Below are 106,264 nucleotides of genomic sequence, written 5' to 3' on the forward strand. Positions count from 1 at the left end.
TTCGAAATTACCGATTTTTGTCCCACTCCCTTTTGAATAGTTTCTGTTATTCTTCCAATTCTTCGCTGTATGCAATAATCTGATCAACTGTGTCCGACAGGAATTGAATGGTATCACGGAGTGGTTTATCAGTAGAGATATCCGCGCCAATGATGCGAGCAGATTCAAGAGGCGTTGTGCTTCCGCCGGATTTGAGGAAGTTGAGCCAATCGCGGGCTCCATTTTCAGAATTTTTCAAATGAAGATAACCAGCAGTTGAGATAACGAGACCTGCAGAATAGGTATAACTGTACAGTCCCATGTAATAGTGACTTTGGCGCATCCAAGTAAGTGCAGCATCGTCATCAATTTCCACCGCTTCCCCCCAGAATTCGGTCAGAACTTCTTTCATAATACTGTTCAGTTTAGCAGCACCAAAGGTTTCGCCGGCTTCAATCAGATTGTAAACACGGCGTTGGAAAGCTGCTTCCAGGAGGTGAGTGATGAAGTTATGGAAGTAGGTGTCAGTTAAGCGATGCGCAAGAGCAAAGCGTTTTTGGCGTGGATTGTCAAATTGATGTTCCAAATAGTCGCTAAGTAAGAGTTCGTTGAAGGTAGAAGGAGCTTCTACGTAATAGGTAGACATGTGGGTATTGAAATAGCTTTGACTATTGTCAGAGAAGATGAACTGACCAGAGTGGCCAATTTCATGAATCAGAGTATACACATCACTCATACGGCCTGTCCAGCTCATGAGAACGTACGGGTGCACACGATAAGGGTCAGTTGCATAGCCTCCGGAGTCCTTGCCGGCATTAGCTGCAAAATCCACCCAGCGCTCTTTTTGATAATTGGCAATTTCGCACGTGTATTCTTCTCCAAGTGGAGCAACGGACTTCATTACTAGTTCGTAAGCGTCATCAATAGTGACATCAGGATTAAGTGCGCTGTCCAAGTCCAATTTCCAATCTGCAAAGGTCATTTTTTCAAGACCGTTGATTTTAGCAACGTGTTTGAGAAACTTTTGTGCAACAGGGGCGAATTCTGTCATGATGAGGTCAATTTGCCGGTCAAACATAGAACGGTCTACCTCTTGCTCAGCCAAAAGATAGTCAAAAACAGAGTCATACCCCCGCATATCAGCAATCAGCTTTTCAGATTTCACTTGAGCCAGATAAGCTGCAGCAGCAGTATGTTGATGTTTGCGAAGTCCAGCTGAGAAAGACCGGAAAGACTTTTCACGGACTTGAGCATTTTCGTGATTTTGGTAGAAATTTTCGTAGCTGATAAAGCTATTCTTATAAACTTTTCCGTCTACTTCAAAATCCTCCATGGCAAAATCACCTGCCCTCATTTTGGTGTAAATGTCTTGTGGGCTGTAAAAAACTTCACTGAGATTTGTCAGAGCCTTTTCGACATCGGCACCTAAATAGTGAGCTTTTTGAATTTTTGCTTGACGAATTGCAGCAGTCAAATGCGGTAGTTGTCCGAGACGGTCGAGTACTTTTTCATTGGCATTTACCAAAGCTGCGTCAAAGAAGCTAAGCGCAACGCTGGCTTCTGTTTCAAAATCTGTACCAGCTTGCGCAATCTGTGCAAAGCTTTCATCACTGTAGTCCGTTGTTTGCGGCATAAAGCTGTAGTTGCCAATATGGCTTCTTTGAATGTAGATTTGCTCCAATTCAGCAAAAGCCTTTTCAAAATCCTCAAAAGTATGGAGGTTATCCTTATAATCACGTGTGAATTGGTTAATGTCCTCACGCGTTTTTTCAATCGCCCGCAAGAAATCCTCTCGGTCTTGATAGAGGGCTGTTAAGTCCCACAGCTCCTTTTCTGGAAATTCAGAACGTTGTTTTTGTTCAACCATAAATCTATTTCTCCTTGTCATTAACTTTCTTCTAGTATAGCAGAAAATAAGAATAATAGATAACATTTCAAAAATTCTTGTTAAAAAGCTATTTTAAGGCTTTTTCTTTTGGTGTAAAATATGATAAAATAAAGTTTATACGTGCTTGATACAAAGATGAGGATTTAAAGGCTTATTAGGGACAATCCTTGTTTATTTCAAAAGTACAGCAGATGAATATTGTGAGCGCTTAACGAGATTTGCGACAGGAACTTGTTAAATCGGTATTATTTGGCAAGAGGCTTTGACTTAGCAAGGCATTTAGCGATTAGCGTAAACTTATTAGGTACTAAGTACCAATCAATTTTAATGCTTTGTATCTTGATCTTTGTAGGCAAGACGTATAAAAAAATTAGAAATTGAGTATAAGCTCAACGAGGAATATATATGACAAAGCAAGTATTTAAAACCACTTTTGCTGGCAAAGAATTAGTGGTTGAAACTGGACAAGTGGCGAAGCAAGCGAATGGTAGCGTAGTGGTGCGCTATGGTGAAAGTACCGTTCTGACAGCAGCCGTTATGTCAAAGAAAATGGCGACTGGCGATTTCTTCCCGCTTCAAGTCAATTATGAAGAAAAGATGTACGCAGCTGGGAAATACCCTGGTGGCTTTAACAAGCGCGAAGGACGCCCTTCAACGGACGCGACTTTGACCGCTCGCTTAATCGACCGTCCCATTCGTCCCATGTTTGCGGAAGGTTTCCGCAATGAAGTTCAGGTTATCAATACCGTTCTTTCTTATGATGCGGATGCTTCAGCACCTATGGCAGCTATGTTTGGTTCATCTCTTGCGTTATCAATCTCAGATATTCCTTTTAACGGACCAATTGCTGGTGTACAAGTTGGCTATATTAATGGAGAATTGGTTATCAATCCAAGTCAAGAACAAAAAGAAGCTTCGTTATTGGAATTAACTGTTGCAGGAACTAAAGAAGCGATCAACATGGTAGAGTCTGGTGCCAAAGAATTGTCAGAAGAAATCATGTTGGAAGCTCTTCTCAAAGGGCACGAAGCAGTCAAAGAATTGATTGCCTTCCAAGAAGAAATCGTTGCTGCAGTTGGTAAAGAAAAAGCAGAAGTAGAATTGCTTCATGTGGACACTGAATTACAGGCTGAAATCATCGCAGCCTACAACAGCGACCTCCAAAAAGCGGTTCAAGTGGAAGAAAAATTGGCTCGTGAAGCTGCAACTCAAGCAGTTAAAGACCAAGTAACAGCAGTTTGCGAAGAAAAATATGCAGACCATGAAGAATATGAACGCATCATGCGTGATGTGGCTGAAATCTTGGAACAAATGGAACATGCTGAAGTGCGCCGTTTGATTACAGAAGACAAGGTGCGTCCTGACGGTCGTAAGGTTGATGAAATTCGTCCACTAGATGCTGAAATTGACTACCTACCACGTGTGCATGGTTCTGGTCTCTTTACTCGTGGGCAAACTCAGGCTTTATCTGTTTTGACCTTGGCACCAATGGGCGAAACACAAATCGTTGACGGTTTGGATCCAGAATACAAGAAACGCTTTATGCACCACTACAACTTTCCACAATACTCTGTAGGAGAAACGGGTCGTTATGGTGCACCAGGTCGTCGTGAAATCGGTCATGGAGCACTTGGTGAACGTGCACTTGCGCAAGTTCTCCCTAGTCTAGAAGATTTCCCTTATGCAATCCGTTTGGTAGCAGAAGTTCTTGAGTCAAATGGTTCCTCTTCACAGGCCTCGATTTGTGCTGGGACACTTGCTCTCATGGCCGGTGGGGTACCAATTAAAGCACCTGTAGCCGGAATTGCTATGGGGCTCATTTCAGATGGTAGCAATTACACGATTTTAACAGATATTCAAGGCTTAGAAGATCATTTCGGAGATATGGATTTCAAGGTGGCTGGTACACGTGAAGGAATTACTGCTCTTCAAATGGATATTAAGATTGAAGGAATTACTGCTGAAATCTTGCAAGAAGCATTGGCTCAAGCTAAAAAAGCACGTTTTGAAATTTTAGATTTGATTGAACGTACAATTCCAGCTCCTCGTCCAGAACTCGCTCCAACCGCTCCAAAAATTGATACCATCAAGATTGATGTTGATAAAATTAAGATTGTCATCGGTAAAGGCGGTGAAACGATTGACAAGATTATCGCAGAAACAGGTGTCAAGATTGACATTGACGAAGAAGGAAATGTTGCTATTTACTCTAGCGATCAAGATGCGATTAACCGTGCCAAAGAAATCATTGCAGCTCTTGTGCGTGAAGCAAAAGTAGATGAAGTTTATCATGCCAAAGTGGTTCGGATTGAGAAATTCGGTGCTTTTGTCAATCTCTTTGACAAGACAGATGCCTTGGTGCACATCTCAGAAATGGCTTGGACGCATACTAATAAGGTTGAAGATTTGGTACAACTTGGTGATGAAGTAGATGTCAAAATCATCAAGATTGATGAAAAAGGCCGTATTGATGCCTCTATGAAAGCTCTTCTTCCTCGTTCTCCAAAACCTGAGCATGATGAAAAAGGTGAAAAGTCTGAGCGACCTCACCGTCCACGTCACCATAAGGGCCACAAACCTAAGAAAGAATTTACAGAAACACCAAAAGATTCAGAATAAGAAAAGGAGAAATGTATGGGATGGTGGCGCGAAACCATTGATATTGTAAAAGAAAATGATCCAGCGGCACGCAACAGTTTGGAAGTTTTGCTGACTTATCCAGGTGTCAAGGTCTTAGCTGCCCACCGTCTCTCGCATTTTCTATGGAAGCACGGCTTCAAACTCCTGGCTCGGATGCACAGTCAGTTTTGGCGTTTTTGGACCCAAATCGAGATTCATCCGGGTGCCCAGATTGACTCAGGTGTTTTTATCGACCATGGCTCAGGTCTGGTGATTGGAGAGACAGCGATTGTTGAAAAAGGCGTTCTTCTCTATCACGGAGTGACTCTTGGTGGAACAGGGAAGGATGTTGGCAAACGCCATCCGACTGTGCGTAAAGGAGCTCTCATATCAGCCCATGCCCAAGTCATCGGACCGGTAGAAATCGGTGAAAATGCCAAGGTTGGTGCAGCTGCAGTAGTCGTGGCAGACGTACCTAGTGATGTAACAGTTGTCGGTATTCCGGCTAAGATCGTCCGAGTTCATGGACGGAAGGATGAGCCTATCATCCATGAAGTCGAAGAAAAACGGGAGTACTACGTCAATAAACTCGAGCAGGCTAGAGAAGCCAGCCGCAGATCGTCTGGTTTGTAGAGGATACCTATATGATTCAAGCAAGAAATAAGTTGAGCAAAGAGGAGTTATCTGAGGCGAAAAAACTAATTAACTGTTGCCAAGCCTATGATGGAACTTATCGTGATCCCTATCTTTCTAACATGCTTAATTTTGACCCCAACATGCCCGCCTTTTTCCTTTATTATGAAAAAGGCGAACTTGTTGGTCTATTAACTGTCTATGCTGATGACCAAGATGTGGAAGTGACGATACTGGTTCATCCAAATCATCGCCGTCAGGGAATTGCGCGTGCTTTGTTTACGAGTTTTGAGAAAGAAACGGCTCCTTTCCCTATTCATTCAGTTACTTTTCAGACAGAACGTATTTTTCTAGAGCGTTATCCTGATTTTGTCAGCAACTGGGGATTGGTCGAGGAAGAAGAGACAGAAACCTGGTTAGGTAAGGATAGAAGACCTTATCCGTTAGTAACTGTTTCTAATCTTGAAGTTTTGTTAGCAGATAGTTCGTATCAGGAGCAAATTAGCCAGTTAAAATTTCAGGCATTTTCAGAGGAACATGAATCGAGAGAAGTTGTGGATAGATATGTCGCTGAAGCTCTGAAGGATCCAGAAAGTCGCCTATATATTTTATTAAAAGACGGTCAGGTTATTGGAACTTGCACGGTAGATTTATCGACTGATACGAATTATTTCTACGGTTTAGCAATATCGGAACTTGAACGTGGAAAAGGCTATGGAAGCTACTTAGCTAAATCCCTTGTCAACCAACTGATCGAGCAAAATGATAAGGAATTTCAGATTGCAGTAGAGGACTGCAACGTAGGTGCCAAACGCTTGTATGAAAAAATCGGCTTTGTCAAACAGACACAGGTAGTTTATTTGAATGAGAAAGAGTAGAAAAATGCTATTAGAAGAATTCGAAAATGTACCTGCTGTTATCGAACCAACTGATCGAAGTATTCGTGGTGGTGGAGAAATCTGTGACACGATTATTTTATCTTTTAATGGAGAAATCGTTGAACGAGTAAAGAAGTTTGAAGATGTTTATGAAGGTGGCTATCTAACCAATCTAAATGGCAGACTTCCATGGTATATCTATGAAAAAAATGGGAGTAAGGTAGCCGTTGCTATAGCTACGATTGGAGTCCCGATGTTTGTTGGACTCTTAGAAGAACTCAAAGCAAGAGGATTTAAGAACTTTATTGTTTTGGGTTCTTGCGGAGTTCTAGATCAGTCTATTCAGGCAGATAAGATTATTCTACCAAGTTCAGCTCTACGTGATGAAGGTACAAGTTATCATTACGCTCCTGCAAGTGATGAGATAGCTTATGACGAAACTTTGCTTTTAACCATGGAAGAAGCTTTGAATAAATCTTGCATTGAGCACATTCGAACAAAGGCTTGGACCACAGATGCTTTCTATCGTGAAACAGCCGATAAGGTCAAACGCAGATTAGCAGCAGGTGCGACTGTTGTGGATATGGAAGCCTCAGCAATCATGGCTTGGGCACAATTTCGACAAGCAAAAGTTTATCAATTTTTTTATACGGCTGATTATGTTGACCATCACAATCATGAGTGGGATGCAAGATACGAAGACAGAAAAGCAAATGCTATGACTTTCTTTGAGATAGCATTAGTAATTGCTAGAGAGTTGGATTGAAATGACTCTTTACGATAAACAAGAAACAGAAAGGAGACAGTGAGTGATTAAAATCTATGACACCATGTTCCGTGATTTGCGAGAATTTGTCCCGATTGAGGACGATAAGGTTAAGATGTATGTCTGTGGGCCAACTGTGTACAACTATATCCACGTGGGGAATGCCCGTTCAACAGTAGCCTTTGATACTATTCGTCGCTACTTTGAGTACCGTGGTTATGAGGTTGCCTATATTTCCAACTTTACGGATGTGGATGACAAGATTATCAATCGCGCCAAGGAAGAAGGCATTACGCCTCAGGAGGTTGCGGACAAGTACATCGCTGCCTTTCGTGAGGATGTGACGACGCTGGGGGTTCAACCAGCTACCCAACACCCGCGCGTAGTGGACTACATGATGGACATCATTGATTTTGTACAGGTCTTGGTGGACAAAGGATTTGCCTATGAGTCAGAGGGGGATGTTTACTTTCGGGTTGAAAAGTCCTCTAATTACGCTAAGTTAGCCAATAAAAGTCTAGCAGACTTAGAGCTTGGAGCTTCTGGTCGGACAGATGAGGAGACCACCCGCAAGGAAAATCCAGTGGACTTTGCTCTTTGGAAGGCTGCTAAGCCCGGTGAAATCTTCTGGGACAGCCCATGGGGACCTGGTCGTCCAGGCTGGCATATCGAATGCTCCGTCATGGCGACAGAAATTCTGGGAGATACGATTGATATTCACGGTGGCGGAGCTGATTTAGAATTTCCGCACCATACCAATGAAATCGCTCAATCAGAAGCTAAAACTGGAAAGACTTTTGCCAACTACTGGATGCACAATGGCTTTGTCAATATTGATGATGTCAAGATGTCTAAGTCTCTGGGGAATTTCATTACCGTTCACGATGCCCTTAAAACCATTGACGGACAGGTACTGCGTTTCTTTTTTGCAACTCAGCATTACCGCAAACCTATCAATTTCACAGAAAAAGCCGTCCACGATGCGGAAGTGAATCTAAAATATCTGAAAAATACTTACGAGCAACCCTTTACGGGAACGGTCAATTTGACAGAATTGCAGGTTTTTCTGGATAAATTTACAGCTGCTATGGACGAAGATTTCAATGCAGCAAATGGGATTACAGTTGTTTTTGAACTGGCTAAGTGGATCAATTCTGGTCATTACAGTCAAGAAGTAAAAACAGCTTTTGCTGAGCTTCTGCAAGTTTTTGGTATTGTCTTTACAGCAGAAGTACTGGATGCGGATATTGAAGCCTTGATTGAGCAGCGCCAAGCTGCGCGTGTTGCCAAGGACTTTGCAACAGCTGATAAAATCCGTGATGAATTGGCAGCTAAAGGGATCAAGCTTTTAGATACCAAGGACGGAGTGAGGTGGATCCGTGATTGATGTCAATCTTATAAATGGTATTGCCTTGGCTTTTGAAGGCGATGCTATCTACTCAACTTATATCCGCCGTCACTTGATTTTCCAAGGCTTGACAAAACCGAACCAGCTACACAGAGAAGCAACCAAGTATGTGTCGGCTCGTGCGCAAGCTAACCTCATTTCTCAAATGTTGGAAGAAAAAATTCTGACAGAAAAGGAAGAAGAAATCTACAAGCGCGGGCGCAATGCCAACAGCCATACAAAGGCTAAAAATGCTGATATTGTGACCTATCGCATGTCGACAGGTTTTGAAGCTGTTCTGGGATATTTACACATGACCGATCAAATCAAGCGTTTAGAAGAGCTGATTGATTGGTGTATTGTGAGAGTGGAGGGCGCACAGCATGGTAAAAACTAATCTTTTAGAATGGTTCCCTCAAGGTAGCCTTCAATCCAATCCAAATGCAAACGAAAATGAAGTGGCAATTCCCATTTCAAGTAAGCAATGGTTGTTATTAAAAAAAAGCAGTCTGACAGAGCGAGAGCAAGAACTTATTTCTTTACTGACTGGGAAAGACTCTGCATTTGATGGTGGACCTTGGTATGATTATTTGGTTCATAACCGTGGCAAAATGCCTCAAAACGTTCAAAAGCTACAGTTCGTCCATTGTCATTTATTCCATTATGAAAATGAAACAATTGGGTCTTGGTTGGAAATGATGCGAACCATACTGCCTAATAGAATAGCAGATTTTCAGCTGTCCTCTCAGGATTACATCTTTGTGCTGGATCAAACGCAATTAGTCCCTGTAAAAGATGTTCTCCGTGATACTTTATCGGCTATCGAATATGACTTTAGCTTAACTCTGACAATTCAAATCGGACAGATTTGGACTCGCATTTTTGAGGAAAACTATCCTGAGCTATTTCAAGCAGAGAATACCCTTTTTTCCAAGTGGTGGGAACAGGCTCAGCATTCCAATGTGCATTCTTTTTCTCAACTCTTTTTGTGGGGGATTAGCCAAAACGATTTCATATTGCCAATTTTAACAAAGAAACTTCACCAATTGATTGAAAGTCAGGAACAGCTCATTGATATTATCGCTGCTTTGTGGGAAAATACGGCGGTTGTGACAAAAGCTGCCCAGCAGTTGTATATTCATCGGAACACATTGCAATATCACATTGATAAATGGGAAGAACTGACGGGCTTACAGCTAAAAGACCTGACAGATTTGACCCTGTGTTACCATATTGTCATCAATGATTTAGTGTAATGTTTTGTGCATCCTGCACAAAACATTTTTTTTATTTTGTTCACTTTGCCATAGGATAATGAAGCGTTTTCATATATAATAAAATCATAATAACAAAGGAGTTCCATCTTATGGTAGAATTAAATTTAAAAAACATTTACAAAAAATATCCAAACAGCGAACACTACTCTGTAGAAGATTTCAACTTGAATATTAAAGATAAAGAATTTATCGTTTTCGTAGGACCTTCAGGCTGTGGGAAATCTACTACACTTCGTATGATTGCTGGTCTTGAAGATATTACAGAAGGTGAATGTTCAATTGACGGGCGCGTGGTGAACGACGTAGCGCCAAAAGACCGTGATATTGCTATGGTTTTCCAAAACTATGCTTTGTATCCACATATGACCGTGCACGACAATATGGCTTTTGGTTTGAAGCTTCGTAAATACAGCAAGGATGATATTGAAAAACGTGTAAATGAAGCAGCGGACATTCTTGGTTTGAAAGAATTCTTGGATCGTAAACCAGCTGACCTTTCAGGTGGTCAACGTCAACGTGTAGCCATGGGACGTGCTATTGTTCGTGATGCAAAAGTATTCCTTATGGACGAACCACTTTCTAACTTGGATGCGAAATTGCGGGTATCTATGCGTGCAGAAATCGCTAAAATCCACCGTCGTATTGGGGCAACCACTATCTATGTTACCCATGACCAAACAGAAGCAATGACTTTGGCTGATCGTATCGTTATCATGTCTGCAACAAAGAATCCTTCAGGAACGGGGACAATTGGACGTATAGAACAAATCGGTACCCCACAAGAAGTTTACAAAAACCCAGTCAATAAATTTGTTGCAGGCTTTATCGGAAGCCCAGCGATGAACTTCATCAATGTAACTTTGAAAGGTGATGAAATTGTAGCACAAGACCTTTCTCTGAAAGTACCAGAAGGTGCCTTGAAGGTACTTCGTGAAAAAGGCTATGAAGGCAAGAAACTCATTTTTGGTATTCGTCCAGAAGACATCAATACAGAAGCTGCTTTCCTTGAAACCTTCCCAGATTCAGTTGTACATGCTAAAATTTCTGTATCTGAATTGCTTGGTTCTGAATCTCACTTGTATTGCCAAATTGCAGATAATGAATTTATTGCCAAAGTAGACGCTCGTGATTACCTCAAAGCTGGAGCAGGTATTGACCTTGGCTTTGACTTGAACAAAGCACACTTCTTTGATCCAGAAACAGAAAAGACAGTTTACTAATTTACAACGCCTCTAGAATAAATTAATAAGAAAATGCAGGATGCCTTGTTTGATGCAAGACTCCTGCGTTTTTTTTATAGAAGTTAACTATAAGGTGATTTATAAATAAGAAGAAGCATTTTAAATTTTATGTTATACTAAAGTTATGGAAAATAACGATATTGTTTACGGCGTACATACTGTGACGGAAGCTCTCATGACCAATACTGGAAATAAACTCTATATTCAAGATGACCTACGTGGAAAAAATGTTGCTAAGATGAAAGATTTGGCAGCAGAAAAAAAGGTTTCCATTTCTTGGACTAGTAAAAAAACACTACAGGAAATGACAGACGGTGCCGTTCATCAAGGTTTTGTCTTGCGTGTTTCAGAATTTGCTTATACGGATTTTGAGGCGATGTTGAAAATGGCAACTCAGGAAGACAATCCTCTCTTGCTCATTTTAGATGGTCTAACAGATCCGCATAATTTAGGCTCTATTTTACGGACGGCTGATGCGACAAATGTTACAGGTGTCATTATTCCTAAGCATCGAGCGGTTGGTGTCACGCCGGTCGTCGCCAAGACCTCTACTGGTGCGGTGGAGCATATTCCTATTGCTCGTGTGACCAATCTTAGCCAAGCTCTGGATAAACTAAAACATGCAGGTTTTTGGATTTTTGGCACAGATATGAATGGCACCCCTTCGACTAAGTGGAATACGGCAGGTAAACTGGCTCTGATTATCGGCAATGAAGGCAAGGGCATTTCTGCTAATATTAAAAAGCGAGTTGATGAAATGCTTACCATTCCTATGAATGGACATGTGCAGAGCCTTAATGCTAGTGTGGCGGCGGCTATTCTCATGTATGAAGTATTTAGAAATCGCCTATGAAACGGAAAATTTTATTAGTAGATGGCTATAATATGGTGGCTTTTTGGCAAGAGACTCGTTCTCTCTTTAACAAAGGGGAATTAGATGCAGCACGAACCATTCTGCTTAACAAACTCAGTAATTACGCCAGTTTTGAACAGTTGGAAATTATCTGTGTGTTTGATGCGCAGTATATGCCGGGAGTTCGCCAGACTTATGATGAATTCAATGTTACGGTTGTGTTCACTGAGGAAGAAGAAACAGCAGACGATTACATTGAGCGTTTGGCAACTGATCTCAACAATCCTAGAAATCAGGTATCTGTGGCAACGAGCGACTTAAATGAGCAGTGGACTGTCTTTAAGGGGCTTTGCGTGTTTCGACTCGTGAACTAGAAAAGCGAGTAGCTGTTACAAAGTCAAATCTCAATCAAATGAGCCAACAGCTTAAAATGGGAAAACCACCTTTGCGTCCTATGGACAATCCAACCTTGCGCGATTTACAGAAAATGATGGAGAAAAAGAAAGATGACTTTTAAAATTGTAACTGATTCAACCACAGATCTTCCAGAAAGCTGGGCTTTGAAAAATGATGTTCAAATCCTTGGTTTGACTATTCAGTTGGACGGGACAACTTATGAAACGGTCGGGGATAAGAAACTGACGAGTGAGCAGCTCCTCTCTAAAATGGAAGCAGGGAGCCAACCAACAACCAGCCAAATCAATGTCGGTCAGTTTGAAGATATCTTTCGTCGCTATGCTGAGGTCGGCATGCCAGTTCTTTATATTGCGTTTGCTTCAGTCTTGTCAGGAACTTACCAAAGTGCGGTTATGGCACGGGATATGGTTTTGGAAGATTTTCCAAAAGCAGTTATCCGGATTATTGATACCAAGGCGGCATCTATGGGAGAAGGTATTCTGGTGATGAAAGCGGTGGAAGCGAAAGCTGCCGGTCAAAGTTTGGAACAAGTAGTAGCCTTAATAAAATCTTTAGTTCCAAAAGTGAAAACGTATTTTCTAGTAGATGACCTAAATCATCTTATGCGTGGTGGACGAATTTCAAAGACCGCAGCTCTCATGGGAAGTTTAGTCAATATTAAGCCAGTCATTGCAGTTAAGGGAGATGGAAGGCTAGATTCTGTGGCTAAAGTCCGTGGGAAGAAAAAGGCTCAGACTGAGGTGGTGCGCATGACCTTGGAAGATATTGCCGATCCGCGCGTGGTAATTGCCTATGCAGGAGCAGACAGCCAAGAGGTGGCTCAAGTCTTAAAAAATCAGCTTCTTGCCTCTGAGCAAGTCAATGAAGTTTTAATTTTACCATTAGGACCAGTCATTTCCACTCACACGGGTCCTGGAACTTTGGGGCTATTCAGTATTGCCCATGAAAATCAAGATTAAGCGAAATGAAACCGTTCTTTCATAAATAATTTATCAAATATATTGACTTTTACCCCTAAAATTTGGTATGATAGTAAACGGTATTGTTTACCCCATTTGTAAGGCCCCGGAACCTTCCAAATAACTTGCGGACCGGAACATCCGCCTTGTAAACAAAAACGATATTCATATAGGAGAAATCATGAACAAAACAACATACATGGCTAAGCCAGGTGAAGTTGAACGTAAATGGTATGTAGTAGACGCTACTGATGTACCTCTTGGACGCCTTTCTGCTGTTGTAGCAAGCGTACTTCGTGGAAAAAATAAACCAACTTTCACACCTCATACTGATACAGGTGACTTTGTGATCGTTATCAATGCTGAAAAAGTAAAATTAACTGGTAAAAAGGCAACTGATAAAGTTTACTACACTCACTCAATGTACCCAGGTGGATTGAAATCAATCACTGCTGGTGAACTCCGTTCTAAGAACGCTGTTCGTTTGATCGAAAAATCAGTTAAAGGTATGCTTCCACATAATACTCTTGGCCGTGCTCAAGGTATGAAATTGAAAGTATTTGTAGGCGCTGAACACACGCACGCTGCACAACAACCAGAAGTTCTTGATATTTCAGGACTTATCTAAGGAAAGGAACAAATAAGCTATGTCACAAGCACAATATGCAGGTACTGGACGTCGTAAAAACGCTGTTGCACGCGTTCGCCTTGTTCCAGGAACTGGTAAAATTACCGTAAACAAAAAAGATGTTGAAGAATATATCCCACACGCGGATCTTCGCCTTGTCATCAACCAACCATTCGCAGTTACTTCAACTGTTGGTCAATACGATGTTCTCGTAAACGTTCTCGGTGGTGGCTACGCTGGTCAAGCAGGAGCTATCCGTCACGGTATCGCTCGTGCCCTTCTTCAAGTAGACCCAGACTTCCGCGACTCACTCAAACGCGCTGGTCTTCTTACACGTGATGCCCGTATGGTAGAACGTAAGAAACCAGGTCTTAAGAAAGCTCGTAAAGCTAGCCAGTTCTCTAAACGTTAAGAACCGCTTTACAACAACGATTACAAGCATTTTGCAAGTCTCTTGCAAGGTGCTTTTTTTAGTTGATTTTTGCTTTTGATACCTTTTTTGATACCGTTTTGGAAAAACTTTTACATCTTTTTTGATTATATTCTTATCTTTGAATAGTTTATATAATTGACGTATACTTCCTGTTTATGTTAAACTTTGAGAGTGTAATGACAGGAAAATCAGGTTGGGATTCATTCCTAACAGGCTTCGATGCTGTCCTTGGAGAAAATTCTTCTAAAAAATCGGGATTGCGATGCAAATCGCCCGCATTACTCTACTCTAGACTTACTGTCTGGAGTTTTTTGTATTGTTTTTTAGATAACTCGCAAATTGTTTGATGGATCTATCTTCTCCGTTAGCTGTTGAATGGCTGTAGGTGTCTAAAGTCATTTGACTACTTGCATGCCCTAACCTTTTGGCAGTGTTGACAGGGTCGACTCCGATTTCAATCATCAAGGTAGCATGAGTATGTCTGAAGCCGTGAGGACTGATTTTCCTTAAGCCATGTTTTCGAATAATCCTTGAAAGTACATTGTTGATATAGTCTGCATGTAGTGGCTCTATTGAGCCTGTACGTGTGCAGTAAGTGAAGATAAAATCTTGCTCGATAGAAAGAGGTGCGACTGCTAGTTGTGCCTTTTCTTTTTGGCAATTTGACTTCCATTCTTGCAGAATAGAGATAGTTTCGCTATCTAGCTTAATCTTTCGAACTGAAAAATTGTTTTTAGTGCCTTTTTCGACTGCCTGACCGTCTAATCGTCCTAGGCTCTTGCTTATGCTGAGAGCCTCGCTCTGAAAGTCTATATCAGCCCATTTAAGAGCGTACAGCTCGCCTTTCCTTAAGCCGCTATAGGCTAGTAATCTAAAGAGTGCATAATGCTTATAAGGCTCTTCCTGAAGGACAATGTTTAGGAACTCTTGTAGTTCTTGAACCGTCCAATAATTTTCTGTCCGTATCTTCTTCCTCTTTGGCATAATGATTTCTGTCATAGGATTATGCTTAAGCAATTTCATCTTAATCGCAAAGTCAAAGACTTTACCAGTGTAAGACTTGATTTGCTTGATATTCTTGAAAGTCTTTGCTTTTTCCGTGATAAAGTTCTGGCAGCCTAAAGGGGAGATTTTACTGATAGGTAATTCTCCCATGACTGGCAGAATGTGCAACCTAAACATATCAAGAGTACGTGAAGCCGTTGTCGGCTCTACCGTATCTTGATAGGCTTGATACCATTTTTCAAAAATCTCGCTATAAGATTTTTGAGATGGCTTGATGAACTCTTCCAACTTTCCTGAAGCCTTAAGATAAATGAGCCTAGCTTCGTAGTCTTTGGCTTCCTTTCGAGTACGAAAGCCACGTTTGATATGGTCTGCACGTTGACCGTCTCTAGTCATATAGACCTTGACAAAATACAAATAGCCATTTTTGGCTTTTTTACTTGGGTATTTGTGAATGGACATTGTAATTTCTCCTTTATTTTTCTAAGGTTTCGGAGCTTGTAAAATAAGGAAATTACGAGTTGTCACGATTATTTTTTATGTTTTTTAGCTATTCTTTGCTTGTATTCATCGGTCTCTATCCATGCCTGCCATACGTAGTGATAATCTGATTTTTCATCTCCGCTATGGTTAATTGTATAAGGAAATTCTTCGGCAACTTCTCTTATCCTTTGTTTGAGTGCATGAATTATATTAGGTTCAATGCCTTCAAAAATTTCATCAATTTTTTTTTCAAGTGTTGGAGTGGATAGAAGCATTGTTTTTACAAAGCTAACATCATCTTTGAAGGGGGTCCACTCGGTTACTTTGTATAAGTTAGTTTTCCCTTGAGCTACTCTAAAAAAACTCTGTAATAGAGGTTCATCACCTGGATTTATCAAGTTAGGCTCTTTTTCATCTCCTAATAGATATCCAACTGATACTCCAAAATATTTTGCAAGAATAACTGCGTTGTTTTTCTTGGGGTTACGCACACCTTGGTTATAGCTTGTTAATGTTGGGTAGGCTATTCCAGTTTCTTCGCTAATTTTTTTTAGTGTTTTACCGCTTAAAGCGACTAGATATGGGATTCGTGTATTCATTTTCTCTCCTTTTGTATCTAAAATAACACAAATAACACAAAAAAACAAATTATGATACAAAAATCATTGACAAAAATGCAAAAGTATTTTAAAATGTATTTTGTATTTAAATAATGCAAAAACAAATGCTTTCGGAGTTTGTAAAAAAGGAAAGGGGTCAACTATGGCTTACACACTAGAAGAACAAGAAACGTTTGTCCGATTTGACGCACTGGATAAACAATGGACGATTGAAACAAATTATTCTCCACACATTCAAAAAGTGCTAAAACTTCCTGAAGCCTATGGAGTGTTAAACACTGAGGAAGAAGATGGCAGAACGATTTGGCTAACTGCCATTATGAAGATTGGTGAGGATTTTTCAATCAACGTATTTCCTAAGAAAAAACGCAAGATGACCGAAGAACAACGTCAAGAACTTGCTGAACGTATGAAACAAGCAAGAGCAATCCTTGAAAAATAGGAGTGCCACTCGGTCTGAAATACTAGATAGGTATATTTATCCTATGGAACTATTTTAGATTGAACTATTCCCAGAAAATAGGCAATGAAAATAGTTTAAAAATGATTTTAACAAAAAGGAGAATCTGCAAATGACAGAAGGATTTACGATACAACTTCCAAAAGTAACCGAAAAGAAGTTACTGGCTCGCTATGATAACATGCTCCAAAAGGCAATAGAAAAAGCCCTTGAAGATAAGGAACTCTATAAGCCTATGGTTCGTATGGCTGGCTTGTGCCGTTGGCTAGATGTTTCAACGACGACTATTGTCAAATGGCAGAAGGAAGGCATGCCACATATGGTTATTGACGGAGTGACCTTGTACGACAAGCACAAGGTCGCTCAGTGGTTAGAACAGTTTGAGAGGTAAGAGCTATGGACTATGATAACGAAAATTACTTAATACCTAAAATTTTATTACAAGATGATTTTTACAGTAGCTTGTCTGCTACAGACTTGTTTGTCTATGCTGTCCTAAAAGACAAGCAGATAGAAGCACCTGAAAAAGGTTGGATAGATGTTGATGGGAGTGTCTATCTAAATTTTAAATTAAACGAGTTAGCCAAGATGTTTTCTTGTAGTAGAACTACAATGATAACTATTATGCGACGATTGGAAGAAGTCAATCTGATTGAACGTGAAAGAGTAGATATTTATTATGGTCACAGTTTGCCCTATAAAATATATATCAACGAGGTATGAAAAATGATAAAGATTTATTTTGGGAAAGATAATGCACTTAATCAAGCTATCCAATCACGATTGGACAGCTATCATCTTGATTATCAAGCATTTTCAAGCAAAGATATAGATACTAAAACACTGATGGAATGGCTTTTTAGGTCAACTGATATCTTTGAACTACTAAGCACTAAGATGTTGAAGTATAAGTTGAATACACAAATTACCCTTAGTCAATTTGTTCGAAAGATTTTGAAAGATGTTGATAGTTCCCTAAAGCTTCCCATTGTTGTAACAGAAGAGGTTATCTATTCAAACATGTCTCCTGAGTATGTGACGGTACTTTTGCCGAAAGAATATCGAAAAATCGAAAGAATTCAACTGATGAGAAAGATGGATCAGTTAGATGAAGGTCGGACATTCTGGAGAAATTTTGAAATACTCCGCAAACAATCTGAACTACGTTGGTTTGAATTGAATGAGTTGTTGTTTGCTGACGAGTCAGATGATTTAGGAGAAATCAAAAAAACTAAAGACCGTTTCTTTAGCTACAAGAAAAATAAACAGGTGCCACCTGATGAGATTATTGAAAAAATCCTCAAAATATTTTTAGTTGACCGAGAAGACTTTTTTAAAAAATCTCCTTCAGATTTACAAAATTTCTAGTCAAAAATATTTATGAAAACAGTTGTGAAAATATTATGAAAATAGATTTTAGGGGTCAGATTTTGAGGTGCTACGAAAAATTTATAACAGGGCGCCCTCTAACAGCCCGCTATGTGCACATCTGATGTGCATTTACTACACCCGTTTTTTGGCAAGTTTGGCTGGAGCAAAATGAAAATGGTCCGACGAAGTCGGCTCGGGGTTGCTCCCCCGAGAATGTCATTTTACGTAGGCCTTTACGCAGTCAAAAAAATTGGCGCCGATAGGCGACCTCTACAAGAAAGGAGGTTGATTTGGAATTAAAAGTTAGCTTAGACAACATCACTATTACAGCTTATATCAAACCTATCAAACTCCTTGATCTCAAAAGTTTGATAGAAAGTCATATAGCCATTATCGTCCAGACTGCTATGACTGATATGTTCAGAGCTTACACAAAGGATAGAGGTCAAGTTGTGCTCCACATGGAATATGACAAAATAAAAGGACAAGCCTTTAATGCTCGCCCTTTCCGTTTGGAGTTCAACCCTAATAAACTCCGTTCAGTAGATACTGAAATTATAGACACTATTATACCATATCTTGAAGATATTTCAATATCTCGTGCTGACTTAGCTTTTGATTTGTTTGAGGTTGATTGTAGTGAGTTTGTGCTAGAGAAAAAAGGGCGCCCCACTGCGACCAAAGAATTTCGTTCAGATACTGGAAAACTAGAAACGAAGTATTTAGGTGCTTCTCGCTCGGAAAAACAGGTTAGGCTGTATAACAAGAAAAAAGAGCAACTAGAAAATGGGACTGACAAAGAAAAGGAATTTGCAAGTCAATTTAAGCATTGGTGGCGCTTAGAATTTCAGCTTCGGAGTCGCTCGGTTGAAGAAATATTCGAGGTCATTGACTCTATTATCTTTAAACCTTTTATGTTTGATGATTTACCAGTTGAAACTCAGATATATTTAGTCGCATATACACGCAATAAAAATGTTTGGCAAAAATTACATAGAAATACAAGAACTAAATATAAAAAGATTTTAGAAACCTATAAAACATCTGATATTGACTATCTGAAATTGATGAAAGATTTATTAAAACATGAACGACCAATATTAGAAAAACAGCTTGCCTATTATGGGGGAAGAGAAACAAAAATAGCTTTCAACCATTTGGTTGAAAATCCAGTATTAACAAGGAGTTATGAGGCCTAAAATGAGAATAAAAGACTACGCTGATATCCTGGGAGTTAGTAGTCAATCCATCTATAAACGGATACGATCTCCAAAATATAAAGAGAGGTTGAAAGGTCATTTATACCTAGACAACCAAAAGGTTGAAAACCTTGATTTAATAGGCATTAGAATACTTGAAGATTATCATTTTGAAAATGATGTGATTAAACTTGAGAAAGAATTAGAGGAGGCTAAAGAACAAGGCAAACAACTAGAACAAGATTTGCAACTTTTGAGAGGCTATCGGAAGAGTGAGCAACAAAACTTAAAAGCTTGGGCAGATTATGCTGAACGATTGGAACAACATAGAGTTTACTTAATGCTTGCACTCACTACTGTATCTATAGCTTTCCTTGTAGCTTTAGCCTTTGCCGTCTTCTGACGGCATTTGTCGGACAATGCGAAGCGTCCGACCCTGGGGCACCGACAGAGTGCCCTACTCGCTTCGGCGAGTATAGTCGAAACTCCTCTTGTGGCTCGAGAGGTGATTCGATGTCGCTCCTGTATTCGGAGCGATGTGTCGTCTGCAAGACCCTTCGGAGAACGCACATTTACGGAGTAAAGTGTAGTGCGTTACACTTTACATGGAAGTCGTGCCGTTCCTTCAGGAAAAAATCTACCCTATGGGTCACTTAGTCCTGGTGGCAATCTTCCGCCACCAGCTCGGCGACCCTTTGAGCCGAGAAAGGAGAACAAACTATGAGTTATGCAGTAGCTAGAATGCAAAAAATGAAATCTGGAAATCTTGGTGGTGCCTATCGTCACAATGAACGAATTTTTGAAAATCACTCGAACAAGGATATTGACCCAGAAAAAACTCACCTAAACTATGAATTAACCGACCGTGACCGCTCTATCCCATACGATAGACAGATTAAACAATACATCAACGATAATAAAATATCCAAACGTGCTCTACGTAAAGATGCCGTTTTGTGTAACGAATGGATTATTACATCAGACAAGGCATTTTTTGAGAATATGAGTCCGGCTCAGATTAAGAATTTTTTTGAAACAGCAAAAAATTTCTTTGCTGAAAGATACGGTAATAGTAATATCGCTTATGCTATGGTACATCTTGACGAGAGTACGCCACATATGCACTTAGGACTTGTACCTATGCAAAATGGCAAGTTAAGCTCTAAGTCATTATTTGGCAGTCGTGACCAACTGAAAGAGATTCAAGAGGCATTTCCTAAATACCTGAATGAACATGGCTATAATTTGCAACGTGGGGGGTCTGATAGCAAGAAGAAACACCTAGAAACAGCAGAATTTAAAGAAAAGCAACGCTTACTAGATGATACTGATAGAAAGATAGTTGATAAAACCCAAAAACTAAAGCAACTAGAAAAACAGGAAAAGCAAACTACAGAAAAAATCAAGCAACACGAAAAAGAGAAAGATGCTTTACTAGATGATATAGCTGTTTTGGAGTCTCTTCAATCTCTACAGATTGAAGAAATGAAGAAAGACAAATTAGTCAGACGTACATTTGACGGTAAACTAAAAATGGATAAAGCAACCTATGACAGACTCTTTCATACAGCCTCTCAAAATGCCCTAGACAATAATAGGCTAAGGCACGAAAACAGCAAACTTGAACATCAATTACAGCAATCACTTTCTAAACAGAATAACTTAGCTAAAGAACTGATGAAGAGTGATCACATATTGTCTGAAAATCGTACGCTAAAATCAGAAGTCGATAAACTAAAACACGCAAATAAAAAACTCAATGAAAGTATAAAACGATTAGGTGAGCAATTAAATGCCGTAAATAAAAAACTTGCACTTTGGCGCAAAACAGCAAGAAATTACATGCATCCTAAAGAATTCGGCAGAATGTTACATGTCATAAATCAAATACGTCCACCAAGAATAACCATTATGTCAGTCGCTCGAAGTGTTAAAAATATGATTGAAAAAAATATATTTTAAGCACTTTATGCCGTGAAAGTCTCTTGATAACAAGCTAGTCGACTTTAGACTAAAGTCAGTCGAGTCGGCAGGCTGAAAAGCTGACGACCGATTGCCAAAGGCTAAAAGAGACTAGGTTACTTGTTGTCAAGAGAACCATGGAATAAATGAACAAGGAGAAAGAACATGACTAATACTAATAAACCACTTGTTTATAAAATCTCACAGCCTACCCCTTTTTCTGGAAAGGAATTGATAGGCTTCTTACAAATTGTCCATAAAGAAACGACAGGTGAAGATTTATTACCTGCTTTGCCCCTAAGTATTATTGAAACATCTATTCTGGAAGATGAACAAGGTCAGGAATTTTGGACGAAAGATTTATCTATCAATGTTCTAGAAATACGACTCAAGGATAACTACAATATCCGTTTTATTCAAGAAAAATTGGACTTATATATCATCATTGAAGATTTGGAAGCCTTCAGACTAGGTTGTTCTCAGCTAGTAGAGGATTTAGTAAACCCTAATAAAAAGTATTTGGTTTATCGTGATTTTATCAGGGCTTATCGCAATATGCTTCCTCATGAAAAAATAGAATTTCATCAGAAGAAAATACGAGAGGAAATCGCCCGTAAAAATTCTAGTAAGAAGTAACCTGTAGTATAATATTGAGAGAGGAGATAACGCTATGAGAAAAACGCTATTTGGTTGGATGATTGCATTTTCTGTATTACGCTTTTTTGGCCGCTCTGTGAGACAGTCGAATAAGGCGTTGCGTCGCTTATTGCGATAAATGCGAATTTGGGGAAAATCCTAGTTTTTTGATAACTAGGATTTTTACTTGCTTAAAATCTATACATGGTATATAATAAATCTATAAATATAGATTGGAGATATATCATGGCTATAACATTATCAAAGCAATATAATTTTAAGTTGAATGAGGCCACTATGGAACAAGCTCGAAATATTATTAAGGCAAAGGGCATGACCATGACTGAAGCCATCACGCTTTTTGTTGAGCAAATTGTACTTGAGCAAGATTTGCCTATTAAGACAGCTGAAGATTTGCATAGAGAACAGTTGATTGAGGAACTACAGTCTCAGTCAGAAAAAGCATTGAGACAGTACGAGGAAGGACAAGGCGTTTCCTTAGTAGAAATGAGGGAACGCTATGGTCTATAAAGTTGTTTTTTCAGAAGAGGTCAGCCAGGCGATAGACAATATTCATGAATATATTTCAAATGTATTGTTATCAGAGCAATCAGCAAAAAATACGATTGCTAAAATTTTAAATGGATTGCAGGAACTGGAGCTTTTTCCAGAGGCTGGTTTTGATGCTGATGAACGAATAGGCGTTAAGATAAATAGCAAGTATTTGACTAGGGGAAAAATTATTGGACAATATGTGCTACTGTATTTTGTGATTGAAGAAGATAAAGTTGTATTCTTGTCGCATCTCTTTCATACTAAGAGTGATTATGTGAATTTACTACGAAAAAGCAATAAAAAAAGCTCAAATGATTGAGACAGATTTCGTTTATTTTATAAGCTCCGAAACTATAGAAAATTGATACCTTTTTGATACCGTTTAGGTTTAGATATTTGTTTATAAATAAGATTTTTGATGATTTTTTGTTTTAGAAACGTTTATTTTAATGGTATTTGAGTTTAAATAATCGAGTGAACCAAAAACCAGGTCTTAAGAAAGCTCGTAAAGCATCACAATTCTCAAAACGTTAATCAATACGATTATATCAACGTTTACAGACATTCAAGAATTTACTCTTGGATGTCTTTTTTGTTTCAAAAAATCAAAGTTCACCCCAAAATTCACCCCATATTCACCCCATCAATTTTTTAAACTACGAAATGCAATATCACCTACAGTCTGATTGACTTTATCTTTGGTATTAACGTAAGTTTTTGTAATTTCTTTATCACTATGAGTAAGAGCTTCTGAAATGGCCTCAAGAGAAATACCTGCTTGTTTAGCAAGAGTAGCACCAGTATGTCTTAGTTTGTGTGGTGAAGCTGGTGCTAATTCGGGATGTCTTTTTCTTACAGATTTCATTCGGTAGTTGAGATAGTCTGTATGGAGAGGTAAATTTATGTTATTAGTCCGGTCATTATATGTAAACACAAATTGTTTCTGTGTTTGTCGTAGTCCAAAAAGTTTGAGTTCTTCTTGTTGTTGAATTTTCCATTTTTTTAGTATTTCTAGTAGCTCGATTGGAGCTTTAAAGATTGTCCTTTTATTTCCCTTGGTAGATTTTACATTTCCAAAGCGGTCTAATGCTTGCTCTATTAGTATTTCTCCAGTAGAAAAGTCAATGTGTTTCCACTGTAGTGCATAACTTTCTGATTTACGATCGGATAAGAAGAATGTTGTGTAAAATAGTGTATAATCCTTGAAATCAATATCACCCTTTGCAAGATCAGTATCAAAAGCTTGTAACCATAGTTTCAATTCTTCCTCATCAAGAGAAAGATCCTCCTCTCGTTTATTCTCTTTGAGGAGGATTTTTTTATTAGCTTTTATTCTACTGATAGTTTTTCGAAGCTTATTTGAAGAAATATAATCAAGTTCTTCTGCCCAATCAAAAACAGAGTTTACATAGCTCCTAATTACTTTGAAATTAGCATAACTATTTGCTTTAGGAGTGAGTAGTGATAGAACGAGTTGTTTATTATTGATTAAATGCTCTAGTGAGTAATCCCCTAGTATTGGTAAAATATGTAACCTAAAGAGACTCTCTGTTTGAAAAATGGTTGCTTTAGTAGGAGGTTTTATAGTTGTTGTTGTTTGCCCTGCCTTATATGGTTAAAGTAAATGCTTTAAGACAAGACATTTTAACAAAGGATTATAGCAATATAAAATTTGAAGAATTACCGAGATATTTTATGCAACTAAGATTTGGATCGACGTTCAGTAAGCCTAAAGAAATTAGGGTATACAGCTATTTCTCAGATGCTTTGTTGTTTCCAGATGGCGCTTTATGGCGAGAGGGTTAACGAATAATTAAATCGCTCTAAAAATGAAAATAGAGTAGACAATAAATTGTGTAAACACAAAAAGGAATAAATCTGTTATAGTAGAGTTGCGAAACATTACTAGAAAGAGATTTATTCCTATGACTCAGTTTACCTCAGAACTACTTAACTTCCTAGCTCAAAAGCAATAAATGGTTCGAAGTGTCAAAACACTTCCTCCCTATCCAAATTCGGATAGGGTTTTTTATCGTTTAAAACTCGTTTAAGTATCTCGACGCTTTCCTTCAGATGTAGGAGTTCGGTTTTTCTTCTACGATCATCAGTATTTTTTTCAATATTCTCGCAATGTCGTTTGATGTGCCATAAGGATTTTTGAATGTTATCTTCTTTTAAATTTTTCATACTCCTATCTTATCAGATAAATTCTTAAAAATAATGTTTCTTTTCTCAAATGATCAAAATATTCGTTTTATAATTCCTCTTCTTTTTAAATAAACGAATCAGTTTCTTATTTCATAAAAGGTAGTGAATAGGTGATTAATCCTAATTGCCCTAAAATTTGCCCTAAATTTGCACTACTCATTTTTAAGATGTTGATAGGCGACATGACCAGCAGATAGAGGGACAACATTAGAAGTGTTGACATAGGTCTTAGTTGTGAGAGTATCACTATGAGTTAATGCTTCTGAGATAGCTTCTAAGCTCATTCCAGCTTTCTTAGCAAGTGTTGCTCTAGTGTGTCGTAATTTATGCGGAGTAGCATGTTTTAACCGTGGGTGCCGTCTTCTGCTTGAGTCGTTTTAAAGCTGATTTGGTCTTGGGTTGCGAAAGAGTTGAACAAGCCGGTAATAATATCAATAGCAGGTTGCTCATCAGCATGTGTGTTGTTGATGAGGATAGGAAGTTTGTAGTCTAATTTGCCGTCTTTGAGGGCTGCTAACATTTCAGCAGGTTTGGTTAGCGCCATTTTATTGGTTGAGTTGAGGTAATCATCAATGCTTTTTTGATCAGAACTGATAATGCCTAACTTAATTTTCCGTCCTTGAGCGCTGGTACCAATGTCTTCAATTTGAACAAGCCGATCATTTTTAGCTTCTTGACGACTTTTTTCGATAGCCGCTAACATTTCTTCGTGAGTATGGAAGTTTTCATATGGTCGGAAAACAAGTGTTTTTCGAATCGTTAGACCGGACTCTTCATCTGTTCCAACGAGCTCATGATTTCCGATGAATTGTCGATAGGTTCTGCGGATATTGTTTGGTGTCCGAAGACTTAAGTCATTTCCAAATAATTCATTGAATTTGAGAGAAAGTTTGAGGTCAGAACCATTACTGTTTTTCTTGCTCAAAATGGGGATGAGGTCAAAAGAAAAAGCATCAATAAATCAAAAAGATACTTGACAAAACGCTTTAGGGCAGAGTAAACCAGTTTTCGGGTAGCCTGTCTGACCCTCGGATGAAGTGAACGAGTTTTCGTTCAGCCCGTTGATCGAGATGACGAGCTTATCTTCGCCGAGTATCACGACAAGGCCAACCAGCTTTTGAAGAAGGCCAGCGTGCAACCAAGATTTTGATTGACCAGATTGATGGGCGTCATCAAGAAGAAAAACAACAAGTGCTGGATTGTAGTGTTCATTGGAAAGAATCAACAATCAATTGATAACGATTAGGCAGAGCTTAAGGGATAAAAGTCGTATTTTTCTCTTTCGGTTTATGCAAATTTCCTTTACTTATGCTACAATAGGGAAAAGCATGTTGATTGGAGTAAAAAATGAAAGCAATTATTACGGTTGTTGGCAAGGATAGAACGGGGATTGTGGCAGGAGTGTCTAGCAAAATTGCAGAGCTTGGTTTGAATATTGATGATATTTCACAGACTGTTTTAGATGAATTTTTCACTATGATGGCGGTTGTTTCTAGTGAAGAAAAGAAAGATTTTACAGAATTGCGCAATGAATTTGAAGCCTTTGGCAATACACTCAATGTTAAAATTAACATTCAAAGTGCAGCGATTTTTGACGCTATGTACAATATCTAATAGAGGTGAAAAATGGATATAAAGCAAGTTACTGAAACCATTTCCATGATTGAGGAGCAAAATTTTGATATTCGGACGATTACCATGGGGATTTCACTTCTCGACTGTATTGATACGGATATTGAGCGAGCAGCAGAAAAAATTTATCAAAAGATCACAAGGAAAGCTAAAAATTTGGTGGCAGTTGGTGATGAAATAGCTGCGGAGCTGGGTATTCCCATCGTGAACAAACGTGTATCGGTGACCCCGATTTCCTTGATTGGTGCTGCGACAGATAGTGATAACTATGTGCTTCTAGCAAAAGCGCTGGATCGAGCAGCAAAAGAAATCGGTGTTGATTTTATCGGTGGTTTTTCTGCACTGGTGCAAAAGGGCTATCAAAAAGGGGACGAAATCCTCATCCGCTCCATTTCGCGAGCTTTAGCGGAGACTGATAAGGTTTGCTCATCTGTTAATATTGGATCCACCAAGTCAGGAATCAATATGACAGCAGTTGCAGATATGGGACGTGTCATCAAGGAAACTGCAGAACTTTCTGACATGGGGGCAGCGAAATTAGTTGTTTTTGCCAATGCGGTCGAGGATAATCCTTTTATGGCGGGTGCTTTTCATGGCGTTGGCGAAGCTGATGTCGTCATCAATGTAGGCGTTTCTGGTCCTGGTGTCGTCAAACGTGCCCTTGAAAAAGTTCGTGGCGAAAGTTTTGATGTAGTGGCGGAAACAGTCAAGAAAACAGCTTTTAAAATCACTCGGATCGGTCAGCTTGTCGGACAGATGGCTAGTGAGCGGCTGGGTGTTAAATTCGGGATTGTTGATTTAAGCTTGGCGCCAACACCTGCTGTCGGCGACTCTGTTGCCCGTGTTCTGGAAGAAATGGGCTTGGAAACAGTCGGTACGCATGGAACGACGGCAGCTTTGGCTTTGCTTAATGACCAAGTCAAAAAAGGTGGCGTAATGGCTTGCAATCAAGTCGGCGGTTTGTCTGGTGCTTTCATTCCAGTTTCAGAAGACGAGGGGATGATTGCAGCGGTTCAAAACGGATCTCTCAATTTAGAAAAATTAGAGGCAATGACCGCGATCTGCTCGGTTGGATTGGATATGATTGCCATTCCGGCTGACACGCCTTCTGAAACGATTGCAGCTATGATTGCAGACGAAGCCGCTATTGGGGTTATCAATCAGAAAACAACAGCGGTACGGATTATTCCTAAAGGAAAAGAAGGCGACATGATTGAGTTTGGAGGTCTTTTAGGGACTGCGCCAGTGATGAGAGTCAATAAAGCTTCATCAGCTGATTTTATTGCGCGTGGTGGACAAATTCCAGCACCGATTCATAGTTTTAAAAATTAAAATGAGAGTGGGACAGAAATCAGTAGTTTCGTAGAAACTTGATTTCATCGTCCCACCTCTGCACGGTTGAGTAGGGTTGTAAAAGTTGATTTATCAACGTGTTAGAGTCCACTCAGCCACTGCGTCTTATAATTATGACTATATAAGCAAAGGAAGCTGAGCACTTTTGTCCCAGCTTCTTCTTTTGAAAAGGAGATTGAAATGGCAAAAACGAAGTTATATATTATTCGTCATGGAAAAACGATGTTTAATACAATTGGTCGGGCACAAGGTTGGAGTGATACGCCACTTACAGCTGAAGGGGAACGTGGCATTCATGAATTAGGAATTGGTCTGCGAGAATCAGGACTTACATTTACAAGGGCTTTTTCTAGCGATTCTGGGCGGACGATTCAGACCATGGGGATTGTCCTTGAAGAGCTCGGCTTAACCGGCAAAATTCCTTATACCTTTGACAAATGGATTCGTGAATGGTGTTTTGGCAGTTTTGACGGTGCTTATGGTGGCGATCTGTTTCATGGCGTGATTCCACGAGTGCTGGATGTAGAAGACTATAAGAAACTAACCTTGCAGGAATTGGCAGACGGTCTAGTCGAAGTGGATACAGCTGGCTGGGCAGAGCCTTGGGAAAAGCTGAGTGGACGTATTTTAGAAGGTTTTACAGCCATTGCAAAAGATGTAGAGGCTTCTGGCGGGGGCAATGCTCTTGTCGTCAGCCACAGTATGACAATCGGTGCCTTTGCTTGTTTGATTGATCCGTCTATTATTTTAAATCCTGGCGTACAAAATGGCAGTGTAACGGTCGTGGAATATGAAAATGGAAAATTCACCATTGAAGCGTTAGGAGATATGTCTTATCGCCAAGTAGGTGCTAAGATATTGGAAGAATAGAAATAATCATAAAAACGGGAATGTGAGAAAAGTTATTTTTTACGAATGGTGACGTTTATCTTACTCCCGATTTTTCTTTCATTCTTAAATGCTTCTCTGCAAAAAATGATATAATATAGTAAGAAAAACGGAGGTAAAATATGGCAAAAACAAGATTATACATTGTTCGCCATGGGAAAACCATGTTTAATACCATCGGTCGGGCGCAAGGCTGGTCTGATACGCCTTTGACCGCTGTGGGAGAACGTGGAATTCGTGAGCTAGGAATTGGACTTCGCGAGTCGGGGCTACAATTTGCAAAAGCTTTTTCTAGCGATAGCGGGCGGACGATTCAAACCATGGGAATTATGCTAGAGGAACTCGGATTAACCGGACGCATTCCTTATCGCACAGACAAACGACTTCGCGAATGGTGTTTTGGCAGTTTTGATGGAGCTTATGATGGTGAATTGTTTATGGGAGTGATGCCTCGTGTTTTCAATGTAGAGCATGTTCATCAATTGAGTTATCCTGAGTTGGCTGAGGGTCTGGTAGAGGTTGATACAGCTGGTTGGGCTGAAAGCTGGGAAAAATTGAGTAGCCGCATTTGGGAAGGATTTTCAGATATTGCCAAGGAAATCGAAGCTGCTGGTGGTGGCAATGCACTGATTGTTAGCCACGGTATGACCATTGGAACATTTGTGTACCTCATTGACCAAACAAGATCACATGGTTTAGACAATGGTAGTGTGACCGTCATTGAATACGAGACTGGTCGCTTCACAGTTGATTGCATCGGAGATATGTCTTACCGCACTGTTGGCAAAAAATATTTGGATGACGGTGAGCAAGATTAGTTTTTAGTAGTGCAATTCGTGTGAATTTGCTGCGGTTTTATTTAACATTGAGGAAAGCTTAAGATTTATAACATCTTCTATAAGATATTTTGTAGGTCCTCGGACCGATTTTTAGCACTCTTACAAAAAGAGTGCTAATTTTTTGAGTTTTTGTCTTGACTTTGGTGTGGAAGAGTGTATAATAGAATCATGAGTTAGCACTCGGGTGTGTAGAGTGCTAAACAAAAAATCTCATATTCCAGCTCAAAGCTGAAAGGGGTGATGTCATGGTAACGGAACGTCAGAATGAGATTTTAAACTTGATCATTGACATCTTTACAAAGACCCATGAGCCAGTCGGCTCCAAATCCCTACAAGAATCAATCCAGTCTAGCAGCGCGACGATTCGTAATGACATGGCTGTTCTTGAAAAACAAGGTCTTTTAGAAAAAGCACATACATCAAGCGGGCGCAAACCCAGTGTGGCAGGTTTTCAATACTTTGTCAAACACTCCCTTTCCTTTGATCATCTTGCTGAAAATGAACTCTACGAAGTGATCAAGGCATTTGACCGTGAATTCTTCAAATTAGAGGATGTTCTTCAACAGGCAGCGGACGTTCTTTCAACGTTAAGTGGATGTACGGTGGTAGCACTTGATGTAGAACCAAGTCAACAACGCTTGACGGCTTTTGACATTGTGATTCTCAGCCAGCATACAGCTTTAGCAGTCTTTACTTTGGATGAGTCCAATACGATTACCAGTCAATTCATGATTCCCCGTAATTTCTTGCGAAGTGATTTGATTCAGCTGAAGGAATTGATACAAGAGCGTTTCTTAGGACAGACAGTTCTTGATATTCACTATAAGATTCGGACAGAGATTCCACAAATTATCCAGCGTTATTTTACAACGACCGATAATGTTATGGATCTTTTCGAGCATATCTTTAGTGATATTTTCAAAGAAAATGTCATTGTATCTGGTAAGGTGAAGTTGCTGAATTTTTCAGATCTAAAGAGTTATCAATTCTTTGATCAACCGCAAAAAGTGGCTTTTGAAATTCGAGATAGTTTAGCTGAAGATCAAATGCAGACGGTGCGCGTGGCAGACAGCAGAGAAAGCAGTCTGGCGAATTTGACGCTCATCTCTAGCAAATTTCTCATTCCTTACCGAGGATTTGGTATGCTAGCGGTCATTGGACCAGTCAATTTAGATTATCAGCGAGTTGTCAGTCAACTCAATGTTGTCAATCGCGTTTTAACGATGAAGCTCACAGATTTTTATAGATATCTGAGTAGCAATCATTATGAAGTGCATTAAGGCGACAGAGCTGATAGTTATAGATAGAAAAATACTTAAAATACCATAAGGAGGTGCCTAGTGGCAGAAGAAAAACAGCAAGAAGAAGCAAAAAAAGAGGACGTTTCGGTAGAAGAAACGTCTGAAGAAACAACAGAGGTAGCTCCTGAGAAGTCCGAATTGGACTTGGCAAATGAGCGTGCAGACGAATTTGAAAACAAATATCTTCGTGCAGCTGCTGAAATGCAAAATATTCAGCGCCGAGCAAATGAAGAGCGTCAGCAATTGCAGAAATATCGTAGCCAAGACTTAGGGAAAGCAATCCTTCCTTCGTTGGACAACTTAGAACGCGCCTTGGCTGTTGAGGGATTGACTGAGGATGTCAAAAAAGGCCTGGAAATGGTTCAAGAAAGCTTGATTGCCGCTCTTAAAGATGAAGGAATTGAAGAAGTTCCGACAGACGGTGAATTTGATCACAACTTCCATATGGCTATTCAGACGGTGCCGGCAGATGATGATCACCCAGCTGGAAGCATCGCACAAGTCTTCCAAAAGGGCTACAAACTCCATGAACGTCTCCTAAGACCAGCTATGGTAGTAGTAGCAGAATAAAAAATCTCGTCCGAAACGACGGTAAACTATGAAGAAAGAAAATATATTTTCGCTCTGCTAAACCGTGAGCGAAGCGAACAATTGGCGATACTCCTCGCCGTGGCGCTCTCTGCACAAACTTTAATAAAGAGATTGACTTAGTCAAGCTCTGATGGTGTCGCCACTTAAGAAGAGTATCAAAAAAGAAATTCTAAATAAAGAGGAAAAAATAATGAGCAAAATTATTGGTATTGACTTAGGTACAACAAATTCAGCAGTTGCAGTTCTTGAAGGAACTGAAAGCAAAATTATCGCAAATCCAGAAGGTAACCGTACAACACCATCAGTTGTGTCTTTCAAAAACGGTGAAATCATCGTTGGTGACGCAGCAAAACGTCAAGCAGTGACAAACCCTGATACGATTATCTCCATTAAATCAAAAATGGGCACTTCTGAAAAAGTTTCAGCAAATGGAAAAGAATATACTCCACAAGAAATCTCAGCTATGATTCTTCAATACTTGAAAGGCTATGCTGAAGATTACCTTGGTGAAAAAGTAACCAAAGCAGTTATCACAGTTCCTGCTTACTTCAACGATGCGCAACGTCAAGCAACCAAAGACGCTGGTAAAATCGCTGGTCTTGAAGTAGAACGGATTGTCAACGAACCAACAGCAGCGGCTCTTGCTTATGGTTTGGATAAGACAGATAAAGAAGAAAAAATCCTTGTATTTGACCTTGGTGGTGGTACATTTGACGTGTCAGTCCTTGAATTAGGCGACGGTGTCTTTGATGTGTTAGCTACTGCAGGGGACAACAAACTCGGTGGTGACGACTTTGACCAAAAGATTATCGACCACTTGGTAGCAGAATTCAAGAAAGAAAATGGTATTGACTTGTCAACTGACAAGATGGCTCTTCAACGTTTGAAAGATGCGGCTGAAAAAGCTAAGAAAGACCTTTCTGGTGTAACGTCTACTCAAATCAGCTTGCCATTCATCACTGCGGGAGAAGCTGGACCTCTCCACTTAGAAATGACCTTGACACGTGCGAAATTTGATGACTTGACTCGTGAGCTTGTGGATCGCACAAAAGAACCTGTTCGTCGTGCATTGTCTGACGCTGGTCTTAGCTTGTCAGAAATTGATGAAGTTATTCTTGTTGGTGGTTCAACACGTATCCCAGCCGTTGTGGAAGCAGTAAAAGCTGAAACTGGTAAAGAACCAAACAAATCTGTAAACCCTGACGAAGTGGTTGCTATGGGTGCTGCTATCCAAGGTGGTGTGATTACTGGTGATGTTAAAGACGTTGTCCTTTTGGACGTAACACCGTTGTCACTTGGTATCGAAACTATGGGTGGTGTATTTACAAAACTTATTGACCGCAACACAACTATCCCAACTTCTAAATCACAAGTGTTCTCAACTGCTGCTGATAACCAACCAGCTGTGGATATCCATGTTCTTCAAGGTGAACGCCCAATGGCAGCAGATAACAAGACACTTGGACGTTTCCAATTGACAGACATTCCTGCTGCACCTCGTGGTATCCCTCAAATTGAAGTAACATTTGATATTGACAAAAACGGTATCGTGTCTGTTAAGGCTAAAGACCTTGGTACGCAAAAAGAACAACATATCGTTATCCAATCGAACTCAGGTTTGACAGATGAAGAAATTGACCGCATGATGAAAGATGCAGAAGCAAACGCCGAAGCAGATAAAAAACGTAAAGAAGAAGTAGATCTTCGCAACGAAGTGGATCAAGCTATCTTTGCGACTGAAAAGACTATCAAAGAAACAGAAGGCAAAGGCTTTGATGCAGAACGTGACGCTGCTCAAGCTGCTCTTGATGAATTGAAAAAAGCCCAAGAAAACAACAACTTGGATGACATGAAATCAAAACTTGAAGCCCTCAATGAAAAAGCTCAAGCCCTCGCTGTGAAACTTTACGAACAAGCGGCTGCAGCCCAACAAGCTCAAGCAGGAGCAGAAGGAGCAAGTCAAACAAATACAGACGACAACAAAGGTGATGATGTCGTAGACGGTGAGTTTACTGAGAAATAAGACGCCAAAGCAAAATGGCTACTCGAAGCAGTTCATCTGCTAACGCTTGCCACTATAAGGCGGTCGAGCTAGGCGGCTTACTAGCTCGAAAACAAAGAAAAAATCGTCTTTGTCTTTTCCCGTCGTAACGATGAGATGGGAGTGCCTCAGGAAAATCCTAAGACCTCCTTTGTCACATCTTGGAAAGAACGATTGCGGATTATATTTTAGTGCTTGCTCAATCTTACTTGTAGCCGATTTGTAACAGATAAATTCAGGGGTTGATAAACCAACCTCTGTTTTTGGATAATGGAAACTTAGAATTGAACCTGCCCTAAAAAAGTTCGTTCTGTTAAATTAAAACGAAAGGAAAGTGTTCGTAACTGAACACGGGCTACGGACTGTGCCAAAAAGATAGTTTTTCCTAGAATCTCTGGCTTCTTCGTCAAAACTCCTATTTTGGCTGTGCCCACTTAACGCCCTTTGTATCTTATATTATGAATAATACAGAATTTTACGACCGTTTAGGCGTTTCAAAAAACGCATCTCAGGATGAGATTAAGAAAGCCTATCGGAAATTATCAAAAAAATATCATCCAGACATCAATAAAGAACCGGGTGCTGAAGAGAAATACAAAGAAGTCCAAGAGGCTTATGAAACCTTGAGTGATGAGCAAAAACGGGCAGCCTATGATCAATATGGTGCTGCGGGTGCTAATGGAGGCTTCGGCGGTGGAGCTGGCGGTTTTGGTGGCTTTGACGGTTCTAGCTTTGGTGGCTTTGAAGATATTTTCTCTAGCTTCTTTGGTGGAGGTGGTGCAAGTCGCAATCCCAACGCACCTCGTCAAGGGGATGATCTGCAATATCGGGTCAACCTTAAGTTTGAAGAAGCGATTTTTGGTACAGATAAAGAAATTAAATACAATCGTGAGGCGACTTGCCATACTTGTCACGGTTCGGGTGCGAAACCAGGAACTAGCCCAATAACTTGTAGTCGTTGTCACGGATCTGGTGTCATCAATGTGGACACGCAAACTCCACTTGGCATGATGCGTCGTCAAGTCACTTGTGATGTCTGCCATGGGCGCGGACAAGAAATCAAAGACCCTTGTCAAACCTGCAATGGGACAGGGCATGAAAAACAAGCCCATAGTGTTCATGTGAAAATCCCTGCAGGTGTTGAAACTGGTCAACAAGTTCGTTTGTCTGGTCAAGGTGAGGCTGGTTTCAATGGTGGACCGTACGGAGATCTATATGTTGTCGTTCAGGTGGAGTCAAGTGATAAATTTGAGCGAGATGGCTCTACCATTTATTACAAACTGAACCTCAACTTTGTTCAAGCAGCCTTAGGTGATAGCGTTGAAATTCCGACTGTTCACGGAGATGTGGAATTAACCATTCCAGAAGGAACGCAAACAGGCAAACGATTCCGTCTTCGTGGAAAAGGAGCGCCAAGTCTTCGTGGTGGTAGCATGGGAGACCAATATGTCACGGTCAACGTTGTGACACCGACAGGACTTAATGACAAACAAAAAGCAGCATTGAAAGATTTTGCTGCTGCTGGAAATATAACCGTTACTCCTAAAAAGAAAGGCTTCTTTGATAAAATGAAAGATGCCTTTGAAGGAGAATAAAATAAATGGGGATCAGTTTTTCTGTTCTCCATTTTTTGTAATGATATGCTGTATTCCCATATCTAATCCTTTTAAAATCTGTGGAATGAAGGTTGGAAATACCCTGTGGTTTTCTAATTCTTGAATAGGAATCCAGTGAACTGTTTCGTCCTCTATTTGACTTTGGAATTGTTTTCCTTTTGGTTTCATAAGATAGTATAGGCAAATTTCATGGCAATCTAACCCTCTTAAGACACCGTTTGAATTTGAAAAGAAATTTTCGTGAAAGCAGACCAAGCGGTCAATTTCATATTGCTGTCCAGTTTCTTCTATAACCTCTCGAAGAACAGCTTCTTCGGTTGTTTCGCCAAATTGAACAGCTCCACCAACGGAGTAATGATAGTCTTCGGAAGGACTGCTCATGAAGCAAATAGCTCCCTCTTCAATAATGATAGCGGCTGCTCGATAGCGAAAGCGTTGATGCCCGTTTGTGTAACTAATATCTTCTGCCATTTGGCTCCTCCTTAGCTAATTAAGTGTATAGTCTTTTGTCAGTCTTGTCAAGCCCAATCTGTACCCAGACAGTTTTGTTTTTACAGTCTTGCGAGGGGCTTTTTTTCTTGTTACAATAAACACATGACACGATATAAAGCGATTATTTCTTATGACGGTCATGATTTTGCTGGTTTTCAGCGGCAACCTCATGCTCGCAGCGTCCAAGAAGAGATTGAAAAGACTTTAACTAAAATCAATAGAGGAAAGCCTGTCATCGTTCATGGAGCTGGACGCACAGACAGTGGCGTTCATGCTTTGGGGCAGGTAATTCATTTTAATTTACCACAAAAAAGGGATGAAGAAAAACTACGTTTCGCACTTGATACGCAGACACCAGAAGACATTGATTTTATTAGCGTAGAAGAGGTGAATGAAGATTTTCATTCAAGATATTGTAAACACAGCAAGACCTATGAATTTATAGTGGATATTGGGCGTCCTAAAAATCCTATGATGCGCCATTATGCAACCCATTTTCCTTATCTTTTGGACATTTCTTTAATGAAAAATGCTATTGCAAAGCTCGAAGGAACTCACGATTTTACGGGTTTCACAGCTTCAGGGACTAGTGTGGAAAATAAAGTTCGGACGATTACAGAAGCACGCTTAGACTTTGATGAGAAACGTAATTTTCTGATTTTTACTTTTTCTGGCAATGGATTTTTATATAAGCAAATCCGCAATATGGTCGGGACATTGCTGAAGATTGGCAACGGACGAATGCCAGTTGAGCAGATTGATAGAATTTTAACAGAGAAAAATCGTCATTTGGCTGGACCAACAGCAGCACCAAACGGACTTTATCTAAAGGAGATACGATATGAAGAATAACTTTATTTTAGCTATATCAGGAAATGATATTTTTAGTGGTGGCGGACTGCATGCTGATTTAGCAACCTACACGGTCAACCAACTGCATGGTTTTGTGGCGGTGACTTGCTTGACCGCTATGACAGAGCAAGGTTTTGAGGTTGTTCCTGTAGACACGACCGTCTTTGCTCAGCAGCTCAATTCTCTCAAGGATGTACCTTTCTCAGCTATTAAATTGGGGCTTTTGCCCAATGTAGAAGTGGCAGATTTGGCTTTAGATTTTGTGAAAGCTCATGCAGAGACTCCTGTTGTGTTAGACCCTGTCTTAGTTTGCAAGGAAACCCATGATGTGGAGGTTTCGGCACTTCGAGATGAACTGATTAAATTTTTTCCTTACGTAAGCATCGTCACGCCCAACTTACCAGAAGCCGAACTGTTAGTTCAAAAAGAGTTGCAAACATTGGAGGATGTCAAAGAAGCGGCTAAACTTCTCCATTCCTTGGGTGCTAAATCCGTTGTTATCAAAGGAGGAAATCGCTTAGATGCTCAAAAAGCGATAGATGTTTTTTATGACGGCGAACAATTTCAAATTTTGGAATCACCTGTTTTAGAAAACAATAACACGGGTGCTGGCTGCACCTTTGCTTCTAGCATTGCCAGTCAGCTATTACTAGGAAAATCAACTTTTGAAGCTGTTCAAATTTCCAAAAAATTTGTTTATCAAGCTATCCAACATTCAGATCAATATGGGGTTGTTCAATATGAAAAAAAATCAGACATATAAACTTGTTCTTTTGTCCATGATTGCTGCATTGACAGTTGTTTTGGGCTATTATTTGAAAATTCCAACACCAACGGGGATTTTAACTTTCCTTGATGCAGGAATTTTCTTTACCGCCTTTTATTTTGGTAGAAAAGAAGGAGCAATTGTTGGTGGTTTAGCCGGATTTCTTATTGATTTGATTTCGGGTTATCCTCAGTGGATGTTTTTCAGCCTGATTTTTCATGGTCTACAAGGCTATTTTGCAGGTTTTAAAGAAAAAAGTCGCTATCTTGGTTTAGTATTGGCGACGCTTGTTATGGTAGGAGGTTATGCTCTCGCTTCCACGATTATGCATGGTTGGGGAGCAGCTTTTCCAGAAATATTTCCTAACTTTTGCCAAAATACCTTAGGAATGATTGCCGGAGCTATTTTGAATAAATTGTTGGCAGATGTTTTGAAAAAATAAAGTAAATAAGGGGCGTTGTGCCCTTTTTACTTTTAAGAATTTCAGTTTGTAAAAGCGATAAAAATCATTTATAATACAATTAAAACGAGGTGAAATCATGGATTTACAAGAATTGAAAATACAAACACAAATCATTTTAACAGATGTTTTAGAAAAATCAGCTCTTTCTTCCGGTGATATTTTTGTACTGGGCTTGTCTTCCAGTGAGGTGATTGGAGGGCATATTGGAAAAAATTCCAGTCAAGAAGTGGGAGAAGTTATTGTCAAAACTATGTTGGATACGTTGTCAGTTCGCGGAATTTACTTGGCGGTTCAGGGCTGTGAACATGTGAATCGCGCTTTGGTCGTGGAGAAAGAATTGGCGCAAAAACAAAACCTGGAAATTGTCAATGTCTTGCCAACTCTTCATGCTGGTGGAAGTGGTCAATTAGCAGCTTTTAAATATATGAGCAACCCAGTTGAAGTGGAATTTATTACGGCTCAAGCGGGGCTAGATATCGGAGATACAGCGATTGGTATGCATATCAAACATGTCCAAATCCCAGTTCGACCAATTTTGAGAGAATTAGGAGAAGCGCATGTGACTGCTCTTGCCAGTCGCCCTAAGCTAATCGGTGGAGTACGTGCTGCTTACCAAAAGGATAAAATTCGGAAAGCATAAAGAGAAAAATAAACAAGTTGATGGAAAATCATTAAATTTTCATTAGAAAATTTGTGAATTAACGTGTATTTATGGTATAATTGATTGTATTCAATAAATTTTAAGGAGAAATGACAGAATGTCTGTATCATTTGAAAACAAAGAAACAAATCGCGGAGTTTTGACATTTACAATCAGTCAAGAACAAATCAAGCCAGAATTGGATCGCGTGTTTAACTCAGTTAAGAAAACTCTGAATGTACCAGGTTTCCGTAAAGGTCATCTTCCTCGTCTGGTGTTTAACCAAAAATTTGGGGAAGAAGCTCTTTACCAAGACACACTGAACGCCCTTCTCCCAGCTGCTTATGAAGCTGCTGTTAAAGAAGCAGAAATTGAAGTTGTTGCTCAACCACAATTTGATGTGGCGTCTATGGAAAAAGGTCAAGATTGGACTATTACCGCTGAAGTGGTTACAAAACCTGAAGTAAAATTAGGTGAATATAAAAATCTAGAAGTGTCTGTTGATGTCTCTAAAGAAGTATCTGACGCAGATGTAGACGCAAAAATTGAACGCGAACGCAACAATTTAGCAGAGCTAGTATTGAAAGAAGACAAGGCTGCTAATGGCGACACAGTTGTGATTGACTTTGTTGGAACAGTTGACGGCGTTGAATTTGACGGCGGTAAAGGAGATAACTTCTCACTTGAACTCGGAAGCGGTCAATTCATTCCGGGTTTTGAGGATCAATTGGTTGGACATGCTGCTGGTGAAACAGTAGAAGTAAACGTGACATTCCCAGAAGACTATCAAGCAACAGACCTTGCAGGTAAAGATGCTAAGTTTGTTACAACCATTCATGAAGTCAAAGAAAAAGAAGTTCCAGAACTAGATGATGAACTAGCGAAAGACATTGATGAAGATGTTGAGACACTTGACGAATTAAAAGAAAAATACCGCAAAGAATTAGCTGAATCAAAAGAAATTGCTTTTGATGACGCAGTCGAATCTGCAGCGCTTGATCTTGCAGTAGAAAATGCAGAAATCGTTGAGTTGCCAGAAGAAATGGTTCACGAAGAAGTTCACCGCTCTGTAAATGAATTCCTTGGAAACATGCAACGTCAAGGTATTTCACCAGATATGTATTTCCAAATTACTGGTACAACGCAAGAAGATCTTCACAAGCAACATGAAGCTGATGCTGAAAAACGTACTAAGACAAACCTTGTGATTGAAGCTGTTGCGAAAGCAGAAGGATTTGAAGCAAGTGATGAAGATATTGAAGCAGAAATTGCTTCTCTTGCCGCTGATTACAATATGGAAGTAGAACGCGTTCGTCAACTTCTTTCAGCAGATATGTTGAAACATGATATTGTGATTAAAAAAGCCGTTGAATTGATTACAAGTACTGCAAAAGTAAAATAATCGAGCGATAACATAAGGCAAGTTCAGTCAGAGAATTGGCTGAATTGCCTTTTTGCTTCTTTTTATATAAAAGCGGAAGTCATTTTGGTAAAAATGGTGATTTTCTTGAATAGAAGATAAAATTCTTTTGACGAAAGAAGATTTTTATCGTACAATAAAAAGTAGCGAAAAATTCAATAAATTAAATATTTGAGAGCTAACAGGGCAGAAGCCCTCAGACTTAAAAGGAGATCGACTTTGGAATTAGAAGTATTTGCTGGACAAGAAAAAAGTGAACTTTCTATGATTGAAGTAGCGCGTGCTATCTTAGAAACGCGTGGTCGTCATCATGAAATGTATTTTAATGATCTTGTCAATGAAATTCAAAATTACCTTGAAAAATCAAATAGTGATATTCGTGAAGCCTTGCCACTTTTTTATACAGAGCTAAATGTAGACGGCAGTTTCATTCCTCTTGGAGATAACAAATGGGGCTTGCGTTCATGGTATGCGATTGACGAGGTGGATGAAGAAATTATCACACTTGAAGAAGATGATGAAGAAACTCCGAAGAAACGGAAGAAGAAACGTGTGAACGCCTTTATGGACGGAGATGAAGATGCCATTGATTACAATGACGATGATCCAGAAGATGAAGACTCATACGAAGCAGACCCTGCCCTTAATTATGACGAGGACAATCCGGACGACGAGAAGAGTGAAGTTGAAGCGTATGATGCTGAAATCAATGAAATTGCACCTGATGATTTAGGTGAAGAAGTCGAACTCAATGAAGAGGACGAAGATTATTCTGACGATGAAGTAGATGGAGAAGATGAAGAATAGTCAAATTTAATGATATATTCTTATTTTCTTATTTGACAAAAGTTTTATTCTGCGATATTATAATATTGGGCACTTCTTTTAAGAAGTCGAAGCTCCCTAGCTCTAGGGAGCTATTTTTGTTTTGCTATTCATGAACACGTCTTAAAAAGCAATGGACGTTGTATTTTAGATAAGGAGTATTTATGGCAACAAAATATATTTTTGTTACAGGTGGTGTAGTTAGTTCAATCGGTAAAGGGATTGTGGCAGCAAGTCTTGGTCGTCTTTTGAAAAATCGTGGTCTTAAGGTAACCATTCAAAAGTTTGACCCCTATATCAATATTGACCCAGGAACGATGAGTCCTTACCAACACGGGGAAGTGTTCGTGACAGACGATGGCGCAGAAACAGACTTAGATCTAGGACACTATGAACGTTTTATTGACATTAACCTAAATAAATATTCAAATGTCACAACTGGTAAGATTTATAGTGAAGTTCTTCGAAAAGAGCGTAAAGGTGAGTACCTTGGAGCAACAGTTCAAGTCATTCCACACATTACAGATGCTTTGAAAGAAAAGATTAAACGCGCTGCAACGACAACCGACTCTGATGTGATTATCACAGAAGTAGGAGGAACTGTTGGAGATATTGAAAGTTTGCCATTCTTAGAAGCACTTCGTCAAATGAAGGCAGATGTTGGTGCAGATAATGTGATGTATATCCACACGACATTGCTTCCTTATCTGAAAGCTGCTGGGGAAATGAAAACGAAGCCCACTCAGCATTCTGTAAAAGAATTGCGTGGTCTTGGAATTCAACCGAACATGCTTGTTATTCGTACTGAAAAACCGGCTGGCCAAAATATTAAGAACAAATTGGCACAATTTTGTGATGTAGCACCAGAAGCAGTGATTGAGTCGCTAGATGTGGAACATTTGTATCAAATTCCGCTGAATTTGCAAGCACAAAACATGGACCAAATCGTTTGTGATCACTTGAAGTTGGACGTGCCAGAAGCAGATATGACAGATTGGTCTGCTATGGTTGATAAAGTCATGAACTTGAAGAAACAAGTAAAAATTGCGCTTGTTGGGAAATATGTGGAGTTGCCAGATGCGTATATCTCTGTTGTAGAAGCTCTCAAGCACTCTGGTTATGCCAATGATGCAGAAATCAAGCTGAATTGGGTCAATGCAAATGATGTCACAACTGAAAATGTCACCGAATTGTTGAAAGATGCAGACGGTATTATTGTGCCGGGGGGATTTGGTCATCGCGGAACCGAAGGAAAGATTGCGACCATTCAATATGCGCGTGAAAATGATGTGCCAATGCTTGGAATTTGCCTTGGTATGCAGTTGACTTGTGTTGAGTTTGCTCGCCATGTGCTAGGATTTGAAGATGCTAATTCTTCAGAATTAAATCCTGATACGAAGCATCCTGTTATTGATTTGATGCGTGATCAGATTGATGTAGAAGATATGGGAGGAACGCTTCGCTTAGGACTTTATCCGTCTAAGTTGAAACGTGGTTCCAAAGCCGCTGCAGCTTATGATAATCAAGAAGTTGTTCAGCGTCGTCACCGCCACCGTTACGAATTTAACAATGAATTCCGTCAACAATTTGAAGACGCAGGATTTGTCTTCTCAGGAGTTTCACCTGATAATCGTCTGGTAGAAATTGTTGAAATTCCAGAAAATCAATTCTTTGTGGCTTGTCAATATCACCCAGAATTATCCAGCCGCCCTAATCGTCCAGAAGGACTTTACACAGCTTTTGTTACAGCTGCGGTTGAAAATAGTGAGAAATAAGATTGGAAGCAATTCCAGTCTTTTTAGCATTTCTCATAGGAGAAAAATTTGTCAATATGAATGAAAGACAGCATTTTAAAACTAAAGTAAGAAATTTTCTCCTAAAAATGATACAATTTGAATAGTTGATGAGCTCAATAAATAATGAAACGGAGGTGGATCATGATGAAGTTTATACTGAATGAAAGTCTCGCAATGCTTGGGATTAAAAATGTGGTTATTGGCATCGCTAAAAATGTAGATCCACATGCACCTTTACCTGCTTCATTTTTGAAAAAGCAAAAAGAGATGGAAAAGTGGGCATTGAATTGCGATATAGATGAGGTGTCTGATACTCCAGTTATTCAAGGCTACAAGGATTTGTTGCAAAGTGTCGGACGTAGTGTCAAGAAGAATCCTCCTACCGTTTTGGCGCTTATTCGGAATATTCGACATCGTGGATCCATCCCGAATATTAATAGTATTATTGATATTTATAATGTTGAATCTTTACATTCTTTATTAGCCATCGGTGGGCATGATTTGGATAAAATAGAGGAGCAGATAGAGTTTACTGTTAGCCAAAATGAAGACGTTTTTCTGCCGATTTTATCTACGAAAAAACATGTTTCTCCCACGGATTACATCTATCGTGACAAAAAAGGTATTCTAGCGTGGTTGGACGTTCGTGATGGAGAACATTATAAATTTGATGATGAGACAAAGAATGCCATTTTTATCATTCAAGGAAATGCTCATACATCTGTTGAAATGCGTTTAGAAGCACTGAAGCGCATTGAGAACGATTTAGCAGAATGTATGCCGAATCTGGATTTTGAAACGTATGTCATTCACCCAGAGGGGAAATAACCTAAAAAGCAATGTATCCATCAATAGGATACGAGAAGTGAGTCCGTTGTTTGAAAGCATTTCGGCTCACAACAACGTTTTTTGTTGAAAGATTTGTTTGAAAATTCTTTACTTTTTATGAAGATATAGTATAATATAGAATATATCATACTTTTCGGAGGTAACTATGAAAAAAAGTAAAATCATCGCAGTTGCGGGGCTTGCTCTTTTAACGTCTGGTCTTTTAGCTGCTTGCTCGGGTTCAAAATCGAACTCCACAGAAAAAAAGTTTGGTTATGTATATGCTGGTGATCCAGAAACTTTGGATTATGTAACATCAGGAAAAGCAACCACTAGCGATCTTGTGACAAATGGAGTTGACGGATTGTTAGAAAATGACAAATATGGAAATCTTGTACCATCAATGGCTAAGTCATGGACTGTATCAAAAGATGGTTTAACCTATACTTATAAACTTCGTAAGGATGCCAAATGGTACACATCAGAAGGCGAAGAATATGCAGAAGTTAAGGCGCAAGACTTTGTAACTGGTTTGAAACATGCTGCTGATAAGAAATCAGAAGCTCTTTATCTTGTTCAAAACTCAATTAAAGGTTTGGATGCTTATGTAAATGGTCAAACAAAAGACTTTTCAACTGTAGGCGTGAAAGCTGTCGATGATTATACTGTTCAGTATACATTGAACCAACCAGAACCTTACTGGAATTCAAAAACAACGTCAGCTATTCTTTGGCCAGTCAATGCAGAATTTTTGAAATCTAAGGGAGATAAATTCGGTCAATCAACGAATCCTAGTTCCATTCTTTACAATGGTCCATTCCTTATGAAAGCTATTACAGCTAAGTCTGCAGTAGAATATGTTAAAAACAACAATTATTGGGATAAGGATAATGTAAACGTTGATAGCATCAAGTTGGCTTATTATGATGGTCAAGACCAAGACTCATTAGCACGTAACTTTAAAGATGGCGCTTATACGTATGCACGTCTCTTCCCAGCAAGTTCAAACTTTGCAACTTTTGAAAAGGACTTCAAAGACAATATCTATACATCAGAAGCAGGTGCAGGAACAGCGGTTTTAGGACTTAATATTGACCGTCAAACATACAACCACACTGCTAAAAAAACAGATGAACAAAAAAATTCAACGAAAAAAGCATTGTTGAACAAAGACTTCCGCCAAGCTTTGAACTTTGCACTTGATCGCGATTCTTACGCTGCACAAGTCAATGGTAAAGATGGCGCTGCTAAAGCAATCCGCAATATGTTTGTACCGTCTGACTTTGTCCAAGTTGGAGAAAAATCATTTAGCGATGTTGTAGAAGAAAAATTAGCTAGCTATGGTGATGACTGGAAGGGTGTCAAATTAGCAGATTCACAAAACGGTTTGTACAATCCAGACAAAGCAAAAGCGAAATTTGCAAAAGCAAAAGGAGCATTGCAAGCTCAAGGTGTGCAATTCCCAATCCACATAGATGTTCCTGTAATTGAAACTTCTAAAAACTTTGTTGCTCGTATACAATCTATGAAACAATCTATTGAAAAAGTGCTTGGCAAAGAAAATGTTGTCATGGACTTGAATATGATGTCAGAAGATGATGTAATGAACATCACTTATTATGCTCCGAATGCAGCTAGCGAAGATTGGGATCTCTCAGGTATCGTTGGTTGGACTCCTGACTATCAAGACCCATCTACTTATCTTGACATTTTGAAATCAACATCTTCTGATAATACGAAAACTTGGTTTGGATTTGACTCTGGTAGTGAAAATGCTGGTGCTAAAGCAGTTGGCTTGGACGAATATAATAAATTAGTCGATGAAGCAGGTGCAGAAACAACAGACATTGCAAAACGTTATGAAAAATATGCAGCAGCACAAGCTTGGTTGACAGATAGCTCTTTGATTTTACCAACAATGGCTTCAACGGGTGCCGCAACATTTGTTTCACGTATCGAACCATTCTCAGGTCCATTTGCGCAAACAGGTAGCAAAGGTAGCTCAACCTACTTCAAATACATTAAAGTTGGTAACGATGCTGTCACTAAGAAAGACTATGAAGCAGCTAAGAAGAAATGGCAAAAAGAAAAAGCTGAGTCTAATAAAAAAGCTCAAGATAAATTAGCTGATCATGTAAAATAATACAACCTATAAAAGCAGGTAAAACTCACTAAAAGGTGAGGAAAACCTGCTTTTTTCTATCCATGAAATTGTAAGGTTAATATAATTCCTTTGATACTAGGTTTAAAAAATATGTCATAAAATTTAGAAAATTCTATTTACTTTTTATGTTTTGTGTGCTAGAATGTATAAAAATAATGATTTTGGGAGGAATATTCATGAAGAAAAGTAAAATCATTACCCTTGCAGCGCTAGCCTTGCTTGCAACAGGAGCTCTAGCAGCTTGTTCTGGCTCTAAAACAAGCTCGGGGAACAAAACATTCTCATATATTTATGAGCAAGATCCAGATAACCTGAACTATTTGACAACTGGGAAAGCAGCCACTGCAAATCTTACCAGTAATGCCATTGACGGACTCTTGGAAAATGACCGTTACGGAAATCTAGTTCCTTCTGTAGCGAAGGATTGGACAGTCTCCAAGGACGGCTTGACTTATACTTATACACTTCGTAAGGGTGTGAAATGGTACACATCAGAGGGCGAAGAGTATGCAGAAGTTAAGGCACAAGACTTTGTGACAGGCTTAAAATATGCTGCGGATAATAAATCTGAAGCTATTTACTTGGTGCAAGATTCAATCAAAGGCTTGGATGCTTACATGAAGGGTGAAAATAAAGATTTCTCTTCTGTCGGTATCAAAGCAGTTGATGATTACACGGTTCAATACACGCTTAATCGACCAGAAAGCTTTTGGAATTCTAAAACAACAATGGGCGTTCTAGCACCAGTTAATGCAGAATTTTTGAAATCAAAAGGCAATAAATTTGCACAAGCAACAGACCCATCTAGTCTTCTTTATAATGGTCCATACTTGCTGAAATCTATCACAGCGAAATCATCTGTTGAATTTGCTAAAAATCCAAACTACTGGGATAAGAAGAATGTGCACATTGACAACATCAAGTTGTCCTACTATGATGGTCAAGACCAAGACAAACTTGCTAAAGGATTTAGTGATGGCTCATTTACCAATGCCAAAGTATTTCCAACAAGTCCAAGTTATGCTTCTGTCAGCAAGAAATACAAAAACAACATCGTTTATACTCCGCAAGATGCAACGACTTACCTAGTAGCTACAAACATTGACCGTCAATCTTACAAACATACTTCAAAGACAACAGATGCTCAAAAGACTTCTACTAAGAAAGCTTTGCTAAACAAGGATTTCCGTCAAGCGATTACCTTTGCATTTGACCGCACAGCTTATGCATCACAGGTGAATGGTAAAGACGGTGCGACGAAGATGCTCCGTAATCTCTTTGTACCGCCAACATTTGTTCAAACAGATGACAAGAGCTTTGGAGAATTGGTCAAAGAAAAATTAGTTGGTTATGATGAAAGTTGGAAAGATGTCAACTTAAATGATGCGCAAGATGGTCTTTACAATCCAACTAAAGCTAAAGAAAAATTAGCGAAAGCGAAAGCAGCGCTTCAAGCAGACGGTGTTCAATTCCCAATCCACATTGATATGCCAGTTGACCAAACAGCAACTAATAAAGTTCAACGTGTGCAATCATTGAAACAATCGATTGAAAAAAATCTTGGGAAAGAAAATGTTGTGATTGATATTCAACAAATGTCTAAAGACGACGTGAATAATATCACTTACTTTGCCGAATCCGCAGCTGCAGAAGATTGGGATCTTTCTGATAATGTTGGTTGGAGTCCAGATTTCCAAGACCCATCTACCTATCTTGATGTTATCAAACCTTCAAGCGGTGAAAGCACTAAGACTTATCTAGGATTTGATGCAGGCACGAACAACGCTGCTGCAGCACAAGTTGGTATGAACGAATATGAAAAGTTGTTGAATGAGGCTGAAAAAGAAACCAACAATACGAATGCACGCTATGAAAAATATGCTGCAGCCCAAGCTTGGTTGACTGATAATGCATTGGTCATTCCAACAACAACACTAACGGGTCGCCCAATTCTTTCTCGTACAGTACCATTTAGTAATGCCTTTGCTTGGTCAGGAACCAAGGGAAATAGTGAAACAATTCTCTATAAATACCTTGAAATCCAAGATGAGCCTGTGACTCAAAATCAATACAAGAAGGCCATGGAAAAATGGAATAAAAAGCGCACAGAGTCTAATAAAAAGGCTCAAGAAGAACTTGCAGATCATGTTAAATAATTGAAAAAAATTAGATAAAATTTAACAGAAAAACAAAAAAAGTTCAATTATGATAAAAATATTCTGACAATTGGTTTTACAATTAACCAAAATTGTGATATAATTTTAAACAATCAGTTTAAAAATTGAAGGTATTCTAAAATTGGAAATAGGTATTTGTCGTGACGCGTGGCATTTCTCTATCAGTTCCTTCGGTCTTGGCTGACAGGTTATGTTTAATAACTTAACCATAGTTATTAAAGTGGAATATCTGATGTGACTCATGCTGAATCATTAAAATACAAAAAGAATTAGCAGATCATGTAAAATAAACTTCTCATCAGAACTTTCTCTAACAGGAGGGAAAGTTCTTTTGGGATTTTAAAGGAAACGGTAAATGAAGAAATATATTTTTATGCGTATCTTACGCTCTTTAGTATCTATTTTCATGGTAACAACGCTGACTTACACCATTATCTATACCATGGTGCCTAGGAAGTTGATTTTCAAACAGGACCCAAACTATAACAAAATAGCGACAACTCCTGATAAAAAAGCCAATTACGAAAATACGATTTTTGAGCGTATGGGTTACATTGACTACTATGATACGAAGGAATTGCAAGAAAAAGCTAGTAAAGAGAATTCTTCTGTAACAGTAGAACCTACTAATGCAAATAAAAAAATCTATGAAGCTTACATCAAAAAGCTGGGACGCGGTTGGAAATTGCAGCAATTTAAAGAAAGCAAGCAATTTTATGCAACTCGTGAAGTTCCAGTTTATGAACGCGTTCTTGGTTTCTATGGTAATTTGATTCAAATTGACCATACCGGTGCTGTGAAAGATGCTTCTAATCCGAATTTGAAGCGTTATATTTGCATTGAAAATGATCCTGCCATTGGTTGGTCTGTTGTTGGTTCTGGAACGAGACATAAATATTTATTGTACTTCAATAGTCAGTTTCCATTTATCCATCAAAATTTTGTAAGATTAAATCTAGGAACTTCTTATCCGACCTATGCTAATCTTCCTGTTTTACAGGTTATTTCACAAGGGCAAGGTCAAACGAAGACATCAGAAGTTCAATTTCCAACAGGAAAGAAAACATCATCTGTTAATATTTATACGCGTACATATAAGTCTCCAAAACAAGCCGATGCACGCGATGTTGCTAATTACGGAAAAGATGATCCCTATACGGCGACAGAGAGCAATTATCAATATCCATCTATGATTGTGAGTTCTTCTATTGTTGGGGTGATTGGTTTGGCCTTGTCATACTTAATCGCCGTTCCACTTGGATCTTATATGGCTCGCTTTAAGAATACATTGTTTGATAGTATTTCAACCGGTGCTTTGACTTTCTTAATGTCACTGCCAACTATTGCCTTGGTTTATATCATTCGCTTGATTGGTTCAGCGATTGGTTTGCCTGATTCATTCCCTATTTTGGGAGCAGGTGATTGGCGCTCTTATGTGTTGCCGGCAGTCATTCTTGGACTCTTGAGTGCGCCTTGGACAGCCGTTTGGATTCGTCGTTATATGATTGACTTGCAATCACAAGATTTTGTTCGTTTTGCACGGGCAAAAGGTCTTTCTGAAAAAGAAATTTCAAATAAACATATTTTCAAAAATGCCATGGTGCCACTTGTATCCAGCATTCCAAACTCAGTTATTGGGGTTATTACAGGTGCAACTTTGACTGAAACAGTCTTCGCTTTCCCTGGTATGGGTAAGATGTTGATTGACTCTGTTAAAGCTTCAAACAATTCTATGGTCGTTGGTCTTGTCTTTATCTTTACTTGTCTTTCTATCTTCGCTCTTTTATTGGGTGATATTCTGATGACAGTGCTTGACCCACGTATTAAATTAACATCAAAAGGAGGTAAATAATGGCTACAATTGATAAGACTAAGTTCCAATTTGTCAAACGCGATGATTTTGCCTCTGAAACAATTGATGCTCCAGCCTATTCTTACTGGAAATCAGTTATGCGTCAGTTCCTAAAAAAGAAATCAACAGTTATCATGTTGGGAATTTTGATCGCTATTATTTTGATGAGTTTCATTTATCCGATTTTCTCAGATTTTGACTTTAACGATGTCAGCAAGGTGAATGATTTCGGTGCGCGTTATATTAAACCAAACGGTCAATATTGGTTTGGTACAGATAGCAACGGAAAATCTCTTTTTGACGGAGTATGGTTTGGAGCTCGTAACTCTATCCTCATTTCTGTCATTGCAACCGTGATTAACTTAGTTATTGGTATTGTGATTGGTGGTATCTGGGGAATTTCAAAAACCGTTGACCGTATCATGATGGAAGTGTACAATATCATTTCTAACATCCCATCTCTCTTGATTGTCATTGTCTTGACTTATTCAATTGGTGCTGGTTTCTGGAACTTGATTTTTGCTATGACCATCACAGGTTGGGTTGGGATTGCTTATACAATTCGTATCCAAATCATGCGTTATCGCGACTTGGAATATAACCTTGCCAGCCGAACTTTGGGTACGCCAACACTGAAAATCATTGTGAAAAATATCATGCCACAATTGGTTTCTGTTATTGTGACAACGGCTTCGCAACTGCTTCCAAGTTTCATTTCTTATGAAGCATTTCTATCGTTCTTTGGTTTAGGGCTTCCTGTCACAGTACCAAGTTTGGGACGGTTAATTTCAGATTATTCACAAAACGTGACAACAAATGCGTATCTTTTCTGGATTCCATTGACAACCTTGATTTTGGTTTCTCTTTCATTGTTCGTTGTCGGTCAAAACTTAGCGGACGCTAGTGATCCACGTACACATAGATAGGAGTAAATATGACACAAGAAAAAAATGTAATATTGACTGCTCGCGATATTGTCGTGGAATTTGACGTTCGTGATAAAGTCTTAACAGCCATTCGTGGTGTTTCGCTTGACCTTATCGAAGGTGAGGTTCTTGCACTTGTAGGAGAATCTGGTTCTGGTAAGTCTGTTTTGACAAAGACATTTACAGGAATGTTAGAGGAAAATGGTCGAGTTGCTCAAGGAACGATTGATTACCGTGGACAAGATTTGACAAAATTGAAGTCTAATAAAGATTGGGAACCTATACGCGGTGTTAAAATTGCAACAATCTTCCAAGATCCGATGACGAGTTTGGACCCTATTAACACAATTGGTAGCCAAATTACAGAAGTGATTATCAAGCATCAAAAGAAAACGCCAAAAGAAGCAAAAGAAATGGCTGTTGACTATATGAATAAGGTCGGCATTCCTGATGCTGAAAAGCGTTTTAATGAATACCCATTCCAATATTCAGGAGGAATGCGTCAACGGATTGTTATCGCTATTGCGCTTGCTTGTCGACCTGATATCCTTATCTGTGATGAACCAACGACAGCGCTTGACGTTACGATTCAGGCACAAATCATTGATTTGTTGAAATCTTTGCAACACGAGTATGAATTCACAACTATTTTTATCACCCACGACCTGGGAGTGGTAGCAAGTATTGCAGATAAGGTTGCGGTTATGTATGCTGGTGAAATCGTTGAATACGGAACAGTAGAAGAAGTCTTTTACGATCCACGTCATCCTTACACTTGGAGTTTGTTATCTAGTCTGCCTCAGTTAGCAGATGATAAGGGTGAGTTGTATTCAATTCCTGGAACGCCGCCATCTCTCTATTCACATTTACAAGGAGATGCATTTGCCTTGCGTTCAGATTATGCTATGGAAATTGATTTTGAAGAGAAACCACCTCAAATTTATGTAACGGATACCCACTGGGCAAAAACATGGTTGTTACATGAGAATGCTCCAAAAGTGAATAAGCCAGCTGTTATTGATGATTTACACGAAAAAATTAGCTCAAAAATGGGCTTTGCCCATTTAGACGCCTAGGAGGAAGGAAATGCCTGAAAAATTAGTAGAAGTTAAAGATTTGGAAATTTCCTTCGGTGAGGGAAGCAAGAAATTTGTTGCTGTTAAAAATGCTAATTTCTTTATCAATAAAGGAGAAACGTTTTCACTTGTAGGAGAATCTGGTTCTGGTAAAACGACAATTGGTCGTGCGATTATTGGTTTAAATGATACGAGTCATGGAGAGATTTTCTTTGAAGGGAAAAAAATCAATGGCAAAAAATCAAAAGAAGAAGAGTCAGAAATCATTCGTAAAATTCAAATGATTTTCCAGGATCCTGCTGCTAGTTTGAATGAACGTGCGACAGTTGATTATATCATTTCGGAAGGCTTGTATAATTTCCATTTATTTAAAGATGAAGAAGAACGCAAGAAAAAAGTGAAAGATATTATTCATGAAGTTGGATTGTTATCAGAGCATTTAACACGTTACCCGCATGAATTTTCTGGTGGTCAACGTCAGCGGATTGGGATTGCCCGTGCGCTTGTTATGGAACCAGATTTTGTCATTGCAGATGAGCCGATTTCAGCTTTGGACGTGTCTGTGCGGGCACAAGTTTTAAACCTACTGAAAAAATTCCAAAAAGAATTAGGTTTGACTTATCTCTTTATTGCTCACGATTTATCGGTTGTACGCTTCATTTCAGATCGTATTGCGGTTATTTATAAGGGTGTGATTGTCGAAGTAGCTGAAACAGAAGAACTCTTTAACAATCCAATTCATCCTTATACTCAGTCTTTATTGTCAGCTGTGCCAATTCCAGATCCAATCTTGGAACGGAAGAAAGTGTTGAAAGTCTATGATGCTAATCATCATGATTATTCAACGGATAAGCCAGAAATGGTCGAAATTCGTCCTGGACACTTTGTGTGGGCTAATAAAGCAGAAGTTGAAAAATATAAAAAAGAATTATAACATCATTCTTTGACTTTGAGAGAATTTTAAAAATCACTTTAGAAGTTATCTAGAGTGATTTTTGAATTCATGTTATCTTTTTCTGGACGATTCCATTTTAAACTGTGCTATACTAGTTGTAATAGAAAAGAGGAGTAATGGGATGTATCAATTGATTGCGTTTGATATGGATGGAACACTTTTGACTAGTAAAAAAACAATTGCCAAAAGCAGTGTTGAAGCGATTGGGAGAGCTCAAGATGCTGGTAAACAAGTTGTACTTTCAACAGGACGCTCTTTGTCAGAACTGCTTCCTTATGGATATGATTTGCGCGAGATTCGCTATGATATTCTTGCAAGTGGTGCATTGATTTATGATTTGGAGGCTAAATGCGTTTTAGCTAAGCAAACCTTGCCTGCTATAGCGGTGGATAAGGTGAAAGCGATAGCAGAAGTTCAAGATTTGATGCTGGTTTGTATGATTGACGGTCAAGGCTATCTTCAAAAATCACATTTTGAGAATATTGCTAACTATTATATGGAAATTTATACTGAACTTTATGATAAAACAGCTATCTTGGTGGATAATATTTACGATTTGTTAGCTAAGGAGAGAGCATTTTGACAAAATCAATATTTATCACTTTACGGCAAGGGAGCGAGATCAATCGTATGAAACTTTATTGTCTGAAAAGATAACGATTATAAAAGCTGAAGTAAGTGATCTTAAACTAACAGCGCAAGGAGTTGAAAAGGGGCAGTGTTTAGCTCACCTTGCTCAAAACTTGAATCTTCCTATGGAGCAAATCATTGCTGTTGGGGATGCTGACAATGATGAAAGCATGATTCGCGAAGCAGGTTTTGGTGTTGCTATGGGAAATGCCAATGAGAATATCAAAGGTTTGGCAGATATTATTGTGGCAAATAACGACCACGGTGACTGTGCGCAGGCTATTGATGATGTGCTTCTGGCAGATAAAATATAAGAACAACGAATAAACGCTAACCCCCACTTAAGATTTCTCAATACTTAAGTGGGGGTTTAACTATCTCACAGTATTAAATACTCTTTCCTGAAGAGAGGTGGACGGGAAGAAAGTAGCCGGTTGTCACAACTTCTTCACCAGCAATTTTTCGAAGCAACAAATCTACCAGTAAACAAGCTATATCTTTCAATGGTTGCTGTATAGTGGCTAGTTGGGGATAGTAGTTTTCTACAAAATAAGTTCCGTCGTAACCGATGACTTTTAGATCCTCTGGAATTTTGATTTCCAGTTCTTGAGCGACTTTCATGATTAAAATGGCTGTCAGATCATCTGAAGCAAAAATGGCATCAGGTTTTCTATGTTTTAAAATATTTTTGATTTCCATTTCTTTGCGAATAGGAGAGAAGTCACTTGATACATTGATAATTGGTGCATCAGGTAGAATGGAAGCAAAACCTGCATGGCGGAGACCTGTCGGGGAGTTTGAATTATCATTTCCGGTAATCATAATGATATTTTGGGCACCGGATTTGACCAAGGTTTCTGCAGCCAAGACACCACCAGCATAGTTGTCCGAAGATACAACAGGAATGGAAGGGGATAAGTTGCGGTCAAAAGAGATAATGGGAGCTGTTACACGGTCATAATCAGAGATGCCTAAGTTGTGGCTGCCTGAGATAATGCCATCCACTTGATTGGCTTCTAGCATCTCCAGATACTCTTTTTCCTTACTTGAATTGTGCTCGCTATTGCAGATGATTGTCTTGTAGCCTCTTTTGAATAACTCATGTTCTAATTTGTCAATGAGTTCGGCATAAAAGATGTGACTGATATTTGGGAAAATCAATCCAATCAGTTTAGCGGATTTTCCTTGTAAGCTACGAGCGAGATTATTGGGCTTGTATCCCAACTCGCGCATGGCCTCATTGACTTTTGTAATCGTTTTTTCTGAGAGGTAGCCTTTTTTGTTAATTACACGAGATACAGTGGTTGGGCTGACTCCAGCAATTTTTGCAACATCAGTTAACTTCGCGACCATAATCTAATTCATAGTAAGTTCCAGTTGGATTTCCCTCGCTGATAAAAATACCGTTTTGGTTTTCATGAGGGAAAACGCGACCTGAAAATACTTTTTCTCCTTTGTTAATAAAAATTTCAAAAACTGACTTATCAATGAAGATAGTAGCAGTTGTAGCTTGGTTTTCAATCGTACAACTACGAACAGTACCAAATTCAAGAGCGTATTGCTCACCGGCTTGACTACGGTCAACTGTTACTTGACCATTTTTGATGTCAAAGCAAATGCGTAGACCCTTATGCTCTTGATCTGCAAAAAGGACGATCTCAGCTTGTGAATCAATTGTAAATTCTAGTTCTAATTCATAGCAGTTCTTTGTTTGCGCTTGGTTAGCAAACGTTTGGCTATTATCTGTGCGTAAGGATGTGATAGCTTGAACAGGATATTGATAGAGTTTTCCTTTTTTTAGTGTTAATTCCTTGACAAGCGATAAAATTCCTTGATGATCAAAACGATCAGATGGGTAAGCAATATCCGGCAAACCTAACCAGCTGACTGCTAAGACACGGCCATCTGGAGCATTGAAAGCTTGGGTGGCATAGCAATCAAATCCATAATCTAAATTTTGCGGAGGACTAGGATCGACAATTGCTGTTTCCGCTATGTCAAACGATTGACCTATCTTATACATGTTTGGGAAAATATTGTCGTAAGGAGCAACTTTTTTTGATAAACCTTGAGGGCAGTAGAGCAAAATAGGTGTTTCATCAATAAAGACAAGATTGGGGCATTCCATCATATAAGCTGTATTGTCATTTTCAAAGTCTAAATCGCCGACTTCTTCCCAGTTTATATAGTCGTTTTCAACTGCTTTATAAAACTTGATAAAGCCTTTTTTGTCCAGAGTTTGTCCGCCGACAATGGCATAGCTCTGACCTTTATAATTGAAAATCTGTGGATCTCGAAAGTGATCTGTAGTATCCTTAGGTTGTTCAATCAATACTTTGTTTAGTTTTTGAATATGTCCGTCTTTGTTCAGCAAAGCGCCGATTTGGTAAGGGTGACGAACCCAATTCTCATCACGGACATTTCCAGTATAGAATAGGAAAAGTTTGTCGTCAAACTGCATAGCAGAGCCAGAGTAAGCACCGTGACTGTCTAATGGGGTGTCTGGCAGAACACGAACACCGGTTTCTGTGAAGTGTACGAGGTCATCACTTTCCAGTTGTACCCAAGACTTGAGCCCATGAGTTGCACCAAATGGAAAATTTTGATAGAAGACAATCCATTTTCCGTCAAAATAGGAAAAACCATTTGGGTCATTCAGCAGTCCCGTATCAGGCTCTACGTGGTAGGTAGCACGCCAAGGTGATGTAGCGATTTTATTTTTTATCTGTTGGATTTCGTTTTCAGTCCATTGTTCATAGCGTTTGTAACGTTGTTCAGTAGTCCAAGCCAATCTTTTGTCCTCCGAGATAATTTTCTTACTTATATAGTAAACGTTTTCTCTGAAAAAATCAACTTTTTAATAGAAAAAAATAAAATTTCTGCAAAACGCTTGACATATTTTGAAATCATGTTAAAATAATAGTCGTAGGAGTGATTAAATCGCTTTCATAAATTTTAATTATTTTCAATAAGGAGATGCAAATGGAAAATAAGGACATTGCAAAAGCAGTCATTGAGGCCATTGGCGGACGTGACAATGTAAGTAGTGTTGCTCACTGTGCGACCCGTCTGCGTGTCATGGTTAAAGATGAAGCTAAGATTGATAAAGACAGAGTTGAGAATCTTGAAAAGGTTCAGGGGGCTTTCTTTAACTCAGGTCAATATCAAATTATCTTTGGTACTGGTACAGTGAATAAAATCTATGATGAAGTGGTAGAGCTTGGTTTGCCTACATCTTCAACTGGTGAGCAAAAAGCAGAAGCAGCTAAAAAGGGAAATTGGTTCCAACGTGCCGTCCGTACATTTGGTGACGTATTTGTGCCAATCCTGCCAGCAATCGTAGCAACAGGTCTCTTCATGGGGATTCGTGGCGCGATTAATAACGATACGATTCTTGGGTTATTTGGAACAACTTCAAAAGCCTTTGCTGCGTCAGACTTCTATACTTACACAGTTGTGTTGACAGATACAGCTTTTGCCTTCTTCCCAGCTTTGATTTCTTGGTCAGCTTTCCGTGTATTCGGTGGGAATCCAGTGATCGGTATTGTACTTGGTTTGATGTTGGTAAATACCGCCCTTCCAAATGCTTGGGATGTAGCTTCTGGTGCTGCAAAGCCAATCATGTTCTTTGGTTTCATTCCAGTAGTTGGTTATCAAAACTCAGTATTGCCAGCCTTCTTCATTGGACTACTTGGTGCGAAACTTGAAAAATGGTTGCATAAGAAAATTCCAGATGTGCTTGATTTGCTTGTTGTGCCATTCTTGACCTTCCTTGTGATGTCAGTTCTTGGACTCTTTGTCATTGGGCCAATCTTCCACTCACTTGAAAATGTCATTCTTGCTGCGACAAAAGCTATTCTTGCCTTACCGTTTGGTTTAGCTGGTCTCATCCTTGGTGGTGTGCATCAACTTATCGTGGTAACTGGTGTTCACCATATCTTCAACTTACTAGAAGCACAATTGATTGCAAATGAAGGAAAAGATGCCTTTAATGCGATCATCACAGCTGCTATGACTGCCCAAGCGGGTGCAACTCTTGCAGTTGGTGTAAAAACAAAATCTAAAAAACTAAAAGCTCTTGCCTTCCCGGCTGCTCTCTCTGCAGGTCTTGGAATTACTGAACCAGCTATTTTCGGGGTAAACTTACGTTATGGTAAACCATTTGTACTTGGTCTTGTTGCCGGTGCTGCTGGTGGTTGGTTAGCTTCTATTCTTGGACTTGCTGGTACTGGATTTGGTATTACCATTATCCCAGGTACGCTTCTCTATCTGAATGGTCAAGTTCTTCAATATATCTTTATGGTACTTGTCACTACTGGTCTTGGATTTGGTTTGACTTATGCGTTTGGTTACAAAGATGCTGAAGAAGAAGTGACTGAAGCAAAAGAAGTAGTAGAAGCTAATGAAGCAGCTGCGCCAGTTCTTGCTGATGAAACAATTGTTTCTCCAATCGTTGGTCAAATGTTTGACTTGAAAGATGTCAATGACCCAGTGTTCTCAAGTGGTGCTATGGGACAAGGAATCGCAGTGAAACCTAGTGAAGGTGTTGTGTATGCTCCTGCGGATGCAGAAGTGACAATCGCATTTGCAACTGGTCACGCTTACGGTTTGAAAACGGCAAAAGGTGCTGACATCTTGATTCATGTAGGTATTGACACAGTTTCTATGAACGGTGACGGATTTGATCAAAAAGTTGCTCAAGGTGATAAGGTGAAAGCTGGCGATGTTCTTGGTACATTTGACGCTGCGAAAATTGCAGCTGCTGGTCTTGATGACACAACTATGGTGATTGTTACCAACACAGCTGATTATGCTTCTGTTACTCCTGTTGCAGAGGGTACAGTAGCGAAAGGCGATGCTGTGATTGAGCTAAAAGCCTAACCGTATAATGTGATAAGAGGCTGAGCAAAAGGGTTCAGCTTCTTCACTTTTGGTTAACAAAACACATTAACACAGAGGTTGATTGTTTTCTTTGCTTGCTTCACGTCTCAAAGTTGTAAATCAACTGTGCAGGGGTGGGAAACGAGCTCTTTTCAGTTCTTTCCCACTCCCTTTTCTTTGAAAAAGAGAAGGAAAAGTAAGATTTTTACTCAGAAGTCATACGAAGATATGCTATAATGAATAGAGAAGAAAACAAAATAAAAAGAGGTCTTGAAATGACAAAATTGTATGGAAGCCTAGAAGCTGGCGGTACAAAATTTGTATGTGCGGTTGGAGATGAAAATTTTGAAGTAATTGAAAAAACACAATTTCCAACGACCACACCGATTGAAACGTTAGATAAGGCAATTGCATTTTTCTCTCGTTTTGAGAATTTAGCTGGTCTTGCGGTTGGTTCATTTGGTCCGATTGACATTGCTCCTAATTCAAAAACGTATGGTTTTATTACAACGACACCTAAACCACACTGGGCAAATGTCGATATTGTCGGTGCTTTGCGACGTGCTTTAAATGTACCGATTTACTTTACGACAGATGTTAATAGCTCTGCTTATGGTGAAGTAGTGGCACGAAATAATGCAGGCGGGCGCATTGAAAATCTAGTTTACTATACGATTGGGACGGGGATTGGAGCCGGTGCTATTCAACGTGGTGAATTTGTTGGTGGGACGGGTCATCCAGAAATGGGACATTACTATGTTGCGAAGCACCCAATGGATGTGGAAAAAGAATTTAATGGAGTGTGTCCATTCCATAATGGCTGTTTAGAGGGATTAGCTGCTGGACCTAGTTTAGAGGCCCGGACAGGCATTCGAGGTGAAAATATTGAACTAAACAGCTCTGTTTGGGATATTCAAGCCTATTATATTGCGCAAGCAGCAATTCAAGCGACAGTGACTTTCCGACCAGATGTGATTGTCTTTGGTGGAGGTGTTATGGCGCAACAGCACATGTTGGATCGCGTTCGTGAAAAGTTCACAGTTTTGTTGAATGGTTATTTGCCTGTTCTAGATGTACGTGATTACATTGTAACGCCAGCGGTTGCAGGAAATGGGTCAGCGACACTTGGAAACTTTGTCTTAGCTAAAAAAGTCAGCGAAAAAGCTAAAGGATAATTGAGTAATTGAGAGCAAGTGAGTGAATATTGAATAAGCTTGCTCTTTTTTTGATATAAGGAAGAAAATGATTAAACCAATTGTAAAAGATATGTTGGTTTTGCAGCAGAAAGCACAACCAGCAAGCAAAGAAGATGTCGAAATTGGGCAAGATTTGTTCGATACCTTAAGAGCAAACAAAGATAAGTGTGTCGGAATGGCAGCCAATATGATTGGAGTGCAGAAACAGGTCATTATTTTTATGTATGGTATGGTGCCTGTTATCATGTTCAATCCTATTTTGAGAAGGAAGTCATCTCCTTACCAAGCGGAAGAATTCTGCTTGTCACTTGTGGGGAGTCTCTCGACCACTCGTTATAAAGAGATTACAGTTGAATATTTGGACCAACATTGGCAAAAACAAACGCTGACTTTGAAAGATTTTCCCGCACAAATCTGCCAGCATGAACTGGATCATTTGGAAGGGATTTTGATTTAATGACCTGAAAACTCAGCTTTTATAGTACGGGGTTTTTAATTGGTCAAAAAAATAGTTCTCATAGGAACTTTTTTCTTGACATTCGTTTGAATTATAGTAGAATAGTTCTCATGAAAACAAAATAGTTCTCTAGAGAACTATTTGAAAGGAAGTCAAATGGAAAAACCATTATTGGAATTCAAGCGATTTGGACGGAAGACACATCTGATGATTCAAAAAATTGCCAAAGAGCGAGGGATTGAATTTATGGCGGGTCCACAAGGACAAGTATTGCATTTTGTGAATCATCGAGAAGATTGTGACAAGATGACCTTTATTAAAGATATTGAGCAGGAGTTGGGCATTACTAAGTCCGTTGCCAGTAATTTAATGAAGCGAATGGTGAAGAATGGCTTGATTTATCTGGAAGTGAGTGAGACTGATAAACGCGCTAAGATTATTCGTTTAACGCCGGAATCAAAAGAGCGCATGAATAAAATTCGTGATTTTTTTGATGAAATGGATCATTGCCTATTGACAGATATTTCAGAAGAAGATTTGGTTACTTTTTTTCAAGTGATGGGGAAATTTTACCAGAATATTGAAAAATTAGAAAAAGGAGAAGCGAATGGTTAAATTGTTTAAACGTTTAACTGTCAAAGAAGTAGGGCTGATTATCATCAGTATCTTATTTACTTGTTTGGCAGTTTATTTGGACTTAGAGGTTCCAACCTATATTTCAAAAATTACGGAACTCCTACAGACGAAAGGAACGGTCGTTTCTGATTTGTGGAATCCGGGCTTGAAAATGATTGGATTGTCATTTGCTAGTTTTCTCAGTGCTGTGGTAGTTGGTTTTATTGCGGCTAGATTGGCAGCTAGCTTTACAACGAGCTTGCGCTCAGATATTTTCAATCGTGTACTGGATTATTCAAATGCTGAGATTAAGAGATTTTCTATTCCAAGTCTTTTAACGCGGACAACCAACGATCTTACGCAAATTCAGCTCATGATTACCATGGGCTTGCAAGTTGTGACGCGTGGGCCGATTATGGCGATTTGGGCGATTACAAAAATCATTGGGAAATCAGAATACTGGCTGTGGGCAGTTATTGTGGCGGTTATTGTGAATATTATCATGACAACAGTTCTGATGACGTTGGCCTTTCCAAAGCAATCCGTTATTCAACGGTTGACTGATAAGTTAAATAGTATTACGCGTGAAAGTCTAACAGGGATTCGTGTTGTTCGGGCTTACAATGCTGAAGACTATCAAGATGATAAATTTGCAGGAGCTAATGATGAAGTGACTCGTTTGAATCTCTTTGTCAGTCGTCTCATGGCGATTTTAAATCCGATTATGATGGGGATTTCGAGTGGTTTGACCTTGGCAATATACTGGATTGGTGCTTACTTGATTCAAGATGCAGCTTTACCAGGACGTTTGCCAATCTTTAGTGACATGGTTGTCTTTATGTCCTATGCTATGCAGGTCGTAATGGGCTTCATGCTCATGGCTGCTCTGTTTATCGTTCTTCCTCGTACCTTGGTGTCTGCCGGACGGATCAATGAAGTGCTTGATTTATATTCAACGATTGAGTCTCCAACGGAGCCAAAAATAGCGAAAGATGTCAAAGGGGAAGTGGTATTTGACAATGTGTCTTTCCGCTATGCTAAAAATTCTGAGGCTGTTATCGAACATGTTAGCTTTACAGCTAAAGCAGGTGAAACCGTAGCTTTCATTGGATCAACCGGTTCTGGGAAATCCACTTTAATCAGCTTAATTCCTCGTTTCTATGATGTGACAGAAGGAAAAATTTTAGTGGATGGCGTAAACGTCAAAGATTATCAGCTGGAAGATTTGCATAATAAAGTTGGCTACATTCCACAAAAAGCTGTCCTCTTCTCTGGTGATATCAAGAGTAATTTAGACTTTGGGCAAAGCAATGAAAGCCCATTGGATGACGAAAAAATGTGGGCTGCACTTGATTTGGCACAGGCTAAATCATTTGTTGAAGAAAAAGAAGACGGTTTGCAATCTGAAGTTGCACAAAGCGGTACGAATTTCTCTGGTGGGCAAAAGCAACGTTTGGCGATTGCGCGTGCGCTTGCTCGCAAGCCTGAAATTTTGATTTTTGATGATTCGTTTTCAGCGCTGGACTATAAGACAGACCGCATTTTGCGGGAAGAATTAGCGAAAAAAGTGAAAGATACAACCAGATTGATTGTGGCGCAACGGATTTCAACGATTATGGATGCCGATCAGATTTTGGTACTGGATAAAGGAAAAGTAGTTGGTCAGGGTACTCATAAAGAATTGCTGGCAACGAACGCAGTTTATCAAGAAATTGCTTACTCACAATTATCGAAGGAGGAATTGGAAAATGGAAAATAAAAAATCGTCTTTATTTAGCCAAGTGAAACCTTATCTCAAAGGTTTTCAGCTTCCATTGCTCATTGCATTTGTGGGAGCGGCAGTGTCTAGTATTATTACGGTTTATGGACCGGACAAATTAAAAGAAATTACCAACCTTATCACAGAGGGGATGCGAAGTCAGATTGATTTGAAATCAATCTCCAACATTGCTCTTTTCTTAGCGATTTTGTACGCATCAGGTGCTTTGTTAAATTATGTTCAATCTTTTATCATTTCATCTGTTATTCAGCATTTCTCCAAGCGCTTGCGGACTGCTATTGCTGAAAAAATCAATAAATTGCCTCTACGCTATTTTGACAGCCATTCCCAAGGGGACACTCTTTCACGGGTCACAAATGACGTGGATACTGTTGGGCAATCTTTGAACCAAAGTTTAGGAACGGTGATTTCATCAAGTTTACTGCTTATTGCGGTTCTCTTTATGATGTTTTACAATAATGTGGTCTTGTCCTTTGTAACGATTAGCTCAGTCTTGATTGGCTTTGTCTTTGTTGCTTTGATTATGGGAAAATCTCAACGATTCTTCCGAGCACAACAAGAAAATCTTGCCAGCGTCAATGGCTATGTGGAAGAAATGTACTCTGGGCATAATGTCATTGTCAGCTACAATGCCACAGACGAATCCAAAGTAGCCTTTCAAACACTTAATACTAACCTTTACAACAGTATGTGGAAATCACAATTCATTTCAGGGATTATGATGCCGCTTATGATGTTTGTAGGGAACTTCGGTTATGTTATGGTTGTTTTGGTTGGAGCGAGCATGGCCTTGAATGGCGATGTCACTATGGGAACTATTGTTGCTTTTATGGTATATGTACGGATTTTCTCTCAACCGTTGTCACAAATTGCACAAGGGATTACTACTCTTCAACAAGCTAGCGCTGCTATGGGACGCGTATTTGAATTTTTAGCAGAGCCTGAAATGGAAAATGATGAACACAAAGCGCAACAACTCACGACCCTAAAAGGAGATGTTGCCTTTGATAAGGTATTCTTTGGTTATAATCCAGATCGAACGATTATTCATGATTTCTCTGCCAATGCAAAAGCAGGACAAAAAATTGCCATTGTCGGCCCGACCGGTGCTGGGAAGACGACCATTGTTAACTTGCTCATGAAATTTTATGAGATTGATAAGGGACGCATTACAATTGACGGTGTTGATACGAAGCAAATGAAACGTTCTGAGGTACACGATGCCTTCTCCATGGTTCTCCAAGACACCTGGTTATTTGAGGGAACGATTAAGGAAAATTTGATTTACAATCAGAAAAATATTTCTGACGAAGCAGTTGTGGCAGCTGCCAAAGCTGTTGGGGTTCATCACTTCATCAAGACTTTGCCAAAAGGATACGATACGGTGCTGGACGATACAGTAAGCCTTTCTGTGGGGCAAAAGCAATTGTTGACCATTGCGCGTGCACTTCTTAAGGATGCTCCCTTACTTATCTTGGATGAAGCGACTTCATCTGTTGATACGCGGACAGAAGAATTGATCCAAAAAGCGATGGATAAGTTGATGGAGGGAAGGACTTCTTTCGTCATTGCTCACCGCTTGTCGACCATTCGTAATGCTGATTTGATTTTGGTCATGCGTGATGGTAATATCATTGAACAAGGAAATCACGATCAATTGATGGGAAAAAATGGCTTCTATGCTGATCTTTACAATAGTCAATTCGATGAAGACGCAGAGTATGCGTAAAATGAATTGAAGATAGTAAGTAAGACAGAAATTCTTCTTGGTCAAAATGATCTGAGAAGAGTTTCTGTTTTTTTGACTGTTGATTTACTTTTTTTGTTAGAAAAGGAATAGTTGAACACAAACTCCCCAAGGTATCAGAATCCTTGGGGAGTTTTGCTAAATTCAATCTTCAAAATCATTTTTGTCAGATAGTTCTTTAAAGAAATGACCTGTATTTTCTCCTTTATAAAAAATTATATATTATAATATTATGATTCTATATTTTCGGTAAAAAGCCAACCTTTTATTAGAAAGGTATAGACATTTATTTTAAAATATAGTATAGTTAGAGTATCAAGGAAAAAAGTGGTATGATGGCAACTAATTCCATTTTAGGTGGTGTCCTTCAGTTAGTGGATATGGTGATTGTTGGATTTATCTGGTATCCATTCCTTCGTATGCTGGACAAACAACCTGATTCTGTATTATAATGAGATGAATGACAGATTTGCAGGAGCTATCATATGCCTAAATACGAAGAAATAGCAAATATACTTCGAGATAGAATAGCAAATGGAGTCTACCCAGTAGACTCCATGTTGCCTATTCAGTCTGAATTATCAAAAGAGTTCGGTGTTAGCCGAATGACTATAAAAAAAAGCTGTTGAGATTCTAACCATTGAGGGATTGATTTTTTCTAAACAAGGAAATGGAACGAGAGTGTTAAATTCCTCTTTTTGGGATAAAGAAGATTAAAAATTTCGCTTGAATAATTACAATGGCTTGAGTCAAGATTTCAAAAATGATGACCGAAAATTAACGAGCCAGATTATTCAGTTTGCAGTTGAATTCCCAGAAGCCGAGATTGCAGAGCGCCTGCAAGTGGAAGTAACGGCACCAGTTTATAAAATTATACGTTTGCGTCTGCTTGATGAGAAGCCCTATGTGTTGGAACACACTTATATGCCGTGTGATTTGGTGCCAGGATTGGATGAGACTATTTTACTTCAGTCTATCTATGCTTATTTATGGGATGAATTAAACTTAAAATTTGCCGGAAGTTATCGCCATATCACAGCTGAAAAGCCAGATGAATATGACCAAAACTATTTGGCTTGCCAAGAGACAGATCCGATTTTGCAGGTGGAGCAAGTTGTTTATCTGGAAACTGGACGTCCGATTGAATATTCTAGAAGTCGTAATCGCTTTGACACGAGAGGGTATTCTCTTTTAGATGTTAAAAATATTTAAGTCATTTGTGCAATATTAAAGGAGGAAATGATGTCAGAACCATTGTTTTTACAATCTGTTATGCAGGAAAAAATCTGGGGCGGAACGAAGCTACGAGATGAATTCGGCTATGAAATTCCCAGTGATAAAGTAGGCGAATACTGGGCGATTTCGGCTCATCCACACGGAGTATCTACTATAAAAAACGGTCGCTTTGCTGGTATGGGCTTGGATCAGCTCTATGCAGAACACCGAGAGTTATTTGGTAACAGCAGCGAGCCTGTTTTTCCGCTTTTAACCAAAATCTTGGATGCCAATGATTGGCTCAGTGTTCAGGTTCACCCAGATGATCATTATGCTATGGAGCACGAAGGCGAGTTGGGAAAAACAGAGTGCTGGTATGTGATCGCTGCAGATGAAGGAGCAGAAATCATCTATGGGCACAATGCCAAGTCACGAGAAGAGTTGCGCCAGCAGATTGAAAAGAAAGAATGGGACAAACTATTAACCAAGGTGCCAGTCAAGGCTGGGGATTTCTTCTATGTTCCAAGCGGTACTATGCATGCCATTGGATCGGGTATTTTGATTTTAGAAACGCAACAGTCTAGCGACACCACCTATCGTGTCTACGACTTTGACCGAAAAGATGCTAAAGGCAATCTGCGCGAGCTGCATTTAGAAAAATCCATTGATGTGCTCAATATCGGTGCGCCGGCCAATAGCCGTCCAGTCACAGTGAAAGCAGATGATTTGACCTCAACGCTTTTAGTAGCTAGTGATTTCTTTGCTGTTTACAAATGGGAAGTATCAGGAAAAGTGGATATCGAGAAAACAGCTGCTTATTTGCTAGTAAGTGTGCTAGCAGGGCGAGGTGTGCTGACCGTAGATGGGGAAACGTATCCAATCGCAAAAGGAGACCATTTTATCCTACCAAGCGATGTGGAAGAGTGGACTTTCGAGGGGAAAGACCTTGAAATGATTGTTAGTCATCCGTAATATCTTTTATATAGAAAACCAGAGGTTAGGGAAAAGTCCGTAACCTCTTTAAAATTATAAGTCTAAAGCATCATGATGCAGTGATTCATTAGTTTGTCTATTTTTTTTACAGATGATTTCCAAGCAATGATTTCAGTCTATTTTGCTATCTTACTTATGCAGAAATTATCAGTTATATTAAAAAATGATGTCATTTTCAGAAAATGTTGATAGTATTTCAAAAAAGCGTTATAATGGCTAATATTGAAAAATTTAGGAGAAAAAATATGTTTTCCAAGTTGAAGAACATTTTTATCGGGCGCCCTTTGAAATCAAGTGATGAGGGAGATGAAGGGAATTTACTCACTAAGCTACAAGCCTTGGCTATGCTGTCAAGTGATGCTCTGTCTTCGATTGCCTATGGTCCTGAACAAGTTGTTTTGGTTTTGGTATCCGTATCTGCTGGTGCAATTTGGTGGTCTTTGCCAATCGGTATTGTGGTGCTGATTTTGCTGGCTAGTTTAACCATTTCATATCGTCAGGTGATTCATGCTTACCCACAAGGCGGTGGGGCTTATATGGTTACAACGGAAAATCTTTCCCCTAAAGCTGGTCTAATTTCAGGTGGTAGTTTGCTAGTTGATTATATGTTGACAGTAGCGGTATCTGTTTCTTCTGGAGCGGATGCGATTACGTCAGCAATTCCTGCTTTGCACCCGTACAATTTGCACATTTCGATTGTTTTAGTGCTGATTTTAATGTTAATGAATTTACGTGGCTTGCGGGAATCGGCGGTTTCTCTGATGATTCCAGTTTATTTGTTCATCGCAAGTACCGTTTTCTTAATTGGCTTTGGTTTATTGCAATTATTACTGGGGAATTTATCCTACCATGCAACAGCTCCGATTGGAAAATCTATCTCAGGTGTTAGTTTAGTGCTCCTGCTACGTGCATTTACGAGTGGTTCGGCTTCTCTGACAGGTGTGGAAGCTATTTCAAATTCTGTACCATTTTTCAAAACACCCAAAGCTGAAAATGCAGCGAAAACCTTGGCAATTATGGCAGCCATTTTAGGTTTCATGTTTGCTGGTATTACTTTTTTAAACTACTGGATTGGCATCGTTCCGGTAAAAGGCGTTACAACGCTCGCTCAAATGGCGCAAACTATTTTGGGAAATTCACCTATTGGACGACTTCTATTTTATATTTTCCAATTATCAACAGCTCTCATCCTTGCTGTAGCAGCTAATACAGGCTTTTCGGCCTTTCCCATGTTATCCTACAATATGGCAAAAAATAAATATATGCCACACATGTATATGGAAAAAGGAGCACGCCTTGGTTATTCAAATGGGATTCTGACTTTAGCTATCGGTGCTATTCTTCTTTTGCTAATTTTTAATGGGAATACTGAACGGCTCATTCCACTTTATACCATTGGTGTATTTGTGCCGTTTGCTCTTTCTCAAACGGGAATGGTCGTGCATTGGCGCAAGCAGTATGGAAAACATTTCTTGAAATATTCAGTAGCAAATATTTTAGGCGCTGCTATTTGTTACACCATTGTAGCGATTTTGCTACTTTTTCGTTTGCGAGATATTTGGCCATTCTTTCCTATTATCATCGTTTTATTATGGATTTTCTTGAGTATTAAAAATCATTACAATAAAGTAGCGAAACAGCTACGTTTGAATGAAGAAATTGAACGCGTAGACTATGCAGGAAATCTGGTTTTGGTGCTTGTCGGGAATGTCACACGAGTTAGCGCTGGTGCGATGAATTATGCCCGTAGTATCGGTGATGAAGTGATTGCTATGCACGTATCTACCAAAGAAACACAAGAAAAAGACGAAGAAGTAGCTAGTGAATTTAAACAATATTTTCCAGATATTCAATTTGTAAATGTGGAAACAAGCTACCGTAATATCATCAGACCAACCGTACAGTATGTGACAAAAATCGCTCGTGGTGCGCAGAAGAAAGGTTATACCGTAACAGTGCTAGTACCACAATTCATTCCAAGTCATAGTTGGCAAAACATGCTACACAATCAAATGAGCTTGAAATTGAAATATTTCCTCAGATGGCATGAAAATGTCGTTGTAGCCAGCTATTCTTATCACTTAAAAGAGTAAGAACATAAAACGGCAGTTTTGAATGGAACTGCCGTTTTATCCTTTTATTTTCTTGAAAGATACAGTGAAAAATGCTATAATGAAAAGAACATTTTAAAATAAGAATTATTACAAGTAAGGAAAGAAATGGCGAATATTTTAAGAACAATTATCGAAAATGATAAAGGTGAATTAAGAAGATTAGAAAAAATGGCAAAGAAAGTCATGGCGTATGAAGATGAAATGGCTGCTTTGTCAGATGAAGCTTTGAAAGCAAAGACGGATGAATTTAAGCAACGGTATCAAAATGGCGAGTCATTAGATGACTTGCTTTATGAAGCTTTTGCGGTTGTTCGTGAAGGTGCAAAGCGTGTGTTAGGACTTTTCCCTTACCCAGTACAGATTATGGGTGGGATTGTCTTACACCATGGAGATGTGCCAGAAATGCGTACAGGGGAAGGAAAGACCCTGACAGCAACCATGCCAGTTTATCTGAACGCCTTGTCTGGAGAAGGGGTTCACGTTGTCACAGTAAATGAATATCTGACAGAGCGTGACGCAACGGAAATGGGGGAACTGTACTCTTGGTTGGGGCTTTCTGTTGGTATCAACCTTGCTGCAAAGTCATCCGCAGAGAAAAAAGAAGCCTATGAATGTGATATCACGTATTCAACCAATGCAGAGATTGGTTTTGACTATTTGCGTGATAATATGGTGGTGCGTGCTGAAAACATGGTGCAGCGTCCGCTAAACTACGCTTTGGTCGATGAGGTGGACTCCATTTTGATTGACGAAGCTCGTACGCCTTTGATTGTGTCAGGACCAACTTCGTCTGATACAAACCAACTTTATCACATGGCAGATAGCTTTGTGAAGTCTCTTAATAAAGATGACTACATCATTGATGTGCAGTCTAAAACCATTGGACTTTCTGACTCTGGGATTGATAAAGCAGAAAGCTACTTCAAGTTAGAAAATTTGTATGATATTGAAAATGTAGCGCTGACTCACTTTATTGACAATGCCCTTCGTGCAAACTATATCATGCTGTTAGATATTGACTATGTGGTGAGTGAAGAGCAAGAAATTTTGATTGTGGACCAATTTACAGGTCGTACAATGGAAGGTCGCCGGTATTCAGACGGACTTCACCAAGCAATTGAAGCCAAAGAAGGTGTGCCAATTCAGGATGAAACGAAGACTTCGGCTTCTATCACTTATCAAAATCTATTCCGTATGTACAAGAAATTGTCAGGAATGACAGGGACAGCTAAGACAGAAGAGGAAGAATTCCGCGAAACCTATAATATTCGGGTTATTCCGATTCCGACAAATCGTCCAGTAGCTCGTATTGACCATCCAGATCTTCTTTATCCAAGTATTGAGTCTAAATTTAAAGCGGTTGTTGAGGACGTGAAAGCTCGTCATGAAAAAGGACAACCTGTTCTTGTAGGAACAGTCGCAGTTGAAACAAGTGATTATATTTCTAAGAAACTAGTAGAAGCTGGTATTCCGCATGAAGTATTGAATGCGAAGAATCACTATAAAGAAGCGCAAATCATCATGAATGCCGGGCAACGTGGCGCGGTAACGATTGCAACCAATATGGCTGGTCGTGGTACAGATATTAAGCTTGGTGAAGGGGTTCGTGAACTTGGTGGACTTTGCGTTATTGGTACAGAACGACATGAAAGCCGTCGTATTGATAATCAGCTTCGTGGTCGTTCAGGTCGTCAGGGAGATCCAGGGGAATCGCAATTTTATCTGTCACTTGAAGATGAGCTCATGCGTCGTTTTGGATCGGAACGGATTAAAGCTGTTTTGGATCGCATGAACCTCAGCGAAGAAGAGTCTGTCATCAAATCTCGTATGCTGACGCGTCAAGTAGAAGGAGCTCAAAAGCGTGTTGAAGGGAACAACTATGATACACGTAAACAAGTCCTTCAATATGATGATGTTATGCGGGAGCAACGTGAAATTATCTATGCGCAGCGTTATGATGTCATTACGGCTGATCGTGATTTGGCACCGGAAATTCATGCCATGATGAAGCGAACAATCAACCGTTTTGTGGATGGCAACAGTCGTGCAGAACAAGATGAAAAATTAGAAGCAATTGTTAATTTTGCAAAATACAATCTTGTTCCAGAAGAATCTATTGAAATCGCAGATTTAGAAGGCTTGTCTGATGAAGATATCAAGGCTGATTTATACAAACGTGCCTTGGAGGTTTACGATAGTCAAGTGGCGAAACTTCGCAATGAGGATTCCGTCAGAGAATTCCAAAAAGTTCTAATTTTGCGCGTCGTGGATAGCAAATGGACTGATCACATTGATGCTTTGGATCAACTTCGGAACGCAGTTGGACTTCGTGGTTATGCTCAAAATAACCCAGTCGTTGAATATCAAGCTGAAAGTTTCCGTATGTTTAATGATATGATTGGTTCGATCGAATTTGATGTGACGCGTTTGATGATGAAGGCTCAAATTCACGAGCAAGAACGTCCACGTACGGAGCATCATATCAGCACAACAGCGACACGCAATATTTCAGCACAAAAATCAGTCTTACCGAGCAATATTGATTTGACAAAAGTGAAGCGCAATGACTTGTGTCCATGTGGTTCTGGTAAGAAATTTAAAAATTGTCATGGACGCCACAGATAAGTAGTGTAAAGAGGGGGAGATTATGACATTTAAGGCAACTAGCGAGCCAATTGATGTAGCAAAGGTTCGTAATTTATCAAAGTTAGAAGGAGAGGCTTTAGCTAAAAAAAAGGCACGAGATCGTGAGTTAAATGCCATTATCCGTGGAGAAGATGACCGCATTCTGTTGGTCATTGGTCCGTGTTCTTCTGATAATGAAGCGGCTGTTCTAGAATATGCAAAGCGCCTATCTGCCCTCCAAGAAGAGGTGAAAGACCGTATTTTCATGGTTATGCGCGTGTATACAGCTAAGCCTCGCACCAATGGCGATGGTTATAAAGGATTGATTCATCAACCGAATGCTAAGGCTGCTCCAAGCTTAATTAATGGGATTAAGGCTGTTCGGAATTTACATTATCGTGTCATTACGGAGACGGGAATGACGACAGCTGATGAAATGCTCTATCCAGAAAATCTTCCGTTGGTAGATGATTTGATTTCTTATATGGCTGTTGGGGCGCGTTCTGTGGAAGATCAGCAACACCGTTTTGTCGCTAGTGGGGCTGATGTTGCGACCGGTTTGAAAAATCCTACATCTGGCAATCTCAATGTCATGTTTAACGGGATTTACGCAGCGCAAAACAAGCAAAGTTTCTTGTTTGCTGGTAAGGAAGTAGAAACTTCAGGAAATCCTTTGGCACACGCTATTCTGCGTGGTGGACTTGACGAGTATGGAAAAAACATTCCAAACTATTACTATGATAATTTGCTGGATACGATTGACCAATATGAAAAAATGGGCTTGGAAAATCCTTTTATCATCATTGATACCAATCATGATAACTCTGGTAAACAGTATTTAGAGCAGGTGCGGATTGTTCGTCAAACCTTAATCAATCGTGACTGGAATGAAAAAATCAAAAAAATTGTACGTGGCTTTATGATTGAGTCTTACTTAGAAGACGGTCGTCAAAATGAGCCTGAAGTGTTTGGGAAATCTATTACAGATCCTTGTTTGGGTTGGGATAATACAGTCAGACTGGTCAAGGAAATTTATACTACCCTATCTAAAAATGAAAAATAAAAAGGTTGGGAGTGAATCTCTAAAATCTGATAACATCAGCGCATTGAGTTTTATTTTAGAAAGTAACCGAGTCTGGCACACTTTTGTCCCAGCCTCTTTTTAAAAAGATGATTAAAGGACACGGAATTGATATAGAAGAAATTTCCTCTATTCAAAAAGTTTATGAAAAAAATGCTCGTTTCGCCAAGAAAGTTTTGACTGTTGCAGAATTTGCACGGTTTGAAGAACTTTCTGGTAGGCGAAAAATGGAATATTTGGCAGGACGTTGGTCTGCTAAAGAGGCTTTTTCTAAAGCATGGGGGACTGGAATTGGTTGTGTCACTTTTCAGGATTTAGAAATTTTAAACAATGAAAAGGGAGCGCCTATTTTTACTAAGTCGCCTTTTTCTGGCAAGGTCTGGGTGTCGCTCAGCCATGCAGGTAATATTGTTACAGCTAGTGTTATTTTGGAGGAACATCATGAAAACGAGTAATCATCGACCTACTAAGGCTGTTGTGGATTTAGCTGCTATCCGCTTTAATATTAAACAAATTGCAGCGCATATTCCAAACAATGTAGAAAAATGGGCTGTTGTCAAGGCAGATGCCTATGGTCACGGTGCAGTTGCTGTTACGCAATCTATTGATCCAATTGTGGATGGCTTTTGTGTTTCCAATATTGATGAAGCTGTAGAGTTGCGTAATGCCGGCATTACGAAAAAAATTTTGGTATTAGGAGTGTCAGATGTTCATGCTGTTTCATTGGCAATTGAACGCAAAGTGACCTGTACCGTTGCTAGTTTAGAATGGATTGATTTGCTGCTACAGTCAAATATAGATGTAGCTGGTTTGGCTGTTCACATAAAAATTGATTCTGGGATGGGACGGATTGGTTTTCGAGATAGTCAAGATGCTCAAGAAGCCATTCATCGTTTGGAAAAAGCAGGTGCTCAGGTAGAAGGCATCTTCACCCATTTTGCAACAGCTGATGAAGCAGATACGCATAAGTTTGAAGCACAGTTGGCACGTTTTAAAGAAATTTTAGGGCAATTAGAAATCGTTCCACCGATTGTTCACGCTAGTAATTCTGCAACGACCCTTTGGCATACAGATACTGTGATGAATGCGGTGCGTCTGGGTGATATTATCTATGGTCTCAATCCTAGCGGTCGTACCTTGCAGCTTCCTTACGAAATGAGGCCGGCTCTTTCTCTGGTGTCGGAATTGGTTCATGTCAAGCAGCTGGAAGCAGGGGCAGATGTGGGTTATGGAGCTACTTACACTAGCGATAGCCCACAGTTCATTGGGACGATTCCATTAGGCTATGCTGACGGTTGGACGCGAGATATGCAAGGGTTTGATGTTCTAATTGACGGGCAACCTTGTCCTATTGTTGGGCGTGTGTCTATGGATCAGATTACCGTTCGTTTACCTCAGTCTTATCCTATTGGTACACCAGTTGTTCTTATCGGAGAAAGTGGCAAAGAATCCATTTCTGCAACAGATGTGGCAGAAAAACGAGGAACAATCAACTATGAGATAGTTTGCTTGATTAGTGATCGTGTACCTAGAGTTTATAAAAATTGATTGAAACTAAAAAGCAGTTGGAAAAATCTAGAAAGCTATTTTCAGCATGGTTGTTCCAATCTGCTTTTACAAACTCTTGAAAAACAGAACTGAAAGAGGAATTATGAATTTACACCAACCTTTAACGGTTCTGCCGGGTGTGGGGCCGAAATCTGCTGAAAAATTTACTAAGCTGGGAATTGAAAGCCTGCAAGATTTGCTGCTCTATTTTCCATTTCGCTATGAAGATTTTAAAAGTAAGAATGTGTTAGAACTGGAAGATGGTGAAAAGGCAGTTATTTCAGGGGTGGTGACTACACCAGCAAATGTCCAGTACTATGGCTACAAGCGCAATCGCCTGCGTTTTACCATAAAGCAGGATGAAATGGTACTTGCAGTCAACTTCTTTAACCAACCTTATCTAGCAGACAAGGTGGAGGTTGGCTCAACCATTGCTATTTTCGGAAAATGGGATAAGGCAAAAGCTAGTTTGACCGGGATGAAAATTCTAGCACAAGTAGAAGATGATTTGCAGCCAGTTTATCGAGTAGCTCAAGGGATTAGTCAAGCCAGTTTGGTCAAGGTCATTAAGACAGCCTTTGACCAAGGGTTGGAATTGCTCTTGGAGGAAAATTTGCCCCAAGTGTTGTTAGAACGCTATCAGTTGCTAGGACGGAATCAGGCTGTGCGAGCAATGCATTTTCCAAGGGATTGGGCAGAGTACAAGCAGGCTTTGCGTCGGATCAAGTTTGAAGAGCTTTTTTACTTTCAAATGCAATTGCAAGTTCTCAAATGTGAAACAAAAGATGTTAGTCAGGGCTTAATTATTCCTTGGCGGGCAGATTTGCTAGAAAAGAAAAAAGCTACTCTACCTTTTGAGTTAACGGCTGCTCAAGAGCGCAGTCTAAACGAGATTTTACAGGATATGAAATCGCCAGCTCACATGAACAGGCTCTTGCAGGGAGATGTCGGAAGCGGAAAGACGGTGGTTGCAGGTTTAGCTATGTATACTACTTATACAGCTGGTTTGCAGTCTGCTCTCATGGTGCCAACGGAAATCTTGGCAGAGCAGCACTTTGATAGCTTGAGCCAACTTTTTCCTGAACTGCGGATAATTCTGTTGACAGGGGGAATGAAGCCAGCAGAACGCAGACAGGCACTAGAAGCTATTGAGGATGGTCAGGTGGATATGATCGTCGGCACTCATGCTTTGATTCAAGAAGGCGTGACATATCATCGGCTCGGTCTGGTGATTATTGATGAACAGCACCGTTTTGGAGTGGGACAGAGACGAATTTTGCGGGAAAAAGGAAATAATCCTGATGTGCTCATGATGACTGCAACGCCCATTCCTAGGACGCTTGCTATTACTGCTTTTGGTGATATGGATGTGTCCATTATTGACCAAATGCCAGCTGGGCGTAAGCCGATTATCACCCGTTGGGTCAAGCATGAGCAGCTGGAAGTAGTTCTGGATTGGTTGAGGAAAGAGCTGCAACGAGGTGCTCAGGTCTATGTCATCTCTCCTTTGATTGAGGAGTCGGAAGCTCTGGATCTGAAAAATGCGATTGTTTTGGAAGAGGAATTAAAGGCTTATTTCGGTGACAAAGCACAAGTAGCTCTGCTACATGGTAAAATGAAGAGCGAAGAAAAAGATACCATTATGCAGGATTTTAAGGAAGGGAAAACGGACATTCTGGTTTCCACGACTGTTATTGAAGTCGGTGTCAATGTGCCCAATGCTACGGTCATGCTAATCATGGATGCGGACCGATTTGGGCTCAGCCAGCTTCATCAGTTACGTGGTCGAGTAGGACGTGGAGATAAACAGTCTTATGCGGTTCTTGTAGCCAATCCTAAGACAGAATCTGGCAAGAAACGCATGAAAATCATGACGGAAACGACTGACGGTTTTGTCTTAGCTGAGGAAGATTTGAAAATGCGTGGTTCTGGTGAAATCTTCGGCACTCGTCAGTCCGGTTTGCCGGAATTTCAGGTGGCAGATATTGTAGAGGATTATCCAATTTTAGAGGAGGCCAGAAAAGTCGCCAGTCAAATTGTGTCCACTCCTGATTGGCGAACGAATGCAGATTGGCATATTGTAGCGCTTCATTTGGACAAGCAGGACTACTTGGATTGATTTTAGTTTATCATCATATATAAACCAAAAAACTTCACCATTTGGATGAAGTTTTTTAAATTAAGTTTTCTGAAAGAAATCTATAAGCCTACTTTAAGCTTTTCGGGCTATACTAAATTCATCAAAAAGAAAGAGGTAAGTCCAATGACAGTAAACATTAAAGTACATTATAACAAAACATTCAAAAAATCAGTAAAGGAATCAGAAATGTATGGTAAATAACTAAAAAACAAAAGAGCTAAAAAACTTTTTTTCATAAATCTCCTAAACATAAAATATCCTAAGAAGCTTCGAATCACTCGAGGCTTTTTATCTATGTAAGAACCTAGCCTTCCATATAGTCTTTTAATTCTTGCCCTTGAAGTCCAGCATTCAGGGCGATTAGCAGCTTGATACGAGCTTTAGGAGCATTGAGCTCTTTGACAAACATAATGCCTGATTCGTGTAACTTCACGCCACCCCCTTCATAAGCGTAAACTGGCTCTGCAATGCCGTTAAAGCAACGTGATACAAGTGCAATTGGCAGCCCAGAATTCGCAAGTTGACTGAGCTTTTGGGCAACTTCTTGTGGCAGATTTCCAGCGCCAAAGGCTTCAACGATGAGACCGTCTATCTTTTCCAAGTCTAGCATATCAAGCAGTTCAGTTTTCATTCCAGCATAGGCTGGGATAATGGGAACCAAACCAGAGATTTTATCTAAATGAAAACGAACGCGTGGTTCAGCTGTTTTGAAATAGAGGATTTCTTGCTTCATAATCAGTCCAAGTGGTCCATGAGTTGGTGTTTGAAAAGTGCTGACATTGGTCGTATGCGTTTTTGTCACGTATTTGGCAGCATGGATTTCATCATTCATAACCACCAGAACGCCTTTTCCGCGTGCTTTGTCATCACTTGCTACACGAAGTGCAGATAAGTAATTGTAAACTCCGTCACTTCCCAGTTCATTAGAGCTTCGCATAGCACCAGTTAAGACGACAGGAATATCTGGAAGTTCCATGGTATCCAAAAAATAAGCTGTTTCTTCCAGAGTGTCCGTTCCATGAGTAATGACAACCCCGTCAAAATGCTTCCCATCTGTCTTGATTTTTTGATACAATTGCAGCATGTGCTGTGGTGTTATGTGAGGGCTAGGAATATTGAAAACATCAAGAGCCGTCACTTGAATGCCTTCTAGAGGAACTGCAACATGGTTCATGGGATTGTGTTCGTTTGTGATGACTTTTCCAGTAGTGTCCGCCTGCATGGAAATAGTACCGCCAGTATGTAAAACTAAAATTCTTTTGGTCATAAGTGAGCTTCTCCTGAATCTATGCTATAATTATTGTATCATAAAAGAAAGAGATGAGAAATGAATGGAAATCAAAGCAGTCTTTTTTGATATTGATGGGACGTTAGTAAATGATAGTCGAACGGTCTTGAAATCCACAGAACAAGCAATTCATAGTTTAAAACAGCAAGGTATTTTAGTTGGTTTAGCGACAGGTCGGGGTCCATTTTTTGTCCAATCTTTTATGGAGCAGTTGGATTTGGACTTTGCAGTAACCTATAATGGACAATATATTTTTTCAAAAGATAAAGTCATTTCTGCGAAGCCAATTGATAAAACCAGTTTGCGTCACCTGATTCAGTATGCTCGCCAGCATAAAATAGAAATCTCATTTGGGACAAAATCAGGAATGGTTGGTTCAAAAATCATGAGCTTTGGCATGAGCAAGTTTTCTCAATGGACCAGTCGTTTTGTTCCGAAGAAGATGACACATTTGGTCAATAAAAGTTTCAATAATGTAATCAGCAAGGCACTTCCTCAACAGCAGGATGATTTATTGAAATCCATTCAAGAGCCGATTTATCAAGTACTGATGCTGGCAACACCAAAAGAAACACAAACTATCGAAGCGGATTTTCCAGATTTAAAGTTTACTCGTAGCAGTCCTTTCGCAGCTGATATCGTCAATCAAGGAATGTCAAAGTTAGAAGGAATTAAGCTGGTCGGAAAAGAATACGGTTTTGACATCAATCAAGTCATGGCTTTTGGTGATTCTGATAATGATGTTGAGATGTTAGCGGGCGTTGGTATGTCTATTGCCATGGGAAATGGAACCAGTCGAGTGAAAGAAGTTGCAAAACACACTACTAGCAGTAATAGTCAGGACGGGATTCATAAGGCTTTGGAGCATTTTGGTATTTTGGCGAGTGAAAAAGTCTTTGTCAGTAGCGACCACCACTTTAATAAGGTCAAAGAATTTCATGGGATAATGGATGAATGCACGCAGGAAGAGCCCATCCTGTGGACAACAGAGGGTGCTCGTCATCGTGCAGGCTTCAAGGTAGAAGAATTAGTGGAATTTTTGTGGGCAGCTAGTCCTTCTGAAGAGGTCTTTGAACAGTCTGTTCAATCTTTGCACGAAGCTGTGGACAAAGCTGCTGAAAAAGTCAAAAAGAAGAGCAAAGCAGAGATGTCCTTAGTTGGGCAAGTAGATGCACTGATTGATATGTTGTATTTTACCTATGGCAGTTTTGTGTTAATGGGAGTGGATCCAGAATACTTGTTTGAGATTGTCCACCGAGCCAATATGGGTAAACTCTTTCCAGATGGCAAAGCGCATTTTGACCCTATCACTCATAAAATCTTAAAACCAGATGATTGGGAAGAAAATTATGCCCCAGAGCCAGCTATTAAAAAAGAGCTTGAACGTCAAATTCAAGCCTATCAACGAAATTGCACGAAAAATGTAGAATGAAAAAGAAGAGAGCTTGGTTTGTGCCAATCTCTCTTTAACTTTGGATTATAATGTTTTTTCTTTATCGCGGACGACCAGTAAATCAACTTTTGCATGGCGCAAGATGTATTCAGATGAAGAGCCGACTAGTAACCGTTCAAAGGCATTGAGCCCAGTAGCACCGACCATGATGAGGTCAACTTTTTGTTCTTCTGGAATATCTGTTGCAAGAAGGGTTTTCGGGTTTCCCATTTCAACAATTGTGACAACATTTGCCACGCCGGCTTCTTTGGCTTTTTCAGCATATTGATCCATGAGTTTCTTTGCATCTTCTTGCAATTCTTCATAGACTTCTGCATCAAATGTAGAAACGCTTTGCAAGGCACGTGTATCAATTACATGGGCAATCGTTAGGCGTGAATTATTTCTCAGCGCCACATTTACGCCCTTTTCAAAAGCAAGCTCAGCTTCGTGAGAACCGTCAACAGCGACCATAATGTTTTGATATCTTTGTAGCATAGGAATACCTCCATTCTTTCTTTAGTTATATTGTAACCCTTTACATGAAAAAAGTAAAGTATTTTCAAGCAGACTTTACAAGAAGTTTTTTAGATTTTTTAGAAAAATTGCGTTATAATAAATTGACTCTTTTGAAATGAGGAAAAATTCGATGAAAGAATTTAATAAATCAACAAAATTAGAACATGTGGCTTATGATATTCGTGGTCCCGTCTTAGAAGAAGCCATGCGGATGCGTGCAAACGGTGAGAAAATCCTCCGTTTAAACACGGGAAACCCAGCTGAGTTTGGTTTTACCGCACCAGATGAGGTGATTCATGACTTGATTATGAATGCGCGTGATAGCGAGGGATATTCGGACTCGAAAGGGATTTTTTCTGCTCGAAAAGCTATTATGCAATATTGTCAATTGAAAAATATTCCTAATGTTGATATTGAAGATGTTTACCTTGGAAATGGGGTTAGCGAACTGATTGTTATGTCTATGCAAGGTTTGCTGGATAATGGTGACGAGGTGCTGGTGCCGATGCCTGATTATCCGCTTTGGACGGCAGCGGTCAGTTTAGCTGGGGGAAATGCAGTTCATTATCTTTGTGATGAAGCGGCAGATTGGTATCCGGATATTGATGATATCAAATCAAAAATTACCTCTAATACAAAGGCTATTGTCGTTATCAACCCAAACAATCCGACAGGAGCTTTGTATCCAAAAGAGGTGTTGGAAGAGCTTGTTGAAGTTGCGCGGCAAAACAATTTGATTATTTTTGCAGATGAGATTTATGACCGTTTAGTGATGGACGGTGAGAAACATACGGCTATCGCAAGTTTGGCTCCTGACCTTTTTTGTGTCAGCATGAACGGCTTGTCTAAATCACATCGTATTGCTGGTTTTCGTGTCGGATGGATGGTACTGTCTGGTCCTAAATATCACGTAAAAGATTATATTGAAGGCCTGAATATGCTATCCAATATGCGTTTGTGCTCAAATGTCTTATCTCAGCATGTGGTACAAACATCGCTTGGAGGCTACCAATCAGTCGATGAATTGTTGCTTCCTGGTGGTCGCATTTATGAGCAACGGAATTTTATTTACAAGGCTATCAATGAAATTCCGGGTTTGTCGGCAACCAAACCTAAAGCGGGGCTTTATATTTTCCCTAAAATTGATAGGGAAATGTATCGAGTAGATGACGATGAGCAATTCGTGCTGGATTTCTTAAAGCAAGAAAAGATTTTACTGGTGCATGGACGAGGTTTTAACTGGAAAGACCCAGATCATTTTCGTATTGTTTATCTGCCTCGTGTAGATGAGTTAGCACAAATCCAAGAGAAGATGACTCGTTTCTTAAGGCAATATCGGAGATAATAGAAAGCGAGACAGACTCGCACGATTGCTGACGCATTCACCTACTGCATCGTCAATTTATTACACAGTGTGCTATGAAGCTGGAGACTTTCGTCCCAGCTTTTTGTGCTAATATGGAGGAGTGAGAAGGCTAGCCAAGCTAATTGCACACAATTGTATCTCAATAAACAATTTTCAGATAATTGTTGAAGATTAAAGCGCTTTATGATATAATCAATAAGATTATATGCGAGGTAAATTATGGCAAACTTATTAGCAAAAACACGAAAAATTACATCTATTTTGCGTCGTTCAGATGAGCGATTACAGGATGAATTACCTTACAATGCAATTACCCAGCAGCTAGCTGAAATTATGGATTGCAATGCTTGTATTGTAAACAGCAAGGGGCGTCTTTTGGGGTATTTCATGCGCTACAAGACGAACAATGACCGTGTGGAAGCATTTTATCAAACGAAAATCTTCCCAGAAGAATATGTTCGCACAGCGAATTTAATGTATGACACAGAAGCCAATCTTCCTGTCAATCATGATTTGTCAATTTTTCCAGTTGAAACCAAAGATGAATTTCCAGACGGCTTGACGACGATTTCGCCTATTCATGTTTCAGGGATTCGCTTAGGAACTTTGATTGTTTGGCGCAATGATAAAGAATTTGATGATGATGATTTGATTTTGGTTGAAATTGCAAGTACAGTGGTTGGTATTCAGTTGCTCAACTTCCAACGAGAAGAAGATGAAAAAAATATTCGTCGCAGAGCAGCGGTAACCATGGCTGTAAATACTTTGTCTTATTCAGAATTACGAGCTGTTTCAGCTATTTTAGGTGAATTAAATGGCAATGAAGGTCAATTGACAGCATCGGTCATTGCGGATCGTATTGGCATTACTCGCTCGGTAATTGTCAATGCTCTGCGTAAACTAGAGAGTGCAGGCATTATTGAAAGTCGTTCTTTAGGAATGAAAGGAACCTATCTTAAAGTCCTTATTCCCGATGTCTTTGAAGAGATTAAAAAGAGAGATTACTGATGACAAAAGCATTGATTTCGATTGATTATACGGTGGATTTTGTGGCAGATGATGGCAAACTGACAGCTGGAGCACCGGCTCAGGCGATTTCTAAAACTATCGCACAGGTAACAAAGACTGCTTTTGATCGAGGCGATTATATCTTTTTTGCCATTGATGCCCATGATGAAGGGGATATTTTTCACCCAGAGAGTAAACTCTTTCCACCACATAACATCAAAGGCACTAGTGGACGTAACCTTTATGGACTATTAGCTGATTTCTATCAGGAGCATAAAGCAGATTCTCGCGTCCTTTGGATGGACAAACGACATTATTCTGCTTTTTCAGGAACAGATTTGGATATTCGCCTGCGAGAAAGAAAAGTAGACACGGTGATTTTAACTGGTGTTCTGACGGATATTTGCGTTCTCCACACAGCTATTGATGCCTATAATTTAGGGTATCAAATTGAGGTGGTAGAGTCTGCTGTGGCTTCTCTTTCGGAGGAAAATCATAAATTTGCACTAAACCACTTGCAAAATGTTTTAGGTTCGACTATAATAGATAACAATTTAAAAGTAAAAAAGCAGTAGAGTAGGCTTGTTGACTTGAACAGAGAGTGCTGAAAGCTGAGAGCAGCGCCAAGAAAGCAAAATCCGAAGAACATACTGTCAATGATAAAATGGTTTTTTCTATGCTATTAATGGCAAAGGATGATATTGTCTAAAACTATTATATCATTGCAAGAAATTTGTGTGAATCAAAGCACAAACGTCTGCTCACGTTACGAGCTAGAGGTTGCAATGCAACGAATAACAGTGGTACCACGGCTTTCGTCTGTTTATACAGACGTAAGCCGTTTTTCCATAGTTCTTAATGCTTTAGCGTTTATAGCCGTGGATATAGATTAGGCAGTAAGGTCGATGTTCCTTATAATTCTTAGTACTTAGAGAAGCGGATGCAATTTTGTCAGTTGGACAAAAGCTGTAAACAAAAAATGCTTCCTACTTTTAGTATCTAGAGCTACGGGCGTAGATTTCTATAAGTAATTTGCGGCAAATGGTTAATTTGAAAATGAATTTAGAAAGAGATAGAGAATATGAAAGAAGTTTTTATTGGAAACTACGGTTTGGAACAAGTTGGTCAGAAAATGACAGCGACTGGGTGGGTTGCAAATATCCGAAATCATGGGAAATTGGCTTTTATAGAGCTACGAGACCGAGAAGGACTGCTTCAAGTTTTTGTCGCAGGTGATAGTCCGGCTTTTACTGAAATTGAACATCTACATAAAGAAGATGTGATTTCTGTTACAGGAGAAGTTGTCAAGCGAGAAGCCCGCTTTGTCAACAAAGCAATCAAGTCAGGGCAAGTCGAGTTACGAGCAGAGAAAATTCAAATCCTTGCAAGCAGTAAGCCTCTTCCTTTTGAACTTGATCAGCACGCTCATACAGGAGAAGAGTTGCGGCAGAAGTACCGCTATCTGGATTTGCGTCGGGGTAAGATGACAGAAAACCTCAAACTTCGTCACCAAGTAACCAGCACAATTCGTGACTACTTGAACGGTAAGGATTTTCTGGAAGTGGAGACACCTTATTTGACGAAATCCACACCAGAAGGAGCCAGAGATTTTTTGGTTCCTAGTCGAGTTTTTAAAAATCAATTTTATGCTTTACCTCAAAGCCCGCAAATGTTGAAGCAACTTTTAATGGGAGCTGGTCTGGAACGTTATTATCAAGTTGTTCGCTGCTTTCGAGATGAGGATCTACGGGGAGACCGTCAGCCTGAATTTACTCAGGTGGATTTAGAGTTGAGTTTTGCAAGCGAAGAAGAAATCCAAGCTCTGGTTGAAGCTATGCTCAAAGCGGTTGTTAAGAAAACTCATGGTTTGGAGCTGACAGAAGCTTTTCCGACTATCAGTTATGAGGAAGCCATGAACCGCTTTGGTACAGATAAGCCGGATACGCGATTTGGTTTGGAATTAAAAAATCTGACCAATCTCTGTCAGGATAATCCCTCTCTTTTGCTGAAGCAGGCTTTTGCTCGTCATGAAGAATTATGGGGCATTTGTGTTCCAAATGCTGCGGATTCTTTCACGAAGAAGCAGCTCAGTCATTTCTATCAAGAAATGAAAGAATTTGGAGCTAGTAGGTTTACTAGTCTTAAGGTGGAAGCAGGTGAACTTCAAGGGGATTTGGCTTCGACTTTTGAAGCAGAATCAGTTGCCTTCATAGACCGATTTGAAGCGCAAGACGGTGATTTGCTCTTACTGGTCATCGCCAAGAGAAGACAAGCCCAAGAAGCTCTAGGGCACTTGCGATTGGAGATTGCCAAACAATTAGACTTAATCGATCAGAGTCGACTGGACTTCCTTTGGGTGCTGGATTGGCCTTTGCTAGAGTGGAATGAGGAGCAAGAACGCTATCAAGCCATGCACCACCCATTCACCCAAGGAATTTTTGAAAATGAGAAAGAAGATTTAGCTTCAATCAAAAGTCATGCCTATGATATTGTCCTTAATGGCTATGAAATTGGAGGCGGTAGTTTACGAATCCATGATCGAAAGAGTCAAGAAGCCATGTTTGAACTCTTGGGCATGGAAAAAGAAGATTACGAGCGTGACTTTGGCTTTTTCTTAGAAGCGCTTGATTATGGTTTTCCGCCGCATGGTGGTCTAGCACTGGGCTTGGATCGACTGGTTATGATTTTAGCTGGTGAAGAAAATATCCGTCAGGTCATTGCCTTTCCTAAAAATGGAACTGGTTTTGATCCTATGCTAGAAAGTCCCAGTCAAGTAGATGCGAGTCAAGTGAAAGAACTTCATTTGGAATTGAAGAACTAAGCCTATTTGTGATAAAATAAGAAGATGATTGTTTTTCGGTTACACTGAAAAATAAAAGAAGAGAAAGGAAACAGAGATGAAAATTACTCAAGAGGAAGTAACGCATGTTGCTCACTTGTCAAAACTAGCTTTTTCACCTGAAGAAACGGCAGAATTTGCGACAACTTTGTCAAAAATTGTGGACATGGTGGAGTTGTTAAACGAAGTTGATACGACTGGTGTGCCTTTTACATCAAATGTTGCGGAAAATGTCAACTATATGCGTGAAGATGTAGCAGTTGCAGGTTGGAATCGAGAAGAACTTTTCCAAAATGTACCTGAAAAAGAGCGAGGCTATATCAAAGTGCCTGCTATTCTAGATGACGGAGGAGACGCCTAATGACTTTGAATCAAAAAACAATTGAAGAATTGCATAATCTCCTTGTCAAAAAGGAACTTTCCGCAGTTGAGCTGACGAAAGCTACTCTGGAAGGTATTAAGAGTCGAGAAAGTGCAGTTGATAGCTTTATTACGATTAGTGAAGAAGAAGCCTTGGCGCAAGCAGCAGCAGTAGACGCGAAGGGAATTGATGCGGATAATTTTATGAGCGGGATTCCACTGGCTGTTAAGGACAATATTTCTACTAAGGGGATTTTAACGACAGCTGCGTCAAAAATTCTTTACAATTATAAACCAATTTTTGATGCAACCAGTGTGGAAAAACTCCATGAGAAAGACATGATTGTCATTGGTAAGACCAATATGGACGAATTTGCCATGGGCGGCTCTAGTGAAAATTCTTATTTTAAGACTACGAAAAATGCTTGGGACGCTACAAAAGTTCCCGGTGGTTCATCTGGTGGTTCAGCAACAGCAGTTGCTTCTGGTCAGGTTCGCTTGTCTTTAGGTTCTGATACCGGTGGCTCTATCCGTCAGCCAGCTTCCTTTAACGGAGTGGTCGGACTGAAGCCAACTTATGGCCGTGTTTCTCGTTTTGGACTCATTGCTTTTGGGAGCTCGTTGGATCAAATTGGACCTTTTTCTCGGACGGTTAAAGAAAATGCTCAGCTTTTGGGCGTAATTGCAGGAAATGATAAAAAAGACTCAACCTCTTCTCAACGAACTGTTCCTGATTTCACTAGTAAGATTGGTCAAGATATTAAAGAATTGAAAATTGCTCTTCCGAAAGAATATATGGGCGACGGGATTGATGAAAAAGTCAAGGAACGCATTTTAGCGGCTGCCAAGCATCTGGAAAGTTTGGGAGCGATTGTTGAAGAAGTTAGCCTGCCCCACAGCAAATACGGGGTAGCAGTCTATTATATCATCGCTTCTTCTGAAGCCAGCTCTAACTTGCAACGTTTTGACGGGATTCGTTATGGCTATCGGGCAGATGAGATTGAAAACTTAGAAGATGTTTATGTCAAGTCTCGTAGCCAAGGTTTCGGTGAGGAAGTGAAGCGCCGAATTATGCTAGGAACGTTTAGTCTATCGTCTGGTTATTATGATGCTTATTTCAAGAAGGCGGGTCAAGTTCGGACACTCATTATGCAAGATTTTGCCAAAGTATTTGAAAAGTATGACTTGATTTTAGGACCAACTGCGCCGACGGTTGCTTACGACTTAGGAACTCAAAGTCACGATCCAGTAGCTATGTATTTGGCTGATCTTTTGACCATTCCGGTCAATTTAGCAGGGCTTCCTGGCATTTCCATTCCAGCAGGCTTTGCGGAAGGTCTGCCGGTTGGGCTGCAATTGATTGGAAATCATTTTGATGAAGAAACGATTTACCAAGTAGCAGCAGCTTTTGAAGCAACGACAGACTACCACAAGCAAAAACCAGTCATTTTTGGAGGTGAAAAATAATGAACTTTGAAACGATTATTGGACTAGAAGTCCACGTTGAATTAAAAACAAATTCAAAAATTTTCTCACCAGCACCGGCTCATTTTGGGGAAGATCCAAATACCAACACCAATATCATTGACTGGTCTTTCCCAGGTGTCCTGCCGGTGATGAACAAGGGAGTTATTGATTACGGTATTAAGGCTGCTCTGGCACTCAATATGGATATTCATCAAAAGATGCACTTTGATCGCAAGAATTATTTCTATCCAGACAATCCGAAAGCCTATCAAATCTCTCAATTTGACGAGCCGATTGGTTATAATGGCTGGATTGAAATCGAGCTAGAAGACGGGACGACTAAGAAAATTCGCATTGAGCGGGCTCATTTGGAAGAGGATGCTGGCAAGAATACCCATGGCAGCGACGGTTATTCTTATGTTGACCTCAATCGTCAAGGGGTGCCTTTGATTGAGATTGTTTCAGAAGCTGATATGCGCAGTCCAGACGAAGCTTACGCTTACTTAACAGCGCTCAAAGAAATTATCCAATACACGGGTATTTCCGATGTCAAGATGGAGGAAGGCTCCATGCGGGTGGATGCAAATATTTCTATCCGTCCTTATGGCCAAGAAGAGTTTGGAACCAAGACAGAATTGAAAAATCTTAATTCCTTCAATTTTGTTCGCAAGGGCTTGGCTTTTGAGGAAAAACGTCAGGCTGAGATTTTGCGTAGCGGTGGTCAGATTCGTCAAGAAACTCGCCGTTACGATGAAGCAACAGGTGAAACTCTTTTGATGCGGGTCAAGGAAGGTTCAGCTGATTATCGTTATTTCCCAGAGCCAGATTTACCAAACTTTGAGATTGATGACAGCCGGATTGAGGCGGTGCGTTCAGATTTACCAGCCTTTCCAAAAGAACGTCGGGCTAAGTACAAGGCAGATTTTGGATTGTCAGACTATGATGCTAAACAATTAACAGCGACGAAGAACATCTCAGATTTCTTTGAAGCTGCGGTGGCAGCAGGCGGAGACGCAAAATCTGTGTCAAACTGGCTCCAAGGTGAGGTCGCTCAGTACCTCAATGCAGAAGGTGAAACCATTGAAGAAATCGGTTTGACACCAGTCAATTTGACTGAAATGTTGAGTTTGGTGGCAGATGGTACGATTTCCTCTAAAATTGCCAAAAAAGTCTTTGTTCATTTGGCGAAAAATGGTGGTTCAGCCAAGGAATACGTTGAAAAAGCTGGCTTGGTGCAAATTTCTGATCCAGCACAACTATTGCCAATCATTCAGGACGTTTTTGCTAACAATGAAAAAGCTCTCAACGACTACAAGGGCGGCAACAAAAATGCAGCCAAGTCCTTGATTGGTCAGCTCATGAAAGCGACTAAAGGTCAAGCCAATCCACAAGTAGCTCAAAAACTACTTAATGAGGAATTGGCGAAGTTGTAAAATCTAAAAAAATCAGTCGTTTCGGCTGATTTTTTTGCTATAATCATAGAATGGAAAAGTTTGGGGGTAAGATATGTCAAAAATAGCAAAAGGCACCATTTTAACCTTAGTCGCAGGAATTGCATGGGGATTATCTGGAACGAGCGGACAATACTTGATGGCGCATGGATTTTCGGTTTTAGTTTTAACAAATGTCCGACTTCTAATCGCAGGGGCTTTGTTGGTATTGTATATGGTGCTAACTAATCGTAGAAAATTGATTGAGATGATAAAAGACCCAAAGGCGATGATGCCTTTGGCACTGTTTGCTTTATTAGGATTGTTGCTTAATCAATTTGCTTATTTAAAGTCTATTTATGAAAGCAATGCAGGAACGGCTACTGTTTTACAATATGTCTGTCCGGTGGGAATCCTTGCTTACACTTGTCTCAAAGACCGTGTTGCACCTACTGTGACAGAAGTATTGTCTATGATATTAGCGGTTGGTGGAACCTTTTTGATTGCCACCCATGGACAACTCAATCAGTTATCTGTCACACCTGCAGGACTGTTCTGGGGGCTGTTTGCCGCATTCACTTACGCTTTGTATATTCTTATTCCGATTCAGCTGATAAAGACATGGGGTAGTATTCCGGTGATTGGAGTGGGCATGATGCTAGCAGGCATTGTCTTAACGCCATTTAGCGGTATTTTGCGTTTTCATTGGCAGTTGTCAATGAAAGTATATCTGGCTTTAGTGGGGATTATTTTAGTGGGGACAATCCTCGCCTATACACTGTTTCTCAAAGGAACCAGTTTAGTCGGGCCTGTGAAATCTAGCCTTCTAGCGGCTGTTGAGCCTATATCGGCTGTATTTTTCGCCTTTCTCATTATGCACGAGCAATTTTATCTCGTAGATTTTGCTGGTATGTTTATGATTTTATCAGCGGTCGCTTTGATTTCTATAAAAGATTTGATATTGGAAAAAAGAAAAGGGATCTTATAAAAAGACAGAGCTGTTTATTTCACTCTGCCTTTTATTTTGAAAATAATTGCCAAAAGAAATCAATAATATACGTCACACCGTAAGTATAAATAACCAGTGTGATTGGTTTGCATAATACAATAATTATCATATATTTTTTAAAAGTCATTTTCGTAAGGGCAGCCAGCATGCAGAGAAAGTCTGCTGGGCTGATAGGCCAAATCATCATAAAGATGAAAAAACGCTCAAAACGATTGTCCTCATCCAGCCAGCCAATGTATTTGTCATAGGTGCGTTTGCTGACGACAGATTGGACAAAAGCCGGACCGTAGGTACGCGCCAGATAAAAAATAATAGCACAGCCGATGACGATACCGACATAATTATAAATGGTACCAATGATATGACCATAAATGAAGACAGCAGCAACCGAAGTCAAAGCTCCAGGAATAATAGGAACAACTGTTTGTAGGATTTGCAGGAAAATAAAGAGTGGCGGTCCCCAAATGCCAGCTTGCTTAATAAAGGCTGACAGGGTTTCTTTGGATTGTAAAATGCCAGCATAATAGGCCCAGATACAGAAAATCACCGTACCAAGCGCTCCAATAATAGAAGACCAATTGATAAATTTTTGTAAAAAAGGGGAGACGGCAGCCATTTTCTTGCTCGTATTTGCCATAATGTCCTCCGTGTCAAATTCTCTATTTTAACTATAACATTTTTAAATAATTTTTGGCAAATTGTACATAAAATCGATGAAAAAATCTAGGGTGCGAAAACTCTTTTTTTATGTTAAAATAGGTAGAAGTATAATGTTTGGAGAGAAATGTGGCGATTGAAAATTACATGCCTGATTTTGCGATTGAGGCAGTTTATGATTTGACAGTTGAAAGTTTAAAAAAACACGGTATCAAGGCTGTTTTGGTGGATTTAGATAATACTCTTATCGCATGGAACAATCCCGATGGAACACCAGAAATGAAGCAGTGGCTCCATGATGTGCGCGATGCAGGGATTCGGATTATTGTGGTGTCCAATAACACTAAAAAACGAGTAAAACGAGCAGTTGAAAAGTTTGAAATTGACTATGTCTGTTGGTCTATGAAACCATTCACTTGGGGGATTGATCGGGCGCTGAAAGAATTTCATTTTGAGAAAAATGAAGTGGTCATGGTGGGAGATCAGCTCATGACTGATATTCGAGCTGCTCATAGAGCAGGAATTCGTTCGATTTTGGTCAAGCCACTGGTCGAGCATGATTCGTTAAAGACCCAGATTAACCGAGCTCGTGAGCGTCGTGTGTTGAAAAAAATCACTGAAAAATACGAACCGATTGAGTATAAAAAAGGAATTTAAACATGGAAGACATTCTTTGTATTGGGTGCGGAGCGCCGATTCAGACAAAATATAAGGATAGGCTTGGCTATACTCCTCAGTCAGCTTTGGAAAAGGGACTGGAGACGGGCGAATTGTATTGCCAGCGCTGTTTTCGTCTGCGCCACTACAACGAAATTACTGATGTGCAACTGACAGACGATGATTTTCTCAGACTTCTCCACGAAGTCGGCGACAGCAATGCTCTCGTAGTCAATGTAGTAGATATTTTTGATTTTAATGGTTCAGTCATTCCGGGTTTGCCACGTTTTGTGGCTGGTAATGATGTGCTGTTGGTCGGGAATAAAAAAGATATTCTTCCCAAGTCGGTCAAGACGAGCAAGGTTACACAGTGGCTGATGGAGCGGGCTCACGAGGAAGGACTGCGCCCTGTTGATGTAGTTTTGACTTCAGCTCAAAACAAGCAAGCGATTAAAGAATTGATTGAAAAGATTGAGCAATATCGAAAAGGTCGAGACGTTTATGTGGTCGGCGTGACCAATGTTGGTAAGTCCACACTTATCAATGCCATTATTCAGGAAATTACCGGGGATAAGGAAGTTATTACGACTTCACGATTTCCAGGGACGACACTGGATAAGATTGAAATTCCGCTGGCTGACGGCAGTCATATCTACGACACACCAGGGATTATCCACCGTCACCAAATGGCTCATTATCTGTCTGCTAAAAATCTCAAATATATCAGTCCGAAAAAGGAAATCAAGCCCAAAACTTACCAACTTAATCCTGAACAAACCCTCTTTTTAGGGGGCTTGGGGCGCTTTGATTTTGTGTCGGGTGACAAACAGGGTTTTACGGCTTATTTTGACAATGAGCTCAAATTGCATCGCACCAGGCTTGCGGGAGCGGGGGAGTTTTATGAAAAGCATGTTGGCTCTTTACTAACACCGCCCTCTAAAAAAGAAGTATCAGATTTTCCTCAGTTAGTCAAACATGAGTTGAAAATTGAAGCTAAAACAGATGTAGTTTTTTCAGGCTTGGGCTGGATTCGTGTGACAGGACCAGCAAAGATTGCAGCCTGGGCACCAGAGGAAGTAGCAGTGGTTACCCGCAAAGCCATTATCTAAGAGGAAATGGCTGTTAGAAAAATAAAGAGAAGATAAACGAAATAAGAAACAAAAGAGGAATCTATGTCATTAACATCAAAACAACGGGCTTTTTTAAATAGCCAAGCTCACAGTCTCAAACCCATCATTCAGATTGGCAAAAACGGTCTCAACGACCAGATTAAAACGAGTGTCCGTCAAGCTCTAGATGCTAGAGAATTGATTAAAGTAACTCTTCTACAAAATACAGATGAAAACATCCATGAGGTAGCAGAAATTCTCGAAGAGGAAATAGGTGTGGATATTGTTCAAAAAATTGGTCGTATTTTAATTCTCTACAAACAGTCTAGCAAAAAGGAAAACCGCAAAATTTCAGTAAAGGTAAAAGAAATTTAGAGGAAGCAGCCTATGGCAATTGAATTACTGACTCCCTTCACCAAGGTGAAGTTGGAACCAGAAGTAAAAGCAAAAAAAAGAAAGCAAGTTGGGATTTTAGGTGGAAACTTCAATCCAGTCCACAATGCCCATTTGGTCGTGGCTGATCAAGTTCGTCAGCAATTATGTTTAGATCAGGTCTTGCTGATGCCTGAGTATGAGCCACCACATGTTGATAGAAAATCAACGATTGATGAGAAGCACCGACTGAAAATGCTGGAGTTGGCAATTGAAGGCATTGAAGGTCTGGGAATTGAAACCATTGAGCTGGAGAGAAAAGGGATTAGTTACACCTATGATACGATGAAATTTTTGACGGAAAAACATCCAGATACAGATTATTATTTCATCATCGGAGCGGATATGGTAGATTACCTTCCCAAGTGGCATCGGATTGACGAATTAGTCGATTTGGTTCAATTTGTTGGGGTTCAGCGCCCCCGCTATAAAGCAGGAACATCTTATCCAGTTATCTGGGTAGATGTGCCGTTGATGGATATTTCTTCGAGTATGGTTCGAGCTTTTCTGGCTCAAGGTCGGACGCCGAATTTTCTCCTACCCAAGCCAGTTTTAGACTATATTAAGAAAGAAGGGCTTTACAATGGGATATGAAACTTATGTGGGAATTTCTCGTGAGCAACTTTTAGTCAAAATGCAGCAGCTTTTACCAGAGAAACGTTTTAAACATTGTCTGGGAGTGGAACAAGCAGCGATTGACTTGGCAGAGCGCTTCGGAGTAGATGTAGAAAAAGCTGGTTTGGCAGGTCTGCTCCATGATTATGCGAAAAAGCTCTCTGACGAAGAATTTCTGGCGCTGATTGATAAGTATGCTCTGAATCCAGCGTTGAAAGATTGGGGAAATAATGTCTGGCATGGCATGGTCGGCATTTATAAAATTCAGGAAGATTTAGGGTTGACAGATCCAGAAATTTTACGAGCTATTGAGATTCATACCGTAGGTTCTGCCCAAATGTCCGATTTAGATAAGGTGGTCTACGTAGCAGACTATATTGAGCCTAATCGGAACTTTCCAGGAGTGGAGCGGGCGCGTGAAATTGCTCACGTTTCGCTCAATCAAGCTGTGGCTTATGAAACGGCACATACAGTGGAACACTTGGCACACAAGGGCTTGCCTATCTTCCTACAAACTATTGAGACTTATAATGCGTATGTCGGCTTTATGAAAGATGATAAATGAAAACAGCTCTGTTAGTGATTGATATTCAAACAGCCTTGATAGAGGCTAAACCGTATGCTGTTGATAACTGCTTGTCTGTCTGGCAAAAAGCAATCGCCACTTGTCGTGAGAAAAACATTGAGGTGATTTACGTCCGCCACAATGACGACGAATTACTGACAGGAAGCCATGGCTGGGAAATTTACGGAGCTATTGCTCCAGAAGCTGACGAGAAAATCTTTGATAAGCATTATAATAGTGCTTTTAAAGAAACTCATTTACAGACTTATCTGGATAGCCAAGCTATTGAGCGGCTGATTATCATTGGCATGGCAACGAATTATTGCATTGATACGACTGTTAAGGTGGCGTTTGAATTTGGCTATAATTTGGCAGTTGTTAAAAATGGCACGACCACCTTTGCTGAAAGAGAAATTACAGCAGAACAATTAATGCAGCACTATGAAAACACTTGGAATGGACGTTTTGCCCAAGTGGCGGACTTAGAAGAAATTTTAAAAGAGGATTAAATGGATAAAAAAGAATTACTAGAATTGGTTGTCAAGGCAGCTGATGAAAAACGAGCAGAAGACATTACTGTGCTAGATTTGCACGAATTGACGACGATGACAGACTATTTTGTCATTGCCAGCTCTATGAACAGCCGTCAACTAGAGGCTATTGCTGATAATATTCGTGAGAAAGTCACAGAAGCAGGGCAATCAGCTAGCCATGTAGAAGGAGACTCTGCTGGAGGCTGGGTGCTTTTGGATCTAGGCGAGGTGGTTGTTCATATTTTTTCTGAGGAAATGCGGAATCACTACAACCTTGAAAAACTTTGGCATGAAGCAACAGGTGTTGATGTTGCTGCTTTGTTGGAAACAAATAAAGGGTAAGGCTGGGGAAATTCCTCGGCCTTTCAATGACTAGAAAGGACAAGTGCCGTTTCGGTGCGATTTAATGTATGACAACTTATGAAACCTTCGCATCAGTCTATGATGCTATTATGGATGATAATCTTTATGATAAATGGACCGATTTTTCGCTCCGCCATTTTCCAAAAAATAAGAAAAAGCTCTTAGAATTAGCTTGTGGAACAGGAATTCAATCCGTACGCTTTGCCAAAGCTGGCTTTGATGTGGCAGGACTTGATTTGAGTGACGAGATGCTTGAAATCGCTCGTAAACGTGCCAAAGAAGCAGGTGAAGCCATGGAATTCAAACAGGGGAACATGCTTGATTTATCGCATGCTGGGAAATACGACTTGGTGACTTGTTACTCTGATTCAATTTGCTACATGGCCGATGAAGTTGAAGTCGGTGATGTCTTTCAGCAAGTTTACAACTGCTTGAATGAAGGTGGCGTTTTCATCTTTGACGTGCACTCAACTTACCAAACTGATACCGTTTTTCCTGGTTATTCTTACCATGAAAATGCTGATGAATTTGCCATGGTTTGGGATACATACGCCGATGAGGCGCCCCATTCAGTTGTGCATGAGTTGACCTTCTTCTTGCAAGACGAAGACGGGCGCTTCACACGTTACGACGAAGTCCACGAAGAACGCACGTACGAAATTCTGACCTATGATATTTTACTAGAACAAGCTGGATTTAAAACTGTTAAGGTCTATGCAGATTTTGAAGACCAAGCACCAATAGAAACAAGCAAGCGTTGGTTCTTTGTGTGTGAGAAGTAGGGGGAAAGAAAGCTTCTCGAAAATGGTGGGCTTTTTCTTTTGTGATTAGTTTGCTGTGGTATAATAGAAGTATTAAGTTGAAGTAGGTATTCTCTGAATTAATTTCTATAATTATTAGCGAATTGTTGGTTGTGCACGAGTGAAAGGAATCTAGCGATGCAAGAATTAAGAATAGATAGACACGAAGCTCAATATAGATACTATATTAATAGTCTCTTAGAGTTAGACCCAACTGATAAGGAGGTTAAACTGATTTATGATATCAAATTTTTAACTCCTTTTGTAGGAGCACTAGTTGCATCCTTTTTGAATAGCCAAGAGTATCATGTGATAAGTGAAATTAATGATGAGGGAAAGTACTCAGCTAGTTATGCGAAGAATAATAATTTCTTCCATTTTGCTGAAAGTGACAAAAATATTGATAATAGAAACAAGGATTTTTCAGGTTCTTTCACTCCTATTATGAAGATACCATTGGATACTTATTATCGAGCTGAGGATAATATAGTTGAAAATGTCTCTAAAAAAATTTCTAATGTATTATCTGCTGGTAATGATAAGGTATATAGAATTTTAGAGTATATTATTTCTGAATTATTCAGAAATATTCCGGAACATTCCCAATGTCTTGAGGGGTGGCACTGCTCACAGCATTGGGTACATGATGATTATATTGAAGCCGAGATTGCTTTAATTGATTATGGAAGAGGTTTTCGAGAAAGTTTAAACTCTACAAGTAAATTTCAAGTATTAGACGATGTTGAAGCGATACGACTAGCTTTAGAACCTGGTATAACTGCTGGTATCGTAGATAAGTCACATCTACGCGAAGGTGAAAAAACGGAATACCTTAATTCAGGTTATGGGCTATATGCTATTACAGAACTCTGTAAAGTTTTAAAAGGTCAATATGTTATTGTGTCCAGGGGGGCTATAGCAACTAAAAATGGTATTGAATATTTACGGGGAAATCTAGTCTTTCCAGGTACAGCTATTAAAATTAAATTAAGAATTCCCAATAAACTTAGCTATGATACTTTCAATTCAATATTACAAGGAATTATAAAAAAAGGTCAACATAGCTCTAAGTCAATAAAGGGAGCAATAAATATTGCTTCACCTAAGTCGAGAAGCATGGGAAATTATTAATTGATAATATTGCTTCTTTTATGCGGATATATATATATATATATATACTAAGGTATATGGATACTTTTTCAGTTTTTGGTACCCTGATCGCTTTACTTAAGCAACAAAATTATTTTAGAATTGATGATATTGATATCTTTGACGGAAAAGTAGTAATTTTAGCCATTTTTTGAATTAATAAAAGAATCTTGTATGAATTTGTAAAGGAATGTTTTATGGTTAGTACCAAAGAGTTAAAATGTTATTTTTATCAATTAAATTCAAATTTTGAAATTAGACAAAAGATAAATAGCTATTTTTCAAAGTTAGCAAATCAAAAAAATTAAAACAGAAACAATTTCTGATTTTAGCTACTATATCAAACATGATATTGTCAAAAAGGAGGAATACGTCTTATTTACAATCGCTAAAGTTGATACTCTTGAGGAAGTTAAATTAGATGATGTTGAAACTCAGGAAAGAAGTATTATTGATAAAGAAGAGACACAAGGATTAGCTAAAGATGCTCAATTTCTTTATAATTTTAAATCTGGAATATTAGTGCAAAAACGAGGTCAAGGACAAATAAATATAAAAGATTTTCAAATATTTATTTCTCAAAAACTTAATATTGACGATAGTGCATTCAAATTTTCACTTATTAAAGATGAAAATGGTTTAAAAAAACTTGATAATCTTAATCAAATTCACGACTTTGTTTTAAATGTTTCGATTCCAAAACAATTATCTCTTTTTGCAGATGATGTTGACGGCATCAATTCTGGTATAGAGTTAGCTAAAAAATGCAAGGAGACAGTGTAGATATTGCTATACATGGTGAAAGTTTATGTAAGCGAACTATAATTGATTCTGTTAAATTAGTAGGAGAATATCGTAAAAATCAAAATATGAAAGTAACCTCTCTTTCAATATATGGTGATAATGAAGTTATTGATTTGGTAAAATATAAGTTACAATATTACAAGAAATATTGTATAGATGAATTTTCGACAGAAGATATATATTCTTTTTTAGAAGAAGCATATGCCAATAAAAAAGATTATTTGAATTATTATGAAAATGAAGATAGTTAAAAGAAATATTCTAAAAATTGGTTACATAATAGTAGTTTTCTTTTTATGGAATGCCAAAGTGTATATAACTGATATAAATAATATAAAAGAAATTTCAGCAGCTTTTCAAGAAATTTTTATTTTCCCGCGTTGTAAAATGAAGTGCAACAAAAAAGACATGCTCGTCTGATATACTAGAATTCTCCAACTCAGTATAGAAAGCAGATGAACATGTCCACTAATCATTCTACCAAAAAATCGTTATACTCACACCTTTCAGCCTCTGAACGAGGAGAAATCAGCGCCTATCTCAAGATGGGCAAAAACCCCTCTGAGATTGCTCGTCTGCTTGGGCGTCATCGCTCAACCATCAGTCGTGAAATCAAACGAGGAAGTGTTTCTCAGGTTCAATATAAGAACGGGAAACGAATCTACTCAACGGTTTACTTTCCAGATAGTGGTCAACGTGTTTATGAAACCAATCGTCGAAAAAGTGCCTATCATAAACTATCGTACTGCTCCCAGACCTTCTTCAAGGAACTTGAGAAAGCCCTGAAAACGAAACCTCGTTGTCACAGTGTCGATAGCTTTGTTCAAACTTACCAAGAAAAACATCCACTGGAAGTTATCCCTTCCACCAAGACAGTGTATCGTTACATCAAAGACGGACTGTTGAGGGTTAAACCGATTGATTTACCTAAGATGGTGTGCATCCGAAAACGGTCTAAAGTAACGCCTAAGGCCACGAAGAAAATCTTAGGAAAATCCATTGAAGAACGTCCAGAAACTATTACCAATCGTTCTGAATTTGGACATTGGGAAATTGATCTCATGCTTGGCAAGAAGACCAAAGGGGAAGCTGTTGTCATGACCCTAGTAGAGCGTCAAACACGATTTGCCATCGCTGTAAAACTGGCTAATAAACAAGCAGAAACCATCAATAGGGCTGTTAAGAGCTTACTATCACAGTACCCTATTCGCTCTATCACATCGGACAACGGCTCAGAGTTCAGTAGCTTGTCAGACTTAAAAGGTGTGGAAGTCTATTTTGCCCATCCTTATGCTTCTCATGAAAGAGGAACAAATGAAAATTTCAATGGTCTCTTGAGAGAGTTTCTCCCAAAAGGTGTCTCTCTTAACTCACTAACGACAGAAGAACTCAATCACTTCGTCTCTGCTATCAATGACAGACCTAGACGAATTCAAAAGTATAAAACCGCAAATATTTTGTTTGGGCTAGCCCAAACAGCTTAACCTCTGGAACTCTAGTTATCAATGAACTTGTTGCACTTGACTTGACAAGTGGGGAAATTTTTATTTTCTTGTCAGGATCATTTTTAGCAATAGTTGGTGTAAACTCTTTTTTTCCTGAAAATAGGTTTATTAGGTCTTTGAGACAATTGAATGTAGATTTACATTTACTTAAGAAATTTATTAATTTAACGTTTTTTCCCATTGTTTTAGTTTTTTTGCCTTCTTTTTTGTTATTTTTTGATAAAAAAGATAATTCAATTTTAGGAAGAATACTGATAATTTTTGAAATAGTGGTATTTCTAATATTTTGTGTTGAATTAATTAAATTAGCAGTTCAAGTCAGAAAAATATTTAAACAAACGATTGAAGCTGAAATTACTGAAAGAAAAAAATAGTTGTAAAAGGAGCACCACATGACCATCACAGGCATTATCGCAGAATTCAATCCCTTCCACAATGGTCACAAATACTTGCTAGAGCAGGCTAAAGGTTTGAAAATTGTTGCCATGAGCGGCAATTTTGTCCAACGTGGTGAGCCTGCGATTGTGGATAAGTGGACACGCGCGGAAATGGCTCTGCGAAATGGCGCTGATTTGGTGGTTGAATTACCATTTTTGGTGGCTGTTCAGTCAGCTGACTACTTTGCACAAGGAGCAGTAGATATTTTAGAACGCCTTAGTGTGAATAAGTTGACCTTTGGCACGGAAGAGGTCTTAGATTATCAACACTTTTCACAGATTTATGGGGACAATCAACAGAAAATGGTGGACTACATACAAGATTTGCCAGATGATTTGTCTTATCCACAGAAAACGCAGAAAATGTGGGAAAAGTTTGCTGGTGTGAAATTCACAGGCAATACACCCAATCATATTTTAGGGCTTTCTTATGCCAAAGCTTGCGCGAATAAGGCTATCGAGCTTCTCCCAATCAAACGTCAGGGAGCTGGTTATCATTCACAAGAAGAAAATTTAAAATACGCCTCTGCTACGGCTCTTAGAGAGCGTCTTAATTGTCCAGATTTTTTGGAGAAATTTACCCCGGCTCATGAACTGCTGATTCAGTCTCCCAAAGTGACCTGGTCAGCACTCTATCCTTTGCTGCGTTACCAGATTATCAGTCATCCCGATTTGACGAGTTTTTATCAGGTTAATCAAGAACTTGCGGTGCGCTTGCAGGAAGCAGTGAAAACCAGTTATAGCGTAGAGGAGTTGGTCGAACAAGTCGCAACCAAGCGATATACGAAAGCACGAATCAGACGAATTCTGACTTATATTTTGGTCGGTGCAAGAAATGATCAGTTGCCTAGCGGTATTCATATCTTGGGCTTTACTCAAGCAGGTCGAGAACATCTTAAAAAGATGAAAGGGAAAACAGACTTCATCAGTCGCATCGGTCAAGAACCATGGGATTCCTTAACCCAGCGAGCTGATTGGATTTATCAGCTAGGGCACGCCCAACTAGAGGAGCAGAATTTTGGGAAAATCCCGATAATAGTAGATTGATACAAAATTATTTTATAGAGCTAGACATTGTCAATAATTTGCTAGTGAAATTCAACCTGACTTGTGATATAATAAGAAAGATTGAAAAAGTGAAAATCTAAAGGAGAATATCCAATGGGACGTAAATGGGCCAATATTGTGGCAAAAAAGACTGCCAAAGATGGTGCAAACTCAAAAGTTTATGCTAAATTTGGTGTTGAAATCTATGTAGCAGCTAAAAAAGGAGAGCCAGATCCAGAATCGAACTCAGCTTTGAAATTTGTTATTGAACGTGCGAAACAAGCGCAAGTGCCAAAGCATGTCATTGACAAAGCACTGGATAAGGCAAAAGGAAACACAGACGAAACCTTTACAGAGGGGCGTTATGAAGGGTTTGGACCAAATGGTTCTATGCTCATCGTTGATACACTAACTTCAAATGTCAACCGTACGGCAGCCAATGTTCGCTCTGCCTTTGGTAAAAACGGTGGAAATATGGGAGCAAGTGGCTCAGTGTCTTATATGTTTGATAATAAAGGTGTGATTGTGTTTGCAGGAGACGATGCAGATAGTATCTTTGAACAACTGTTAGAAGCAGATGTAGACGTAGATGATGTAGAAGCAGAAGATGGAAGCATTACAGTTTATACAGCACCAACAGATTTGCACAAGGCCTTGACTGCTCTCCGTGAATCTGGTGTAGAAGAATTCCAAGTCACCGAATTGGAAATGATTCCGCAATCTGATGTGACCTTATCAGGTGAAGACTTAGAAACATTTGAAAAATTGTATGCTGTGTTAGAAGATGACGAAGATGTCCAAAAGATTTATACAAATGTAGAAGGATTTTAATAGTGAAGAAAGAGGTGCTTAGATACTCTTCTGAGCTTAAAAAGCAAATGAAGAGTCCGACAGCTACTGCGTCAAGAGTTTTTTACTAATACAGATTGAGACTGAGATAATTTTGTCCCAGTCTCTTTTTTTGTTACTTACTAATCTCTCAGTGTTTTTTAAGAAATTTAGTTATAAGACCGTAACGTAAATATGTTGAGCTAGTATCTTCTTTACTTTGATAGAGTAGATATGAAGTTTAGTAGAAAAGGTGGCTAGCTAATAATATGTAGTTGAAGAGTGAGGTTGTTTTCCAAGACTGCTTGTTGTAGCTTAGTTTATTCTAAAAATTCAAATAAGGAGCGTAAAAACAGACAAACCAGTGATAAACTATAAGTTGAGAGAAGTAAACTATTGGTCGATTGAGTTTGTAAGAAAAGGTGCTACAATATAATTAGCAAATGGAGGGAGGAAAAATCTAATGAAAAAACAAACACTAGGTATGATGATTTCATCATTAAGGAAAGCAAAAGGGATGACACAATTAGAACTGGCTGAAAAGATGGGGTCACTGATAAGGCTGTTTCAAAATGGGAAAGAGATTTATCCTATCCAGATATTAATACCATTCCTAAATTAGCAGACCTGTTTGATACATCGGTAGATGAGCTGATGCAAGGACAGACAGTGATGAAAGAAAACAAGAAAAATAGAAAATCAGATATTGTTGACACCGTGTTGAGAGGACTTGGAGTAGCCATGGGGATTGTTGTAGTGGTTTTATCTGCTTTAGGAAAAGTGGACACTAAGGCTGCACTGACAATGCTTGGACTTGGTTTAGCCAGCCTTTCTATCTCCTCACTAAAGGATAGAAACGAATGAGAATAATTGTTAAAGGCGTTGGTGAAATAACTATCGCCTTTTCTGGTAAGTTTTCATATTCAGGTCATCTAGAGATTTTACATGGGGTTATATTACAATGGTAATAAGATTCTCGCAAGCGTCTGGGAACAGGGAAAAAGAGGAGGGGAAAATGGACGCTTTTAAGCATATCAATCCTAAGTTTTTAGTATGGTAAAGAATTATTCGGGTGCACAATTTGTCAAAGACCTTGTAGCTAGATTATCGTGGCAATTATTGCCTTACCATTGTCAATTGCTTTAGCGATTGTTTCGAGGGTCAATCCAGAGCAAGATCTTTATACAGCTGTTGTAGTTGGTTTTTTCATTCCCTTTTTTAGGTGGGAGTCGTGTTCAGATTGGTGAACTAATAGCTATTTTGTTGTTATCATTTATGGAATTATTGCGCAGTACGGTCTATCTGGTCTAACAGTGGCTACTTTCTTAGCTGGTCTAATGATCATCGGTATGGGTTTGTTGCATTTTGGTGACCTGATTAAATTTATTTCAAAGACCATCACGGTTGGATTTACCCTTGGAATAGCCGTTAGAATCATCGTTGGACAAATCAAGGACTTATTTTGTCTGAACAAGGTAAAAATGTCTTAATTCTTCGTATGCGCAGTGTGTCTGCAATGGATATTTCGGGATTGGATGCTCTTGAAGAGATCCTTGGCAAATGTCAACGAACAACCTTACCATGTCATGGAAAAAGCAAGCTTTATTGATAGAGTTGGTGCAGACAACTTTTGTGCTAATATTGATGTCGCTTTAACGCGCGCAGCTAGTTTAGAAAAGTAATTGAGTTTTCCACTATTCGTCAAATGTATCAATGTTTGGTAAAAATCGGATTTCGTTTAGCTCTACTTGATAAAGAAAATCTATCACTTTGATAAAAATCAAATAATAGTCAAGAAGGAAAATATTTGATATGATAGGATTTATCTTAATGAAAGAGGTTATGTAGGAATATGAAAAAAGTATTGAAATACTCTTCTTTAGTCGCTCTTGGATTTTTAACAGCAGGAATGTTAGCAGCGTGCTCTAATTCAAAGTCAGCTACTTCATCTGGGAAAACGGAAGTCAAAGTTGCAACGAATGCTTCACCCAAACCATTTAACTATGAAGAAAATGGTAAATTAACAGGTTATGAAATCGAAGTAGTTCGTGCAATCTTCAAAGATTCTGACAAATACAAGGTAAAATTTGAAACAACAGAGTGGTCAGGTATTTTCGCTGGTCTGGATAGTGATCGCTACAAAATGGCGGTCAACAATATCAGCTATACAAAAGAACGTGCAGGAAAGTATTTGTATGCAGCTCCAACTGCTAAAAATCCAAACGTTTTAGTGGTGAAAAAATCTGATAAAAGCATTCAATCGCTGGATGATATTGGTGGTAAAACAACAGAAGTCGTACAAGGGACAACGACTGCCGCACAATTAGAAAAATACAATCAAGCACATGCTAACAATCCAACAAAAATTAGCTATACAAAAGCGGATTTTCAACAAATTATGAGCCATTTAAACGATGGAAAGTTTGATTATAAGATTTTTGATAAAATCGGTGTTGAAACAGTCATTAAAAATCAAAAACTGGACAACTTGAAAGTGATTGATTTAGCAAGTGATCAACAACCTTATGTTTATCCGCTTTTAGCAAAAGGACAAGATGAGTTGAAAACATTTGTTAATAAGCGCATTCAAGAGTTGTATAAAGACGGAACTCTGGAAAAATTATCCCAAAAATTCTTTGGTGGTAGTTACTTGCCAGCTGAAGCAGATGTGAAATAAGAAAATGAAAAGCTAGCTGGTTTTCTTACAAAAATAGTTATAGTTTATAACTATACCCTTTGTTATGAAATAACAATTTGTCAATCAGCTAAATATGTGCGATACTATTTTCATAAGATTTTTAAAGGAGACAGAAAATGAAATTAAAAAAATGGTTTGGAATAACAGCTCTAGCATCTGCAGCAGTGATTGGTTTAGCAGCTTGTGGTTCAGGAAATAAAAGTGATAACGCCAAAACGGTTAAGATTGGTGTGATGACAAAGAGCGACTCAGAAGAAAAACGCTGGGACAAGATCCAAGAATTGTTGAAAAAAGACAATATTAAATTGGAATTTACAGAATTTACGGACTACTCGCAACCAAATAAAGCAGTTGCTGATGGTGCAGTGGATATCAATGCTTTCCAACATTACTATTTCTTGAACAATTGGAACAAGGAAAACAAGCAAGACTTAGTCGCAGCTGCTGAAACTTATATCTCACCCATTCGTCTCTACTCTGGTACCAAAAATGGAAAAAATAAATATACAAAAGTAGACCAAATTCCAAATGGTGCAGAAATTGCAGTTCCAAATGATGCGACAAATGAAAGTCGGACGCTTAATTTATTACAATCTGCAGGATTGATTAAATTAGACAAGTCTGGAAATGAATTGGCAACTGTGGCAAATATCAAAGAAAATCCGAAAAAATTGAAAATTACAGAATTGGATGCTAGTCAAACAGCTCGCTCATTGACTTCAGTAGATGCAGCCGTTGTAAACAATACATTTGTAACAGAAGCAAAATTGGACTATAAAAACGCTTTGTTCATTGAACCAAAAGATAAAAATTCAAAACAATGGTTTAATATCATTGCAGCCAAAAAAGATTGGGAAAAATCTTCAAAAGCCGATGCCATTAAAAAAATCATCAAAGCTTGCCATACAGATGAAGTGAAAAAAGTGGTTGAAGAAACATCAGATGGCTTAGACCAACCAGTTTGGTAATCTTGATTCTATTAGCTGTAGTTCAGTCTAAAAACTCAGTTGGTAATTCCAACTGAGTTTTGTCGCCATTTCTATGAGGAGAAAAGATGACATTTTCAAGTGAAGAAGAACAAATTAAAAGATTTGAAGAGGATATGGTGGCACAAGACTATATTGCCGTTTTACGGGCGTTGATTGCTAAAAAATCAATCTTCGCTCAACAAGTCGGTTTACAAGAAGTTGCTGCTTATCTGAAAGAAATTTTTACAAAAGCTGGTGCAGAGGTGGAATTAGATGAAAGCTATACAGCGCCATTTGTGATAGCAACATTTAAAAGTCAGAATCCAACAGCTAAGACAATTATTTTTTACAACCATTATGATACAGTTCCGGCAGATAGTGATCAAATTTGGACAGATGATCCGTTCACTCTATCTATTCGGGATGGTAGTATGTATGGTCGTGGAGTCGATGATGATAAAGGGCATATTATCGCACGTTTGACGGCTGTTCAAAAGTATTTACAAAAGCATAAGAGTTTGCCTGTCAATGTCATTTTTATGATGGAAGGAGCAGAAGAGTCTGCTTCGGTTGATTTAGAGAAATATCTAGAGAAACACAAATCTCTTCTACATGGAGCAGACCTGTTGGTTTGGGAGCAAGGAATTAAAAATTCTTTAGGTCAACTTGAAATTTCTGGCGGAAACAAAGGAATTGTGACCTTTGATATGAAGGTCCAAAGTGCGGAAGTGGATATTCATTCTAGCTTTGGTGGTGTGATTGATTCAGCTTCTTGGTACTTGTTGAACGCCCTTGCTAGCTTGAGAGGTAAGGATGGACGTATTCAGGTAGAAGAACTTTATGATCAAGTAATCGCACCTAATCAACGAGAGTTAGCTTTAGTAGAACAATACGCTCAACGCAGTCCAGAAGAAGTACAAGCTATTTATGGTTTGGAATTACCTTTATTACAAGAGGAGAAAAAAGCTTTTTTAAATCGAATTTTCTTTGAACCATCTTTGAATATTGAAGGAATTACTTCTGGTTACCAAGATCAAGGAGTGAAGACGATTCTTCCGTCAGAGGCTTCAGCAAAAGCAGAAGTTCGTTTAGTGCCAGGACTGGAACCACATAGAGTGTTAGAACTGATTCGCAAACAACTCGACAAAAATGGTTTTGATAAGGTAGAATTAGTTTATACTTTGGGAGAAATGAGCTATCGTAGTGATATGAGTGCACCGCCGATTTTAAATGTCATTGAACTAGCTAAAAAATTCTATCAAAAAGGAGTTTCTGTCTTACCAACTACAGCAGGTACAGGACCGATGCACACGGTATTTGAAGCACTTGAGGTACCAATGGTCGCCTTTGGACTTGGAAATGCGAATAGTCGAGATCATGGAGGTGACGAAAATGTACGCATTGCAGATTATTACACCCATATTGAATTAGTAGAGGAGCTGATTGCAAGTTATGAGTAAAGAAATGATTCAGTTAGATCACATTGATGTAACCTTTCAACAAAAGAAACGTCAGATTCAAGCAGTTAAAGATGTGACGATTCATATTCAAGAAAGAGATATTTATGGAATTGTCGGTTATTCTGGGGCTGGGAAATCAACCTTGGTTCGTGTCATTAACCTACTGCAAGTTCCAACGAGTGGGAAAATTATTGTAGATGATGATGTTCTTTTTGACAATAAAGTAACTTTGACAGCAGAACAGTTGCGGCGCAAACGTCAAGACATCGGCATGATTTTTCAACATTTTAATCTGATGAGTCAACTGACGGCAGAAGAAAATGTCGCTTTTGCGCTCAAACATTCTGGCTTATCAAAAGAAGAAAAGAAAGAAAAAGTGCGTACACTGTTGGAGTTGGTCGGTTTAGCAGATCGTGCTGAAAATTATCCTTCTCAGCTTTCTGGAGGGCAAAAACAGCGGGTTGCAATCGCGCGTGCCTTAGCAAATGACCCTAAAATCTTGATTTCTGATGAATCAACCTCTGCCTTAGATCCAAAAACAACTAAACAAATTTTAGCTCTTTTACAAGATTTAAATCAAAAGCTAGGATTAACAATTGTTTTAATCACCCATGAAATGCAAATTGTTAAAGACATTGCCAACCGTGTCGCAGTTATGCAGGACGGTCAATTGATTGAAGAAGGTTCTGTCTTGGATATTTTCTCTAATCCTCAGCAAGACTTAACAAAAGACTTCATTTCGACTGCAACAGGAATTGATGAAGCTATGGGCAAGATTGAGCAACAAGAAATTGTCAAACATTTGGCGAAAAATAGTCTCTTGGTGCAAATGAAGTACGCAGGAACCTCTACAGATGAACCCTTACTGAATGAAATTTACAAACATCATCAAGTTACTGCCAATATACTTTATGGGAACATTGAAATTTTAGGTGGAACGCCTGTTGGAGAACTGGTCGTTGTTTTATCTGGTGAAAAGGAAAATCTAGCAGCTGCTAAAACAGCCATTCGTGAAGCTGGTGTTCAATTGACAGTATTGAAGGGAGAAGCATAGATGGAAAATTTTATTCAAACATACTTGCCGAATGTTTATCGAATGGGTTGGAGCGGTCAAGCTGGCTGGGGAACAGCTATTCACTTGACATTGTATATGACAGTCATTTCTTTTATTATCGGCGGATTGTTAGGCTTAATTGCAGGGCTTTTTCTTGTTTTGACTGCTCCAGGAGGTGTCTTGGAAAATAAAATAGCTTTTTGGATTTTAGACAAAATCACATCTATCTTCCGTGCTATCCCATTTATTATTTTGTTAGCTGTTCTTTCACCTTTTTCACACTTGATTGTGGGGACTAGTATTGGACCAAATGCAGCTATCGTACCTCTTTCTTTTGCAGTATTTGCTTTCTTTGCTCGCCAAGTTCAAGTTGTACTCGCTGAGTTAGACGACGGTGTTATCGAAGCAGCGCAGGCTAGCGGAGCGACTTTCAGTGATCTAGTAGGTGTCTATCTACGCGAAGGTCTGCCAGATTTGATTCGTGTGACAACAGTCACTCTCATTTCTCTCGTTGGCGAGACTGCAATGGCTGGTGCAGTCGGTGCTGGAGGGATCGGGAATGTTGCGATTGCTTATGGCTTCAATCGTTATAATAACGATGTAACGATTTTAGCAACAGTTATTATCATTGTACTTATCTTTGCCATTCAGTTTGCTGGTGATTTTTTGACTAGAAAATTAAGCCATAAATAGGATAGCTGAGATGGTTGTTAGAGATAAACAATAAATATATAGAAAAATAATATAAAAGTTCTATGATAATAGGTCATAGAATTTTTATTTTATACATATTTTCTCTTTCGTATGACCAGTATAAGTATTTAGCAGTTTACAGGAGATAAGAAAGAGGAGGAAGGAAAAATTGGAAGAAAAAGTTTAAGAAAAATAAAAAA

96 protein-coding genes and 11 pseudogenes are annotated in these 106,264 nt (G+C 39.3%); 95 read left to right on the forward strand and 12 right to left on the reverse strand.

The genetic code is table 11. The features are described 5' to 3' along the window. Window positions 1–46: 46 nt before the first annotated feature. Window positions 47–1,846, reverse strand: coding sequence for an oligoendopeptidase F (gene pepF, locus HMPREF2876_RS07700; RefSeq protein ID WP_024052743.1), 1,800 nt, complete (start codon window positions 1,844–1,846; stop codon window positions 47–49). A gap of 426 nt (window positions 1,847–2,272) precedes the next feature. Between pepF and pnp the strand changes: the two genes are divergently transcribed. From pnp to rpsI, 13 genes and pseudogenes are all read left to right on the forward strand, one after another. Next, window positions 2,273–4,486, forward strand: a complete 2,214-nt coding sequence (pnp, locus tag HMPREF2876_RS07705) for a polyribonucleotide nucleotidyltransferase (RefSeq protein ID WP_070241994.1) — start codon at window positions 2,273–2,275, stop codon at window positions 4,484–4,486. A gap of 15 nt (window positions 4,487–4,501) precedes the next feature. Beyond that, a complete protein-coding gene (cysE, locus tag HMPREF2876_RS07710; RefSeq protein ID WP_024052741.1) occupies window positions 4,502–5,119 on the forward strand; it encodes a serine O-acetyltransferase in 618 nt (205 codons plus the stop codon). 11 nt (window positions 5,120–5,130) lie between these two features. After that, the gene (locus HMPREF2876_RS07715; protein WP_024052740.1) at window positions 5,131–5,997 is read left to right on the forward strand and encodes a GNAT family N-acetyltransferase; all 867 of its coding nucleotides are present in this window, start codon (window positions 5,131–5,133) and stop codon (window positions 5,995–5,997) included. A gap of 4 nt (window positions 5,998–6,001) precedes the next feature. Next, window positions 6,002–6,763 carry a nucleoside phosphorylase gene (locus HMPREF2876_RS07720; RefSeq protein ID WP_070584607.1) on the forward strand — a complete coding sequence of 254 codons (762 nt, stop codon included), beginning with the start codon at window positions 6,002–6,004 and terminating at the stop codon, window positions 6,761–6,763. Between the two features lie 43 nt (window positions 6,764–6,806). Then, window positions 6,807–8,150 (forward strand): cysteine--tRNA ligase, encoded by a 1,344-nt coding sequence (gene cysS / locus HMPREF2876_RS07725; RefSeq protein WP_024052738.1) that lies wholly within the window; start codon window positions 6,807–6,809, stop codon window positions 8,148–8,150. Then, window positions 8,143–8,547, forward strand: a complete 405-nt coding sequence (locus HMPREF2876_RS07730; protein WP_024052737.1) for a Mini-ribonuclease 3 — start codon at window positions 8,143–8,145, stop codon at window positions 8,545–8,547. The genes cysS and HMPREF2876_RS07730 overlap by 8 nt, the downstream gene beginning before the upstream one ends. After that, window positions 8,534–9,406 (forward strand): helix-turn-helix domain-containing protein, encoded by an 873-nt coding sequence (locus HMPREF2876_RS07735; protein ID WP_024052736.1) that lies wholly within the window; start codon window positions 8,534–8,536, stop codon window positions 9,404–9,406. Before HMPREF2876_RS07730 ends, HMPREF2876_RS07735 begins: the two co-directional genes overlap by 14 nt. Window positions 9,407–9,516: 110 nt before the next feature. Next, window positions 9,517–10,647 carry an ABC transporter ATP-binding protein gene (locus tag HMPREF2876_RS07740; RefSeq protein ID WP_003026236.1) on the forward strand — a complete coding sequence of 377 codons (1,131 nt, stop codon included), beginning with the start codon at window positions 9,517–9,519 and terminating at the stop codon, window positions 10,645–10,647. Between the two features lie 145 nt (window positions 10,648–10,792). Then, window positions 10,793–11,521, forward strand: a complete 729-nt coding sequence (gene rlmB, locus HMPREF2876_RS07745; RefSeq protein WP_070584609.1) for a 23S rRNA (guanosine(2251)-2'-O)-methyltransferase RlmB — start codon at window positions 10,793–10,795, stop codon at window positions 11,519–11,521. Next, window positions 11,518–12,038, forward strand: a pseudogene (locus tag HMPREF2876_RS07750) (NYN domain-containing protein). The gene rlmB and the pseudogene HMPREF2876_RS07750 overlap by 4 nt, the downstream one beginning before the upstream one ends. Next, window positions 12,028–12,897 (forward strand): DegV family protein, encoded by an 870-nt coding sequence (locus HMPREF2876_RS07755; protein ID WP_070241991.1) that lies wholly within the window; start codon window positions 12,028–12,030, stop codon window positions 12,895–12,897. The pseudogene HMPREF2876_RS07750 and the gene HMPREF2876_RS07755 overlap by 11 nt, the downstream one beginning before the upstream one ends. A gap of 181 nt (window positions 12,898–13,078) precedes the next feature. Continuing rightward, a complete protein-coding gene (rplM, locus tag HMPREF2876_RS07760; protein WP_003026230.1) occupies window positions 13,079–13,525 on the forward strand; it encodes a 50S ribosomal protein L13 in 447 nt (148 codons plus the stop codon). A gap of 19 nt (window positions 13,526–13,544) precedes the next feature. Next, on the forward strand, window positions 13,545–13,937 hold the full coding sequence (gene rpsI, locus HMPREF2876_RS07765; protein ID WP_003035124.1) for a 30S ribosomal protein S9: 393 nt from the start codon (window positions 13,545–13,547) through the stop codon (window positions 13,935–13,937). 315 nt (window positions 13,938–14,252) lie between these two features. Here the strand turns inward: rpsI and HMPREF2876_RS07770 are convergent, their stop codons facing one another. Then, window positions 14,253–15,425: a tyrosine-type recombinase/integrase gene (locus tag HMPREF2876_RS07770; RefSeq protein ID WP_070584612.1), complete on the reverse strand. Its 1,173-nt coding sequence runs from the start codon at window positions 15,423–15,425 to the stop codon at window positions 14,253–14,255. A gap of 68 nt (window positions 15,426–15,493) precedes the next feature. Further along, the gene (locus HMPREF2876_RS07775; RefSeq protein ID WP_070584614.1) at window positions 15,494–16,045 is read right to left on the reverse strand and encodes a helix-turn-helix domain-containing protein; all 552 of its coding nucleotides are present in this window, start codon (window positions 16,043–16,045) and stop codon (window positions 15,494–15,496) included. A gap of 163 nt (window positions 16,046–16,208) precedes the next feature. On the opposite strand from HMPREF2876_RS07775, the gene HMPREF2876_RS07780 reads away from it, so the two are divergent. From HMPREF2876_RS07780 to HMPREF2876_RS07825, 10 genes and pseudogenes are all read left to right on the forward strand, one after another. Further along, window positions 16,209–16,508 (forward strand): hypothetical protein, encoded by a 300-nt coding sequence (locus tag HMPREF2876_RS07780; RefSeq protein ID WP_070584616.1) that lies wholly within the window; start codon window positions 16,209–16,211, stop codon window positions 16,506–16,508. Window positions 16,509–16,638: 130 nt separating this feature from the next. Beyond that, window positions 16,639–16,917, forward strand: a complete 279-nt coding sequence (locus HMPREF2876_RS07785; protein ID WP_070584618.1) for a DNA-binding protein — start codon at window positions 16,639–16,641, stop codon at window positions 16,915–16,917. A gap of 5 nt (window positions 16,918–16,922) precedes the next feature. Continuing rightward, a complete protein-coding gene (locus tag HMPREF2876_RS07790) occupies window positions 16,923–17,249 on the forward strand; it encodes a replication initiator protein A (protein ID WP_059221485.1) in 327 nt (108 codons plus the stop codon). Window positions 17,250–17,252: 3 nt separating this feature from the next. After that, window positions 17,253–17,894, forward strand: a complete 642-nt coding sequence (locus HMPREF2876_RS07795; RefSeq protein WP_003070636.1) for a hypothetical protein — start codon at window positions 17,253–17,255, stop codon at window positions 17,892–17,894. A 293-nt stretch (window positions 17,895–18,187) separates the two neighbouring features. Then, window positions 18,188–19,062, forward strand: a pseudogene (locus tag HMPREF2876_RS07800) (replication initiation protein). 35 nt (window positions 19,063–19,097) lie between these two features. Beyond that, window positions 19,098–19,499, forward strand: a complete 402-nt coding sequence (locus tag HMPREF2876_RS07805; RefSeq protein WP_070584621.1) for a hypothetical protein — start codon at window positions 19,098–19,100, stop codon at window positions 19,497–19,499. 317 nt (window positions 19,500–19,816) lie between these two features. Continuing rightward, on the forward strand, window positions 19,817–21,058 hold the full coding sequence (mobV, locus tag HMPREF2876_RS07810) for a MobV family relaxase (protein WP_070584623.1): 1,242 nt from the start codon (window positions 19,817–19,819) through the stop codon (window positions 21,056–21,058). Between the two features lie 165 nt (window positions 21,059–21,223). Beyond that, window positions 21,224–21,694: a hypothetical protein gene (locus tag HMPREF2876_RS07815; protein WP_070584625.1), complete on the forward strand. Its 471-nt coding sequence runs from the start codon at window positions 21,224–21,226 to the stop codon at window positions 21,692–21,694. 246 nt (window positions 21,695–21,940) lie between these two features. After that, window positions 21,941–22,225: a type II toxin-antitoxin system RelB/ParD family antitoxin gene (locus HMPREF2876_RS07820; RefSeq protein WP_024052721.1), complete on the forward strand. Its 285-nt coding sequence runs from the start codon at window positions 21,941–21,943 to the stop codon at window positions 22,223–22,225. Next, on the forward strand, window positions 22,215–22,568 hold the full coding sequence (locus tag HMPREF2876_RS07825; protein ID WP_003070628.1) for a type II toxin-antitoxin system RelE/ParE family toxin: 354 nt from the start codon (window positions 22,215–22,217) through the stop codon (window positions 22,566–22,568). Before HMPREF2876_RS07820 ends, HMPREF2876_RS07825 begins: the two co-directional genes overlap by 11 nt. Before the next feature lie 324 nt (window positions 22,569–22,892). On the opposite strand, the pseudogene HMPREF2876_RS07830 reads toward HMPREF2876_RS07825, so the two are convergent. Then, window positions 22,893–23,864: pseudogene (locus HMPREF2876_RS07830) on the reverse strand (tyrosine-type recombinase/integrase); the annotation flags it as partial. On the opposite strand from HMPREF2876_RS07830, the gene HMPREF2876_RS10520 reads away from it, so the two are divergent. Next, window positions 23,837–24,055, forward strand: a complete 219-nt coding sequence (locus HMPREF2876_RS10520; RefSeq protein WP_024052719.1) for a hypothetical protein — start codon at window positions 23,837–23,839, stop codon at window positions 24,053–24,055. The pseudogene HMPREF2876_RS07830 and the gene HMPREF2876_RS10520 sit on opposite strands and share 28 nt — an antisense overlap. A 554-nt stretch (window positions 24,056–24,609) precedes the next feature. Here HMPREF2876_RS10520 and HMPREF2876_RS07840 read toward each other — a convergent pair. Together HMPREF2876_RS07840 and HMPREF2876_RS10660 are read right to left on the reverse strand one after the other, a co-directional pair. Further along, window positions 24,610–24,831, reverse strand: a pseudogene (locus HMPREF2876_RS07840) (site-specific integrase); the annotation flags it as partial. Further along, window positions 24,822–25,364: pseudogene (locus HMPREF2876_RS10660) on the reverse strand (zinc carboxypeptidase); the annotation flags it as partial. The pseudogenes HMPREF2876_RS07840 and HMPREF2876_RS10660, both read right to left, overlap by 10 nt. A gap of 160 nt (window positions 25,365–25,524) precedes the next feature. On the opposite strand from HMPREF2876_RS10660, the pseudogene HMPREF2876_RS10290 reads away from it, so the two are divergent. From HMPREF2876_RS10290 to dnaJ, 9 genes and pseudogenes are all read left to right on the forward strand, one after another. Continuing rightward, window positions 25,525–25,693: pseudogene (locus tag HMPREF2876_RS10290) on the forward strand (substrate-binding domain-containing protein); the annotation flags it as partial. Window positions 25,694–25,804: 111 nt separating this feature from the next. Further along, window positions 25,805–26,071, forward strand: coding sequence for an ACT domain-containing protein (locus HMPREF2876_RS07850; protein WP_003026213.1), 267 nt, complete (start codon window positions 25,805–25,807; stop codon window positions 26,069–26,071). A gap of 12 nt (window positions 26,072–26,083) precedes the next feature. Beyond that, on the forward strand, window positions 26,084–27,421 hold the full coding sequence (locus HMPREF2876_RS07855; RefSeq protein ID WP_024052716.1) for a PFL family protein: 1,338 nt from the start codon (window positions 26,084–26,086) through the stop codon (window positions 27,419–27,421). Between the two features lie 201 nt (window positions 27,422–27,622). Then, entirely contained in the window at window positions 27,623–28,312 is a 690-nt protein-coding gene (locus HMPREF2876_RS07860; RefSeq protein ID WP_024052715.1) for a histidine phosphatase family protein, read from the forward strand. Window positions 28,313–28,452: 140 nt separating this feature from the next. After that, the gene (locus HMPREF2876_RS07865; RefSeq protein WP_070241975.1) at window positions 28,453–29,148 is read left to right on the forward strand and encodes a histidine phosphatase family protein; all 696 of its coding nucleotides are present in this window, start codon (window positions 28,453–28,455) and stop codon (window positions 29,146–29,148) included. 266 nt (window positions 29,149–29,414) lie between these two features. Next, on the forward strand, window positions 29,415–30,449 hold the full coding sequence (gene hrcA / locus HMPREF2876_RS07870; protein ID WP_024052713.1) for a heat-inducible transcriptional repressor HrcA: 1,035 nt from the start codon (window positions 29,415–29,417) through the stop codon (window positions 30,447–30,449). A 60-nt stretch (window positions 30,450–30,509) separates the two neighbouring features. Then, window positions 30,510–31,040, forward strand: a complete 531-nt coding sequence (grpE, locus tag HMPREF2876_RS07875) for a nucleotide exchange factor GrpE (protein ID WP_003026205.1) — start codon at window positions 30,510–30,512, stop codon at window positions 31,038–31,040. A 211-nt stretch (window positions 31,041–31,251) separates the two neighbouring features. Next, window positions 31,252–33,084 (forward strand): molecular chaperone DnaK, encoded by a 1,833-nt coding sequence (gene dnaK, locus HMPREF2876_RS07880; RefSeq protein WP_070241972.1) that lies wholly within the window; start codon window positions 31,252–31,254, stop codon window positions 33,082–33,084. A 476-nt stretch (window positions 33,085–33,560) separates the two neighbouring features. Further along, window positions 33,561–34,697, forward strand: coding sequence for a molecular chaperone DnaJ (gene dnaJ, locus HMPREF2876_RS07885; RefSeq protein WP_024052711.1), 1,137 nt, complete (start codon window positions 33,561–33,563; stop codon window positions 34,695–34,697). Window positions 34,698–34,709: 12 nt separating this feature from the next. Here the strand turns inward: dnaJ and HMPREF2876_RS07890 are convergent, their stop codons facing one another. Beyond that, complete coding sequence (locus HMPREF2876_RS07890) at window positions 34,710–35,189, reverse strand: NUDIX hydrolase (protein ID WP_070241968.1); 480 nt, start codon at window positions 35,187–35,189, stop codon at window positions 34,710–34,712. Between the two features lie 123 nt (window positions 35,190–35,312). On the opposite strand from HMPREF2876_RS07890, the gene truA reads away from it, so the two are divergent. From truA to HMPREF2876_RS11080, 15 genes and pseudogenes are all read left to right on the forward strand, one after another. Next, on the forward strand, window positions 35,313–36,062 hold the full coding sequence (gene truA / locus HMPREF2876_RS07895) for a tRNA pseudouridine(38-40) synthase TruA (RefSeq protein WP_024052709.1): 750 nt from the start codon (window positions 35,313–35,315) through the stop codon (window positions 36,060–36,062). Beyond that, on the forward strand, window positions 36,052–36,825 hold the full coding sequence (locus HMPREF2876_RS07900) for a bifunctional hydroxymethylpyrimidine kinase/phosphomethylpyrimidine kinase (protein ID WP_024052708.1): 774 nt from the start codon (window positions 36,052–36,054) through the stop codon (window positions 36,823–36,825). Before truA ends, HMPREF2876_RS07900 begins: the two co-directional genes overlap by 11 nt. Further along, window positions 36,803–37,270, forward strand: coding sequence for an ECF transporter S component (locus HMPREF2876_RS07905; protein ID WP_042754123.1), 468 nt, complete (start codon window positions 36,803–36,805; stop codon window positions 37,268–37,270). Before HMPREF2876_RS07900 ends, HMPREF2876_RS07905 begins: the two co-directional genes overlap by 23 nt. 97 nt (window positions 37,271–37,367) lie before the next feature. Continuing rightward, window positions 37,368–37,931: a TIGR01440 family protein gene (locus HMPREF2876_RS07910; RefSeq protein ID WP_024052706.1), complete on the forward strand. Its 564-nt coding sequence runs from the start codon at window positions 37,368–37,370 to the stop codon at window positions 37,929–37,931. Window positions 37,932–38,049: 118 nt separating this feature from the next. Further along, window positions 38,050–39,333, forward strand: coding sequence for a trigger factor (tig, locus tag HMPREF2876_RS07915; protein ID WP_070241967.1), 1,284 nt, complete (start codon window positions 38,050–38,052; stop codon window positions 39,331–39,333). A 237-nt stretch (window positions 39,334–39,570) separates the two neighbouring features. After that, entirely contained in the window at window positions 39,571–40,158 is a 588-nt protein-coding gene (rpoE, locus tag HMPREF2876_RS07920) for a DNA-directed RNA polymerase subunit delta (protein ID WP_003035581.1), read from the forward strand. Between the two features lie 182 nt (window positions 40,159–40,340). Continuing rightward, a complete protein-coding gene (locus tag HMPREF2876_RS07925) occupies window positions 40,341–41,951 on the forward strand; it encodes a CTP synthase (RefSeq protein ID WP_024052704.1) in 1,611 nt (536 codons plus the stop codon). 162 nt (window positions 41,952–42,113) lie between these two features. Beyond that, a complete protein-coding gene (locus tag HMPREF2876_RS07930) occupies window positions 42,114–42,800 on the forward strand; it encodes a B3/B4 domain-containing protein (RefSeq protein ID WP_070241965.1) in 687 nt (228 codons plus the stop codon). Between the two features lie 166 nt (window positions 42,801–42,966). Beyond that, window positions 42,967–44,943, forward strand: coding sequence for a peptide ABC transporter substrate-binding protein (locus tag HMPREF2876_RS07935; RefSeq protein ID WP_024052702.1), 1,977 nt, complete (start codon window positions 42,967–42,969; stop codon window positions 44,941–44,943). Between the two features lie 197 nt (window positions 44,944–45,140). Then, the gene (locus tag HMPREF2876_RS07940) at window positions 45,141–47,120 is read left to right on the forward strand and encodes a peptide ABC transporter substrate-binding protein (RefSeq protein ID WP_024052701.1); all 1,980 of its coding nucleotides are present in this window, start codon (window positions 45,141–45,143) and stop codon (window positions 47,118–47,120) included. A 376-nt stretch (window positions 47,121–47,496) separates the two neighbouring features. Further along, window positions 47,497–48,993, forward strand: coding sequence for an ABC transporter permease (locus HMPREF2876_RS07945; RefSeq protein ID WP_024052700.1), 1,497 nt, complete (start codon window positions 47,497–47,499; stop codon window positions 48,991–48,993). Then, entirely contained in the window at window positions 48,993–49,919 is a 927-nt protein-coding gene (gene oppC / locus HMPREF2876_RS07950) for an oligopeptide ABC transporter permease OppC (RefSeq protein ID WP_024052699.1), read from the forward strand. The genes HMPREF2876_RS07945 and oppC overlap by 1 nt, the downstream gene beginning before the upstream one ends. A gap of 8 nt (window positions 49,920–49,927) precedes the next feature. Next, on the forward strand, window positions 49,928–50,995 hold the full coding sequence (locus HMPREF2876_RS07955; protein ID WP_003026176.1) for an ABC transporter ATP-binding protein: 1,068 nt from the start codon (window positions 49,928–49,930) through the stop codon (window positions 50,993–50,995). 10 nt (window positions 50,996–51,005) lie between these two features. Further along, on the forward strand, window positions 51,006–51,929 hold the full coding sequence (locus HMPREF2876_RS07960) for an ATP-binding cassette domain-containing protein (RefSeq protein WP_024052698.1): 924 nt from the start codon (window positions 51,006–51,008) through the stop codon (window positions 51,927–51,929). A 142-nt stretch (window positions 51,930–52,071) separates the two neighbouring features. Next, window positions 52,072–52,894 (forward strand): annotated as a pseudogene (locus HMPREF2876_RS11080) (Cof-type HAD-IIB family hydrolase). A 73-nt stretch (window positions 52,895–52,967) separates the two neighbouring features. Here HMPREF2876_RS11080 and HMPREF2876_RS07970 read toward each other — a convergent pair. Further along, window positions 52,968–53,933 carry a LacI family DNA-binding transcriptional regulator gene (locus HMPREF2876_RS07970; RefSeq protein ID WP_003031743.1) on the reverse strand — a complete coding sequence of 322 codons (966 nt, stop codon included), beginning with the start codon at window positions 53,931–53,933 and terminating at the stop codon, window positions 52,968–52,970. Next, window positions 53,914–55,371: a sucrose-6-phosphate hydrolase gene (locus HMPREF2876_RS07975; RefSeq protein ID WP_024052695.1), complete on the reverse strand. Its 1,458-nt coding sequence runs from the start codon at window positions 55,369–55,371 to the stop codon at window positions 53,914–53,916. Before HMPREF2876_RS07975 ends, HMPREF2876_RS07970 begins: the two co-directional genes overlap by 20 nt. A 191-nt stretch (window positions 55,372–55,562) precedes the next feature. Here HMPREF2876_RS07975 and HMPREF2876_RS07980 point away from each other — a divergent pair, with 191 nt between their 5' ends. From HMPREF2876_RS07980 to recG, 15 genes and pseudogenes are all read left to right on the forward strand, one after another. Further along, window positions 55,563–57,461, forward strand: coding sequence for a sucrose-specific PTS transporter subunit IIBC (locus tag HMPREF2876_RS07980; protein ID WP_070584629.1), 1,899 nt, complete (start codon window positions 55,563–55,565; stop codon window positions 57,459–57,461). Window positions 57,462–57,736: 275 nt separating this feature from the next. Continuing rightward, window positions 57,737–58,636 carry a fructokinase ScrK gene (gene scrK, locus HMPREF2876_RS07985; RefSeq protein ID WP_024052693.1) on the forward strand — a complete coding sequence of 300 codons (900 nt, stop codon included), beginning with the start codon at window positions 57,737–57,739 and terminating at the stop codon, window positions 58,634–58,636. Between the two features lie 67 nt (window positions 58,637–58,703). Beyond that, window positions 58,704–59,114 (forward strand): peptide deformylase, encoded by a 411-nt coding sequence (locus HMPREF2876_RS07990; protein ID WP_070241961.1) that lies wholly within the window; start codon window positions 58,704–58,706, stop codon window positions 59,112–59,114. Between the two features lie 156 nt (window positions 59,115–59,270). Further along, complete coding sequence (locus HMPREF2876_RS07995) at window positions 59,271–59,729, forward strand: MarR family winged helix-turn-helix transcriptional regulator (protein ID WP_024052691.1); 459 nt, start codon at window positions 59,271–59,273, stop codon at window positions 59,727–59,729. Then, complete coding sequence (locus HMPREF2876_RS08000; RefSeq protein ID WP_024052690.1) at window positions 59,722–61,488, forward strand: ABC transporter ATP-binding protein; 1,767 nt, start codon at window positions 59,722–59,724, stop codon at window positions 61,486–61,488. Before HMPREF2876_RS07995 ends, HMPREF2876_RS08000 begins: the two co-directional genes overlap by 8 nt. Continuing rightward, the gene (locus tag HMPREF2876_RS08005) at window positions 61,478–63,238 is read left to right on the forward strand and encodes an ABC transporter ATP-binding protein (RefSeq protein WP_070584632.1); all 1,761 of its coding nucleotides are present in this window, start codon (window positions 61,478–61,480) and stop codon (window positions 63,236–63,238) included. The genes HMPREF2876_RS08000 and HMPREF2876_RS08005 overlap by 11 nt, the downstream gene beginning before the upstream one ends. Window positions 63,239–63,582: 344 nt before the next feature. Next, window positions 63,583–63,708: pseudogene (locus tag HMPREF2876_RS08010) on the forward strand (PTS cellobiose transporter subunit IIC); the annotation flags it as partial. A gap of 33 nt (window positions 63,709–63,741) precedes the next feature. Then, a pseudogene (locus HMPREF2876_RS08015) lies at window positions 63,742–64,468 on the forward strand (GntR family transcriptional regulator). Between the two features lie 30 nt (window positions 64,469–64,498). Continuing rightward, window positions 64,499–65,443, forward strand: a complete 945-nt coding sequence (manA, locus tag HMPREF2876_RS08020) for a mannose-6-phosphate isomerase, class I (protein ID WP_024052685.1) — start codon at window positions 64,499–64,501, stop codon at window positions 65,441–65,443. 266 nt (window positions 65,444–65,709) lie between these two features. Continuing rightward, window positions 65,710–67,557: an APC family permease gene (locus HMPREF2876_RS08025; protein WP_024052684.1), complete on the forward strand. Its 1,848-nt coding sequence runs from the start codon at window positions 65,710–65,712 to the stop codon at window positions 67,555–67,557. 126 nt (window positions 67,558–67,683) lie between these two features. Next, entirely contained in the window at window positions 67,684–70,203 is a 2,520-nt protein-coding gene (secA, locus tag HMPREF2876_RS08030) for a preprotein translocase subunit SecA (protein WP_070241959.1), read from the forward strand. A 22-nt stretch (window positions 70,204–70,225) separates the two neighbouring features. Continuing rightward, window positions 70,226–71,266 (forward strand): 3-deoxy-7-phosphoheptulonate synthase, encoded by a 1,041-nt coding sequence (locus HMPREF2876_RS08035; protein WP_024052682.1) that lies wholly within the window; start codon window positions 70,226–70,228, stop codon window positions 71,264–71,266. A gap of 107 nt (window positions 71,267–71,373) precedes the next feature. Beyond that, window positions 71,374–71,739, forward strand: coding sequence for a holo-ACP synthase (gene acpS / locus HMPREF2876_RS08040; RefSeq protein ID WP_003026132.1), 366 nt, complete (start codon window positions 71,374–71,376; stop codon window positions 71,737–71,739). Further along, window positions 71,726–72,832 carry an alanine racemase gene (gene alr, locus HMPREF2876_RS08045; protein WP_024052681.1) on the forward strand — a complete coding sequence of 369 codons (1,107 nt, stop codon included), beginning with the start codon at window positions 71,726–71,728 and terminating at the stop codon, window positions 72,830–72,832. The genes acpS and alr overlap by 14 nt, the downstream gene beginning before the upstream one ends. A 103-nt stretch (window positions 72,833–72,935) precedes the next feature. Beyond that, complete coding sequence (recG, locus tag HMPREF2876_RS08050; RefSeq protein ID WP_070241957.1) at window positions 72,936–74,951, forward strand: ATP-dependent DNA helicase RecG; 2,016 nt, start codon at window positions 72,936–72,938, stop codon at window positions 74,949–74,951. A gap of 325 nt (window positions 74,952–75,276) precedes the next feature. Here the strand turns inward: recG and HMPREF2876_RS08055 are convergent, their stop codons facing one another. Beyond that, on the reverse strand, window positions 75,277–76,239 hold the full coding sequence (locus HMPREF2876_RS08055) for an asparaginase (protein WP_024052678.1): 963 nt from the start codon (window positions 76,237–76,239) through the stop codon (window positions 75,277–75,279). A gap of 64 nt (window positions 76,240–76,303) precedes the next feature. Here HMPREF2876_RS08055 and HMPREF2876_RS08060 point away from each other — a divergent pair, with 64 nt between their 5' ends. Then, complete coding sequence (locus tag HMPREF2876_RS08060) at window positions 76,304–77,692, forward strand: Cof-type HAD-IIB family hydrolase (protein WP_024052677.1); 1,389 nt, start codon at window positions 76,304–76,306, stop codon at window positions 77,690–77,692. Window positions 77,693–77,737: 45 nt separating this feature from the next. Here the strand turns inward: HMPREF2876_RS08060 and HMPREF2876_RS08065 are convergent, their stop codons facing one another. Next, window positions 77,738–78,190, reverse strand: coding sequence for a universal stress protein (locus tag HMPREF2876_RS08065; protein ID WP_020999785.1), 453 nt, complete (start codon window positions 78,188–78,190; stop codon window positions 77,738–77,740). A gap of 151 nt (window positions 78,191–78,341) precedes the next feature. Here HMPREF2876_RS08065 and HMPREF2876_RS08070 point away from each other — a divergent pair, with 151 nt between their 5' ends. The 8 genes from HMPREF2876_RS08070 (at window position 78,342) to HMPREF2876_RS08105 (ending at window position 87,669) form a co-directional block, all read left to right on the forward strand. After that, window positions 78,342–79,556, forward strand: coding sequence for a pyridoxal phosphate-dependent aminotransferase (locus tag HMPREF2876_RS08070; RefSeq protein ID WP_024052676.1), 1,215 nt, complete (start codon window positions 78,342–78,344; stop codon window positions 79,554–79,556). Between the two features lie 240 nt (window positions 79,557–79,796). Next, entirely contained in the window at window positions 79,797–80,585 is a 789-nt protein-coding gene (codY, locus tag HMPREF2876_RS08075) for a GTP-sensing pleiotropic transcriptional regulator CodY (RefSeq protein WP_024052675.1), read from the forward strand. Next, window positions 80,585–81,160 (forward strand): cysteine hydrolase family protein, encoded by a 576-nt coding sequence (locus HMPREF2876_RS08080; protein ID WP_024052674.1) that lies wholly within the window; start codon window positions 80,585–80,587, stop codon window positions 81,158–81,160. The genes codY and HMPREF2876_RS08080 overlap by 1 nt, the downstream gene beginning before the upstream one ends. Before the next feature lie 506 nt (window positions 81,161–81,666). Continuing rightward, a complete protein-coding gene (gene aspS / locus HMPREF2876_RS08085) occupies window positions 81,667–83,406 on the forward strand; it encodes an aspartate--tRNA ligase (RefSeq protein WP_024052673.1) in 1,740 nt (579 codons plus the stop codon). 76 nt (window positions 83,407–83,482) lie between these two features. Then, window positions 83,483–83,785: an Asp-tRNA(Asn)/Glu-tRNA(Gln) amidotransferase subunit GatC gene (gene gatC / locus HMPREF2876_RS08090; protein ID WP_003026120.1), complete on the forward strand. Its 303-nt coding sequence runs from the start codon at window positions 83,483–83,485 to the stop codon at window positions 83,783–83,785. Beyond that, window positions 83,785–85,251 (forward strand): Asp-tRNA(Asn)/Glu-tRNA(Gln) amidotransferase subunit GatA, encoded by a 1,467-nt coding sequence (gatA, locus tag HMPREF2876_RS08095; protein WP_024052672.1) that lies wholly within the window; start codon window positions 83,785–83,787, stop codon window positions 85,249–85,251. Before gatC ends, gatA begins: the two co-directional genes overlap by 1 nt. Then, the gene (gene gatB / locus HMPREF2876_RS08100) at window positions 85,251–86,684 is read left to right on the forward strand and encodes an Asp-tRNA(Asn)/Glu-tRNA(Gln) amidotransferase subunit GatB (protein ID WP_070584634.1); all 1,434 of its coding nucleotides are present in this window, start codon (window positions 85,251–85,253) and stop codon (window positions 86,682–86,684) included. The genes gatA and gatB overlap by 1 nt, the downstream gene beginning before the upstream one ends. A gap of 73 nt (window positions 86,685–86,757) precedes the next feature. Beyond that, window positions 86,758–87,669 carry a DMT family transporter gene (locus tag HMPREF2876_RS08105; protein ID WP_070241953.1) on the forward strand — a complete coding sequence of 304 codons (912 nt, stop codon included), beginning with the start codon at window positions 86,758–86,760 and terminating at the stop codon, window positions 87,667–87,669. 31 nt (window positions 87,670–87,700) lie between these two features. On the opposite strand, the gene HMPREF2876_RS08110 is transcribed toward HMPREF2876_RS08105, so the two are convergent. Then, window positions 87,701–88,327, reverse strand: coding sequence for a TVP38/TMEM64 family protein (locus HMPREF2876_RS08110; protein ID WP_070241952.1), 627 nt, complete (start codon window positions 88,325–88,327; stop codon window positions 87,701–87,703). Between the two features lie 149 nt (window positions 88,328–88,476). On the opposite strand from HMPREF2876_RS08110, the gene HMPREF2876_RS08115 reads away from it, so the two are divergent. The 23 genes and pseudogenes from HMPREF2876_RS08115 to HMPREF2876_RS08215 all read left to right on the forward strand — a co-directional run bounded on the left by HMPREF2876_RS08115 (window position 88,477) and on the right by HMPREF2876_RS08215 (window position 106,064). Continuing rightward, on the forward strand, window positions 88,477–89,004 hold the full coding sequence (locus tag HMPREF2876_RS08115; protein ID WP_003031000.1) for a YqeG family HAD IIIA-type phosphatase: 528 nt from the start codon (window positions 88,477–88,479) through the stop codon (window positions 89,002–89,004). A 2-nt stretch (window positions 89,005–89,006) separates the two neighbouring features. Next, the gene (gene yqeH / locus HMPREF2876_RS08120; protein WP_024052668.1) at window positions 89,007–90,113 is read left to right on the forward strand and encodes a ribosome biogenesis GTPase YqeH; all 1,107 of its coding nucleotides are present in this window, start codon (window positions 89,007–89,009) and stop codon (window positions 90,111–90,113) included. Between the two features lie 63 nt (window positions 90,114–90,176). Further along, the gene (gene yhbY / locus HMPREF2876_RS08125) at window positions 90,177–90,488 is read left to right on the forward strand and encodes a ribosome assembly RNA-binding protein YhbY (RefSeq protein ID WP_024052667.1); all 312 of its coding nucleotides are present in this window, start codon (window positions 90,177–90,179) and stop codon (window positions 90,486–90,488) included. A gap of 12 nt (window positions 90,489–90,500) precedes the next feature. Beyond that, the gene (locus tag HMPREF2876_RS08130) at window positions 90,501–91,139 is read left to right on the forward strand and encodes a nicotinate-nucleotide adenylyltransferase (RefSeq protein WP_024052666.1); all 639 of its coding nucleotides are present in this window, start codon (window positions 90,501–90,503) and stop codon (window positions 91,137–91,139) included. Then, the gene (gene yqeK / locus HMPREF2876_RS08135) at window positions 91,129–91,725 is read left to right on the forward strand and encodes a bis(5'-nucleosyl)-tetraphosphatase (symmetrical) YqeK (RefSeq protein ID WP_070584636.1); all 597 of its coding nucleotides are present in this window, start codon (window positions 91,129–91,131) and stop codon (window positions 91,723–91,725) included. Before HMPREF2876_RS08130 ends, yqeK begins: the two co-directional genes overlap by 11 nt. Continuing rightward, window positions 91,722–92,234 carry a cysteine hydrolase family protein gene (locus HMPREF2876_RS08140; protein ID WP_070584639.1) on the forward strand — a complete coding sequence of 171 codons (513 nt, stop codon included), beginning with the start codon at window positions 91,722–91,724 and terminating at the stop codon, window positions 92,232–92,234. Before yqeK ends, HMPREF2876_RS08140 begins: the two co-directional genes overlap by 4 nt. Then, entirely contained in the window at window positions 92,235–92,600 is a 366-nt protein-coding gene (gene rsfS, locus HMPREF2876_RS08145; RefSeq protein WP_070584641.1) for a ribosome silencing factor, read from the forward strand. Window positions 92,601–92,668: 68 nt separating this feature from the next. Next, window positions 92,669–93,403: a class I SAM-dependent DNA methyltransferase gene (locus HMPREF2876_RS08150; protein WP_003035486.1), complete on the forward strand. Its 735-nt coding sequence runs from the start codon at window positions 92,669–92,671 to the stop codon at window positions 93,401–93,403. Between the two features lie 156 nt (window positions 93,404–93,559). After that, window positions 93,560–94,552 (forward strand): hypothetical protein, encoded by a 993-nt coding sequence (locus HMPREF2876_RS08155; RefSeq protein WP_070584643.1) that lies wholly within the window; start codon window positions 93,560–93,562, stop codon window positions 94,550–94,552. Between the two features lie 540 nt (window positions 94,553–95,092). Further along, the gene (locus tag HMPREF2876_RS10295) at window positions 95,093–95,353 is read left to right on the forward strand and encodes a hypothetical protein (RefSeq protein WP_024052658.1); all 261 of its coding nucleotides are present in this window, start codon (window positions 95,093–95,095) and stop codon (window positions 95,351–95,353) included. Continuing rightward, window positions 95,335–95,625 (forward strand): hypothetical protein, encoded by a 291-nt coding sequence (locus HMPREF2876_RS10300; RefSeq protein ID WP_024052657.1) that lies wholly within the window; start codon window positions 95,335–95,337, stop codon window positions 95,623–95,625. The genes HMPREF2876_RS10295 and HMPREF2876_RS10300 overlap by 19 nt, the downstream gene beginning before the upstream one ends. Before the next feature lie 210 nt (window positions 95,626–95,835). Continuing rightward, on the forward strand, window positions 95,836–96,858 hold the full coding sequence (locus HMPREF2876_RS08170) for an IS30 family transposase (RefSeq protein WP_083307004.1): 1,023 nt from the start codon (window positions 95,836–95,838) through the stop codon (window positions 96,856–96,858). A gap of 68 nt (window positions 96,859–96,926) precedes the next feature. Further along, on the forward strand, window positions 96,927–97,253 hold the full coding sequence (locus HMPREF2876_RS10665) for a hypothetical protein (protein WP_070584647.1): 327 nt from the start codon (window positions 96,927–96,929) through the stop codon (window positions 97,251–97,253). A gap of 18 nt (window positions 97,254–97,271) precedes the next feature. After that, entirely contained in the window at window positions 97,272–98,363 is a 1,092-nt protein-coding gene (locus HMPREF2876_RS08180; RefSeq protein WP_024052655.1) for a nucleotidyltransferase, read from the forward strand. Window positions 98,364–98,477: 114 nt separating this feature from the next. Beyond that, the gene (locus HMPREF2876_RS08185) at window positions 98,478–99,194 is read left to right on the forward strand and encodes a YebC/PmpR family DNA-binding transcriptional regulator (RefSeq protein ID WP_024052654.1); all 717 of its coding nucleotides are present in this window, start codon (window positions 98,478–98,480) and stop codon (window positions 99,192–99,194) included. A 460-nt stretch (window positions 99,195–99,654) separates the two neighbouring features. Beyond that, window positions 99,655–100,055 (forward strand): annotated as a pseudogene (locus HMPREF2876_RS11085) (helix-turn-helix domain-containing protein). A 245-nt stretch (window positions 100,056–100,300) separates the two neighbouring features. Next, a pseudogene (locus tag HMPREF2876_RS10670) lies at window positions 100,301–100,681 on the forward strand (SulP family inorganic anion transporter). A gap of 63 nt (window positions 100,682–100,744) precedes the next feature. Next, a complete protein-coding gene (locus HMPREF2876_RS10965) occupies window positions 100,745–100,873 on the forward strand; it encodes a hypothetical protein (protein ID WP_255261429.1) in 129 nt (42 codons plus the stop codon). A gap of 170 nt (window positions 100,874–101,043) precedes the next feature. Then, a complete protein-coding gene (locus HMPREF2876_RS08195) occupies window positions 101,044–101,868 on the forward strand; it encodes an amino acid ABC transporter substrate-binding protein (protein WP_024052650.1) in 825 nt (274 codons plus the stop codon). A gap of 137 nt (window positions 101,869–102,005) precedes the next feature. Next, a complete protein-coding gene (locus HMPREF2876_RS08200) occupies window positions 102,006–102,857 on the forward strand; it encodes a MetQ/NlpA family ABC transporter substrate-binding protein (RefSeq protein ID WP_024052649.1) in 852 nt (283 codons plus the stop codon). 86 nt (window positions 102,858–102,943) lie between these two features. Further along, complete coding sequence (locus tag HMPREF2876_RS08205; RefSeq protein ID WP_024052648.1) at window positions 102,944–104,317, forward strand: M20/M25/M40 family metallo-hydrolase; 1,374 nt, start codon at window positions 102,944–102,946, stop codon at window positions 104,315–104,317. Next, window positions 104,310–105,371: a methionine ABC transporter ATP-binding protein gene (locus HMPREF2876_RS08210; RefSeq protein WP_024052647.1), complete on the forward strand. Its 1,062-nt coding sequence runs from the start codon at window positions 104,310–104,312 to the stop codon at window positions 105,369–105,371. Before HMPREF2876_RS08205 ends, HMPREF2876_RS08210 begins: the two co-directional genes overlap by 8 nt. Continuing rightward, the gene (locus HMPREF2876_RS08215; protein WP_070584650.1) at window positions 105,372–106,064 is read left to right on the forward strand and encodes a methionine ABC transporter permease; all 693 of its coding nucleotides are present in this window, start codon (window positions 105,372–105,374) and stop codon (window positions 106,062–106,064) included. It abuts the gene before it with no gap. Window positions 106,065–106,264: the final 200 nt, after the last annotated feature.

This window comes from Streptococcus sp. HMSC073A12 (assembly GCF_001812815.1).
Classification (GTDB): domain Bacteria; phylum Bacillota; class Bacilli; order Lactobacillales; family Streptococcaceae; genus Streptococcus; species Streptococcus vaginalis.

Coding starts and splice junctions, on each gene's coding strand:
- HMPREF2876_RS08065 (WP_020999785.1), bottom strand. CDS start 78,190: ATGCTACAAAGATATCAAAACATTATGGTCGCTGTTGACGGTTCTCAC.
- HMPREF2876_RS07805 (WP_070584621.1), top strand. CDS start 19,098: ATGAGAATAAAAGACTACGCTGATATCCTGGGAGTTAGTAGTCAATCC.
- HMPREF2876_RS07785 (WP_070584618.1), top strand. CDS start 16,639: ATGACAGAAGGATTTACGATACAACTTCCAAAAGTAACCGAAAAGAAG.
- HMPREF2876_RS07940 (WP_024052701.1), top strand. CDS start 45,141: ATGAAGAAAAGTAAAATCATTACCCTTGCAGCGCTAGCCTTGCTTGCA.
- HMPREF2876_RS07770 (WP_070584612.1), bottom strand. CDS start 15,425: ATGTCCATTCACAAATACCCAAGTAAAAAAGCCAAAAATGGCTATTTG.
- acpS (WP_003026132.1), top strand. CDS start 71,374: ATGATTAAAGGACACGGAATTGATATAGAAGAAATTTCCTCTATTCAA.
- HMPREF2876_RS08215 (WP_070584650.1), top strand. CDS start 105,372: ATGGAAAATTTTATTCAAACATACTTGCCGAATGTTTATCGAATGGGT.
- HMPREF2876_RS07860 (WP_024052715.1), top strand. CDS start 27,623: ATGGCAAAAACGAAGTTATATATTATTCGTCATGGAAAAACGATGTTT.
- HMPREF2876_RS07780 (WP_070584616.1), top strand. CDS start 16,209: ATGGCTTACACACTAGAAGAACAAGAAACGTTTGTCCGATTTGACGCA.
- HMPREF2876_RS08110 (WP_070241952.1), bottom strand. CDS start 88,327: ATGGCAAATACGAGCAAGAAAATGGCTGCCGTCTCCCCTTTTTTACAA.
- HMPREF2876_RS07865 (WP_070241975.1), top strand. CDS start 28,453: ATGGCAAAAACAAGATTATACATTGTTCGCCATGGGAAAACCATGTTT.
- rplM (WP_003026230.1), top strand. CDS start 13,079: ATGAACAAAACAACATACATGGCTAAGCCAGGTGAAGTTGAACGTAAA.
- HMPREF2876_RS07740 (WP_003026236.1), top strand. CDS start 9,517: ATGGTAGAATTAAATTTAAAAAACATTTACAAAAAATATCCAAACAGC.
- HMPREF2876_RS10300 (WP_024052657.1), top strand. CDS start 95,335: ATGCAAGGAGACAGTGTAGATATTGCTATACATGGTGAAAGTTTATGT.
- pepF (WP_024052743.1), bottom strand. CDS start 1,846: ATGGTTGAACAAAAACAACGTTCTGAATTTCCAGAAAAGGAGCTGTGG.
- HMPREF2876_RS07735 (WP_024052736.1), top strand. CDS start 8,534: ATGGTAAAAACTAATCTTTTAGAATGGTTCCCTCAAGGTAGCCTTCAA.
- HMPREF2876_RS08180 (WP_024052655.1), top strand. CDS start 97,272: ATGACCATCACAGGCATTATCGCAGAATTCAATCCCTTCCACAATGGT.
- rlmB (WP_070584609.1), top strand. CDS start 10,793: ATGGAAAATAACGATATTGTTTACGGCGTACATACTGTGACGGAAGCT.
- mobV (WP_070584623.1), top strand. CDS start 19,817: ATGAGTTATGCAGTAGCTAGAATGCAAAAAATGAAATCTGGAAATCTT.
- rsfS (WP_070584641.1), top strand. CDS start 92,235: ATGGATAAAAAAGAATTACTAGAATTGGTTGTCAAGGCAGCTGATGAA.
- HMPREF2876_RS07955 (WP_003026176.1), top strand. CDS start 49,928: ATGACACAAGAAAAAAATGTAATATTGACTGCTCGCGATATTGTCGTG.
- HMPREF2876_RS07900 (WP_024052708.1), top strand. CDS start 36,052: ATGAAGAATAACTTTATTTTAGCTATATCAGGAAATGATATTTTTAGT.
- HMPREF2876_RS08005 (WP_070584632.1), top strand. CDS start 61,478: ATGGAAAATAAAAAATCGTCTTTATTTAGCCAAGTGAAACCTTATCTC.
- HMPREF2876_RS08055 (WP_024052678.1), bottom strand. CDS start 76,239: ATGACCAAAAGAATTTTAGTTTTACATACTGGCGGTACTATTTCCATG.
- aspS (WP_024052673.1), top strand. CDS start 81,667: ATGAAAGAAGTTTTTATTGGAAACTACGGTTTGGAACAAGTTGGTCAG.
- tig (WP_070241967.1), top strand. CDS start 38,050: ATGTCTGTATCATTTGAAAACAAAGAAACAAATCGCGGAGTTTTGACA.
- yqeK (WP_070584636.1), top strand. CDS start 91,129: ATGGGATATGAAACTTATGTGGGAATTTCTCGTGAGCAACTTTTAGTC.
- HMPREF2876_RS07970 (WP_003031743.1), bottom strand. CDS start 53,933: ATGGTCGCGAAGTTAACTGATGTTGCAAAAATTGCTGGAGTCAGCCCA.
- oppC (WP_024052699.1), top strand. CDS start 48,993: ATGGCTACAATTGATAAGACTAAGTTCCAATTTGTCAAACGCGATGAT.
- HMPREF2876_RS07715 (WP_024052740.1), top strand. CDS start 5,131: ATGATTCAAGCAAGAAATAAGTTGAGCAAAGAGGAGTTATCTGAGGCG.
- HMPREF2876_RS07820 (WP_024052721.1), top strand. CDS start 21,941: ATGGCTATAACATTATCAAAGCAATATAATTTTAAGTTGAATGAGGCC.
- HMPREF2876_RS07905 (WP_042754123.1), top strand. CDS start 36,803: ATGAAAAAAAATCAGACATATAAACTTGTTCTTTTGTCCATGATTGCT.
- HMPREF2876_RS08185 (WP_024052654.1), top strand. CDS start 98,478: ATGGGACGTAAATGGGCCAATATTGTGGCAAAAAAGACTGCCAAAGAT.
- HMPREF2876_RS07960 (WP_024052698.1), top strand. CDS start 51,006: ATGCCTGAAAAATTAGTAGAAGTTAAAGATTTGGAAATTTCCTTCGGT.
- HMPREF2876_RS08105 (WP_070241953.1), top strand. CDS start 86,758: ATGTCAAAAATAGCAAAAGGCACCATTTTAACCTTAGTCGCAGGAATT.
- HMPREF2876_RS08000 (WP_024052690.1), top strand. CDS start 59,722: ATGGTTAAATTGTTTAAACGTTTAACTGTCAAAGAAGTAGGGCTGATT.
- HMPREF2876_RS07995 (WP_024052691.1), top strand. CDS start 59,271: ATGGAAAAACCATTATTGGAATTCAAGCGATTTGGACGGAAGACACAT.
- HMPREF2876_RS08060 (WP_024052677.1), top strand. CDS start 76,304: ATGGAAATCAAAGCAGTCTTTTTTGATATTGATGGGACGTTAGTAAAT.
- recG (WP_070241957.1), top strand. CDS start 72,936: ATGAATTTACACCAACCTTTAACGGTTCTGCCGGGTGTGGGGCCGAAA.
- HMPREF2876_RS07925 (WP_024052704.1), top strand. CDS start 40,341: ATGGCAACAAAATATATTTTTGTTACAGGTGGTGTAGTTAGTTCAATC.
- scrK (WP_024052693.1), top strand. CDS start 57,737: ATGACAAAATTGTATGGAAGCCTAGAAGCTGGCGGTACAAAATTTGTA.
- HMPREF2876_RS08205 (WP_024052648.1), top strand. CDS start 102,944: ATGACATTTTCAAGTGAAGAAGAACAAATTAAAAGATTTGAAGAGGAT.
- HMPREF2876_RS07990 (WP_070241961.1), top strand. CDS start 58,704: ATGATTAAACCAATTGTAAAAGATATGTTGGTTTTGCAGCAGAAAGCA.
- HMPREF2876_RS08130 (WP_024052666.1), top strand. CDS start 90,501: ATGGCAATTGAATTACTGACTCCCTTCACCAAGGTGAAGTTGGAACCA.
- HMPREF2876_RS07775 (WP_070584614.1), bottom strand. CDS start 16,045: ATGAATACACGAATCCCATATCTAGTCGCTTTAAGCGGTAAAACACTA.
- HMPREF2876_RS08170 (WP_083307004.1), top strand. CDS start 95,836: ATGTCCACTAATCATTCTACCAAAAAATCGTTATACTCACACCTTTCA.
- HMPREF2876_RS07855 (WP_024052716.1), top strand. CDS start 26,084: ATGGATATAAAGCAAGTTACTGAAACCATTTCCATGATTGAGGAGCAA.
- HMPREF2876_RS08025 (WP_024052684.1), top strand. CDS start 65,710: ATGTTTTCCAAGTTGAAGAACATTTTTATCGGGCGCCCTTTGAAATCA.
- manA (WP_024052685.1), top strand. CDS start 64,499: ATGTCAGAACCATTGTTTTTACAATCTGTTATGCAGGAAAAAATCTGG.
- HMPREF2876_RS07945 (WP_024052700.1), top strand. CDS start 47,497: ATGAAGAAATATATTTTTATGCGTATCTTACGCTCTTTAGTATCTATT.
- HMPREF2876_RS07935 (WP_024052702.1), top strand. CDS start 42,967: ATGAAAAAAAGTAAAATCATCGCAGTTGCGGGGCTTGCTCTTTTAACG.
- rpsI (WP_003035124.1), top strand. CDS start 13,545: ATGTCACAAGCACAATATGCAGGTACTGGACGTCGTAAAAACGCTGTT.
- HMPREF2876_RS08200 (WP_024052649.1), top strand. CDS start 102,006: ATGAAATTAAAAAAATGGTTTGGAATAACAGCTCTAGCATCTGCAGCA.
- dnaK (WP_070241972.1), top strand. CDS start 31,252: ATGAGCAAAATTATTGGTATTGACTTAGGTACAACAAATTCAGCAGTT.
- HMPREF2876_RS08155 (WP_070584643.1), top strand. CDS start 93,560: ATGCAAGAATTAAGAATAGATAGACACGAAGCTCAATATAGATACTAT.
- HMPREF2876_RS07850 (WP_003026213.1), top strand. CDS start 25,805: ATGAAAGCAATTATTACGGTTGTTGGCAAGGATAGAACGGGGATTGTG.
- gatB (WP_070584634.1), top strand. CDS start 85,251: ATGAACTTTGAAACGATTATTGGACTAGAAGTCCACGTTGAATTAAAA.
- HMPREF2876_RS08035 (WP_024052682.1), top strand. CDS start 70,226: ATGACATTTAAGGCAACTAGCGAGCCAATTGATGTAGCAAAGGTTCGT.
- HMPREF2876_RS07755 (WP_070241991.1), top strand. CDS start 12,028: ATGACTTTTAAAATTGTAACTGATTCAACCACAGATCTTCCAGAAAGC.
- HMPREF2876_RS08070 (WP_024052676.1), top strand. CDS start 78,342: ATGAAAGAATTTAATAAATCAACAAAATTAGAACATGTGGCTTATGAT.
- gatC (WP_003026120.1), top strand. CDS start 83,483: ATGAAAATTACTCAAGAGGAAGTAACGCATGTTGCTCACTTGTCAAAA.
- cysE (WP_024052741.1), top strand. CDS start 4,502: ATGGGATGGTGGCGCGAAACCATTGATATTGTAAAAGAAAATGATCCA.
- codY (WP_024052675.1), top strand. CDS start 79,797: ATGGCAAACTTATTAGCAAAAACACGAAAAATTACATCTATTTTGCGT.
- HMPREF2876_RS07910 (WP_024052706.1), top strand. CDS start 37,368: ATGGATTTACAAGAATTGAAAATACAAACACAAATCATTTTAACAGAT.
- gatA (WP_024052672.1), top strand. CDS start 83,785: ATGACTTTGAATCAAAAAACAATTGAAGAATTGCATAATCTCCTTGTC.
- yhbY (WP_024052667.1), top strand. CDS start 90,177: ATGTCATTAACATCAAAACAACGGGCTTTTTTAAATAGCCAAGCTCAC.
- HMPREF2876_RS07890 (WP_070241968.1), bottom strand. CDS start 35,189: ATGGCAGAAGATATTAGTTACACAAACGGGCATCAACGCTTTCGCTAT.
- HMPREF2876_RS07930 (WP_070241965.1), top strand. CDS start 42,114: ATGATGAAGTTTATACTGAATGAAAGTCTCGCAATGCTTGGGATTAAA.
- HMPREF2876_RS07815 (WP_070584625.1), top strand. CDS start 21,224: ATGACTAATACTAATAAACCACTTGTTTATAAAATCTCACAGCCTACC.
- truA (WP_024052709.1), top strand. CDS start 35,313: ATGACACGATATAAAGCGATTATTTCTTATGACGGTCATGATTTTGCT.
- HMPREF2876_RS08140 (WP_070584639.1), top strand. CDS start 91,722: ATGAAAACAGCTCTGTTAGTGATTGATATTCAAACAGCCTTGATAGAG.
- pnp (WP_070241994.1), top strand. CDS start 2,273: ATGACAAAGCAAGTATTTAAAACCACTTTTGCTGGCAAAGAATTAGTG.
- HMPREF2876_RS07980 (WP_070584629.1), top strand. CDS start 55,563: ATGGAAAATAAGGACATTGCAAAAGCAGTCATTGAGGCCATTGGCGGA.
- HMPREF2876_RS07720 (WP_070584607.1), top strand. CDS start 6,002: ATGCTATTAGAAGAATTCGAAAATGTACCTGCTGTTATCGAACCAACT.
- HMPREF2876_RS07790 (WP_059221485.1), top strand. CDS start 16,923: ATGGACTATGATAACGAAAATTACTTAATACCTAAAATTTTATTACAA.
- yqeH (WP_024052668.1), top strand. CDS start 89,007: ATGGAAGACATTCTTTGTATTGGGTGCGGAGCGCCGATTCAGACAAAA.
- HMPREF2876_RS07795 (WP_003070636.1), top strand. CDS start 17,253: ATGATAAAGATTTATTTTGGGAAAGATAATGCACTTAATCAAGCTATC.
- secA (WP_070241959.1), top strand. CDS start 67,684: ATGGCGAATATTTTAAGAACAATTATCGAAAATGATAAAGGTGAATTA.
- HMPREF2876_RS08210 (WP_024052647.1), top strand. CDS start 104,310: ATGAGTAAAGAAATGATTCAGTTAGATCACATTGATGTAACCTTTCAA.
- HMPREF2876_RS08150 (WP_003035486.1), top strand. CDS start 92,669: ATGACAACTTATGAAACCTTCGCATCAGTCTATGATGCTATTATGGAT.
- dnaJ (WP_024052711.1), top strand. CDS start 33,561: ATGAATAATACAGAATTTTACGACCGTTTAGGCGTTTCAAAAAACGCA.
- hrcA (WP_024052713.1), top strand. CDS start 29,415: ATGGTAACGGAACGTCAGAATGAGATTTTAAACTTGATCATTGACATC.
- HMPREF2876_RS08195 (WP_024052650.1), top strand. CDS start 101,044: ATGAAAAAAGTATTGAAATACTCTTCTTTAGTCGCTCTTGGATTTTTA.
- HMPREF2876_RS08080 (WP_024052674.1), top strand. CDS start 80,585: ATGACAAAAGCATTGATTTCGATTGATTATACGGTGGATTTTGTGGCA.
- HMPREF2876_RS07825 (WP_003070628.1), top strand. CDS start 22,215: ATGGTCTATAAAGTTGTTTTTTCAGAAGAGGTCAGCCAGGCGATAGAC.
- alr (WP_024052681.1), top strand. CDS start 71,726: ATGAAAACGAGTAATCATCGACCTACTAAGGCTGTTGTGGATTTAGCT.